This is a genomic window from uncultured Fibrella sp., assembly GCF_964250085.1.
In the GTDB taxonomy this organism is placed as follows: Bacteria; Bacteroidota; Bacteroidia; order Cytophagales; family Spirosomataceae; genus Fibrella.
Genome location: NZ_CAXUEC010000008.1, coordinates 57,672 through 173,014 on the forward strand (window position 1 = coordinate 57,672; position 115,343 = coordinate 173,014).

At 53.7% G+C, this 115,343-nt stretch carries 79 protein-coding genes and 1 pseudogene (1 of these 80 only partly in view); 54 read left to right on the forward strand and 26 right to left on the reverse strand.

From position 1 onward, the window contains the following. Window positions 1–15: 15 nt before the first annotated feature. Entirely contained in the window at window positions 16–1,737 is a 1,722-nt protein-coding gene (locus tag ACFE8Q_RS21850; RefSeq protein ID WP_375447573.1) for a beta-xylosidase, read from the reverse strand. 146 nt (window positions 1,738–1,883) lie between these two features. Between ACFE8Q_RS21850 and ACFE8Q_RS21855 the strand changes: the two genes are divergently transcribed. The 4 genes from ACFE8Q_RS21855 to ACFE8Q_RS21870 all read left to right on the forward strand — a co-directional run bounded on the left by ACFE8Q_RS21855 (window position 1,884) and on the right by ACFE8Q_RS21870 (window position 6,743). After that, the gene (locus tag ACFE8Q_RS21855; RefSeq protein ID WP_375447574.1) at window positions 1,884–2,231 is read left to right on the forward strand and encodes an ArsC family reductase; all 348 of its coding nucleotides are present in this window, start codon (window positions 1,884–1,886) and stop codon (window positions 2,229–2,231) included. 14 nt (window positions 2,232–2,245) lie between these two features. Beyond that, a complete protein-coding gene (locus ACFE8Q_RS21860) occupies window positions 2,246–2,653 on the forward strand; it encodes a group III truncated hemoglobin (protein ID WP_375447575.1) in 408 nt (135 codons plus the stop codon). 85 nt (window positions 2,654–2,738) lie between these two features. After that, complete coding sequence (locus ACFE8Q_RS21865; protein WP_375447576.1) at window positions 2,739–4,928, forward strand: beta-galactosidase trimerization domain-containing protein; 2,190 nt, start codon at window positions 2,739–2,741, stop codon at window positions 4,926–4,928. Window positions 4,929–4,991: 63 nt separating this feature from the next. Further along, the gene (locus tag ACFE8Q_RS21870) at window positions 4,992–6,743 is read left to right on the forward strand and encodes an L-lactate permease (RefSeq protein WP_375447577.1); all 1,752 of its coding nucleotides are present in this window, start codon (window positions 4,992–4,994) and stop codon (window positions 6,741–6,743) included. Between the two features lie 138 nt (window positions 6,744–6,881). Here ACFE8Q_RS21870 and mgrA read toward each other — a convergent pair whose 3' ends face one another. The 9 genes from mgrA to ACFE8Q_RS21915 form a co-directional block, all read right to left on the reverse strand. Continuing rightward, the gene (mgrA, locus tag ACFE8Q_RS21875) at window positions 6,882–7,874 is read right to left on the reverse strand and encodes an L-glyceraldehyde 3-phosphate reductase (RefSeq protein ID WP_375447578.1); all 993 of its coding nucleotides are present in this window, start codon (window positions 7,872–7,874) and stop codon (window positions 6,882–6,884) included. Between the two features lie 74 nt (window positions 7,875–7,948). Then, window positions 7,949–8,584, reverse strand: coding sequence for a hypothetical protein (locus ACFE8Q_RS21880; protein ID WP_375447579.1), 636 nt, complete (start codon window positions 8,582–8,584; stop codon window positions 7,949–7,951). Window positions 8,585–8,634: 50 nt separating this feature from the next. Next, window positions 8,635–9,792, reverse strand: a complete 1,158-nt coding sequence (locus ACFE8Q_RS21885; protein ID WP_375447580.1) for a glycoside hydrolase family 26 protein — start codon at window positions 9,790–9,792, stop codon at window positions 8,635–8,637. Window positions 9,793–9,956: 164 nt separating this feature from the next. After that, window positions 9,957–13,181: a PQQ-dependent sugar dehydrogenase gene (locus ACFE8Q_RS21890; protein ID WP_375447581.1), complete on the reverse strand. Its 3,225-nt coding sequence runs from the start codon at window positions 13,179–13,181 to the stop codon at window positions 9,957–9,959. Between the two features lie 136 nt (window positions 13,182–13,317). After that, window positions 13,318–15,267 (reverse strand): sialate O-acetylesterase, encoded by a 1,950-nt coding sequence (locus ACFE8Q_RS21895; RefSeq protein WP_375447582.1) that lies wholly within the window; start codon window positions 15,265–15,267, stop codon window positions 13,318–13,320. Between the two features lie 221 nt (window positions 15,268–15,488). Then, window positions 15,489–17,285 carry a glycoside hydrolase family 9 protein gene (locus ACFE8Q_RS21900; protein ID WP_375447583.1) on the reverse strand — a complete coding sequence of 599 codons (1,797 nt, stop codon included), beginning with the start codon at window positions 17,283–17,285 and terminating at the stop codon, window positions 15,489–15,491. 94 nt (window positions 17,286–17,379) lie between these two features. Beyond that, window positions 17,380–18,486 (reverse strand): IPT/TIG domain-containing protein, encoded by a 1,107-nt coding sequence (locus ACFE8Q_RS21905; RefSeq protein WP_375447584.1) that lies wholly within the window; start codon window positions 18,484–18,486, stop codon window positions 17,380–17,382. A gap of 147 nt (window positions 18,487–18,633) precedes the next feature. Further along, window positions 18,634–20,229, reverse strand: coding sequence for a RagB/SusD family nutrient uptake outer membrane protein (locus tag ACFE8Q_RS21910; RefSeq protein ID WP_375447585.1), 1,596 nt, complete (start codon window positions 20,227–20,229; stop codon window positions 18,634–18,636). Window positions 20,230–20,243: 14 nt separating this feature from the next. Then, window positions 20,244–23,480 (reverse strand): SusC/RagA family TonB-linked outer membrane protein, encoded by a 3,237-nt coding sequence (locus ACFE8Q_RS21915; RefSeq protein WP_375447586.1) that lies wholly within the window; start codon window positions 23,478–23,480, stop codon window positions 20,244–20,246. Between the two features lie 749 nt (window positions 23,481–24,229). On the opposite strand from ACFE8Q_RS21915, the gene ACFE8Q_RS21920 reads away from it, so the two are divergent. From ACFE8Q_RS21920 to ACFE8Q_RS21935, 4 genes are all read left to right on the forward strand, one after another. After that, window positions 24,230–25,369, forward strand: a complete 1,140-nt coding sequence (locus ACFE8Q_RS21920) for a redoxin domain-containing protein (RefSeq protein WP_375447587.1) — start codon at window positions 24,230–24,232, stop codon at window positions 25,367–25,369. Between the two features lie 276 nt (window positions 25,370–25,645). Then, window positions 25,646–25,936, forward strand: coding sequence for an HNH endonuclease (locus ACFE8Q_RS21925; protein ID WP_375447588.1), 291 nt, complete (start codon window positions 25,646–25,648; stop codon window positions 25,934–25,936). Window positions 25,937–25,985: 49 nt separating this feature from the next. Continuing rightward, a complete protein-coding gene (locus tag ACFE8Q_RS21930; RefSeq protein ID WP_375447589.1) occupies window positions 25,986–26,975 on the forward strand; it encodes a WD40/YVTN/BNR-like repeat-containing protein in 990 nt (329 codons plus the stop codon). Between the two features lie 455 nt (window positions 26,976–27,430). Beyond that, window positions 27,431–28,570: an RCC1 domain-containing protein gene (locus ACFE8Q_RS21935; protein ID WP_375447590.1), complete on the forward strand. Its 1,140-nt coding sequence runs from the start codon at window positions 27,431–27,433 to the stop codon at window positions 28,568–28,570. Between the two features lie 362 nt (window positions 28,571–28,932). On the opposite strand, the gene ACFE8Q_RS21940 is transcribed toward ACFE8Q_RS21935, so the two are convergent. Then, window positions 28,933–31,428, reverse strand: a complete 2,496-nt coding sequence (locus ACFE8Q_RS21940; protein WP_375447591.1) for a glutaminase domain-containing protein — start codon at window positions 31,426–31,428, stop codon at window positions 28,933–28,935. Window positions 31,429–31,681: 253 nt separating this feature from the next. Beyond that, complete coding sequence (locus tag ACFE8Q_RS21945; RefSeq protein WP_375447592.1) at window positions 31,682–34,033, reverse strand: glycoside hydrolase family 3 N-terminal domain-containing protein; 2,352 nt, start codon at window positions 34,031–34,033, stop codon at window positions 31,682–31,684. Between the two features lie 210 nt (window positions 34,034–34,243). Here ACFE8Q_RS21945 and ACFE8Q_RS21950 point away from each other — a divergent pair, with 210 nt between their 5' ends. The 6 genes from ACFE8Q_RS21950 (at window position 34,244) to ACFE8Q_RS21975 (ending at window position 45,817) form a co-directional block, all read left to right on the forward strand. Then, window positions 34,244–35,185 carry a helix-turn-helix domain-containing protein gene (locus ACFE8Q_RS21950; protein ID WP_375447593.1) on the forward strand — a complete coding sequence of 314 codons (942 nt, stop codon included), beginning with the start codon at window positions 34,244–34,246 and terminating at the stop codon, window positions 35,183–35,185. 84 nt (window positions 35,186–35,269) lie between these two features. After that, on the forward strand, window positions 35,270–38,161 hold the full coding sequence (locus ACFE8Q_RS21955; protein WP_375447594.1) for a TonB-dependent receptor: 2,892 nt from the start codon (window positions 35,270–35,272) through the stop codon (window positions 38,159–38,161). Between the two features lie 52 nt (window positions 38,162–38,213). Beyond that, the gene (locus ACFE8Q_RS21960; protein ID WP_375447595.1) at window positions 38,214–39,641 is read left to right on the forward strand and encodes a glycoside hydrolase family 1 protein; all 1,428 of its coding nucleotides are present in this window, start codon (window positions 38,214–38,216) and stop codon (window positions 39,639–39,641) included. Window positions 39,642–39,774: 133 nt separating this feature from the next. Further along, on the forward strand, window positions 39,775–43,137 hold the full coding sequence (locus tag ACFE8Q_RS21965) for a glycosyl hydrolase (protein WP_375447596.1): 3,363 nt from the start codon (window positions 39,775–39,777) through the stop codon (window positions 43,135–43,137). Window positions 43,138–43,169: 32 nt separating this feature from the next. Beyond that, window positions 43,170–44,771, forward strand: a complete 1,602-nt coding sequence (locus ACFE8Q_RS21970) for a GDSL-type esterase/lipase family protein (protein WP_375447597.1) — start codon at window positions 43,170–43,172, stop codon at window positions 44,769–44,771. 50 nt (window positions 44,772–44,821) lie between these two features. After that, on the forward strand, window positions 44,822–45,817 hold the full coding sequence (locus ACFE8Q_RS21975) for a VOC family protein (RefSeq protein ID WP_375447598.1): 996 nt from the start codon (window positions 44,822–44,824) through the stop codon (window positions 45,815–45,817). Between the two features lie 234 nt (window positions 45,818–46,051). On the opposite strand, the gene ACFE8Q_RS21980 is transcribed toward ACFE8Q_RS21975, so the two are convergent. Next, window positions 46,052–46,438, reverse strand: coding sequence for a four helix bundle protein (locus tag ACFE8Q_RS21980; protein ID WP_375447599.1), 387 nt, complete (start codon window positions 46,436–46,438; stop codon window positions 46,052–46,054). A 116-nt stretch (window positions 46,439–46,554) separates the two neighbouring features. On the opposite strand from ACFE8Q_RS21980, the gene ACFE8Q_RS21985 reads away from it, so the two are divergent. The 16 genes from ACFE8Q_RS21985 (at window position 46,555) to ACFE8Q_RS22060 (ending at window position 62,777) form a co-directional block, all read left to right on the forward strand. Next, window positions 46,555–47,685 (forward strand): alpha/beta hydrolase family protein, encoded by a 1,131-nt coding sequence (locus ACFE8Q_RS21985; protein WP_375447600.1) that lies wholly within the window; start codon window positions 46,555–46,557, stop codon window positions 47,683–47,685. 146 nt (window positions 47,686–47,831) lie between these two features. Next, the gene (hisD, locus tag ACFE8Q_RS21990; RefSeq protein ID WP_375447601.1) at window positions 47,832–49,136 is read left to right on the forward strand and encodes a histidinol dehydrogenase; all 1,305 of its coding nucleotides are present in this window, start codon (window positions 47,832–47,834) and stop codon (window positions 49,134–49,136) included. Between the two features lie 42 nt (window positions 49,137–49,178). Beyond that, window positions 49,179–50,408: an MFS transporter gene (locus ACFE8Q_RS21995; protein WP_375447602.1), complete on the forward strand. Its 1,230-nt coding sequence runs from the start codon at window positions 49,179–49,181 to the stop codon at window positions 50,406–50,408. 10 nt (window positions 50,409–50,418) lie between these two features. Then, the gene (locus ACFE8Q_RS22000; protein WP_375447603.1) at window positions 50,419–51,165 is read left to right on the forward strand and encodes an SDR family NAD(P)-dependent oxidoreductase; all 747 of its coding nucleotides are present in this window, start codon (window positions 50,419–50,421) and stop codon (window positions 51,163–51,165) included. A gap of 78 nt (window positions 51,166–51,243) precedes the next feature. Next, entirely contained in the window at window positions 51,244–52,206 is a 963-nt protein-coding gene (locus tag ACFE8Q_RS22005) for a fumarylacetoacetate hydrolase family protein (RefSeq protein ID WP_375447604.1), read from the forward strand. Continuing rightward, entirely contained in the window at window positions 52,203–52,496 is a 294-nt protein-coding gene (locus tag ACFE8Q_RS22010) for an antibiotic biosynthesis monooxygenase family protein (RefSeq protein ID WP_375447605.1), read from the forward strand. The genes ACFE8Q_RS22005 and ACFE8Q_RS22010 overlap by 4 nt, the downstream gene beginning before the upstream one ends. Continuing rightward, the gene (locus ACFE8Q_RS22015; protein ID WP_375447606.1) at window positions 52,493–53,251 is read left to right on the forward strand and encodes a cyclase family protein; all 759 of its coding nucleotides are present in this window, start codon (window positions 52,493–52,495) and stop codon (window positions 53,249–53,251) included. The genes ACFE8Q_RS22010 and ACFE8Q_RS22015 overlap by 4 nt, the downstream gene beginning before the upstream one ends. Window positions 53,252–53,360: 109 nt before the next feature. Next, the gene (locus ACFE8Q_RS22020; RefSeq protein ID WP_375447607.1) at window positions 53,361–54,497 is read left to right on the forward strand and encodes an FAD-dependent oxidoreductase; all 1,137 of its coding nucleotides are present in this window, start codon (window positions 53,361–53,363) and stop codon (window positions 54,495–54,497) included. A gap of 66 nt (window positions 54,498–54,563) precedes the next feature. Continuing rightward, window positions 54,564–55,337 (forward strand): SDR family NAD(P)-dependent oxidoreductase, encoded by a 774-nt coding sequence (locus tag ACFE8Q_RS22025; protein ID WP_375447608.1) that lies wholly within the window; start codon window positions 54,564–54,566, stop codon window positions 55,335–55,337. Between the two features lie 17 nt (window positions 55,338–55,354). Beyond that, the gene (locus ACFE8Q_RS22030) at window positions 55,355–56,539 is read left to right on the forward strand and encodes a 4-hydroxybenzoate 3-monooxygenase (RefSeq protein WP_375447609.1); all 1,185 of its coding nucleotides are present in this window, start codon (window positions 55,355–55,357) and stop codon (window positions 56,537–56,539) included. A 6-nt stretch (window positions 56,540–56,545) separates the two neighbouring features. Beyond that, window positions 56,546–57,697: a 3-oxoadipate enol-lactonase gene (gene pcaD, locus ACFE8Q_RS22035; protein WP_375447610.1), complete on the forward strand. Its 1,152-nt coding sequence runs from the start codon at window positions 56,546–56,548 to the stop codon at window positions 57,695–57,697. A 17-nt stretch (window positions 57,698–57,714) separates the two neighbouring features. Beyond that, window positions 57,715–58,401 carry a protocatechuate 3,4-dioxygenase subunit beta gene (pcaH, locus tag ACFE8Q_RS22040; protein ID WP_375447611.1) on the forward strand — a complete coding sequence of 229 codons (687 nt, stop codon included), beginning with the start codon at window positions 57,715–57,717 and terminating at the stop codon, window positions 58,399–58,401. Further along, window positions 58,401–58,997, forward strand: coding sequence for a protocatechuate 3,4-dioxygenase subunit alpha (pcaG, locus tag ACFE8Q_RS22045; RefSeq protein ID WP_375447612.1), 597 nt, complete (start codon window positions 58,401–58,403; stop codon window positions 58,995–58,997). Before pcaH ends, pcaG begins: the two co-directional genes overlap by 1 nt. A 67-nt stretch (window positions 58,998–59,064) precedes the next feature. Further along, window positions 59,065–60,138 (forward strand): lyase family protein, encoded by a 1,074-nt coding sequence (locus ACFE8Q_RS22050; protein ID WP_375447613.1) that lies wholly within the window; start codon window positions 59,065–59,067, stop codon window positions 60,136–60,138. Next, window positions 60,135–61,346 carry a 3-oxoadipyl-CoA thiolase gene (gene pcaF / locus ACFE8Q_RS22055; protein ID WP_375447614.1) on the forward strand — a complete coding sequence of 404 codons (1,212 nt, stop codon included), beginning with the start codon at window positions 60,135–60,137 and terminating at the stop codon, window positions 61,344–61,346. Before ACFE8Q_RS22050 ends, pcaF begins: the two co-directional genes overlap by 4 nt. A gap of 84 nt (window positions 61,347–61,430) precedes the next feature. Next, the gene (locus tag ACFE8Q_RS22060; RefSeq protein WP_375447615.1) at window positions 61,431–62,777 is read left to right on the forward strand and encodes a 3-oxoacid CoA-transferase; all 1,347 of its coding nucleotides are present in this window, start codon (window positions 61,431–61,433) and stop codon (window positions 62,775–62,777) included. A 246-nt stretch (window positions 62,778–63,023) separates the two neighbouring features. On the opposite strand, the gene ACFE8Q_RS22065 is transcribed toward ACFE8Q_RS22060, so the two are convergent. From ACFE8Q_RS22065 to ACFE8Q_RS22105, 9 genes are all read right to left on the reverse strand, one after another. Continuing rightward, window positions 63,024–64,568 carry a TolB family protein gene (locus ACFE8Q_RS22065; RefSeq protein ID WP_375447616.1) on the reverse strand — a complete coding sequence of 515 codons (1,545 nt, stop codon included), beginning with the start codon at window positions 64,566–64,568 and terminating at the stop codon, window positions 63,024–63,026. 138 nt (window positions 64,569–64,706) lie between these two features. Next, entirely contained in the window at window positions 64,707–66,431 is a 1,725-nt protein-coding gene (locus ACFE8Q_RS22070) for a glycosyl hydrolase (protein ID WP_375447617.1), read from the reverse strand. Window positions 66,432–66,526: 95 nt separating this feature from the next. Then, window positions 66,527–67,759, reverse strand: coding sequence for a glycoside hydrolase family 27 protein (locus ACFE8Q_RS22075; RefSeq protein ID WP_375447618.1), 1,233 nt, complete (start codon window positions 67,757–67,759; stop codon window positions 66,527–66,529). 159 nt (window positions 67,760–67,918) lie between these two features. Beyond that, window positions 67,919–69,007 carry an IPT/TIG domain-containing protein gene (locus ACFE8Q_RS22080; RefSeq protein WP_375447619.1) on the reverse strand — a complete coding sequence of 363 codons (1,089 nt, stop codon included), beginning with the start codon at window positions 69,005–69,007 and terminating at the stop codon, window positions 67,919–67,921. 105 nt (window positions 69,008–69,112) lie between these two features. Continuing rightward, window positions 69,113–70,684 carry a RagB/SusD family nutrient uptake outer membrane protein gene (locus ACFE8Q_RS22085; RefSeq protein ID WP_375447620.1) on the reverse strand — a complete coding sequence of 524 codons (1,572 nt, stop codon included), beginning with the start codon at window positions 70,682–70,684 and terminating at the stop codon, window positions 69,113–69,115. Between the two features lie 130 nt (window positions 70,685–70,814). Then, complete coding sequence (locus tag ACFE8Q_RS22090) at window positions 70,815–74,042, reverse strand: SusC/RagA family TonB-linked outer membrane protein (protein ID WP_375447621.1); 3,228 nt, start codon at window positions 74,040–74,042, stop codon at window positions 70,815–70,817. 92 nt (window positions 74,043–74,134) lie between these two features. Further along, window positions 74,135–75,658 (reverse strand): ATP-binding protein, encoded by a 1,524-nt coding sequence (locus ACFE8Q_RS22095; RefSeq protein ID WP_375447622.1) that lies wholly within the window; start codon window positions 75,656–75,658, stop codon window positions 74,135–74,137. 335 nt (window positions 75,659–75,993) lie between these two features. Then, window positions 75,994–76,641 (reverse strand): response regulator, encoded by a 648-nt coding sequence (locus ACFE8Q_RS22100; protein WP_375447623.1) that lies wholly within the window; start codon window positions 76,639–76,641, stop codon window positions 75,994–75,996. Between the two features lie 554 nt (window positions 76,642–77,195). Further along, window positions 77,196–78,221 (reverse strand): LacI family DNA-binding transcriptional regulator, encoded by a 1,026-nt coding sequence (locus ACFE8Q_RS22105; RefSeq protein ID WP_375447624.1) that lies wholly within the window; start codon window positions 78,219–78,221, stop codon window positions 77,196–77,198. Window positions 78,222–78,644: 423 nt separating this feature from the next. Here ACFE8Q_RS22105 and ACFE8Q_RS22110 point away from each other — a divergent pair, with 423 nt between their 5' ends. The 17 genes and pseudogenes from ACFE8Q_RS22110 (at window position 78,645) to ACFE8Q_RS22190 (ending at window position 103,109) form a co-directional block, all read left to right on the forward strand. After that, window positions 78,645–81,827: a SusC/RagA family TonB-linked outer membrane protein gene (locus ACFE8Q_RS22110; protein ID WP_375447625.1), complete on the forward strand. Its 3,183-nt coding sequence runs from the start codon at window positions 78,645–78,647 to the stop codon at window positions 81,825–81,827. Window positions 81,828–81,841: 14 nt separating this feature from the next. Continuing rightward, window positions 81,842–83,656: a RagB/SusD family nutrient uptake outer membrane protein gene (locus ACFE8Q_RS22115; RefSeq protein WP_375447626.1), complete on the forward strand. Its 1,815-nt coding sequence runs from the start codon at window positions 81,842–81,844 to the stop codon at window positions 83,654–83,656. A 148-nt stretch (window positions 83,657–83,804) separates the two neighbouring features. After that, a complete protein-coding gene (locus ACFE8Q_RS22120; protein WP_375447627.1) occupies window positions 83,805–85,730 on the forward strand; it encodes a sialate O-acetylesterase in 1,926 nt (641 codons plus the stop codon). Window positions 85,731–85,910: 180 nt separating this feature from the next. Continuing rightward, window positions 85,911–86,855, forward strand: coding sequence for an RraA family protein (locus ACFE8Q_RS22125; protein WP_375447628.1), 945 nt, complete (start codon window positions 85,911–85,913; stop codon window positions 86,853–86,855). Window positions 86,856–86,981: 126 nt separating this feature from the next. Next, the gene (locus ACFE8Q_RS22130) at window positions 86,982–88,259 is read left to right on the forward strand and encodes a mandelate racemase/muconate lactonizing enzyme family protein (protein ID WP_375447629.1); all 1,278 of its coding nucleotides are present in this window, start codon (window positions 86,982–86,984) and stop codon (window positions 88,257–88,259) included. 93 nt (window positions 88,260–88,352) lie between these two features. Beyond that, on the forward strand, window positions 88,353–90,005 hold the full coding sequence (locus ACFE8Q_RS22135; protein ID WP_375447630.1) for a DUF5597 domain-containing protein: 1,653 nt from the start codon (window positions 88,353–88,355) through the stop codon (window positions 90,003–90,005). Between the two features lie 13 nt (window positions 90,006–90,018). Then, window positions 90,019–92,931: a glycosyl hydrolase 115 family protein gene (locus tag ACFE8Q_RS22140; RefSeq protein ID WP_375447631.1), complete on the forward strand. Its 2,913-nt coding sequence runs from the start codon at window positions 90,019–90,021 to the stop codon at window positions 92,929–92,931. A 56-nt stretch (window positions 92,932–92,987) separates the two neighbouring features. After that, complete coding sequence (locus ACFE8Q_RS22145) at window positions 92,988–94,361, forward strand: acetylxylan esterase (RefSeq protein ID WP_375447632.1); 1,374 nt, start codon at window positions 92,988–92,990, stop codon at window positions 94,359–94,361. Between the two features lie 216 nt (window positions 94,362–94,577). Then, window positions 94,578–96,695, forward strand: a complete 2,118-nt coding sequence (locus tag ACFE8Q_RS22150; RefSeq protein ID WP_375447633.1) for an alpha-glucuronidase family glycosyl hydrolase — start codon at window positions 94,578–94,580, stop codon at window positions 96,693–96,695. Further along, entirely contained in the window at window positions 96,695–97,507 is an 813-nt protein-coding gene (locus tag ACFE8Q_RS22155) for an SDR family NAD(P)-dependent oxidoreductase (protein ID WP_375447634.1), read from the forward strand. The genes ACFE8Q_RS22150 and ACFE8Q_RS22155 overlap by 1 nt, the downstream gene beginning before the upstream one ends. Window positions 97,508–97,655: 148 nt before the next feature. Further along, on the forward strand, window positions 97,656–98,507 hold the full coding sequence (locus ACFE8Q_RS22160) for a pirin family protein (RefSeq protein ID WP_375447635.1): 852 nt from the start codon (window positions 97,656–97,658) through the stop codon (window positions 98,505–98,507). A gap of 46 nt (window positions 98,508–98,553) precedes the next feature. Next, window positions 98,554–99,600 carry a glycoside hydrolase family 43 protein gene (locus ACFE8Q_RS22165; protein WP_375447636.1) on the forward strand — a complete coding sequence of 349 codons (1,047 nt, stop codon included), beginning with the start codon at window positions 98,554–98,556 and terminating at the stop codon, window positions 99,598–99,600. Window positions 99,601–99,686: 86 nt separating this feature from the next. Continuing rightward, window positions 99,687–100,094 (forward strand): annotated as a pseudogene (locus tag ACFE8Q_RS22170) (endo-1,4-beta-xylanase); the annotation flags it as partial. A gap of 175 nt (window positions 100,095–100,269) precedes the next feature. Further along, window positions 100,270–101,178, forward strand: a complete 909-nt coding sequence (locus ACFE8Q_RS22175; protein WP_375447637.1) for an NmrA family NAD(P)-binding protein — start codon at window positions 100,270–100,272, stop codon at window positions 101,176–101,178. A gap of 69 nt (window positions 101,179–101,247) precedes the next feature. Further along, window positions 101,248–101,745 carry a GNAT family N-acetyltransferase gene (locus ACFE8Q_RS22180; protein ID WP_375447638.1) on the forward strand — a complete coding sequence of 166 codons (498 nt, stop codon included), beginning with the start codon at window positions 101,248–101,250 and terminating at the stop codon, window positions 101,743–101,745. Window positions 101,746–101,780: 35 nt separating this feature from the next. Further along, a complete protein-coding gene (locus ACFE8Q_RS22185) occupies window positions 101,781–102,188 on the forward strand; it encodes a DUF6855 family protein (RefSeq protein ID WP_375447639.1) in 408 nt (135 codons plus the stop codon). Window positions 102,189–102,332: 144 nt separating this feature from the next. After that, window positions 102,333–103,109, forward strand: a complete 777-nt coding sequence (locus ACFE8Q_RS22190) for a TIGR00266 family protein (RefSeq protein ID WP_375447640.1) — start codon at window positions 102,333–102,335, stop codon at window positions 103,107–103,109. A gap of 61 nt (window positions 103,110–103,170) precedes the next feature. Here ACFE8Q_RS22190 and ACFE8Q_RS22195 read toward each other — a convergent pair whose 3' ends face one another. Beyond that, the gene (locus tag ACFE8Q_RS22195) at window positions 103,171–103,608 is read right to left on the reverse strand and encodes a hypothetical protein (RefSeq protein WP_375447641.1); all 438 of its coding nucleotides are present in this window, start codon (window positions 103,606–103,608) and stop codon (window positions 103,171–103,173) included. A gap of 169 nt (window positions 103,609–103,777) precedes the next feature. Here ACFE8Q_RS22195 and ACFE8Q_RS22200 point away from each other — a divergent pair, with 169 nt between their 5' ends. The 5 genes from ACFE8Q_RS22200 to ACFE8Q_RS22220 all read left to right on the forward strand — a co-directional run bounded on the left by ACFE8Q_RS22200 (window position 103,778) and on the right by ACFE8Q_RS22220 (window position 108,215). Then, window positions 103,778–104,683, forward strand: coding sequence for a LysR substrate-binding domain-containing protein (locus ACFE8Q_RS22200; RefSeq protein ID WP_375447642.1), 906 nt, complete (start codon window positions 103,778–103,780; stop codon window positions 104,681–104,683). 48 nt (window positions 104,684–104,731) lie between these two features. Further along, entirely contained in the window at window positions 104,732–105,022 is a 291-nt protein-coding gene (locus tag ACFE8Q_RS22205; protein WP_375447643.1) for a hypothetical protein, read from the forward strand. Window positions 105,023–105,273: 251 nt separating this feature from the next. Then, the gene (locus ACFE8Q_RS22210) at window positions 105,274–106,581 is read left to right on the forward strand and encodes a flavin-containing monooxygenase (RefSeq protein ID WP_375447644.1); all 1,308 of its coding nucleotides are present in this window, start codon (window positions 105,274–105,276) and stop codon (window positions 106,579–106,581) included. 159 nt (window positions 106,582–106,740) lie between these two features. Further along, window positions 106,741–107,229 (forward strand): RrF2 family transcriptional regulator, encoded by a 489-nt coding sequence (locus tag ACFE8Q_RS22215; protein ID WP_375447645.1) that lies wholly within the window; start codon window positions 106,741–106,743, stop codon window positions 107,227–107,229. Between the two features lie 734 nt (window positions 107,230–107,963). Beyond that, entirely contained in the window at window positions 107,964–108,215 is a 252-nt protein-coding gene (locus ACFE8Q_RS22220) for a hypothetical protein (RefSeq protein WP_375447646.1), read from the forward strand. A gap of 251 nt (window positions 108,216–108,466) precedes the next feature. Here the strand turns inward: ACFE8Q_RS22220 and ACFE8Q_RS22225 are convergent, their stop codons facing one another. From ACFE8Q_RS22225 to ACFE8Q_RS22235, 3 genes are all read right to left on the reverse strand, one after another. Next, window positions 108,467–109,987, reverse strand: a complete 1,521-nt coding sequence (locus ACFE8Q_RS22225; protein ID WP_375447647.1) for a DUF4301 family protein — start codon at window positions 109,985–109,987, stop codon at window positions 108,467–108,469. An 81-nt stretch (window positions 109,988–110,068) separates the two neighbouring features. Further along, window positions 110,069–113,785 (reverse strand): T9SS type A sorting domain-containing protein, encoded by a 3,717-nt coding sequence (locus ACFE8Q_RS22230; protein ID WP_375447648.1) that lies wholly within the window; start codon window positions 113,783–113,785, stop codon window positions 110,069–110,071. Window positions 113,786–113,910: 125 nt separating this feature from the next. Next, window positions 113,911–114,561, reverse strand: a complete 651-nt coding sequence (locus ACFE8Q_RS22235) for a DUF1345 domain-containing protein (RefSeq protein ID WP_375447649.1) — start codon at window positions 114,559–114,561, stop codon at window positions 113,911–113,913. A 93-nt stretch (window positions 114,562–114,654) separates the two neighbouring features. Between ACFE8Q_RS22235 and ACFE8Q_RS22240 the strand changes: the two genes are divergently transcribed. Together ACFE8Q_RS22240 and ACFE8Q_RS22245 are read left to right on the forward strand one after the other, a co-directional pair. Continuing rightward, window positions 114,655–115,131 carry a gliding motility lipoprotein GldH gene (locus ACFE8Q_RS22240; protein WP_375447650.1) on the forward strand — a complete coding sequence of 159 codons (477 nt, stop codon included), beginning with the start codon at window positions 114,655–114,657 and terminating at the stop codon, window positions 115,129–115,131. A gap of 49 nt (window positions 115,132–115,180) precedes the next feature. Further along, a protein-coding gene (locus ACFE8Q_RS22245; RefSeq protein ID WP_375447651.1) for an LON peptidase substrate-binding domain-containing protein crosses the window boundary here: on the forward strand, window positions 115,181–115,343 show its beginning. It continues 476 nt past the right edge of the window; 163 of the gene's 639 nt are visible here — the first part of the coding sequence; the start codon lies at window positions 115,181–115,183; its stop codon lies beyond the right edge, outside the window.

The window sequence follows — 115,343 nt, forward strand, 5'->3', positions numbered from 1 at the left end:
ACTTAACATCAATCCCTACTTCCACGTCACTCTCAAGAGCGATACGCCCTGACGGGGTAAAGCAAAAGAAAGCGTCGCGTTGCCGTTGGTGACACGTACCTGTTCGGGCGCCGACAGCGTCTGAAGTTGACCGGCTTTTTCTAACTCTGCGACCTGGCTGGCGGTTGGTGCTTTGGGCGATCCCATCTTTTTCCAGACTTCATACGAATTGCTATGCTGCTGGTCGATGCGGTAATGGTGCACGGTGGCTGTTTTGGCCGGAATCCCTGTCAATTGCACCGAAACTGGCGCGTCGGGCGCAGGTACGTTGTCGTCGTGGTAGTGCCAGACCATCACCGCCGCCGACTTCGCATCTTTACTCGCCAATGCGTTGATGTCGGCTTCGGCCCGCACACTTTCGTCGCGCACACGGGCGTAATCGTAAGCCAGTTTGCTGGTGACTTCGACCCGGTTGGTGGGCATCATGCCGAACATGCGGAACACGTTCAGCACTGGCTTGTCGACGCCGTTGGTCGCCAGGTCGCGGAAGCCGCGAAACCAGGCCTGATCTTCGAACTCGAAGGCCCAGGTAACGGCTCCCGCCAGATTCACGCCCCGCGCCTTGGCCAGATCATACTTCCGGGCAAAGGAAGCCGCCGTGTAGCTCGAATACATGGTGCCATTCCGGTAGGCATTCTGCGGACTCATGTCTTCGGAACAGGCCGCGCAACCTTCCGGGTCTGACTCGCCAATGATGATTGGTAAGTTTTTCAGGCTCGGATAAGACGCCACCACCTCAAAGCCCTTGTCGATGTCGCGCAACTGCGTGCCCATGTTCATCTGCACATGCCCATCGACCACTTTGGGCGACCCTTTGGCGTGGAACGTGATGAAATCGAGGGGGACGCCGGGCTTTCCGGTTACGGCATTGGTGCCGTTCACCACGTGGTCCATGAACGCTTTAAAGAACGTGTAGGCACCTTTGCTGCCTGGCCCCGTCACTTCGGGGCCACCGATTTTGGCCGTTGGCAAGGCCCGTTTAACGGCATCGGCGGTGTAATCGTACAGTTTGATGTATTCCTCGGTCGTGCCTTTCCAGTAGCTGATGTTCGGCTCGTTCCATAGCTCCCAATACCAGCTTTCCACCTCTTTTTTGCCGTATTTCTGCACCGAGTGCGTCACCCACTGATACACCAGCTCGCTCCATTTATTGTAGTCTTTGGGCGGGTAGGCCCACCCCAGATAAATGTCGTTGTAGTTGTCGCCGGGCTTCCAGTGGTGGCGGTAGGGTTGCGGATGCGTGGAGAGTGCTTCGGGCATGAAACCGATCTGGGCAATGGGCTTCATGCCGCGCTGGATGAACGTATCGAAAATTTTGTCGACGATCGTCCAGTCGTAGATTGGGTTGCCTTTGGCGTCTTCGGTATAGGCGTTGGTTGAGCCCCATTTCAGGGCCGCCTCGCCATCGCCGGTGACCAGCAGGCTATGCACGCGCACGTTCACAGGTACGTTGCTCAGCTTCGAAATCTCGGTCAGCAACTTTTTACCGTCTTTCATGTAGGTATAGTTCGGCTCGTCGTAGCCAAACCAGGCCCAGATCGGTGTTAGCGGCCCGTTGCTTTTGGTTAAATCAACGTTGATCTGAACGGGCTGTCCGGGACTGGGTTGGGCCAGGCTGTCGGTATGGCTAACGAGGCCGTAAGCGCAAATCAGAAAGGTGGCAATCAGAAGCCGACTGCGTGTAATGTGTTGACTCATAAAGGGTAGGATTTGAAAAGTAAGCTGAACTGAGTATGGCTGATCGGAAATGAGCGCGTTTCCCGACATCGAAAGCCGACACTTACGCTATTCTCATAGCCACCCGTCAGCCTAAACCGGTATTTTTGTGAAATTAACCCAGTCTCATGTATACCCTCTACGCCATTCCAAATTGTGATACTGTGAAAAAAGCCCGCGCCTGGCTGGCCGCAAGCGGAATCGCCTACCAGTTCCACGACTATAAAAAGCAGGGAATCGACCGGGCCACGATTGAGCGATGGCTGACGCAGAAAAGCTGGGAAGAGCTCGTTAATCGGGCGGGGGCTACCTGGAAAAAACTGGCCGATGCCGATAAGCCGACCGATACCGAAGGAGCCATTGCGCTGATGCTCGAAAAAACGTCGGTCATTCGTCGCCCGCTCATTGAATCAAACGGCCAGATCGTTGCGTTAGGATTTAAAGCCGATGACTACGCTACTACGTTTGCTGCGTAGTTTGGCCTTTACCGATGATACAGGATACGCCAAAACAACTGCTCGATTCACCGGAAGCTGTTCGGCTACTGGTGAACTCGTTTTACGAAAAAGTCCAGGTCGACCCGCTGATCGGCCCCATTTTTATGGACGTGGCGGAGGTGGACTGGGCGAGTCACCTGCCCAAAATGTATGCCTTTTGGGAGTCGCTCATTCTGGGCAACGGAGCCTACAATGGCCATCCATTTCGCCCCCATCTGCTGGTCAATCAGCAGCAGCCGCTTCGTATCGAGCATTTTGAACGCTGGCTGACACTTTTCTCTGCTACGCTGACGGAACATTTCACGGGCGAAACGGCCGAACAGGTACGTCAGCGTGCCATTCAGATTGCCTCGGTTTGGAATCATAAGCTCGAATACATCAACGGCCCGGTCACTGACTAGCAACTGAAGCCCGGCCACGTGAAGCACATAGGCAACGGGTAAAAATCAGGTACGTATCGCTTGCATGATTCAGTTGGCAGGCGATATGAAACGAAGAGAATTTATCAGAAATGCCGGGCTTATTGGTAGTACTCTCGCGTTGACAGGTCCGTCGGCGCTGGCAACGTCGTTACCACTGGCCAGCCCTGGCGACAATGCCGGCGCGTACTGGCTCGATGGGCCGATGCGCTGGGCGCAACTTGCTTTTGTAGAACGCGACCCCGGCCATTACGACCCCGATTTCTGGCTCGCCTATTTCAAACGTATTCATGCCGACGGGGCGCTGCTCAGTGCCGGGGGGGTAGTCGCCTTCTACCCGACCAACATTCCGCTCCATCACCGAAGCGACTTTCTGGGTAACTCCGATACGCTGGGTGATCTGGTCGACGGCTGTAAAAAGCAGGGCATGAAAATCATGCTCCGCACCGATCCGCACGCTGCCCGGCAAGACATGTACGAGGCCCACCCCGACTGGATTGCCGTTACCGCCGACGGGCAACCACGGCGGCACTGGGCTAATCCGGCGTTGTGGGTGACCTGTGCGCTGGGGCCGTATAACGCGGAGTTTATGACCCGGGTGAACGGTGAAATCATGGATCGCTACCAGCCCGAAGGGATTTTCTCCAACCGCTGGGCGGGCCATGATATTTGTTACTGCGAGCATTGTATCCGCAATTTCAACGCCGCTACCGGCCTCGGCCTTCCCCGAAAAATTGACCGCCTCGACCCTACTTACCGCCAATGGACCGACTGGCGCATGAAGTGTCTTCGCAGTGTGTGGGCCCTGTGGGATTCGGAGATTCGTAAGAAACGACCCGCTTCCCGCTTCATTCCGAATGGCTTTCCCGACAAAATCGTGACGGGTCGCGAAGCCGATCTGTTCTTCGCTGACCAGCAGGCCCGGCGTGGGCTGATGGCTCCCTGGGCCAATGGAAAAGGGGCAAAAGAACTCCGGTCAACGCTCGGGATGAAGCCACTGATCGGCATCTTCAGCGTGGGTATCGAAGAAGAGTTTCGCTGGAAAGATTCGGTACAGAGCGATGCCGAAATCCGTATCTGGGTGGCCGAAGGAACCGCCAATGGTATGCGCCCATGCTTCGTGAAATTTGGCGGCGATATCTACGATAAGCGGTGGATGGAGGCCGTAGCGACGCTGTATGAAGGCTACCACAAAAACGAAACGTACCTGCGTAATACGGCATCACTGGCCCGCGTTGGGGTTGTCTATTCTGAACAGACCGATCGTAATTACGGTGGTAAACCCTGGCAGCAGAAAAGCAGCGACCACCTCGACGGTATGTACCACACATTGGTAGAAAGCCGTATTCCGTTCGATATGGTGAATGACCGCCTCTTGTCGCCCGATGATCTGAGCCGGTTCAAACTGCTGATCCTGCCCAATATTGCGGCGTTGTCTGATGCACAATGCAATCAGCTTCGGGCGTTTGTCGACAGGGGCGGGAGTGTGGTTGCCACATTCGAAACCTCGCTGTATGACGAAGAAGGCAACCCCCGCGCTGACTTTGGCCTGGCCAGTCTTTTCGGTGTGTCGTATGGCGGGAAGGTGGAAGGTCCGATGCGAAACAGTTACCTGCAACTTCGCCACGACGTAACCAACAAGCAGACAACGCAAATTCTGAAGGGGCTGGCCAATACGCCGCGCATCATCAACGCCATTCACAAAGTCGATGTGACCCCCACGGGTACGTTCCCCAGCCCGGTCACGCTCATACCGACGTACCCGGACTTGCCGATGGAAGATGTGTATCCGCGTGTATCTGAAACCAACACGCGGGAACTGTACATGCGGCAAGCCGGCAAGGGCCGGGTCGCCTACATTCCCGGCGATCTGGACCGTTCTTTCTGGCAGTTGATGGCCACTGATCACGGCCAGTTACTGCGTAATGTCATTGAGTGGGCGCTCGACGAGGCCCCCGTTGTGGTCGTAACGGGGCCGGGCGTCATCGACGTTACCGTGTGGCAACAGGCAACCACGATGACGGTTCACCTGGTGAATCTCACCAATCCGATGATGATGAAAGGGCCTTTCCGGGAACTGATTCCCGTTGCCGCCCAGGTGACGATTCAGGTTCCGGCAGGCGCTACTGTTAAGGCGGCCAAGCTGCTGATGAGCGGGCAGAAACTCCCTTTCGCAGTGACGAATGGCAAAATAACGGTGAACGTACCCAGGATTCTGGACCACGAAATCGTCGCCCTGGATTTAGCAGTCCTATAAGGTTTTTGAAATAGTATAGGTTTAATGAGCTAGCTATTAGTGCTTTGGAAACTCCCTCCTTTCATGATCTGGAAACAAGTTATTGACCCGTTCAACAACCTCGCGGTATCGGTTCTGGTGGCGTTGGTGCCCATCCTGTTCATCTTCTGGGCACTGATTATTCGGAAAATGAAAGGGTATCAGGCCAGTCTGATCGCGATGGGAATTGCCATGCTGATAGCCGTAACAGTGTATGGCATGCCCATGAAGCTGGCCCTGTTATCGGCGGTTCACGGCGCGTTGTACGGTCTGTTTCCTATTTGCTGGCTGGTGATCATGGCCGTTTTCCTGTTCAATATCACCGTAAAAAGTGGACAGTTCGAGATCATCAAGCACGTGATGGCTTCAATCACGGCCGACCGGCGCTTGCAGGCGTTGCTCATCGCCTTTTCGTTTGGCTCGTTTTTGGAAGGAACCGCCGGTTTCGGCGCGCCCGTCGCCATCACGGCGGCCATGCTGGTCGGCTTGGGGTTTAATCCGCTCTACGCGTCTGGTATTTGCCTGATTGCCAACACGGCTCCGGTGGCGTTCGGCTCTATCGGTATTCCCATCACAGTGGCCTCGCAGGTGTCGGGCATTGCCGAAATGCCTATCTCGCAGATGGTGGGCCGAACGTTACCGATCCTGTCGTTGATGCTGCCATTTTACCTGGTGAGCCTCATTGCCGGTGTCAGAAAAGCGTGGGAAGTTGGTCCGGCAGTGCTGGTGTCGGGGTTGTCGTTTGCGTTGCTGCAATACGCGTCGTCCAACTTTCTGGGCCCCGCCCTGCCCGATGTCATCGCCGGTTTAGGGTCAATCGTTTGCCTGCTGGTGTTGCTTCGTTTCTGGAAACCAAAAACCATCTGGCGGTTTGCCAACGAATCAACTGCTACGGTCAACACCACAATTCGCTACAAAACCGGGCAGGTTATCCGGGCGTGGTCGCCATTTATCGTGCTGACGATTATCATCATTGCCTGGGGATTACAGCCAATCAAAGACGTACTGAACTCAGTTGGTATGGTCCAGTTTGAATTCCCCGGACTCCATAACGCCATCGTCGGTGGCGAAGGAAAACCACTGGCCCGAATTTTTAAAGTAAACTACCTCTCTGCGGCCGGAACCGCTATTTTGCTGGCGGTGCTCATCGCCATTCCGCTGGTTGGGTTAACGTATCGCGAGGGGGTAAAGGTGCTTGGCGAAACGTTGAACCAGTTAACATTTCCGATCCTGACCGTGGCGGCAGTATTGGGATTTGCCTACATCGTCAACGATTCGGGCATTACGCTCACGCTGGCGGCGGTGCTGGCGAGTACAGGTGTTTTCTTTCCTTTTTTTGCGCCTGTATTAGGTTGGCTGGGCGTATTCATCACTGGCTCCGACACGTCGGCCAATGCCTTGTTCAGCAAACTACAGTACGCCACGGCGCAATCCATCGGCGTTGATCCGGTGGTGACAGTGGCGGCGAATGTGTCGGGTGGCGTTGTGGGCAAGATGATTTCGCCACAGTCGATTGCCGTGGCGGCGGCGGCTGGTAATCTGGTGGGTCAGGAGGCGCAACTGTTCCGGTTCACGGTGAAACACAGCTTCATTATGCTGATCGTTATCTGCTTCATCACGCTCGCTCAGGCGTATGTAATCAAGTGGGTTATCCCCGTTTATGAGCAAGCTTCGAGCATAAAAGTCGCCGCTCTTCCCGATCTGGCAAAGGGCTATACGTACCTGACCGTGCTGGCCATGCTTCTTGCTGCGCTGGCGGCAGGTGTGTTGGTAAAGAAGCGTTCTGTGACGACGTAAGGATGTATGTTGCTTCGCGAGGCAGGCCCTTCGACAGGCTCAGGGTGACACTCCCACTCAAGTTCGTCATGAACATCATGATGTGAGTTGTCACCCTGAGCCTGTCGAAGGGCCTACTTCGCGAAGCAGCATACATCCTTACGCAGCCGGAATAATCGACTCAATTGTTGCTAGTTCGTCGTCGCTAAACGCCAGATTCTCCAGCGATTTCAGCGAGTCGGCAAGTTGCTCGGGACGGCTGGCTCCGACAAGTACGGAGGTGATGCGTGGATCTTTTAGCAACCAGGCAATCGCCATCTGGGCCAGCGTCTGCCCGCGTTGCTGCGCCAGGTCGTTTAGCCGACGAATCATGTCCAGCGTTTCGGGCGTTAGCTGCTGCTTGCTCAGCGACCCGTTTTTCGTGGCTCGTGAATTGGCCGGAACACCTTTCAGGTATTTGTCTGTCAGCAGCCCCTGCGCAAGTGGCGAGAACGGAATACAACCCACGCCTTCCTGCCCAAGCACATCGAGCAGCCCGTTTTCAACCCATCGATCAAGCATCGAATAGCGCGGCTGGTGAATCAGACAGGGCGTACCCAACTGCTTCAGAATGGCAATGGCCTTGGTTGCTTCGGCGGGCTTGTAATTCGATAACCCCACGTACAACGCCTTGCCCTGCCGAACGATGTGGTCGAGGGCGTTCATGGTTTCTTCCAGCGGCGTGTCGGGGTCGGGGCGGTGGTGGTAGAAAATGTCCACGTAGTCGAGTTGCATCCGTTTCAGGCTTTGGTCAAGGCTGGAAATCAAATATTTACGGGAGCCGAAATTGCCGTATGGCCCTTCCCACATGTCGTAACCGGCTTTGGAGGAAATGATCAGCTCATCGCGGTAGCCCTGGAAATCCTGATGTAGAATGGTGCCGAAGTTTTCTTCCGCCGAGCCCGGTGGCGGCCCGTAGTTATTGGCCAGATCGAAGTGGGTAATGCCCCGATCAAAAGCCAGCCGGATCATCTGACGGCTATTTTCGAGCGTATCGACATGACCGAAATTTTGCCACAGACCCAGCGAAATGGCGGGTAACACCAGCCCGCTGCGCCCGCAACGGCGGTACGGTATCGATTGGTAACGGGTTGAATCAGGAAGGTAAGGCATGGGTTAGTTGATCCGTTTTATGTAGCTTTCGATGATGTGTCAGGTACGTTGCCGAGAGGAAAAGATAAGGCTGGCTACCTGTCTATCTTTACGTTACTTACTGTTGCAGACTCGATTTTGGCGGGGTTGTGCGAGCAGATAAACAGCCCGACGGTGACGTTATCGGCCAGATTGGCCATACCGTGGCTCCCAACGAGTTGCAGCGGTTCTCCTTTTTTAGCGGCCCGCATGGTGTAGGTGGTGCCTTTGCGCTCAAGCTGCACCGTTTGTACGTTTTTTTCGGGAAAGAAAATTTCATCCTCCGGGTCGCGCATGGCGTCGCCTTTGGCCACGCGCCACTGCAACACAGTCAGCCCATCGCCGTGAAGGACCGCGCTCAGGTGAGAGGCGTCGTCGTCCATCGACTCGCGCACCATCCAGCCAACTTTCCGGTGTGGATCAGTGCCTGCACCAACAAACTCAAAATCGGCGGTAGCGGTGAAATCGTCCTTCATCGTTTTGAAAAGGTACTGGAACTCGTCGCGTTTGAACCAGATATTGTAGCCGGAGCCCGTCAGCGTGTACGCCTTTGCTTTTTTATCGTATTGCGATGAACCCGCCAGTTTTGGGTTGCCAATATCCTGGCTGTTTTTGAAGTCGCCGATACGTTTGGTTGGCGCGAAGCCAACCAGCAACGCAATAGCCAGCAGGGCGGTTAAAGTCGTTTTCATGGGGAGGTGGTTACTGGTTTATGTGTTGGGTACGTTCCCTGACAACGTACTTAAAAAAACAACAGCTTTTTCCGGCGGTAAACGTGGTGAAGGTCGGTTTCAAACAGCGTATACGGGTCCTGATAAAACTGCATGAAGTCGGCTACACTGGCCTGGCCGGGGTAGGGGGCGTAGAAGTGCGTTTTGCTGCGTGCATCGTTGCGCCAGACAAGCACGTAAGCCAGCTTCATTTTCTCGGCTTTCAACGCTTTCAGCAGCGTGTTTGTCCACCAGGTTGTGTCGGGAATCGACTCCAGGCCGGTTTCGGTAAAAGCCGCCAGCTTACCCGCTTTTTCGGCGTAATCCGACACGATCTTGAGCTTGGCAATGCCCACCTGCACGTTGTATTTTCCGTCGCGGCCAAAATCGGCGTAGTTATCCACGCCTACCATATCCACCCACTGGTTGCCGGGGTAGCGGTCCAGGTATTGCGCCTCCGTTTTAAAAATGCAGTCGGGCGAAAACGTGTAGATGAAGTTATGCACCTGCAGGCTGTCGCGCAGGTACGTTACCGTGAATTGCCACAGTGCGGTGAAATCCTCCTTCGAGCAGTGCGGTTTACCCCACCAGAACCAGCCGCCGTCGAACTCGTGGTAGGGCCGGAACAGCATCGGGACCAGCTTGCCATCGGCACCTTTTGTTGTGTTGGCCAGATCGCCAACGGTCTTCAGAATATCCTTGTACTGCTGATGGTGAGACCCGCCCGGAATGAGATTGGCTACTGCCGGAGCCGACACCGAATCCTTCCAATAGAATCCTGTCTTCGGGGTCACTGGATTTGAAAAGTGCCAGGCAACGGTCGTTACGCCACCCCGGTCATACGTCGCCGCAATCTGCTTCCGCAGCGACGCTTTGGTACGTTCAATCGCCTCGGGCGGACGACCCGATAGCCCACTGAAATCGACGCCAATTACCGCCGGGTGCGATCCGCTCACCGATTTTACATCCGACCGGTCAGCGTCGCCCGTCCAGCCGTGGCCGTATTCGGTAGCGTGCTGATGCCCGAACATAATGTGCTTCCGAGACAGCTTACTCAGGTTATGATACAGCGCCTTTGTTTCTTTTGTCGCGTGCTGATCAATGAGTTTAGGCTTCGGTGTTGCCTGGCCAACGCTGGCCGTAAGCAGGCAAAGAAGGAGAGGAAACTGAGTAAGGGGATTGATACGCATTGATTGATAAAGAGAAAGTTTTCTATAAAGTTGCTTACGCACGCTTCACCCCCAACCCGAAACGTCGGACCGCCCTGAAGGGGGCCACTGCGCTGCAACATAACGTCGCGGAGCTTTAGCCCCTTTCAGGGCGGTCCGACGTTCCGGGTTGGGGGCAAAACCTTCTACTGTCCCGTTACCGACGATGAATTGTCTTTTTTGAAGAGAATCCAGTCGACGAGGAGCAGGTTTTTGTCTTTGATTTCGTCGTTACGAAAAACAAGATACAGGTCATGCAGCCCATTGGCGGGAGCGATCGGTGCCGTAACGGTTTGCCAGGCAGGGCCTTTTCCGCCCGTGGGTGCGTTGGCGGCTGATACCGTAACCGTTCCTAACAGCTTGCCCGTTGGCGACTGGGTACGTACCTCGATGCGCCCGCCACGACCCGAAGCAGCGGCGGCATTGAATGCCAACTCGCCAATCGTGGTCAGGTCGACGCCCTTGAAGGCGATGAATGAACCGTCTTTGATGTCGCCAACCCAGCTTTTATTGCTGCCATCTTCGTGCTTCCGGTCAACGCCCGTGCCTAGCTCATACGCCTCGGCCTGAACGCGTGGGTTACGCAGAATGAGCAGTTTACGCCCTGTCAGCGGGCCGGTAACGGGGTTGCCTTTGTCGGTGTAGCTGGCCGAAATAACGTAACTACCCGTTTCGCTGCCCGTGTGCTGCGTCAATGGGTACGTTCCTTTCAGGGGAAGGCTTTTAGGTGCGGCGTCGGTCAGCGAGAGGATGTAGCGGACCATTTCGCCCGTTTCGGCTTCGGTATGCTGGGGGTGCGCCGACATCACGTTTTTGCCCCAGTTGCCGTTGCCGCCAGTAATGATCTTCTTCGCCAGCATATCAACCGCCGATTCACCCGCCGGATGGTACCGCTTTGACACTTCCATCAGGGCGGGTCCGATCGACTTGGCGCTCATGGCGTGGCAGGCTTTGCAGTCGCTGTTGGTCAGCAACTCCTTGCCGCGCAGGTTCTTCACCGACCCGTCGCTGTTCTGATTCGACGTCAGCAGGGCGAGGTCCTTGCCTTCGGCGAGGTAGTCGACCGCAAATTTCACCTGCTTCGGCGTGATGCCTTTGGCTAGCGTGCCATCTTCCTTGTCTTTTACCGACACGGTGTAGGCCAGCGGCGTTTTGTCGAAATAGAAGCTGCGGTTACCTTTCAAGGCCACGTCGACCTGCGGCATTTCGTTGCCTACTTTGATGGTCAGTTCGGTGGTCGCTTTTTGCCCTTCGGCATCCGTAACGGTCAGTTTAGGGTGATATGTGCCGGCTTTTGCGTAGGTGAACGAAGGCGCTACCGCCGCCGATTTCTGGCCGTTGCCCGACTCCCACAGGTACGTTAGCTTGTCGCCCCGGTCATAATCGAACGACTCTTTCGCCGATAGCACTGCCGTTAATGGAGCCGCGCCAACAGTTTTCGATACGTTCACTTTCGCCACCGGGCGGCGGTTACCTTCCGTGTATTCAATGCGGATCAACTGCGAATCGGGGTTGCGGGCGAAGTAGTTCATACCATAGGCCAGCACGTACATGGCCCCGTCTTTGCCGAACTTCATGTCGATGGGCTTCGATACAAACGACGTAGGCAGGAACGATTCGATCTGCCGGAGGTCGCCGTTATCCGCGTAGGTCAGCACCTTAATCCAGTTGCGGGCCCATTCGTAGATGAACTGTTTGTTGTTGTAGTAAGCGGGCAATTTCACCGCCGATTTGTACTCGTCAGCGTAGTAAAACGGCCCGGCCATGGCTGACCGTGAACCGGTGCCCAGCATTGGAAACTCCGTCGATTTGTCGTACGGATACCAGATCATGGCTTTCTGCGCAGGAGGCAGGTTTTTCGCGCCGGTGTTATTCGGCGAGTCGTTGATGGGCTGATCGGGATTATACAGTGCGCCGACTTTGTTGGTGGCGAAATCGAATTTAGCGTAGGGCTTGTTGTCACCCACGAAATACGGCCAGCCGAAGTTGCCCGGTTTCCGCGCCTGATTCCATTCGTCCTGGCTTTTCGGGCCACGTTCGCTCGCTACACCGCCATCGGGACCAACGTCGCCCCAATATAGGAAGCCGCGCTTGTCGACCCAGATGCGGTAGGGGTTCCGGGCACCCATCACGTAAATTTCAGGCTTGCCTTTCGATCCGTCTTTGGGAAAGAGATTACCGTCTGGAATGGTATACGAACCGTCGGTTTCGACGTGGATACGCAGAATTTTACCACGCAGATCATTGGCGTTGCCCGACGATTTCTGCGAGTCGAACGGCGCACGACCCGGCCGTTCGTCGAGCGGTGAAAATCCGTCTGATTCTTTCGAACTGGTGTTATCGCCGGTTGACAGATACAGGTTTCCGTCGGGGCCGAAATAAACGTTCCCTGCCGAGTGGCAGCAGGTTTCGCGCTGAACGGGCACCTGCATCACAATCTTCTCCGAACTCATGTTCAGGCTGTCGCCGGTAAAAACAAACCGCGACAGGTTTTGCACGGGCTTCGAGCCAACCGGTGAATAGTAGAGGTAGACATAGTGGTTCTGGTCGAATTTCGGGTCCAGTTCCATACCCAGCAGGCCGTCTTCGTAGTTACCCGTGATATGAACGGGCAACTTGTTGATCGTTTTCGTGGCTTTGGCGGTTGGGTCATACAGCTTGATCATGCCCTTTCGCTCCACAAAGAGTACACGCCCATCCGACAGCACTTCCATCTCGATCGGCTCGTCCATATATGATTCGAGGATGGTCGACGTGAAGCGGTTTTCTTCCGGTACCCGGTTCGAATGGGCGTCGCGGTAGTTGAGCGCTTTGCCTTCCTGAATGAATGTAACGCCCTCCATCAGCGACTTCGCCAGACTTTCATCGGCAAAGCCATTCGCACCTGTGGTCATGTAGAACACCCGGCCGCCATCAAACGGTTTTCCAATAGAAAACGGAGCCTGGGCGGGCTGAATCTGGTTGGCCGCCAGCATATCCTGATACCAGGCCCACTGGTATTTGGTGAAGCCCGGCGTGTTGATGAAACCCAGTCCACCGCCCGCCTGCACGAACCGTTCGACGTCGGCCTGCTGGTTGGTGAAGAGCACATCCTGCGACGTGTTCAGAAAAATTACGGCCCGGTAATTCTTCAGCGAATCTTCAGCGATGTAGTCGCCGTTTGTGGTCGTGTCAACGTCGATACCTGCTTTCTCGGCGAGGGTCATCAACGTACCTGCCGCCGCTGCCGCCGATTGTTGATTGTCAACGTTTTTCGAGAAGATCAACACCTTGTCGGCCTTCTTGTTGGTCCAGCTCATCAGCAGCACAAGCAGCAACGCGCTGAATGCCGGGGCGATGAGGGAACGGGTTGAGTTTTTATAGGTAGTCATAAGTTGACAGGGTAATTGGTTGGTATTGGTTTTTTCTGACAGGATTAACATGATTTACAGGATTTTCCTCTGCGCTTACTTGAATCGCCAGAGCAAAAGAAATCTTGTAAATCATGTTAATCCTGTCAAAAAAATATCAGTCAAACTTAGCCTGCGCTGTTACGCCGGGCCAGGTATCGGTGCGGAACGAGTTGGCTGGTAGACCATCGGAATTGAACAGGTTCGCTTCGTCCGGTGAGTCAGCCCAGGCGTACCTAACGGCAACAGGTTTGGGTACGTTAGGGTGCGAAATAATAACCGTATTGCCCTTTATTTCCGCCTTGGCGTAGTAAAACACCTTATCATCACCGGCTAGCTCGAAGCCTTTCAGGTAGCCGTATTTGTCTTTTGCCACCAGCCCGCTAGCCGTGTGTTTGAACGAAACAATAGCTTTGTCGCCCTCGAATTTTACCCCGTCATACATCGGTGAACTGTAGTTAACGGCCTGGCCGTAATCGAATTTGAGCGCGTTCAGGGCTAATCGGTGGCCAACATCCTGCTTGTTGGTCGGGTGAATATCTTTCGGATTACCCACGTCGGTAATCACGGCCATACCGGTCTTTGGCAGACTAAGCGTCATGGTTTGGGCTTCGCGCAGTTCGGCCCAGCCGCTGCCCTGATTGCTGCTGTTATTGGCCCCGTAGTTGGCTAGCTGCACAAAATAGAACGACATGTCCTGCCCGAATTTCGTCCGCCAGTCGGTAATCATCAGCGGAAACGACTGCCGGTATTGATACGACCGACCGGCGTTGGTTTCGCCCTGATACCAAAGCACGCCACGCATGGCCATTGGCTCCAGCGGGGCAATCATGGCGTTATAGATGCTGATCGCTACGTTGTTCATGAACCGTTTATACTCGTGCTTTTCGGCAAACGCAGGCATGAGCCGCCATTCGCCGCCCAGGCTTATTCGTTGCAGCGGGTCCTCTACATACAGATCGGCGGCCGATCCTTTCAGACCTACACCGTACCAGGCTGGATTGACCATATTGCCGAGCTTCAACACCAGTTTGTTCTCCCCGGCTTTCCACGTACCCGCCGGAATGGTTAGTTTCCGCACACCCTGCACGGTGCCTTCAGCAACCAGCTTTCCGTTGATGTACACCTGGGTTGGGCTGTCGTTCTCGGCCAACGCAAGGGTCGTTTGTTCAGTAGCCATCTCGTCGGGCAACGTCACGGTTTTAGCCATGTAGCCTTGCCCCATAAAGCCGCGCATGTCTTTCCACTCCCACTGCCCGATGGCGTCCGATTTGCGCCAGCCAGCGAAATCATAGCTGGGATCGAGGTATCTTGCTTCGTCGGCGACGGTCAGGTTGGCTGGCATTTGTAAATTCTTGCGCAGTTTAGCGTCAACAAGGCTATCGGCAGCTTGCCAGTTGGTGGGCAGGTTCTGAATCGTAGGGCGCAGTTCGTCGTTGCTCATCATGCCCTCTTTGCTAATCCAGCCCTCTACCTGCGAACCACCCCAGGATGAGTGTACCAGGCCTATCGGGATGTTCAGTTTCTGGTACAGTTCGCGGGCGAAGAAGAAACCAACGGCCGTAAAGTTGCCGACCGTTTCAGCCGATGCCAGTTGCCAGTTCCCCGCTTTTAGTTCGGACTGTGGTGTCAGGGCCAACTCATGCTCAACCCTAAAATGCCGGATCTGCGGGAAATTGGCGTTCTTTTTTTCCTTGGCGAAGTTATCCGACTGTTTCACGGTGAACTCCATATTCGACTGGCCGGAGCAGAGCCACACTTCACCAATCAGCACGTCGCTGGCACTGGCCGACCCCGATTTTGCCGTGGCCGACAGCGTGTGCGGCCCCCCCGCTTCAAGCGGCGTAAACCGAACCAGCCATTTGCCTGTATCATCAGATTTGACCTGTTGGGTTTGTCCGGCCAGCGTCACTTTTACCGCCTCACGCGGCCTGGCCCATCCCCACACCGGAATTGGTTTCTGCCGTTGGAGCACTACATGATCTGTAAACAGCCGTGCCATACGTACCTGACCGAAGCTGGTGACGCTGGTGAGGAGGAAAAGGAAGAGAGAAAAACGGGTTTTCATTTTTTGGGGAGGATGGGGGTGCTTTCGCGTAATGGCTTTGCGATTGTGAGTATTGCTGACGCTGGGCCCTTCGACTAGGCGTCCCCGACAGGCTCAGGGTGACAATCCCACCCAAGGTCGCGTCATTCACCTGCTTGAGTTTCCTGTCACCCTGAGCCTGCCGAAGGGCCTACCTAGCGAAGCAATACTCACAATCGAGAAAACAGCGTAACATCAAAAGCCTATTTCTTCGCCGACATACCAATTTTACCTTGTAACGCTTCCAGCGCGTTGGCCAGATACACCAGTGGGGCGTTCCAGTTTATGGCGATTTCATTGGACGCGTAGGAACAGTCATTATCGAAAAAAACTTCGTCGGCGACGGTTGTGGTATAGCCAGCGCACTTATCCTGACGGGCGGCGTTGGCGTTGGTGCCACCAGAGAGCAGGCCCGGAACCGGTGCTTCAATGCCATCGGCAACGGAGGGGCGGTGGTGCGGGTGCATCGGCGTTTTGCTGCCGAAACCCGTGACAAACGAGTAGCCCACGGCGTTGCGACCCATCAGGTAATCCATGTTGGCCAGGGCTGCGTCCAGGTACGTTGCATCGTTGGTGAGCCGGTACGCCTGAATGAGCGCAATGCCCTGGTTAGCTGCCACGGCACTGCTGCCCCAGATGTAGTCACTGGCGGCCTTGCCCATTGGTGTCTGAAACGCGTGCTTGTCGACATCCTGCCGAAGCTGATCGGCCAACTGCGTGATGTGGCTTTTCAGTGTTGGCAAATCCTGCTTTCCTCGTGACGTAAGCTGATCACTAAAACGGGCCAGCGAATAGTAGGCTAGTGTACGTACCTGCGGCCATGAAGGCAACGGCGTTTTGTCGTCGGGAAACAGGTTGACGGCTGTGTAATACGTGTCGTCTTTGGTGGTCAGATACAGTTCAGCGGCGGCCCAGATCCATTCGTCGTCGGCGTTGCGGTCGCCATAGGTGCCGGTCACTACATCAGGATCGAATTCCTTGTTCATGGCATCCTGGTTATACAGCGCTTTCGGGTTCAATTTCGCCCAGTCCCAGGCTTTGATAGCGGCCGCTTTGCATGAATCGGCCAGGCCGGGCAGTTCACGAGAATACCCCTTGAAAATCCGGGCTGACTGCGCCATCACGGCGGCGAAATCAAGCGCAGCGGTCACGCTTTTCTGCACTACATATCGCTCAGTCGGCTTCACCTTATCGGGCATCTCCATACCGTCGAATTTGGCATTGGTCAGCTTGTGGTACACACCGCCGTCGGCCGGATCCTGCATGGTCATCATCCAGCGCAGGTTCCAAAGCGACTCGTCGAGCAGATCGGGGAGCTTGTTTTTGCTTTCGGGAATGTTGACTGTCAGTGTTTTACAGTAGTCGGGGAAGTCTTCGTAGAGCGACAGCAACGTACCCAGCGTAATGCCCGAGTTCACAATATACTTGTTGTAATCGCCCGCGTCGTACCAGCCCCAGGGCGATGAAATCACCGTTCCAGCCGGTCGGCTGGCCGACGCTGCCGACGGATGGATCAGCACGTGGTTGTCGGGATGACCGGCTGGGCGATGCCATTGTCCGGCAAACTTTTCAGGTAACTCAGTGGACACACGCTGGTAATAAAAACCTTTGAGGGCCCCCGCGGCTACACCATGATGGACATCCGGGCGAATGGCAAACGGGTAGGAGTAACCCAGTCCGGGTACGTTCACCACATACGTACCCGTGGTTCGAAACGATGAAAAATCGGCAGTACGGGCCATTTTGCCGGAAATTACATTCTTGCGCGGTTCGCTCAACGTACCTGAGTAAACTACCTTCTTGCCATCGGACGTTGTCACCTGAAACACATTGGCCGCTGCTCCACCCTGCTCATCGACGATGATGGCCACTTTGGCGGCAGCAGGGTAAAAGCCGATCTGATTCAGCCGGATACGTTCGGATAGCCCGGTCTGTGCGTTGGCGGGCTGGTTGGCAATAAGGCATCCCAGAAGGAGCCAGTTGAGTAATGTTTTGCGCATTGATTTAAGGGTATAGGAAGGTTATAAATGTAAGTTAGTTGTTGCTTTAGGCTGTAGGCCCTTCGACTGGGCCTACAGCCTAAAGCAACATTACTTAATACAGGCCGAGATCATCGATGTAGATGACTGACGGTGCGTTGCCGCTGAATTCCTGTAGGGTTATTTCGGTCAGGTTACCAGTGGCACCCAGTGACGAGAGTAGGACGGCGTAATCTGTCCAGGTACCGGCATGGAGCACGAGTTGCACGCCTTTATCATAGTTTCCGTTCACGACCAGTTTCACCACTTTACCTTCCGTACCCGGCCCGCCATAGATCGAAAACTTGACGCCGGTAGCCGTTGCCAGCGCAATTGGGGTGCCGCCGTAGAACATCTGAAAGCCGCCATAACCGCCTGTATACTCGAATTTAAGCGATCCGGTACCCCGTTTCACCGCGCCTGTCGAGGGAACAGTAGACGTACCATTGAAGCCACCCGCCGACCAGCCAGCCGCGTAGGCATCGGTGAAAACCGGCGTGGTGAAGCCAAACAGAATGCCGTACGCCGCCGTACCGCCCGGTGTTTTCACGGAGATCGTAGCCGTTGACACCGAAGCCGGTACCGATACCTTCAGTTGGGTCGACGATTTTTCGATGATCGTTGCCGCTGCCGTGCCGAAACTAACTGCGCTGACATTATCGAACGTGGTGCCGGTGATCGTAATCACGTCGCCCGCCTGCCCCGCCAACTGATCTACCTTGGTAATGATCGGAGCCGGTTGCTGAATGCCGAACGTATATTCAGTAGTGCCGCCCGACGTAACGACCCGCAGTTTGTTGCTGCCCGTAAACGGTGTTGTCAGCGGAATAGCAATCAGGATCGAGTTGTCGGTGACCAGTGCGGGGTTGAAATACGCGTTTACATCGTTGAAATACACCGCCGAAACTGTTTTCAGGTTTTGACCGATAATGGCATACAACGTACCTGGCTTACCCAGCGCCGTGGTTGAGTCGAATTTGACCGGCGAGGTGCGGGTAGCCGCGTAGCTCGAATCCAGATTGTATTGAGCCTGATAGGTATAGGCTGAGTCTTTGCTCACCGTGCGCACCCGCGTAATGGTTGGGGCCGGAGCCACGTCGTCGCCTTTCTGGCAAGCGTCGAAGGTGCCGACAACACCCAGTAAGCTCAGGAGAAGCAGGCTATAGTTGATGATCTTTTTCATAGAAGATACTGGTTATTACGCTGCGCTGTCATTAGCCTTCGGCGTCATTAAGTAGTCATTGGTTGTCATTTATTGCTTTTACGACGAATAATAACCAATGCCCGCTTAGTGACGCCGAAGGCTAATGACAGCGCAGCGTAATGACATTTATTTAAACGTGTAAGGAACAGGCGTCTGGCTCAGCAGCGGGTTGATCGCCGTTTCGGTGGATGGATACGGGAACAGGAACCGGTCGTTTGTTGGCGTATAGTGCTCTGAATACACCTGCGTTTTGTCGTTGCTGTACGTACCCCGTTCCTGCTGGCCGATGATGGCAATGGCCTTCGGGTGCGTTGTGGCGTTGAATCCGTCGAGGCGGCCCAGATCGAACCAGTAGTCGCCTTCGATGGCCAGTTCCAGGCGGCGTTCGCGAAGGATGTCGGCCTGGGTAATCGTCGCTTTCGGGGCCAGCCCTACCCGGCTGCGGACCAGGTTAAACGGCGTCAGCGCGGCGGGAGCACTGGTGCTGGCAGCCCCGGCCAGTACGGCTTCGGCTTCGATCAGCAGCACTTCCGAATAGCGCATAATGTAGGTGTTGTTCCCGGCAGACTGAGCCGCTCCCAGCCCACCGTTGTCGGCGCGGGTACCTACCACATACTTTCTGATGCCTGCCTTAGTGTTCTGCGCGTTCACGTCGGCGGGCACCGTGTAGCCGCCGCCTGCCGAGTTCAGTTCGGGATACACGTCGCCCGCCAGCATGATCGTGGCTTTACGACGGGCATCACCCGGTTCTTTGGCGTAGTCGGCCTGTAGGTCAAGCGTGGGCCCGATTACGCCGTACCCGTCGCCGGTTCCGGTAATCTGCGAGCTGATGGCAAACGAGGCCTGCATCGAATTGCCGCGGCCATACTGCCCACCGCCAACCCACTGCAAGGCAATGATCGACTCTTCATTGTTATTGTTTGCCGTTCTGAACAGATCGGCAAACGTGCGGCCGGGCACCTGGGCGCCATAGAGTTTGAACTCGCCGCTGTTGATCACTTTTTCGGCGTAGGTACGTGCCTGCGCGTAGTTCTGCATGTACAGATACACCTTCGCCAGCATCGCCGACGCCGACCCGCTCGATACGTGACCGTTCTCGACCGATGTGCCGCTGCGAATCTTCTTCGTGCAGTTTGCCTCCGCAAATTCCAGATCGCGGATGATGAACTTGTACACGTCCGTTACCGGGTTGGTATTGATCTTGGGCGAATACACATAATCGAGCGTGTTTTCGATGATGGGTACGTTGCCCCACAAGCGCACAAGGTAAAAATAAGCCACGGCCCGCATCAGGTGCGCTTCGCCAAGGGCATTGTTCACCACCGCCCGGTCAACCGTGGCGGGTACTTTGGCGGGCAGGTTATTAATGATCGCGTTCGACTGCGCCACCACCGAGAAGAGCGATTTCCAGCCGTTGGTCAGTTCATTGTTATCGGCCGTTACCGAGAAGTTGCCGAAGTTGATGACGTCGCCCGAGTAGGTACGCGCATTCCCGCCCGACAGTTCGGTGATGGCCCAGAAGGCTTTGTTGTTGAAATCGAACCAGGGTACGTTATACAGCGCGTTGGTGCTGGCCTTCACCTGTTCGGGAGTCTGGTAGTAGCTGTCGAGCGTAAGGGCGTCTTCGGGCGGGCGGTTGAAAAACGAGTCTTTGCAGCCGGAAACCGTAACGCCAACGGCCGTCAGCAGGACCAGGAGGTATTTATTGGTTGGTACGTTCATGATTGTTGAGTGACTTAAAATTCAGCGTTGATGCCCAGGGTGAAGGTGCGCGGAATGGGGTAACGACCATTTTCCACGTTCATTTGCAGCGAGTTCTGGTTGAACGCACCCACCTCCGGGTCGTAGCCCGAGTACTTGGTGAAGGTGTAAAGGTTCTGTACGCTCGTATACACTTTCAGCCGGTTTAGTTTTACTTTCTGAATGAGCGCTTTAGGCAGCGTGTAGCCAATATTCAGGTTCTGAATCCGGGCGTATGAGCCATCTTCGATGAATCGATCCGAGATGAACAGGTTCGGGTTATCGCTGCCACTTTTCGGCGCAGGTACGTCGGTGTTCGTGTTGGTCGGCGTCCAGTAGTTACCGGCAAACGTGAACTGATTATTGTACAAATTCGATAGACCACCAACGGTGCGGCGGGTCAGGTTCAGGATTTTGGCCCCGTATGACCCTTGCAGGAACAGACTTACATCAAACGACTTATAGGTGAATGTGTTGGTGAGGCCAAAGGTGAACGTCGGGTTCGGGTTGCCAATGATGGTCCGGTCCTGTTCGTTCACCACACCATCGCCGTTTACGTCCTCATATTGCACATCACCCAGCCACGTACCGCCGCTCGAGTTCTGCACCGGCCGGTTAAATTGTTTGGGGGCCGCTGCCAGTTGCTCGGCCGTCTGGAACAGGCCCTTCACCTTGTAGCCGTAGAACTGGCCAATCGGTTGCCCAACCACCGTGCGGGTTACAGGTACGTTCAGGAAGCCCGTGTACACGCTGTTGATGATCTCAGTGAAATTCTCCGACAGCTCTTTTACCTGGTTTTTGTAATGCGAAAAAATGAATGTCGTATTCCACTGCAAGTTGTCTTTCGCGATGTTTTTCGAGGTCACCGTGATGTCGATACCCCGGTTTTGCATCTGGCCCAGGTTTACGTAGGGCGACGAAATACCACCCAGGTAGTTGGCGTCGCCAATCAGGTAGGCGGGCAGCGGCAGTTGGTACAGGAAGTTTTTCGACAGCTTGTTATACACATCGACGGTGGCGTTGATGCGGCTGTTGAGCAGGGTCACGTCTACCCCGGCATTCACCTGTGTGTTGCTTTCCCACTTCAGGTTCGGGTTGGCAATCCGGTCGGTGAGGAAGCCGGTGCCGAGGCCCGTGGCCGTTGGCGACAGCGACGACCCGTACAGGTAGTTCGAGATTTGCTGGTTGCCCACGGCCCCGTAGCCCACCCGAATACGCAGGTCGTTGACGGAGCTTTTCAGGCCCGACATAAACGGCTCTTCAATGATCCGCCACGAGGCGGCAAACGATGGAAAATAGCCTACCTGCTGCCCCTGCGCAAACTTCGACGAGCGGTCGGCGCGGATCGTGGCGGTCAGGCTGTAGCGGTCTTTGTAGCCGTAGATGGCCCGCGCATACACCGATTCCAGCGACTGGCTGCCTTTAAATTCGTTGTTGGTTGCCGTGGCTGCTTCGCCCAGGTTCAGCGTTTTTACATCATTGCTGTAGAAACCGGCCCGGTAGCCTTCGATGCCATTCCAGCGCGAAATCTGTACTTCATGCCCCAGCAAGCCCGTTACATTGTGGTTTCCGCCAAACGTGTGGGTATAGGTCAGGTAGTTCTTCACGATGTTGAATGACGATTTCTGCCACCGCTGATTCAGCGTAGCCGTCGTGTTCACAAAGCGACCGTATGAATAGGTCGGTACGAAGTAGATGTTGTCGGAATTGTTGAAATCCCCACCCAGTTCGGTTCGGAACGACAGGCTGTTCGAGAACTTGATGTCGGCATACAGGTTTCCGTTCAACCCCATGCGGTTCAGCCGGTTGGTAGTGTTCAGCGCCTGCGCCACCGGGTTGATCACGCCCGCCGTAGCGTTCGGGTCGTTTGGTGGCCCGGCGAACGACCCGTCCGGGTTGCGCACGGCTACGTCGGGTGCCTGCAACATGGCCAGGTAGATGATTCCGTTCACATTATCGTTCAGCGTTACGCGGTCGTTGGAACTGCTGCCCGTCAGCGAAAGCCCCACTTTGAACCACGGTTTCACCTGCCCGTCGACGTTGGTACGGAACGTATACCGGTCGAAGCCCGAGCCGATCACGATACCATCCTGCTTCAGGTAGCCGCCCGACACGTAATAGTTGATGCCGTTGGCCCCGCCAGAGATCGACAACTGGTGATTCTGCATGATGGCCGAATTGAACACCGATCGTTGCCAGTCGGTCCCTTCGGGCAGCAGGCTCGGGTCGGCAAACTCGGCCCGGCGCTGGGTGCCGTACAGATCGGCCAGGTCGTTTTGCAGTTTGGCGTATTGCGGTAACTTCATCAGACTCAGGTATTTCGACGGGGTTTGCACGCCCACGTACCCATCGTAGGCGATGCGGGCGGTGCCGTTCTTACCCCGTTTTGTGGTGATGATGATCACACCATTGGCGGCGCGGTTTCCGTAAATGGCCGTGGCTGAAGCATCTTTCAACACGTCGATCGACTCAATATCGTTTGGGTTGATCGATGACAGCGGACTCACGCCGCTTTGACCACTGCCGTTGAAATTTTGCAACGGTGATCGGCCGCTGGTGCTCTGGTTGTTGGCATCGCCCGATATGGGTACCCCGTCAATCACGTACAGCGGTTCGCTGCTCCCCGTTAGGGAAGTCACCCCTCGGATACGCACCGATGTGGAGCTACCGGGCTGCCCCGAGTTCTGGGTAATGCTCAAACCGGCGGCGCGGCCCTGCAAAAGCTGGTCGATACTGGTCTGCGGAATGTTAGCGATCTCTTCGGCGCGAACGCTCGATATAGCCCCGTTCACATCTTGCCGACGCTGCGTACCGTAACCGATTACAACCACATCATTCAGTTGATTATCAGCCGCTACCAGTTTAATCGTAAACACCTGCCGGTTGCCAACGGGCACTTCCTGCGTAGTGTAGCCAATAAACGAAATCACCAGCGTTTGTGGGCCGCCATCAGGTACGTTCAGCGCGAATTTACCCTGCCCGTCGGTCGTCGTACCAACCTGCGTGCCCTTGATCGACACGGTTGCGCCGGGCAGTACGCCGCCCTTGTCGTCGGTCACTGTTCCCCGAACCAACCCGTTGGGGTCTATGTCTTTGGCGGCAGTTTCCTGTCTATTCTTGACCGAAACAACGGCGTTTCGGCTTACCTGAGCTTGTTCCGGCAAGTGGTCGCCGGCATAAAGTGCCGACAGGCTGCTAACCAGGAAGAATCCCGAGAGCATATGTTTTCTCATACGTTTGGAGAGTAATTGACTTTGTTGAGTACTAAAAAAGCATTGACTGTGAGACTGGTAATGACAGCATAGCCGTATCGCCCAATCAGCAGATCGGCAAACGGCAGGGGTATACATCGGAAGAGGAAAATGGTAAGGAAGCGGGAGACGGGTTTTTCTTAATAAGAAGCCGTCATGAGCCAGGCAATTCGAAAGGAATAAGCGGGCAGTTCATTTGTCAGTCTGTTGAGTTGAATAAAGCAGTAATACGTTGCCAAAATGCATCAGATAAATAGAATTATTAATAGCAAAACTAGGATTGGACAAGGGGTTATTTTATACCGTAAACCCTACCAGCCTAAAATTCAGGGTAAACCCTAAAGGCAGTGGAAAGGTGGCGATTCTCGTAGCGCAGATTGTGTTCTTGTTTAAAAGCTTCGCTGTGTGTATTGCTTCCGCCGAGCCTGTCGAAGGGCCCAGCGAAAGCAATACACACAGCGAAGCTTTTAAACAAGAACACAATCTGCGCTACGAGAAACCCATCGCCTTTGAATACTATAAAATCTATAGATATATAGGCTAAATGAAATGACGTAATTCAATTAAGCCTTGAGGCATGAATTCACTAACTAAGAACTGACGGCTTTTCAATTAGATTGAGCTAAGTAAGTAGCCCGGCGACGCTATAATTTTCATTAAAAGTTAACTGAACCGGTTAACCAGTAGGCTGTACCTGTTATTATTACGTTAAAACAACCTTGATAACGATTGTGAAAAACGTAGTATCACTGGCATTCGCCCTCCTGCCACTGGCCGGATTTGCACAAAGCGGCGCCTTCACGCTCACCGGTAAGGTTGGCAACCTATCGGCACCGGCCAAAGCGTACCTCCGCTACGGCCCTGGTCAGACACCGACGATGGACTCGGTACAGCTTGTGAATGGTGCGTTCACCTTCAAAGGAACAGTAGAAGACCCCACGAAAGCCACACTCTTCATTGATAAAGTAGGTACCGGATTTAGTCGTACCCGCCCTATTGCCGCCACGAGCCTGTACCTCGAACCCGGCACCATCATGCTGGCCAGCCCCGATTCGCTCGCCAATGCCGTGGTTAGTGGCACGCCGCTGAACGTTGACGACCAGAAGCTGAAAAAAAGCCTTAAACCGGCTTCGGATAAGATGGCGGCGTTGATGAAAGAATACCAGGCTGCCACGCCCGAACAGCGGAAAGAGAAGGCGTTCAGTGAGTCATTGGATAAGCGCTACGAAGCTATCGAAGGTGAGCAGAAAGCCGTGCAGGCAGCCTTTATCAAGGCGAATCCAACCAGTCAGGTTAGTCTGGATGCCCTGAAAGCTTATGGCGGTTACACACCGGAATACGCCGAAGTAGGGCCCGTATTCGATGGCCTTTCCGACAAGGTGAAAACCAGTAAAGCTGGTCAGGAGTACGCCAAAACGCTTGCTGCGATCAAGGCTACGTCGGTTGGCGCAATGGCCCCTGCGTTCACCCAGGCCGATACGCTGGGCAAAGCCGTAGCCCTGAGCGATTTCAAAGGTAAATACGTGCTGGTCGATTTCTGGGCCTCGTGGTGCGGCCCCTGTCGGCAGGAAAACCCCAACGTGGTAAAGAACTTTCATCAGTTCAAAGACAAAAACTTCACCGTACTGGGTGTATCGCTCGATAGACCTACTGCGAAGGAAGCCTGGTTGAGAGCCATTCATAAAGATGGCCTGGCCTGGACGCAGGTGTCGGACCTGAAATATTGGGATAACGACGTCGCTAAACTCTACGGTGTTCGGGCTATTCCGCAGAACTTCCTGATCGGCCCCGATGGCAAGATTCTGGCCAAAAATATCCGCGGCGAAGAACTGGGCAAGAAACTAGCCGAACTGCTTCAGCCAAAACCATAGCGGCTCTCAGGTACGTTCCGTCTCTATGGAAAAGCGGCCACTCAACGGGAAACGATTGAGTGGCCGTCTTTTTGTCATCCGGGAGACGGGAGTCTGTTAGTTTACCTCAACCCGCTCCTTGACGAATCGCTCTGAAACCGTGTGATTTCCCGCTTACTCACCGATCAGTAAACAAACAGGAGTATTCCATCCGTCAACTTGCAGCCATCTGGTTATTTGTCTAGGATTGCATAACTGGCTGGTACTTACCCCGCCGGGTGCATCTGTTCTCATCTTATGGCAAGACCCAACGATTTCACACCACATACGCTGGCGCTGGCGAAGATGCGACAGAAGGGGCGTTGTGGTATTTGCGGAAAATATGTCGACCGGCTGGGTATGCGAGCCGAAGGTCATCATATACGGTCTGCTAAGTATGGTGGCAGCAACAGGGTCGATAACTGTGTTATACTCTGTGCCGAGGATGAGTTTGGCCATCGGGGCGGGTGCCATCTATTTGCACATGGCGATTGGTATCACCGTGAGTTTGAGTTGAACCGAAGCGAGTACACGTATTTAAATGGGTAAAGGAGTGGCTATAAGGCAATTTTTCGGAAGTCTGTTCTTCCTGTTCAATATGGTACCGGCCCTGGCTCAATGGCAACCGCAGGCTGTCAAGACCGACGCCAGTTTCCGGTCGGTCAGCGTAGTCGGCCCTGATGTAGTCTGGATCGGCGGCACCAAAGGGACCTTCGTCCATACCACCGATGGAGGCCGAACGTGGCAGACCGGCAACGTACCTGACGCCCAGGCCTGCGACTTCCGGGATGTAAAAGCCGTTGATGACCAGACGGCGTACCTTATGAGCGCCGGACTGGCGGAAAAAGGCCAGGCCCGCATCTACAAAACCACCAACGGCGGTCAGTCCTGGACGCTGCTCTACCAAACGCAGCAACCCGGCGTGTTCCTGGACGGGCTCGACTTTTGGGATAAACAGCACGGGATTGTCTTCGGCGATCCCATCAACGGCAAGTGGTTCATCCTGACCACCGACGATGGCGGCCAAACCTGGCAACCCGTACCGCCCGAGCAACTACCACCCATGCAGCCCAACGAAGCGGCCTTCGCCGCCAGTGGAACCAGCCTTGTGGTTCAGGGCAAGCGAAACGTCTGGATTGCCTCGGGCGGAGCTACGAGCGGGCGCGTGTTCCGGTCCAGCGATCAGGGCCGGACGTGGACGGTTGCCGCTACGCCTTTGCCCGCCGGAGAAGCAACGGGCCTGTTCGGTATGCAGTTCTCCAGCGAGAAAACCGGGATGGTGGTTGGCGGCAATTACAAACAGGAAAGCCTGCCGGGCGCCAACGCCGCCCTTACCCGCGACGGTGGCCAGACGTGGGAACTCGTCACCGCAACCACCCCGCCCGGTCTGAAAGAAGCCGTTGCCCTGCTCCCCGGCGACTACCTGCTGGCGGTTGGCCCCTCCGGCACCAGCCTATCCGCCGATCAGGGCCAGAACTGGACCAGGCTCGATCTCGAAGGATTCCACTCTGTCGCCTGCGCCAAAGGCACCTGCTACGCCGTAGGCGCGAAAGGAAAGGTAAGCAAACGGGTATTCAAATTTAAATAGGAGTAGTGAGCCGGCTGTATGATAAGGCAACCAAGCGGGGCTACGCTCCTTTCACCTACCGATTAGTAAATGGCCATATTTATTTCGCTAGTCAGTTAGTAGACATCTTACTATTTGTCTATGATTGCACATTGATTAATTTCCTAACAAATCCGCTTTTATATACGTCTTTCATAACTCATCATTCAGCTATGTATAGTTGATCGTCAGTAATTTGTGATTTACTGATCTTATTATTCATTTGAATGTTGGGTGCTCCAACCAGGTAAGTGGCATGGGGGAGTGAGTAACAGTTTGATAGTGAGTAACTCTGCTGGTGTGTGCCTTGCTTGTCCACAAGTCAACCACTACTAAAAAGTACTATCACTGTCCCTTTTTATTCGTACAATTTCAATATAATTCAGTATGCTTTGCTAGTGCTTTTTAATTAATTCATTCCACACCTATATAACTTCATGAAAAAAAACACTTTTTTCTGCCTCATTTTTGCGTTTTTAACCACCATTTCTTGCAAAAAAACAGACGTAAACAACACAACATCCCCCACTAATATAGCTTTAGTACCAGGAACGACAAGTACAAATAACGTATTCGCTTCGTATACATACAGTACAGTTTATATCAAGAAAGATGGATCCTTATGGACCTTTGGTAAAGGAGAATTTATAGGGCGAGATCCAGCCGTCACAATTTTAACTCCTCAACAAGTTGGGGTTGACAAAGATTGGCAGAGCGTTAGCACAGGCCATGCCACTTTTGCTATAAAAAGTGATGGTACCTTATGGTTTTGGGGAACAAAAGATCGCGTAGGCCGGACGGGTAATAATTTGATTCCGGCCAAAGTTAATGAAGATAAGGATTGGGTTTCAGTGTATTGGGCACCTAATGAATTTACACTTGCTATAAAGAAAGATGGGAGTTTATGGGGATGTGGTAAAGGCGGTTTCACGGATGGGACCAGCTACTTTTTAGACGGAACCACCACTGATAGACCTTTAATATCTCGTGTAGGAACAGATGTCGACTGGCAGAAAATCTCAGTTTTTGGGGCGCGCATTTTCCTTATAAAGAAAGATGGTTCTGTATGGGGGTGGGGGTTTCCAAATATCGACCTTTTCGGGGTTTTGGACACAAAGTCTAAACTAGTAAAAGTGTTACCCGGAAATGATTGGGTAGATGTTGCTGTAAGAACGAATGGGGCAGTTGCCTTAAAGAAAGACGGAACTTTATGGCAATGGGGTGCTGGTAGAACTAGTCAGCAGGTTCAACAGGTGGGTACGGATACCGACTGGGTCAGAATAATTGCTAAAACAGCGCTATATAATGAGATGTATGCTTTGAAAAAAGATGGTAGTCTGTGGTATGATGTTGGCGTTTCTGGCCCCCCGGTAAGCTTTTTTAAACTCGACACCTATAACGCAGGCGACACGTATGATTCAATCTATGCACTTGGTTCCGGCATGGTTGCCAAACGAGCGGGTAAAGATGAATACTGCTCCTACGGGCTTTCAAACATAGCGAGTGACTATGTCTTCAAATACGGGGGAAATGTGCTGATTTCAGACGCTGTCACGGGGAAATGCGCGAGTCTTTGATTGACCTTCAGTCTCATCTATGATCAAGCTATGTGTTGAGTAAAGTCTATCGCGGCTTCAAAGTTAAATTTACAAGGCTCGCCCGGTGTAAAAGTTGAACCGTTGATTTGCCCTTTCACATAATGGCTGATAATCAATAAGTTTTTAAGTTAGCGGTACATCAAACTAAAGGTGAGAAGCCGGTGGCAATGCACCTGCGTTCAGTAGCGTAGCGGCCATAAGCCCCTGTATGGTAATCGGAAAGGGGAGGTTTTAACTTATCAACGAAGCTGTAGTATAACGTACCTGCGTATCAAAAAGCCGCGCCAGTTGACACTGAGCGCGGCTTTTTGATACGCAGGTACGTACCTAGTTCGATGACCTTACTTCTTCTGCTTGAGGCGTTCGTCAAGCATTTTGATGAAGTAGCCGCCTACGACGGAGCGGGCCTGGAAACCGACTTGTTTGGCGTTGGTGGTTTCGTGCCAGTCGCCGAGGGGTACACGCGACGGAGTTTCGTTGGCGTACTTCCAGATGGGGTCGATCAGCGCTTTGAAATCACGGTCTGAATCGGCCATGGTGGCGGTCCAGATGATCCAGTCCGATTTAGTGTAGGTTTTCCGGCTGTCGAGGGGTAGGCCGTAGGGCTTTTGCTGCTTCAGGTAAAAGTCGATTTCCGTTTTCGCCACTTCTTTCGGAAACACGTTGAGGTCCAGTAGCTTGTCCCAAACGATGTTGTACTTCTGGCTCCAGCTACCGGGCGTTTTGTCGAACGTCAGCGCATAATGGTCATCTAATTTGGCCATGTCCATCCAGCTTCGGGCCATGTCGCGGGCTAGCGTCAGGTGCTCGTCGGCGGTTTTCTGGTCGCCAAGTTGCCGGGCCATCTGTCCGTAGCAGGCAATCCCCATAATGGCCTTGGCCGACAGGTTGGCGTTGCGGGCCAGGTGACCGGCGAAGTCATCGGTGCAGAGCTGATTGCCGGGATCGAAGCCGTCGCGTTTCAGAAAGCCTACCCATTTGGTCAGCGTGGGCCAGTGTTCTCGGGCGAAGTTGGGGTTACCGTCCATCTTCACCGAGGCAGCCGTCAGAATGATCATGTTACCGGCTTCTTCAACGGGCATGTCCTCGCCGTAGGTCTGTCCGTTGGCGAGTGGGTACGTACCTATGTCGTGCGCCGGGAAGTCTTTTTTCCACCGTCCCGACTCGCTGTAGTCGAAGATGAACCGAAGCAGACCCTTAGCCAACTCGTTGTTATACAGCAGGAACATCGGGGCCGATGGGTACGTTACGTCGACGGTACCGATGGACCCGTTGGAGAAGTTCTCTTTCGACAGGAAGAACACCTCGCCCTTTGGTCCGGCCACGACTTTGTGGGCGGCAATGGCTTGTCGGTAGGCCAACTGGCACAGATCGGCGTACTCCTTGCCACCGGCTTTGCGGGCTTCATCGTAGAGTTGCTTGTCGAAATCGGTGCTTTTCTGCCGAATCCGGTTGTAATCTGTTTCGGCGGCCTGCAGTGTTTTCTCCATCGTCATGTTGGGGTCGCGGTGCCACCAGCCGCGCAGGTTTTTGCCGAAATACTGCACTGAATACACGTCGTCGTAGCCTAGCAGCAGGTGTTTGGCGGTGCTTTCTTTAGATACATTTCCGAGGTTGAGCACCGTTGCCAGCGTTACGTCACTGGCCACATCAGCCACAGGTTTGCCGTTGGCGGTCAGCGCGCCTTTACTTGAAAATGCCTGCTTCAGTGCCGCCGCCGGGCCAGCCACTACCCGGTTGCCTTCCCCCTGCGGCACCGCCAGATAGGCATATCCCCAGTCGATGCGGACGTTATCGCCTTTGCGGCCCAATACTGGCTGCGCTTTGGTACCGACCGAGGCGAAGGTGAGGCCGGAACCCTGCCCGGTTTTCGTCACCACATCCTGACCCGTTGTGTTGGTCGCCACGGTGGCCGCCTCGCCAAAATAAACCTGAACCGCATGGGGTTGTCCATCAAGCGAACGCGCCTCGAACGTGACGTAGCTAACGGGACGGGCCACCACTTCCAACTCGTCGAGCAAAAGCGGCGACAGGAAATTAGCGTGCAGCTCAACCTGACCCGCTGTGAAGGTATAGTCGGTCTGGGTGGCGGTCACGTTGACGTTCGTCTGGATCGCCTGTGATACCGTTAGCACCGCGGCCGGACTGACCAGCCCCATGTCGATGAAGGAAGCCCCCACCGGGCTCACGCAGTGCGCGGCCAGTACATTCCGGCCTTTGCGCAACGCCTGCTGCCCTTCGGTTGGTAACGCCAGGTAGATGTATTCGCCGGCGCAACAGGGTTTGCTCACCAGCAGTACGCCGTTCAGATACACCGACACATCATCGTCATGGCTGAGTGCGAGCAGTAGTTTCGACGGGTCGGTTTTGCCATCATAAGTAAATTCGCGCCGGAGGTAAATGCCGTTTTTGTCGGTGCGGCTACTAAGCCAGGGCGTACGCGATTCGGGGGTATCGCCGAATGGTCCCGGCCCCGTTTTCCAGCTCTGCGCGTTGTAGTCCAGCGTGGACCAGCCTTCGCCGGGATCTGTAAAGGTGTATTGGGCTATGTATGGCTTCGCTTCGCCGGTGGGCAGCAGCGCGTTGTATACAGTTGGCGAGCCGCCCAGAAACTGATACGTCCGGCCATCGACTCGCACAATGCCTTCGAGCGACTGCGGCTTGCCGGTCCAGTGGCGGGTGGGGCTGTCGGTGAGCCGGTCGGTGGTACTCCAGATGCTGAAATACGGGTCGTGGGTAATGAGCGGGTAGGCGGGCGGGCGAAGGGTTTGCGCCAGTGCTGTGGTGAGTGATAGGGTAGCGGCAAGAAGGAACAGGCTAAGCGATTTCTTTCTCATAAGGAGTGCAGTTTATAGCCCGGTTAGTGAGGAATAGCCATCAACAGCCCGGCTTTACAAAAGCAAAGCAAGGGTGGTAGGGAATTATCCTATACTACCCTGAATAATCCCGACAAGATTGATTGACTGGCCCTGCGCGGTAGGTTGTGGTGACTGGCCACTACCGCGAAGCAACAGCAGAACACATACTAAAAAAGCCGCGTCTGGTTTGACCAGCGCGGCTTTTTTGACAAACGATGTATCTAGCTATCTTTTACTTGCTGGCTAGCTTGGCTTTCTGAGTCTCTTTCTTGTAGGTGGCTGTCCGGCTGTCGCGGATGACGCCTTTCCAGTTCAGGCCGAAAGCGAAATCATAGGTATTCCCTTCCGAATCGACGTAGCTTTTCATGTCTCTGGGTACGTCCTCGGCCTGTGCCTCAACGGTTTTCATATCGGCTGGCATCTGCATAGGGAGCAAGCCTGACGGTTCGGCGGCGCCGGTCAGGATGTCCATCAGCGCCTGATCCTGTACGCTGAAATGGGCAAGAATGGCGTTGGCCTGCCTGTCGAACTCGGTGAAAATAGTCGGGTTGTTCATCTGAACCGCTACGATCACCGGTTTCCCTTTCATCTTGGTGTAGGTTTCGGTCACCATCGTTAGATCGCTGCGGTTGATGGTCTTCACCGACTTGCCATCGTAGCTCCGGTTGGTGAATTTCTCCAGCGGGTCGCCGCCGCCGAGGCTTGGGTTACGGGCTCCTTGAGCGGTGTAGTCGCCGTATTGCAGGCTGATCGGTACGTAGCCATTACCGCCTGCTTTCGCATCTTCGCTGCTGTAGCCACCACCCGAATCCGGGCTGCGGATGAAGGCCAGCGCATAGTCGGCCTCGTCGGGGTTGTCGGTCACCGTAAAATACTTTTGCACGATGGCCAGATTGACCGGATACTCCAGCTTTTCGGGTGTGTTCATGCCGAGAAAATTGCGTCCGGCGGGGGTGAAGCGTTTCGGGATATAGACCTTTCTGCCTTTCGTGAGCGGTAGGGCATTGGCCTTGTTTTTCAACAGCACCACCGACTGCAACTGCGCCTGATACCCAGCCTGCATATACGCCGATTTGCCGACGATGCTGGCCGTTTCCCCTGAATTCAGATACGGATTCTCGAATAGGCCAACGCGGAAAATATTCGCCAGCAACCGCACTGCCGACTGTTCCATCCGGGCGCGCATGGCTTTCTCTCCGAGGTCTTTCACGCCCATCTGATAAGCGGCAATAACGGGCGTGGCGTCGTTGTTGCCGCCAAACTGATCGGCCCCGGCCATCAGGATTTTGTAGTGCCGCTCGGCCACCGACAGTTTCTCGACACCCCACGATTTGCCGGTCAGAAAAACGTCCACGGCCGTTTCGTCGGCGGTGATATTCCAGTCGGTGCAGACCACGCCATTGTAGCCGTATTTGGTACGAAGCAGATCGGTAATGATATACTTGTTGTAGCTGTTGCCCACGTTCTCGCCGTTTTTCTTATCCTGCCCCAGCGAAATGGTATAGTAGGGCATTACCGCCGACGCCATGCCCGTTTTTCCGGTGAGCTTAAACGCCCCTTCGGTAAACGGCATAAAGTGCGTGGCGAAATTATTGCCGGGATACACCGCGTATTTGCCGTAGCCATAATGTGCATCGCGTCCGCTCTCGCCCGAACCGCCGCCCGGCCAGTGCTTTACCATGGCGTTGACGCTGGAGTAGCCCCAGCCATCCTTTATTTCGGCGCTGCCCGTCGAGGTCTGGAAACCGTCGATATAAGCGCGGGCCAGGTCGGTGGTCAGCTTCGGGTCTTCGCCAAATGTGCCGCTGAACCGATACCAGCGCGGGTCAGTTGCCAGGTCAATCTGCGGCGAAAGGGCCGTGGCGATGCCCAGGGCGCGGTATTCGGCGGCGGCAACCTGTCCAAACTGCTTTACCACGTCGGGGTTAAACGTCGCGGCCAGTCCGAGCGAGCCGGGCCACATAGAAATGGTGCCGCCCGCACCGGCATTGTATTCGGCGTCGGCGCGGGTGCCATGCCGGGGGTCAGAGCTGTTATTGGCGGGAATACCCAGGCCGAGGCCTTCTACCAGTGCCTGGGCGTTGTTGTTCCAGCCCGCCGCAACCGCCGGACTTTGTACCGACGTGATCAGCACGTGCCGTACGTTGTCTTTCGTTAGAAACTCCTTTTGCTGATCGGAAAGATCGGTTGGTTTGGCACCGCTTTCGGCAAACGTTTTGCCGGCATACGTACCTGCAAATGGCCCCGCCGGTGCCGACGGAATGGGCTGGTGTTTGCTGTACAGCATCAGTCCCGCAATCTGCTCGATACTCATCTTGCTGGCCAGGTCTGTAGCCCGAACGGCAACGGGGAGCCGCCAGTCTTCATAGGGGTCGAGCTTACCGTTCTTGTTGAGGTCTTTAAAGGCCAGCCCTTTGTCGATAATCAGTTTCACGCCGGAGGTGGTGGCATAACCTAGCGTTTGCCCGCCTTTATTGGTAACCGTGACGATAGGGCCAGCCGTGACCTCCGACCAGTTCTGGGTATGGCCAGAAGTAGCCGCCAGCGAAACCAGGAGTAAACAATGTACGAGAAGCTTGCTCATAAGAATAAATGTATCGGTTATAAGGTCTATATAATCAGGTAGCTGATTAGAGAATACTGTTCACTTGCCTGCGCTGTAAATGTACAGCAGGTTGCGGATGTCAATGCCTTATGGATTGATTTTGATTTAAATTGGACTACTTTTGATTGGATATGAACATGGATATTAACTAGAATTTATACTATTTTACTGGAAAATAGTGATAGGTATATGAAAAATGAAGTAGTGCCCACCTTAACACCAAAAACGCTGGGCGACCATGTCTTCAAGACGCCCGGCTGGGAGTCGATTCAGAATGCGGCGGTTGCTAATTTTCATATCAATCGAATCGAAGATGTCCGGCAGTCGATGCGTTTTCCCACCATACCGCACCGCAAGACGGTGATCGACTTTATTCTGGTGACGCACGGCACCATGATTCGCCAATTAGGGCTGGATCGCTACCAGGTATCGGCCAATACATTCATCTTTCTGGCCTCGCACCAGATCAGCCTCGACGAATGGATGAGTGAGGATATTAGAGGCTATTACTGCCACTTCGATATAAGCCTGCTCACAAAATACTGGCAAAAACAGGACCTTGAGCAAGATTTCCCCTTTCTTAAATTTCTGGGTAATCCCCTGGTAATGGTTGATAATGAATTACTTGAAAACGTATTGCCCCTCATAAGGCGTCTTGAGCTAGCTTTCCGTAAAGACCGTATAGAGTCAGTTGATCTTTTCCGCCTTTACTTACTGACGCTCTTTACTGAGCTTAAAACGGGCCTTCAATCGACCGGTAGTAGCGAAGCTATATCGCCCGAAACAAGCGCGCAGGTCCGTACCGACAACGCTGCACTGCGTATAACACAGTTGTATAAAAATGCCCTGACCCAGCAGATCAATGAAAAGCAAAGCGTGGCACAGTACGCCGAATTATTGAATATATCGCCCAACCACCTAAACAAATGTGTTAAAAAGGCAACGGGTCAGTCGGCCCGTGACCTACTCGACGATATCATCCTGCTGGAAGTGAAAGTGCTGCTGGCCCGCACCGATTTAAGCATTAGTGAGATCGCGTACCGGTTTGGCATTGAGGTGCCGGGCAACTTTGCCCGCTTCTTTCGGACCAAAACAGGAAAGACACCTACTGAATATAGAGCAATGGATTGAAACTGATAGGTAGTAGCCTGATTCTGATAAAAAATTGCATTTAGTAGGCAAGTACTTTTGATGACTCCAAACTACCTACCTACTATGAAATTAACGCTTCGTTACTGGGCAGTTAAACTAAGGCAATATGCTCGTGTCGGGCTACTTGTTGCCGCCTGTATAAGTACAAACAGCCTGGCATTCGCGGCCATTCTCATCCGCGGAAAAGTGACAGATAGCAACAACCAACCTTTGGCTGGTGTGAGCATCGTGATCAAGGGCAGCACACAGGGAACAACATCCGACGTGGCGGGCCGATATGCGCTCAACGTACCTGACGAAAAGGCCGTAGTCGTGTTTAGTTTCATCGGCTACAAATCGCAGCAGGTTGTTGTTGGTTCAGGCGAAATCATCAACATTGCGCTCGTTGATAATAGTGAGTCGCTCGACGAAGTAATCGTGACCGGGGTGTTTGACAAACGCACCAAGATGGAATCATCGGTAGCCATTTCAACACTCAATGCCCGGCAACTGGCGCAACTGGCACCTACCAGCGCGGCCGATCTGCTCAGGAACGTACCCGGTGTGTATGTCAACAATGCCCGGGGTGAAATTGCTAATACAGTGTATTCGCGCGGTATTTCGGCCAACTCTATTGATAACTCTTCCGGCTACTACTACGTCTCGATGCAGGAAGACGGCCTGCCCCTGATGAACGTTAACTACGGCACCGACAACTATTTACGGGCTGATATCACGACCGAACGCCTGGAGGCAGTACGCGGTGGAACGGCCTCTATTCTGGGAGCTAACGCACCCGGTGGTATTTTTAACTACGTCTCGAAAACGGGTGGTCAAACGTTTCAGGGCGAAGTACGGCTGAAGTTTGGTCTGGAAGGAAACGGCAGAAATCCATATTATCGTACGGATGCCAATTTCGGCGGACCATTGAGCAAAGATGGCTCAATGACCTACAACATCGGCGGCTTCTACCGGCAGTCAGATGGTGCCCGCTACCCCGGCTACCCCAGCAATAATGGGGGTCAGTTAAAGGCAAACATCCTGAAGAATTACAGTTCAGGTTCGATCAAGGTATACGCAAAACTACTGGACGACCGTAACGCACAGGCTGAGTTTATACCAACACAGAACTGGAATGACCCCCAAATCCTATCGGGCCTGTCAACCACGGATTCGTATAACCTGCCCGCCTTTTCGATGCAAATACCCATTAACAACACGGGTACGGCCACGTTCAACTCAAAAGACAAATACTATAACCGCGATAAGACCATTGGCCTGAACTGGGTGCAGGAATTAGGTGCAGGCTGGACGTTTAAAAACGACGGTAAGTACTCCGCCAAGCACGTGACAGGCAACGCGCCGGCCGTTGTAACGCCGTTTGCCACCGACGGTATTATTTTCTACGCGTTGCCACACTTGCTACAAACGGGCCATTTGGGCACCTACACGTTTACCGACAAGGTAAATGGGCAAACGTTGGGCACGATAGGCCTTTTCCCCAATATTATCAACGGTCAGTTTGCCGGATTCAACTTTATACCGGGCGAAAAAAACAACTTCCCCGGCAGCAACATTCAGAAAAATTCACTGTTCTTTTTGCCGCTCTTCTACCAGGACACGCAGATCAATGAATTCATCGACCAGTTTTCGTTCTCTAAAAAGCTGGAGAAAATGACGTTCAACGTCGGCGGTTTCCTCGCAAACTCGTCGGTCGATCGGGTAGGTGGCCAGGAAGATTCGGGCGTGGGCGTGGGTACGTTGCAAGATCAGCCACACCTGGTCGATATCTCGCTGACTGGCCTGGATGGTAAAAAATACCAGATTACCGATCCAAACGGGTTCATGGACCTGGGCCGGGGCGGCATCACCACCTCAAGCGGTACCAAAAAACAACTGGCGCTCTTTCTGGGCCATAACTGGTCAATTACGCCCCAATTGAACCTGGATTGGGGCCTGCGGTACGAGACCACCAATATTGCCGGTTCGAACACCCCGGTTACACGGAATCCGAAAGAAAACGATCCTACATGGGGTGGTAAAGACGGCAACCCGCTCACGGTATACGACAACGGTGGTGGCCTGGTAGGCACTCCGCTGGCTTTTGATAAAACGATGAAAACACTGTCGTTTTCGGCTGGCTTAAACTACCGCATCAGCAACGATATGGCCATCTATGTGCGCTACTCGAACGGGAACAAAGCGCCCGAAATTGGCAATTTCTTCTCTGCTACCGATGCCAACCTGATCGCAGCCCTCAATACCGAAGCGCAGAATATTCAGCAGTTGGAGGCGGCCCTTAAAGTGAAGAAAAGCCGCTTTAATCTGAACGTAACCCCGTTTTTCAGTAGCCTGAGCAACGTACCTAACCTGCAATTCGCGTTTACCGATGCCACTGGAAACAACTATAACCCGCCCATCCAGTACGCTGCTTACCAAACATTTGGGGTAGAAATTGAAGGCAATTATACCTTTACCCGCAACCTTAGTTTGCGGGCCCACGCTACCATTCAACGCTCAAAGGCAACAAGCTACAAAACGTGGATTGCCAGCGATAAAGGCCAGGCTTTTGACCAACTGCTTGACTTTTCGGGCAACGAAACCGACAATAATGCAAAGTTGATGTTCGGCCTTACGCCCAACTACACCGCCGGCAAATTCAACGCCCAGCTCAACTACACGTATCTGGGTTCCCGGCAGGCTAATATTCCCAATGCATTCCAGCTACCCGCTTTTGGTCAGGCCGATCTGAGCCTTGGCTACAGCGTAAGCCCCCGGTTGCACCTCCAGGGAAATATCAACAATCTGCTCAACACCTATGGCGTATTGGGCTGGTCAGGGCCGGGCGGTTTTCCGGCGGCCCTGAACCGGCAGGGATTCACCAAAGATTTTGTGGCGGCTAATCCAAGTGCTGTATACGCCACGCAGGGATCAATGCCCCGCGCTTATTTCCTGACAGCTTCGTACAAGTTTTAATTTCTATATATCTTCCGGTTAACGCTAACCGGAAGGCTTTTTTTCTTTCCTGATGAAAGCATTCCTGATCGTCTTCGGCTTACTCACGCTACCAAAATTCTCGGCCCTTGCGCAAAAAAAAGAACCCTTTTTCTGGGGCGTTGCCACGGCTGCCTATCAGGTAGAAGGTGCTTACCAGACCGATGGAAAAGGGGAATCGAAATGGGATTTTCTGACCAATAAAGTTGGAATTACTCAGTTCACGATTGGCGAAAAACAAACGGGTAATGTGTCGATCAATATGTATGACCGGACACAATACCTGAAAGATATCCAACTGATGAAAAAGCTAGGCGTGAATGCCTACCGTTTTTCGCTGGATTGGAGCCGGATAATTCCCGATGGCGTCGGAACGATCAATGAAAAAGCATTGGCGCATTATGATCTGCTGATAGACGATCTGCTGGCGGCGGGTATAGAGCCATTTGTGACAATTTATCATTTCGATTACCCGGCTATCCTCCTGCAAAAAGGTGGGTGGGGTAATCCCGATATGAAAGAATGGTATGTCAATTATGCCACAATAGTGATAAAACGATATGGGCATAAAGTGAAGAAGTTCATTACGTTTAATGAACCCTATATCGAGTTTTTTCTGGTTGAAAATCTGCTGAATGCACAGACTAATAAATTGCCGGAAAAAGAGTATTACATGAGTCAGATGCAGAAAGCACATCGTCAGCTCATGGCCAATGCACAGATTATAAATATATACCATCAGTTGAAGCTGAACGGGCAAATTGGTATCGTGCTCAATCTGAATCCCGCCGCACCCTGGCATCCTGATAGTCAGGATGATGTAGCGGCTGCGAAATTTCAGGATATACTGATTAACGATCTTTTTCTTGATCCGCTCTACAAAGGGCATTACCCTGAAATGGCGCTCGATTCGCTCGGTAAATATAACCCCACATTTAAACCGGCACCTGCTGATATGGCGTTTATCGCCGTTAATAAACCCGATTTTTTAGGCGTCAATTTTTATGCACCAGCTATTGTGAAAGGCGAGGATACACCCATGTCATTGAAATGGCTCGATAATAATCCAGACGCCGTCAAATCAAACGTAGGGCCGGTTAGGCCAGAGTACCTGTATAAGCAACTAATGCGGTTGAAGAATGAATACGGTAATCCAAAGGTGTACATTACCGAAAATGGCACGGGCTACCCGGGTGAGGACGCGAAAGTGGACGGAGTGGTGAAAGATCCGTTGCGCGCCGATTATATAAAAAAGCATGTTGACTACGCGCTAAAAGCCAAAAAAGACGGCGCTAATCTAAATGGCTATATTGTTTGGAGTGGCTGGGATAATTTCGAATGGGTGTCTGGCTATACAAAGCGGCTGGGGTTGATATATGTTGACTTTGCCACGCAGGAACGTACCCCAAAACAAAGTTTCTATGAGTACCAGAAATTGATTCAGACTAATAAAAAACTATGAAGACGTCGAATTGGGGATTTATTGCTTTCGCCAGGGTTTGCGCTGGCGAAAGCCTACTCTGATGAAAACCCAGGCGTCAGCAACAAATTCCTAATCCGACCGCATCAGCGGACCGATCCCAAACCCGAAATCCATGAACGCTTACCTCCGCACCTCACTCGTTAGCCTGGCACTGGTTGCCATTGGTGTGTCTGGTGGGCAGTCGCAGCCAATTCAGCAGCATTTTCAGAACCCCCCCAACTCCGCCAGGCCACGCGTGTGGTGGCACTGGATGAACGGCAACATCACCAAAGAGGGGATCCAGAAAGACCTTGAGTGGATGAAGCGCGTGGGCATTGGTGGGTTCCACAACTTCGATGCGAGCCTGTTTACGCCGGTAGTTGTTCCCAAAAAACTGTTGTTCATGACGCCTGACTGGAAAGACGCCTTCAGCTTCACCACGAGGCTAGCCGATCAACTGGGGCTCGAAATGGCCATTGCCGGTTCGCCGGGCTGGAGTGTGACGGGTGGCCCCTGGGTACAGCCCAGCGACGGGATGAAAAAATACGTCTGGTCGGAAACCATTGTGCAGGGCGGAAAAGCCTTTTCAGGTACGTTGCCGCAGCCACCAACCACTACAGGTACGTTCCAGAATGTGGCAATGGGCGTCAGCATGATGAGCAACGGGGGCGAGGCTAAGCTACCCACCTACTATGCCGATGCGGCCGTGGTGGCTTATCGGCTGCCCGCTGTTGAACAGTCGCTGACGGCCTTGAACCCCAAAATTACGTCGAGTGGGGGCACGTTTACGCTGGCCGGGCTTACTGATGGTGACCTGGCTACGACCCAACTTCTGCCGCCGGTTGAGGTAGGTAACGATATGTGGATTCAGTACGAGTTCGACCGCCCGCAAACCGTTAAAGCGTTCAGCATTGTGGGAGCCAGCCATACCCCGCTCGAAGAATTCAACGGCGCACCTGAAAACAGAACATTGCAGGTCAGCGACGATGGCGTAACCTTCCGCACAGTGGTTCCCATCCGGGGCAGTACCGTGCCGCAAAGCACCATGCGGCTGGTGCCCACAACGGCCCGGTTCTTCCGGTTCACGTTCACAACGTTGGCGCCAGCATTCAACCCATTTATAGAGATGGCCGGCGGAAAAGCCGAAACACCCAAACCCGAAGGGGTGAACGTGGCCGAACTGGTGTTGTATAACACCGACCGGGTAGACCTGTTTGAGCAAAAAGCAGGATTTAGCCCCTGGAAAGAAAACACCCATTCGCTGGTGAACGAAGTGCCCGCCGATGTGATTCCGACCAGCGATGTGCTGGATTTAACCCCGTTCATGCAGCCCGATGGACGCCTGAAGCTTGTAGCCAATACATCCGAAGTCATAAATCCGAAATCCGAAATCACCCTTCCGGCCGGTAACTGGGTCATTATGCGGCTTGGCTACACACTCACAGGCCGACAAAACCATCCTGCTTCGCCCGAAGCTACGGGACTGGAAGTGGATAAGTTGGATAAAGCCGCTGTTCAACGCTACATCGAGACGTACCTGGACATGTACAAAGACGCGACGGGTGGCCTGATGGGCGCACAGGGGTTGCAGTACATGGTTCTCGACAGCTACGAAGCGGGCCACATGACCTGGACCAGGGACCTGCCCGGCGAATTTTCGCGTCGGCGGGGGTACGACCTGCACCGCTGGCTTCCGGTACTGGCAGGCCGCGTAATCCAGAGCGCCCAAGCCAGTGAACAGTTCCTGTGGGATTACCGCAAAACAATTGGCGAGTTGATCGTCGAAAACCATTACGAGGCCATTGGCGATGCCCTGCATAAGCGCGGCATGAAACGCTACACGGAGTCGCACGAAAACGGACGCATTTTCCTGGCCGATGGTATGGATGTGAAGCGCAAAGCCGATATTCCGATGTCGGCCATGTGGACACCCGGTAGCCTAGCTGGAGGTGCCGACGAAGAGAACCGCAGCAAGGCCGACATTCGGGAAGCTGCGTCGGTAGCCCATATCTACGGCCAGAATCTGGTCGCGGCCGAGTCGATGACATCCATTGGAAATGCGTTCAGTTGGTATCCCGAAAAGCTCAAGCGCACCGCCGATATGGAACTGGCGTCGGGCCTGAACCGCTTCGTGATTCATACCTCGGTACACCAGCCGCTCGACGATAAAAAGCCCGGCTTCTCGCTCGGGCCATTCGGGCAATATTTCACCCGGCACGAAACCTGGGCCGAACCCGCCAAAGCCTGGATCGATTACCTGAGCCGGAGTTCCTACCTGTTGCAACAGGGTAAAGCCGTTGCCGATATCCTCTATTACTACGGCGAGAATAACAACATCACTCAGGTCTGTGCCCAGAAACTACCGACCCTTCCGACGGGCTACGAATTTGATTTTGCCAATGCCACGGTCCTTCGCGAGGCTATTCAGGCGCGAAACGGTCGGATGGTGGCCCTCAGTGGTATGACCTATCGCGTGCTCGTGCTCGACTCGTCGGCCCGTTTGATGACGATGCCCGTATTGAAAAAAATTGGTGAACTGGCCAGTGCCGGTATTCACATAGTTGGCGCGAAACCCCTGCGCTCGCCCAGCCTGAGCGATGACCCGGCCGCGTTCGACGCGCTGGCAAGCCAGATCTGGAGCCAGCCAACAGTATCGACAAAGCCCGTGGCCGAGGTGTTAAAAGCGATGAACGTACCTGAAGATGTACTCGTAAAAAAAGCCTCCTACGAGGTGCGCTACGTTCACCGCAAAGCTGAAAGCGACATATACTGGCTCAACAGCCGCAGTGATAGCCTCAATACGGCCGAAATCAGCTTCCGTGTAACGGGTAAGGTGCCCGAACGATGGAATCCACAAACGGGCAAAATCGAAAAGGTATCGTATCGAATCGAGAACGGCCGCACCATTGTTCCGCTGGCGTTTGCTCCCTGGGACGCCTGTTTCATTGTGTTCGGCGCTGAAACCAAAACGGTCGCCTACACAAAACCAGCCAGCAATGAAGCAGTGGTGAGCCAGTTGACGGCCCCCTGGATGGTGCGTTTTCAGGCAGACCGGGGCGCTCCCCAACAGGCTACGTTCGATAAACTAGCCTCCTGGACAGATCAGCCCGACGCGGGCGTCCGCTATTTCTCGGGTACAGCAGCCTACACGCAGACTGTGAACGTACCTGCACTGAAAAAAGGGCAGATCTATGTGCTGGATCTGGGCGATGTGAAGAACCTGGCAGACGTAAGCGTCAACGGAAAAAACGTGGGTGTGGTCTGGAAAAAACCATATCGTATCGACGTAACCAGCGCCCTCAAAACTGGTGCAAACACGCTGGAGGTAAAGGTGACAAACCTGTGGGTGAACCGCCTTATCGGCGATGCTCAACCCGACCGCAAAACTGCTGGCTTACCGGCCACAAATACGTTTACAACCATGCCATTCTATAAAGCCGGCTCGCCACTGTTGCCATCTGGACTGCTCGGACCGGTAACAATTGTAAGTCAATAGTTATCTTTTTTGCTACTAATAATCTGCTGACTATGAGACTTATAGGTCGATTTTTTTCATTCCTTGTCTGTTGCCTGCTTGGCAGCCAGATTGTTCAGGCGCAGCAAGTGGTCCGGCTGTATGCCGGTAAAGCGCCCGGCTCGGAAAACTGGACGTGGGACGAGGCCGAAAGCACGCAGAACATGTTCAATACGCGGGTTATTTACAACGTTGCTACGCCAACGCTGACGGCCTACCTGCCCAACCCCGAACTTGCCACAGGTACGGCTGTGGTAATTGCGCCCGGTGGTGCTTTCCATACGCTGTCTATCGATTCGGAAGGAATCGACGTAGCCAAATGGCTTCAGGCCAAAGGCGTGGCGTCGTTTGTGTTGACATACCGCGTTGTGCGTAGCCTGACGAGCGATCCGGTTGGCGAGCTTATGCCTAAAATGGCCGATTCAAAAAAACTGGATGCCGAAAACGCACCGGTTGTACCACTGGCCATTGCGGATGGTAAACGCGCCATCGAATACGTACGGCAACACGCCAACGAACTGGGTGTCTTGCCAAACCGGATTGGCTTGATGGGCTTTTCGGCGGGTGGCACCGTTACAATGGGCGTTGGCTTCGATTATTCGCCTGCCAACCGCCCTGATTTTCTGGCCCCGATTTATCCGTACCTCGGCGCGGGCGCGATTGCCAAACAGAACGTACCTGCCGATGCGCCGCCGCTGTTTGTCTGCGCCGCCTCCGACGATCAGCTAGGCCTTGCTCCCCATAGCACCAAACTTTATACCGACTGGCTGGCCGCCGGCAAATCGGCCGAGTTGCATCTGTACCTGAAAGGCGGACACGGCTTCGGAATGCGGAAACAAAACCTGCCCACCGATGCCTGGATCGACCGGTTTGGCGACTGGCTCAAACTCAACGGCTTCCTGAAAAAGCTGCATCCAAATCCCTATGAACAGCAGTTTACGGAAGAGCAGGTTGCTGAATTCAGACGAAAAGACGAAGAACGCCTGCGCACCGACTGGGCCTACCTGAGCCGCTATGCAGTTGATAATCAGAAACTAGCCGACGCTGCTGCCACTACAAAACGAGTGGTGTTTCTGGGGAATTCGATCACCGAAAACTGGGCCAAACTCCAGCCCGGTTTCTTCACAGACAACTCATTCGTGGGGCGTGGCATTAGCGGACAAACCAGTGGACAAACGTTGGTGCGCTTCCGGCAGGACGTACTGAATCTGAAACCAGCGGCGGTCATCATCAACATTGGTACCAACGATGTAGCGGAGAATAGTGGGCCGTATAACCCCGATTTCACGTTTGGCAACATTGTCTCGATGGTTGAACTGGCGAGGGCCAACAACATCCGGGTTATTCTGGCCTCTGTGCAACCGGCCTACCGGATGCCCTGGCGGAAAGAGGTTACGGATGTGCCCGGCAAGATCGTTCGACTGAATGAGCGCATCAAGGCGTATGCCCAACAAAACAATTTCGTTTATCTCGACTACTTCTCAGCCTTGGCTGACGAGCGGAAGGGCATGAAAGCTGCCTACACCGATGATGGTGTTCACCCCACATTGGCGGGCTACCAGGTTATGGGGCCACTGGCACAGAAAGCAATTGCCGAAGCCCTGAAAACAAATTGAACAACTCTAAAAGGTTACTAATCAGACATTTTTAAACTCGTAACAAGTTAATGGCGAAGAACCCGCATTACTTATCCCAACTCGCTCATCTTGAGTTGTTCAGCCCTAATGTTGACGTAACGACAGCGTTTCTTACAGACGTGGTTGGTCTTGACGAAACGGGTCGTGATGAAACCTCGGTCTATTTCCGGGCCTGGGGCGACTATTTCCATCATACGCTTAAGGTCACCTACCGCGAAACGGCCGGTTTAGGCCACCTCGGCTGGCGGGCCGACAGCCCCGAAGCACTGGAAGAATGCGTAGCTTATCTGGAATCAATCGGCGCCGGACTGGGCTGGGTCGACGGTGATCTGGGTCATGGCCGGGCATACCGGTTCCAGTCGCCCGACGGACACACGCACGAGGTGTTCTGGGACGTGGTCTGGCTGCGCGAAGCCGGTGAGCGCGGCAGTATGTACGCCGACCGTTATGCCAGCAACCGCCGCATTGGAGCCAACCCCCGCCGGTTCGATCACATTACGTACATGGTGGCCAAATTCCAGTATCAGAAAGAAAAGGAGTTCTGGCAAGGGATGGGCCTTAAAAACCCCGACGAAGTACGAATGAGCGACGAAATTCCGCCCATCGGTGGCCTCTGGACGATTGGTAACCTCTCGCACGACATCGCCGTCTTTACCGACCCCAATATCGAAGGGCCGGGTCTGGGCGCGTTCAACCACGTTGCCTGGAATTTCGATAGCCGCGAAGAGGTGTTGCTCGCCCTCGATTATTTCATCGAAAAAGGGTACAAAAGTGTGATGGGCGCCCCCACCCGCCACAAAGCCGATGAAGGATTTTTTATCTATATCATCGAACCGGGCAGCGGTATTCTGTTTGAGTTCTACGCCTGCGCCCGACTCATTTTCGCCCCCGATCACGGCCCGGATATTCACTACATCAAAGACAACCCGAACGACGCCTGGGGAACCGCCAACCCCTTCGCCGAAATGGGCAAAGGCAAGAAGCTAGGCCTGACCGATGGGGTGGTGAAACCGGTGGACATTTAGTGGTTGGTTGACTGGTTAATTGGTTGACTGGCGGAGTGGTCTCCTTAGTAAGTTGTCAATCTTTCGTTTCTGTAAGCCTATGGCCTTCTAAGTGTTTGGACGAACTAGAGTAAAACTAACAGGGCGTTAAATGTTGGCTGAGGCGTGTACGCCTCAGCCAACCCGCATTGACAGTTAATTAGGTCCAGGCACTTATACACAAACAATCGGCCAATTAACCAGCCCACAAATCAACTAATCCTCATCGCGGGGTTTCTGTTGTTTTTTCAGAAAGTTGATGTACCCATTTAACAGGCGACCGCACATATCAACTTTAGCCTTGTAAGCAATGAGCTGCTCATCGGAGATGTATTTTTCGTCAAAAGCCGTGATAAGGTGTTCAAGTGTTTCGGAAAGAGAGGCCCGGGAAATTCGACAAAACTGAATATTCTCTTTATAGTAATGACGGCCATGACCTTCCGCAATGTTGGCGGTAACGCTCCTCGAACTTCTTAAAAGTTGGTCCGACAATCTGAATTTTTCGTCGGGTGGAAAATGAGTTTTGACCAGTGAAGATACCGCTATTCGATATTGACGACATTCCTTATAGACATCAAGATCGGTGAAGTTTTGATAAGCCATGAGTTGGTGGTTGGCTGATTGGTTTTCTGCCTGAGTACCTGTTCAGACGGAATAATCCCCGAAATATATCTATCGACCAATCAACCAATTACCCAATAAACCAAATCCCCAATTCCATGTGGCATTATTTTCCGGGGCAGTACATGCCCTCGTATCAGATAAACAGAGCGTTGACTCAGGCGCATTACGGTGGCGGAGAGTTTGCCGAAATCCTGCAAGTAGCGAGTGAAATTGACCCTCAAGACCGCGAAAGCTTCAATAGGGCGTGGGTCAGGATGGGCGATTCGGTCTATGAACTTGCCGAAAACTACGCGAAAGCAGACAAACGGGTGTCGGCCCGGCGCACGTACCTGCGCGCCTTCAACTACCTGCGTACGGCCGAGTTTTTCATGACCCTGCACGACGACCGTAAGATACCCTATTACCTTAAGTGCCGGGAGGCTTTCCTGAAGGCCATCGATCTATTCGATGAGCGACCTGTGACCGTGGATATTCCGTTTGAAGGGTCATTCCTGCCTGCCTATCTGTTTAAGCCAGCGGGCGTAAGTAACCCACCCGTAATGGTCATGTTTGGTGGCCTGGATAGCCTGGCCGAGGAGTTGTACTTCGGCATTGCCCAGCACCTCAACGAACGCGGTATCGCCATGATGGCCGTTGATGGACCGGGGCAGGGCGCTGCACTCCGGCTAAACCACCTGCATACCCGTTACGACTATAACGTGCCGGGGAGTGCGGTGCTGGACTACATCATCGAAAACCTTGGTCAGCAGGTCGATACGTCGCGGGTTGGTATTGGTGCTGTGTCGATGGGCGGGTACATGGCCGCGCGCTGTGCCGCCTTCGAGCCTCGGTTTAAGGTGTGTATGATTTTTGGCGCTGTTTGGTCGTATTACGACATCTGGAAAAATCGCCCCGATACGCACCCCTTGGCCGAAATCGTTCAGCACATCGTTGGCGCCGACAACATGGCTGATGCCCGTGAGAGGTTAAAAGACTTTACGCTCGAAGGGGTGGCCGAGAAAATAACCTGCCCGACCTACATTCTGCACGGGGAAGACGACCGCCAGAACTTTGTGGAGAATGCCTACAAGGTAAACGCCGCCCTAACCTGCGAACACGTCATGGAAATTGTGCCGAAAGAATCCAGTGGTTCAGCGCACTGTTCCGTCGACGATTTCACCAAAACCTTCAACATGTACGACTGGGTGGTGGAGCGGTTGATTGGTGTGGGGGGATTAGTTGATTAGGTAATTGGTTGATTGGCAGGCTAGTAAATTCTTTCTATGCGCTTGTCAGCCAACCACTCAACCAATTAACCACTCAACCACCAACCAATTAACCAATCACCTAATCAACCAGGCAACCAATCACCCAGTTAACCACCACCCAATCAATGATACAACAGATTAAAAGAGGAATCACGTACGCTGAATCGGGCGAGGCTGATGCCCAGGTACGTGCCACGGTTGAGCAGATGCTGGCCGATGTTCGGGCGGGGGGCAACGACGCCGTTCGGGCGCTATCGCGGCGGTTGGATGACTGGTCGCCGGAGAGTTTTCGGCTGTCGCCAGAACAGATCGAGGCCATTGTAGCTACCCTGCCGCAACAGGTGATCGACGATATCCGGTTTGCCCAGACCCAGATCCGCAACTTCGCGCAGATTCAGCGGGCTTCCATGCAGGATGTCGAGGTCGAGACCCTGCCGGGCGTTTTTCTGGGGCACAAGAATATTCCGGTCAACAGCGTGGGGTGCTACGTACCTGGCGGGCGTTACCCGATGGTGGCGTCGGCGCACATGAGCGTGCTGACGGCCAAAGTGGCTGGTGTGAAGCGGGTAATTGCCTGTACGCCTCCCATCAAAGGCGAGATTCCGGCTGCAACGGTGGCCGCCATGCAGATGGCTGGTGCCGATGAGATTTACCTGCTCGGTGGTGTTCAGGCTGTGGCCATGATGGCCCTCGGTACCGAAACCGTTGATCCGGTCGATATGCTGGTTGGGCCGGGCAATGCCTATGTAGCGGAAGCCAAACGGCAACTGTACGGTAAAGTGGGTATCGACCTGTTTGCTGGCCCTACCGAAACGCTGGTCATTGCCGACGATACCTGCGATGTACGTACCTGCGCCACCGACCTGCTGGGTCAAGCCGAACACGGCCCAACGTCGCCTGCTGTTTTGCTCACCACCAGCGCCACGATTGCTCACGGTATTCAGGCCGAAATTGAGCGACAACTCGAAACGTTGCCCACTGCCGACGTAGCAGGCGTGGCCTGGCGCGATTACGGACAGGTCATTCTGGTCGATACTGTCGATGAACTGATTGCCGAGGCCGACCGCATTGCGTCGGAACATGTGCAGGTGATGACCGAAAACCCACGCCTGTTTCTCGATCGCATGACCAACTATGGCGGGCTGTTCCTTGGCGAGAAAACCAACGTAGCCTATGGCGATAAGGTGATCGGAACCAACCACACCCTGCCAACGCGCGAAGCGGCCCGTTATACTGGTGGCCTGTGGGTTGGTAAGTTCCTGAAGACCTGCACTTATCAGGAAATCAGGACGGCAGAAGCCAGTGCTCTTATTGGCGAATACTGCTCGCGGCTTTGCGCCATCGAAAACTTTGCGGGTCACCAGGCACAAGCCGATCTGCGCGTCGAGCGGTACGGGAAACGCGAACCTACGCCCCAACCCGCCAACTGATTAACTGCCACGCACCGACCCTGACATAACCCAACCGGACCCATGAAAAAAGGATTTTTTACCTATGAAAACGGCATCGTGCTGCTCATGGCGCTCACGTTCGGCTGCCTGTTTTTCGACCGCCTGGCGCTTAATTTTCTGATGCCCTACGTTGCCAAAGACCTGCAATTAAACAACACCCAGATTGGCCTGCTGGCCGGGGCACTGTCGTTGGCCTGGGCGTTTTCGAGCTTTTTCTCGACCGCCTGGGCCGAGGGGAACAATCGCAAAAAGCTGGTCTTTGTCGTGGCCGTTTTCGTGTTCTCAGTCTGTTCGTTCGGGTCTGGTCTGGCGGTTTCGTTTGTTGCGCTGCTGCTGGCTCGTCTGGTGATGGGTTTTGCCGAAGGCCCCGTGATTCCCCTGGCGCAGAATTTTGTGGAGCGCGAGTCGTCGCCAAATCGGCTGGGGTTGAACGCCGGTATTTTACAGGCTTTTGGGTCGGCGCTGTTCGGGTCTATTCTGGCACCGGTGGTGCTGGTGCAGATCGCCGAAAATATGGGCTGGCGGAATGCGTTTTTTGTGGCGGGAATTCCCGGTCTGGTGCTGGGTTTGCTGGCGTGGCGGCTGGTTAAAAAATCGACTGCCGAAAGTGCTGCAAGCCCGGAAAAATCGGCCATCAGCCTGTCGGATTTATGGCAGTATAGCAACATCCGCTGGGGTATTCCGGTGGCCTGCTGTGTGTTTGGGTGGTGGTTCGCCACGTTGCCGTTCCTGGCCAATTACCTGGTCAATACGCAGGGCATGTCGGCCGATGATATGGGGAAAACAATGGGCCTGCTGGGCGTTTCGGGCCTGGTGTCGTCCATCATCGTGCCGGGGCTATCCGACCGGATCGGCCGGAAGAAGGTGCTGATCGGGTTCATGTCGCTTGGCGTGATCTACCCCTTCGCCGTTCATTTTCTGGCGGGTGCTGCTTTTCAATTGCCCGCTATGTTCCTGACGTATTTCACGATGGGCATATTGCCGCTGGTAGCCGCCGTGGTGCCGTCCGAATCGGTGCCTAACCACCTGAAAGCAAAGGCGATCGGGCTCATCACGGCCGTTGCCGAAATCGTTGGCGGGGTACTGGTGCCTGCGGTATCGGGCATTCTATCTGATACCGTTACGCCCGCTGCTTTCCTGTGGGTATCGTCGGTTATGGCTGCGCTGGGCTTGTTTTTTATGCTCAAGTTGCAGGAAACCGCCCCCGTAATTAGGAAAGCCGATCGGCAGGGATCTGCACTTGTTGTTTAACGATCAGACAATGACAGCGCTACAACAACAGGTTGCCCTTGTTACGGGTGGAGGCGGCGGAATTGGTTCCGCCATTTGCCGACAACTGGCTGGGGCCGGGGCGTCGGTTGTGGTTACGTACAACAGCAACGCCGACAAAGCCAACGCCCTACTGGCCAGCTTGCCCGGTCAGCAACATTCGGTGGTGCAGGCATCTGTAACCGACAGCGCATCACTAGCTCAACTGGCTGATTCTGTGGCCACCCGATATGGCCGGCTGGATATACTGGTGAACAACGCCGGTATCAGCACACCCATATTGCACGACGACCTGGACGGGCTCAGCGATGCCTGGATCGATCAGATTTTCCAGACCAACTGGCGGGGCTCGTTTGCCATGATCCGGGCTTTTAAAACGCTGTTGCAGGCCGGAGAAAGTGGGTTGATTGTCAATATTTCATCGATTGCCGGCCAAACAGGCATTGGCAGCAACGTGGCCTACTGCGCCTCGAAAGCAGCGCTAGATTCCATGACCCGTTCACTGGCCCGGGCGCTGGCACCAAAAATCCGTGTCGTTTCGGTATCGCCGGGCTGGGTCATGGGCGAATACGCCAGTCGCGCAGCCCCTGCCTATTTGGAAAAACAAGTAAACGCAACACCAATGGCGCGCCTGGCTACTCCCGATGACGTCGCCAACGCCGTACTTGCCTTAGCCACAACCCTCACCTTCACCACCGGCAGTATCCTTTCAGTAGACGGTGGACGAACGCTAAACTAATTGCGGATTGGGGATGTCGGATTTGCTCCGCTTGATACAATTCCGACATCCGACATCCCCAATCCCAAATCCTTTCATATGAGACTCGTAACCTTTCTAACGCCCACCAAACTAACCCGCGCGGGCTGGCTGACGGCCGACGGCGTGGTTGACATGCACGCGATCAGTGGGGGGCAACTACCAACTGATATGCTTTCGTTTATTGACGATCATGAACGATACCGGGCACTGATTCAGGAAAATGACTGGGAAGCCGCCGAGGCAACGTACCTGAGTGAATCGGTGAAATTACTGGCTCCGTTGCCCAACCCCCGTAGCTTCCGCGATTACATTGGGTTTGAGATGCACATGCTCAATGCGTCGCGGTCGTTTGGCCATACCATTGGCTCGGCGTGGTATGAGATGCCCATTTTCTATTTCACCAACCATCAGGCCATCTTCGGACCCGGCGACGAAATCAAGCGGCCAGCCAAAGAAACCAAGCTGGATATTGAGCTGGAAATAGCCTGTATCATTGGCAAGAAGGGTAGCGATATCGTCGCTGGGGAAGCCCAACCCTACATCTTCGGCTACACTATTTTCAACGACTGGACAGCGCGGGCTATTCAGCGGCGCGAGATGGAAGTGCCGCTGGGGCCGCATAAAGGCAAAGATTTTGCCAACGCTATTGGCCCCTGCATTGTCACCGCCGACGAAATGGAGGCTTACCGTTGCACCATCGCTGAAGCTGATTTTGCCGCTCCGCTCCGATTTCCGCACGGCCCCACCAACCGGCTCGATCTGACAATGCAAACCCGGATTAATGGCGTAACCATTTGTGAAGGCAACTACAAAACGGCTTTCTACAACTTCGAGCAGATGATCGAGCGCGCTTCCGAGAACGGCGTAAACCTCATGCCCGGCGATATACTTGGTTCTGGCACAGTGGGTTGGGGTAGTCTGATCGAGAATAACTTTAACGTTCACCGCCCCCTCGAACCGGGCGATGTTGTAGAACTGGAAATCGAGGGGATCGGGATCCTGACAAACACCGTCGTATGATTCTCGAACACGCCCTTATTACTGTTCAGGTCGGCCGGGAGGCCCAGTTTGAAGCCGAGTTTCCGAAAGCCAAAGCTGTCATCAGTCAGGCTGCGGGCTTCGTTGATCTACAGCTACACCGGGGTATCGAGTCGCCCGGAACGTACCTGCTGCTCATTCATTGGCAAACCCTCGAAGACCATACCGTTGGCTTTCGTGAGTCTGCTTTATTCACGCAATGGCGGGCCATCATCGGGCCATTCTTCGCCGACAAACCTCTAGTTGACCACTTTGCTATTTTAAATTCATGAAGATCATCGACCTATCGGTAACCATTTCAACCGACATCAAAGAGCCGCTACCTACCCGGATCGACTACGAAGACCATAAGGAAGGCGCAAAAAAAATGGGCTCCAAACTCTTTGGAGGTGCTTCAGAAGACGTGTTCCTCGAAGGCAACGGCCCCGCAGGTGAATTCCTGTACCTGACGGGCCACGCCGGTACGCACATCGACGCGCCCTGGCACTATTTCCCCACCTGCGAAGGCAAACCCTCCCGTACAATCGAACAGATGCCGCTGGAGTGGTTCTTCAACGATGGTGTGGTGCTCGATTTTACCGACAAACCGGATGGCTACTGCTTCTCGTCGGATGATTTGAAGGAGAAACTGGCGGCCATTAATTATACCCTCAAACCCTTCGATATCGTCCTGATCCGTTGCGATGCCGACAAGCGCCTGCACGACGATGATTTCGTGAAAATCCACGTCGGTGCCTCGGCCGAAGCTACGCACTGGCTTATTGATCAAGGTATTAAGGTAATGGGGACCGACGGCTGGGGTTGGGATATTCCACTGCACATTCAGGCAGAAGACTATTTCAGCAATCCGCGCCCCGGTGTGATCTGGGCGGCGCACTACGTGGGCCGCGAGAAAGAATACTGCCAGATCGAGAAACTGGCCAACCTGGATCAGTTGCCACCGTTCGGTTTCAAAGTGAGCTGTTTCCCGGCCAAGATCAAAGGCGGCAGCGCAGGCTGGTGCCGGGCAGTAGCCATATTCAACTGATATCAGATTGGGGATTTGGGATGTCGGATTTGTTGCTTTCGTCAGCGCAAACCCAGGCGTCAGCAACAAATCCCAAATCCTAAATCCGACATCCCAAATCCCCAATCCTATGTCTTCTATCAAAAAAGCCCTCGTTGTTGGGGGCGGAATCGGTGGTTTATCGGCTGGTATTGCCCTGCGTAAAGTAGGTGTCGACGTCGACCTGATCGAACTTCACCCGGCCTACAATGTCTATGGCGTAGGCATTATTCAGCCATCCAATGCACTTCGGGCGCTCGATTCGCTCGGGCTCGCCGACGAATGTATCCGTCGGGGGTCGCCTTACAACCATTTCAATATGGGGTTGGCTGATGGAACACCAATCGGCACATCGGGTACGCCCGGTTTGGGGCACCTGCCCGCTCATAATGGCATTTCGCGTCGTGTACTGCACGAGGTGATTCTGGAAGGAACCATCAACGCGGGTGTTCACCTGTTTATGGGCAAGACCGTTACGGCCCTGGATGATACCGGAGCGTTTGTGGATGTTACGTTTTCGGATGGCTCAACAGGTACGTATGACATTGTAGTTGGCGCTGACGGGATTAACTCCCAGATTCGGAGACTGTTGTTTGGCGATGCGTTCAAACCGCATTACACGGGTCAATCAGTTTGGCGATATGCCTTCGACCGGATTCCTGAATTAGACAACGCGCTGATGTATTTCGGGCGGAAAACGAAAGTGGGTCTGGTGCCAATGGCTCCCGACAAAATGTATATGTTCTGTGTCACGTCGGAAGGCGATGATTTCTTCATTCCCGAAGACGAATTGATTCCCCGCCTGAAAGCGCATCTGAGTGAGTATCCGTCTCCGATTGTTGCGGCGCTCATCGACCAGATCACCGATCCCAAAGGGGTCATCTGCCGCCCGCTCGAAACCATTCTGGTACCCAAACCCTGGTACAAAGGCCGGGTTGTGCTCATTGGTGATGCCGTGCATGGAACCATCCCGCAGTTGGGGCAGGGCGCGTCGTTGGCCATCGAAGATGCGGTTGTGCTGGGCGAACTCATCGGGCAGGAGAGCGACATCCAAACCATTTTCGAGACGTTTATGAACCGCCGGTTCGACCGTTGCAAAATGGTAGTGGATGTATCGGCTCAGATTGGCGAATGGGAGCAACTCGACTGGAAAGGCCAACTGCCAGAAGGTGTGAACATTGGCCGCATCATGGGGCAAACTCTAGGCGCAATGGCCGCCCCCATCTAAGTGCCATTCCGTATTTCCGCAGCCCGGTAGCTGAACAACCTATAATTCACTGGTAATGCGCCCGATATGAGTAGAAACCGATTTGATAGCAAAGTGTGCCTCGTTACCGGAGCCGGGGCGGGAATTGGCCGGGCTACCGCGTTGGCTTTTGCCCGTGAGGGTGCTACCATTGTGGTGGCCGAACTGAATCCTGATGCCGGAAAAACAACGCTGGATGAAGTGCTGGCATTGGGCGGCAAGGGCCTGTTTGTTCCGGTCGATATTGCGCATCAGGAGCAGGTTGAGCACATGGTATCGGTAGCCGTTGCTACGTTTGGCCGGCTCGATTGTGCGGTCAACAGCGCGGGTATTGCCGGTACTGTATCGCAGCCAACGCATGAATACCCCGAAGCCGACTGGCTACTGATGCTGTCGGTAAACCTGACAGGTACGTGGTATTGCATGAAAGCGCAACTCACTCAGATGCTGAAGCAGGGCGGCGGTACGATCGTCAATATCGCTTCGGCAGCGGGCCTGCGCGGGCAACCCGAAAACGTGCCCTACGCTGCCTCCAAACATGGTGTTGTTGGCCTGACCCGTACCGCCGCTATCGAGTATGCAACGAAGAATATTCGGATCAATGCCCTTTGCCCGACCGCCATTGAAACGCCAATGCTGATGGAAGGTCGCCGGAAACTGGCCTATAATCCCGAAGCCCGTGAAAAGGCTATTAATTACCAGGCTATGAAACGAATGGGTCAACCTGGTGAAGTAGCCGATGTGGCCCTGTGGCTCTGCTCCGGCGAATCAAGTTTTATGACTGGTCATGCGCTTCCCGTCGATGGTGGCGCGTTTGCCTGACCTAACGATTTATACGTATGGCTTCCTATCAAACAAAGGTTGGTATTATTGGGGCTGGCCCTGCCGGGCTAACGCTCGCTCTGTTGCTCAAACGGCAGGGGATCGACTGCATTATTCTCGAAAACAGGGAACGTACCTACGTGGAATCACGCGTGCGGGCGGGCTTGCTGGAGCAGAATACCGTTGATTTGCTCACTGAACTGGGCGTAGCCGACCGGCTTCACCGGGAAGGGCTACCCCATCACGGCGTCTACCTGAGTTTCAACGGGGTGCGTAAGCGGGTGCCATTTACAGAACTGACCGATGGGCGGTGTATCACCATTTACGGCCAGCAGGAAGTGGTGAAAGATCTTATCAAGGCCAACCTCGAACGGGGAACGCCCATCTATTTCGAGGCGTCGGCCACAACGATTGACGGGTTAGAAACCGATGCGCCCGTGATCCATTTTGAGCAGCAAGGCGAAGTCCATACGGTAGGCTGTGCGTTTGTGGCCGCTTGCGATGGCTATCACGGCATTGGACGGAAACACCTGCCCCAGGGCACCTACAACGAGTTTCGAATCGACTACCCGTTTAGCTGGCTCGGTATTCTGGCCCATGCCAAACCCTCATCCGACGAGCTGATTTATGCGTATCATGAGCGCGGCTTTGCCCTGCACAGCCTGCGCTCTGAAACCGTCAGCCGCCTGTATATTCAGGTAGCTAACGATGATCATATCGATAACTGGAGCGATGACCAGATTTGGGACGAGTTGGAAATCAGGCTTAGCGATGGCAACGGATTTACGCTGAACCGGGGCGATATTTTCGAGAAAGGTATCACGCCCATGCGGAGTTTCATGATCGACAATATGCAATACCGACGGTTATTTCTGGCGGGCGACGCGGCCCATATCGTGCCGCCCACGGGAGGAAAAGGCCTGAATCTGGCCGTTGCCGACGTGACAATCCTGGCCAATGCTCTGGCTGATTACTATGAAACGGGGCAGCATAACCGGCTGGCTACCTATACCAGCGATTGCCTGCGCCGGATCTGGCGGGTGCAGGATTTCTCGAATACCATGACGTACCTGTTTCACAAGCAGGCCGAACACGGTTCGTTCGAGAATCAGATTCAGCAGGCCAAATTCGATTACATTGCCCGCTCAACCGCCATGGCCACCACCATTGCCGAGAATTATGTGGGCCTGAAAGAGCTTTAACGATCAATGGATTTTATAACGATAAACGGCCAAACGCTGCATTACCAGCACCTCAAAACCAACCCGGAGCGGACCTTTCTGTTCGTCAATTCGCTCGGTACGGACTTTCGAATCTGGGATGAAGTGGTTGACATCCTGAAGCCACACGGGTCGATTTTGCGCTTCGATCTGGCCGGACACGGCCTGTCGGACGTACCCGGCCAGGCGTGTTCAATGGCTGGGTACGCTGCCGACGTAGTAGCGCTGCTCGATGCCTGTCAGGTGGACCGATGCATAGTTGTTGGCTTGTCGATCGGCGGGCTGATCGGTCAGCAGATGGCCTTGTTGTACCCCGAACGGATCGAGAAGCTGGTGCTGAGCAATACTGGCCCTAAAATTGGTATGACCGATAGCTGGAATGAGCGCATTCAGACGGTACAGCAGCGGGGTATGGCGGCTATTTCAGAGGCGGTACTTCAGCGCTGGTTTCCGGCCCATTTTCGGGAGGCCAACCCAATGATACTGACCGGCTACCAGCGCATGATCGAGCAAACAGCACCCGCCGGGTACGTGCGGGCCTGCGAAGCCATTCGCGATGCCGATCTGACCAGCCAACTGCCCACCATCAACGTACCTGTGCTTTGCATTGGCGGTTCCGGTGATCTGGCCACGCCGCCCGAACTGGTGCGGGCAATGGTCGATGCGATCCCGAATGCCCGCTACGAGCTCATTGCCGGAGCGGGGCATATTCCCTGTGTGCAAATGCCCGGCTTTGTGGCGCAACTGATCCTTGACTTCGCCATTGAAACCCCAGCGCTGACCTTGTTCGAGCGGGGCATGAAAACCCGCCGGGCGGTGTTGGGCGATGCGCATGTTGACCGCGCCGAAGCCAACAAAACTGATTTCGACGTCGATTTTCAAACATTCATTACCGAAACGGCCTGGGGCACTATCTGGTCGCGCCCCGGCCTGACACGCCGCGAACGCAGCCTGCTGACAATTGTGTTGCTGGCCGCGCTGGGTCACGAAGAGGAACTGGCCATGCACATTCGCGCCACGAAACAGACCGGAGCCACCCCCGACGATGTGAAAGAAGCGTTGCTGCACACAGCGATCTACGCCGGTGTGCCGGTTACCAACGGAGCCATGAAAATCGCTAAAGCTATTTTTTCAGCGTAACCCCCAACATCCCCGCCATGGAACTCATCAATTTCGACGTACATCCACCGCACTTCTCACCCGATTACAAGTCGACCATTTTACGCAGTCCGACCAGGCCGTTGATACTTGTTCGGGAGCATCTGCAAGACCTGCGGATGCCTGTTTTTGGCGAGTCGGTGCTGGGAAAATACGATAATGACCTGACCAGAAATGCCCGCGTCAATGGCGAACCAATCGGTGAGCGGATCAAGGTGGCGGGGCGGGTCATGGACGATAGAGGCAAACCGCTACTCAACGTGCTGCTCGAAATATGGCAGGCCAACTCGGCGGGTCGCTACATTCACAAAGCCGAAATCCACGATGCGCCGCTCGACCCCAACTTTCTGGGTAGCGGCCGTGTGCTGACCGACAGCGACGGGCGCTATTCATTCTACACCATCAAGCCGGGGGCTTATCCCTGGGGCAATCATTACAACGCCTGGCGGCCCAACCACATCCATTTTTCGGTGCTGGGTCACCAGTTCGATCAGCGGCTTGTTACGCAGATGTATTTCCCCGGTGATCCGCTGTTTGCCTTCGATCCGATCTTCCAGTCGACCCCCGCCCATGCCCGTGACCTGCTGATTGCCCGGTTCAACATGGACTGGACCGAACCCGAATTTGCGCTGGCCTACGAGTTCAATATCGTGCTGGCTGGCCGCTACCAAACCCCTTTCGAGTAATGGACCGTCTCCGTCAAACGCCTTCACAAACCGTCGGCCCGTTCTTCGCCTACAGCCTGACGGCGATGCAGTATGGGTACGCCTACGACAGCATCGCCAACCACACACTGATTGGCCCCGACACACCGGGCGAGCGAATTTCCGTCACCGGCCGTATCCTCGATGGACAAGGTGCCCCCGTGCCCGATGCCATTGTTGAAATCTGGCAAGCCGACGCCACAGGTACGTATCGAACCGAGCCAATCAGCATCGCCAATCACGCCAGCCATGAATTTATTGGCTTTGGCCGCGTTGGAACGGGCACACAACCCGGTGCGGTGTTCCGGTTCGAGACAATCAAACCGGGTAGTGCCAATCCGGACGTAGCGCCGCATATCAACATCATTCTGCTCATGCGCGGCTCCCTGCGGGCATTGTATACCCGACTCTACTTTTCTGACGAGGCTGCTAACAAATACGATGCCTTGCTGAATTCGGTGTCTTCAGACCGACGTACTACACTGATTGCCAGCGCCGTTCCATCAGTAGGAGGAACCACTTATCACCTTGATATTCACTTGCAGGGCGAGCAGGAAACCGTGTTTTTTGATTTATGAGGTGACGTGATTACCGTTGTCTGGCGCGAAGCACCACACGCATCATCAACACATCCCACATCTACCTATGTATTCAACGTATCTGGCCGATCCCGACATAAACCAGCTTTGCGGGCAGGAGGCCTTCATCCGGCAGATGCTGATGTTTGAAGGCGCGCTGGCAACGGTGCAAGGGCAACTGGGAATTATACCGGCCGATGCGGCATCGGCCATTGCCGACATCATTCCCCGCCTGACGGTCACCCCCGATTCGCTGGCCGACGGAACCCGCCAAAACGGCGTTCCGACCATTCCGTTGCTGACGCAGGTCCGTGCTGTATTGCCCGAATCGGCACGGAGTTACCTGCATGTTGGTGCTACATCGCAGGATATGATGGATACAGCGCAGGTACTGGCCATCAGGTCGGTTCTGTCTGTGCTGGACACTCGCATCCATGACCTGCTAACTCGCCTTGACGACCTGCAAACCCGGTACGGCAACGTACCCATGATGGGCCGGACACGTACCCAGCAGGCGCAGCCCATCACATTCGGCCAGAAAGTGGCGACTTGGCGCAGTCCACTTGGGCGGCATCTGGACCGGCTCGATCAATTAAAGCCGCGCCTGCTGGTCATTCAACTGGGTGGTGCTGTCGGGAATCTGTCTGCATATGGTGACCGTGGCGAGGCCGTGGCGAAGGCGTTGGCTACTGAACTGGCGCTTGGGTACGCCGCGCCCTGGCATACCGAGCGTGATGGCTTTGCCGAGTTTGCCAACTGGCTGGCGCTGCTCACCGGTACGTTGGGAAAACTGGGGCAGGATGTGTTAACTATGGGGCAGACGGAACTTGGCGAAGTAGTTGAGAACGTGGCAGGTGGGGGCAAATCCAGCGCCATGCCGCATAAAAACAACCCCGTCCTGAGCGAAGCGCTGGTAATGCTGGCCCGGCAAACGGCTCAGTTGGCGGCAATCCAGCTTCAGAGTCTCGTACACGGTAATGAACGCGACGCTACCGCCTGGATGCTGGAATGGGAAAACCTGCCGCGCCTGATGAGCAACGCAGGTACGGCGCTCTGCCATGCCCTTAGCATCACCCAAACAATGGGTATCAATGCCGACGCTATGAAAACGAATCTGGATAAACTGAACGAATGCGAATGAACGCTTATATCATTGACGGAATACGAACGCCCGTTGGCAATTTCGGCGGGTCGCTGGCCACAATTCGCGCCGACGATATGGCCGCGTTGGTCATCAAAGCACTGGTCGAGAAAAACCCCGCCATTCCTCCCGACGCCTACGCCGATGTGATAGTGGGCTGTGCCAATCAGGCGGGCGACGACAACCGGAACGTGGCCCGCATGGCCCTGCTGCTGGCCGGACTGCCCTACCACGTACCGGGCGAAACCGTTAACCGGCTGTGTTCGTCGGGGATGTCGGCGGTGGTGCAGGCGGGTCGGGCCATTCAGGCGGGCGACGGTGAGGTGTTTATTGCGGGCGGCGTGGAGAACATGACACGCGGCCCGTGGGTGATTTCCAAAACGTCGAAACCCTTTGGCAACGACGCCGAAATGGCGGATAGTAGTTTTGGCTGGCGGTTCATTAATCCCCGGATGCGGGATCTGTACGGCGTTGATGCAATGGGTGTTACGGCCGAAAACCTCGCTGAGCTGTACCAGATCAGCCGGGCCGATCAGGATCAGTTTGCCTGGTGGTCGCAGCAAAAAGCCGCCGCTGCTCAGCAGTCAGGCCGGTTGGCGCAGGAGATTGTCGGCGTGGCTATTCCTCAGAAAAAAGGGGATGATCTACTGGTCAATGTCGATGAATTTATCAAGCCAGCCACCACGCCCGAAGGGTTGGCTAAGCTCAAAACAGCGTTCAGGAAAGCCGAGCAGGGCGGTACAGTCACGGCCGGAAATGCGTCGGGCCTCAACGATGGCGCGGCGGCGGTGCTGGTGGCTTCTGAAACGGCCATTTCTCGCTATGGACTTAAGCCGCTGGCCCGCATCGTCAGTTCGGCGGTGGTGGGCGTCGAGCCGCGCATCATGGGCATTGGCCCCGTGGGGGCTACGCAGCAGGCGCTGGCCAAAGCTGGACTGACCCTCGATCAGATCGACATTATCGAGTTGAACGAAGCCTTTGCTGCCCAGAGCCTGGCCTGTACCCGTCTGCTTGGCCTGGCCGACAATGATGCGCGCATCAACCCCAACGGCGGCGCTATCGCCCTCGGCCATCCCCTCGGCATGTCGGGTGCCCGTATTCTCTATTCGGCCGCGCTGGAGCTACAGATTCAGCGCGGCCGATACGCACTGGCTACCATGTGCGTCGGCGTTGGCCAGGGCTACGCCGTAGTGTTGGAACGTATTTAGGGAAGATGACTTTTGGGCTGGTTGTGTAAAAAGTAGCTGTGGTCAGTTACTAAAAATTATCGGATAGTAGTAGAAATAAACCTTATGAAACGAGTTCCTCAGATTACTGCCGATGAGGCGGCGGCCCTTGTAAAAGACGGCGATACACTATTGCAAGGCGGTTTTGGGATGACGGGCAACCCCGTACACCTGATGCACGCACTGGCCGAGGCGGGCACGAAGAACCTGACCTTCATTGGCAACAATACGGGCGAACCGGGACTTGGCGGTGGGCGGCTGCTGCGCAATGGACAACTTAAAAAAATGATCGGTTCGTTCTTTACCAGTAACCCCGATGCCGTTCGGGCAGCGCAGTTGGGCGCGGTGGCTTATGAGTTGCTGCCGCAGGGTACGCTTGCCGAGGCTATTCGGGCGGGTGGAGCCGGGATCGGCGGTTTTTATACGCCCACGGCGGCGGGCACACTGATTGCCAACGGACAGGAAACCAAGGTGATCGACGGTGTAGAGCAGGTGTTTGTCAAGGGTATTCGGGGCCACGTAGCCTTTATCCGGGCGTGGCGGGCCGACACCGCCGGGAACTTGACGTACCGGATGACCGAGCAGAATTTCAACAAGGCCATGGCTACTGCCGCCGATCTGGTCATTGCGGAAGTGGAAGAGATTGTGCCTGTTGGGGCCATCGAGCCCGAGCATATTCATACGCCCGGCTGCTACGTCGATTACCTGGTGCAGGCGACACTCACCCCCGAAGATCTGGGCATGTCGGTATCTGTTTCGGCAGGCCGGAGGGTGGATGAGGCCCGCCTGAACATGGCAAAACGGGCGCTGGCCGAACTACAGGCGGGCGATGTGGTGAATCTGGGCATTGGTATTCCGACCCTGGTTGCCGATCTGCTGACGCCCGAACATGGCGTTATGCTGCATACCGAAAACGGGATGTTGGGTATTGGACCGGCACCCACTGATGGCGGCGGGGCCATGCAGTACCCGGTCAATGCCGGTAAGATTCCGGTGACGGCCATCCCCGGTAGCAGCTATTTCGACAGTGCCGATTCATTCGGCATGATTCGCGGTAAGCATATCGACATCGCTGTTATGGGTGGTCTGGAGGTAGACGAAGCCGGTAATCTGGCGAACTGGGCCGTTCCCGGTAAGCCATTGTTAGGCGTTGGCGGGGCGATGGACCTTGCCTCTGGCGCGAAGAAACTGATTATCACCCTCACGCACACCAACCCCGACGGTTCTTCGAAGATCGTGCCGGCCTGTGCCCTGCCCATCACCGCCCTGAATGCCGTTGACCTGATCATCACCGAACTAGCCGTATTTGCTTTCCCCGAAGGGAAACTAACCCTGATCGAACTTATGCCCGGCGCTACGCTGGACGAAGTACGGGCAAAAACCAGCGCTCAGTTTGCCGAACGGTTGGGCTAACGCTATCGGCAGACAAGGTGTGTTTTGCTGCTTCGCGTCGGTTGGCTTCGCGGTGTTTATATTGCTTCGCGTAGCCCTTCGACTAAGCTGGTCAGCCGGTGCGGTCTCCGACAGGATCACGATTGCACGCCCACTCAAGGTCGTCATGCACGTACCTGAGTTTCCTGTCACTTCGTTGTCACTCGCTATAAGCGAGCGATAACGAAGGTCCTACAACGCGAAGCAAAACAACGTACCCAGAGGTAGCTATTTGCCCGAAACAGGGGCTGCTGTTAATGGCGCCGAATTGCTGATAAACGCTACCTTTTTGCTATCTGGCGACCACGATGGCGTGTTGATCGTGCCTTGTCCGCCGTAGAGATAAGCGATCGTTCTGGGTTTGGTTTTGGCGAGGTTGCCGTTTTCGATGGGCAATTGACGGAGGTAAACATGCTTGTAGAACGGATGGTCGTCGGGCTTTACGTCCTGACCAAATGAGAGGAACACCATCTGCTTGCCGTCGGGCGAAATGTGCGGAAACCAGTTGTTGAACTCGTCGTTGGTGATTTGCTCCTGCTCACTGCCGTCGGGCTTCATGCGCCAGAGCTGCATCAGGCCGCTGCGGGTCGAATTGAAATAGATGTACTTGCCGTCGGGCGAATATTCGGGGCCATCGTCGAGGCCTTTTGCCGTTGTGAGCTGAACCTCAGGGCCACCTTCCGCCGGTACTTTGTAGATGTTGTAATCACCGTTCCGTTCGGCGGTGAAGACCAGCCACTGCCCGTCGGGCGACCAGCCGTGCAGGTACGAATGGCCGATAGGCGTGATTCGTTTGGGTGTGCCACCACTGATAGGCACCGTGTAGATGATCGATCTAGGCCCATCGGGTGTTGGCGTGTTGCTGTTGCTGAGGCCCAGCATCTTGCCATCGAAGGAGATCACGTGGTCATTATTATTGTTGGTCACCTCGCCGGTGTTGAGCAGGGTTGGGGTCTTCTTTTTCAGGTCGAAGCGGTAGATTTTGCCATTGCTGTTGTAGATCAACGCTTTATTGTCGAGCGTCCAGTTCGGTGCCTGAATCGATTCAGGCGAGTGATACAGTTTTTCACGGCGACCAGTAGCCACGTCCAGCACTTCAAGGTCGCTGCCGAGGTACTGTTTGTAAGGAACCAGCGTAGCGGGGGCAGGTACGTACAGGCGCACATCCTGAAAAATGCCTTGCTCGACCACGTCTTTGTTATGCGAACCGATGAACAGGCCTACATACACTTCGTCGCCCAGATCCAGATCGGTCACTTCTTCGGTTACGAACGTGTCGCCGAATTTGGCCACCGACATGATGTATTTGTTGCCCTGCCGTTCGAGCTGAATCACATCGGCACCCGTCATTTTCGAGCGTACTTCTTCGGTTTTAGCTCCCTTCGTACGCCGGAACTGTAGCGACGTTAGCCCGTCGCCATGCTCGGCTACGTTGATGTGTGCCGAATTACTATCGAGGCTGCTGCGAACCATCCAGCCTACTTTCCGATGTGGGTCAACGCCTTTACCAACCAACGAGGCGCGGGTAGTCAGAATGAAATCACCTTTTATTCGCTTCCACATGAAGTGAAATTCGTCGTGATCGAACCAGATGTTATAACCTGCTCCGGTCATTGTGTAGTCATTGGTTTTCGGGTCGAACTGTGCTGATCCTTTTTTAGCTACGTTGCCAATATCGGTATGTCCGTCGAAGAGACCGAGTTTCTGGGCCTGGGTTGGGATTACGGCGACCAGCAGCAGGCTCGCGAATAGAGTAAGTTTGATGAGTTTCATTGGCGGTTTAGGAATTTTAGTTTCACCGGGCTTTGCCCGGTGCAAGTGATGCGCTGCTGGCAACGTACCTGATGGGTGCTTACACTTTTAGTCTGGCAGCGCATCACTTGCACCGGGCAAAGCCCGGTGAGACCGGAATCAATACTTCACAATCCTGAAAGTCTTCGCGCCACGCTGACTACTGACTTGCAGTAAATAGACACCGGCCTGCCCCGTCAGTGGAAGTTGGTGGCGCGACGTAGCTGATATTGGTTCAACGGTTTGCTCATGCAGTTGGTGGCCCAACAGATTGGTCAACCGGAGCGTGAGCGGGCCGGCTTCTGCACCCTTAATTTCCAGGTTGACCTGATCGCCTTGCACCGGATTGCCTAATACGGTTAACTGAAAAGACGGCTCTACTGCCGTGATCAGCGGGGCTACATACCGCCAGTCGGGCAGCTCGTCGCGGGTGATCACGTCGTTGTCGAGGAAGACGGCTTTGAGTTGGTCGACCGGCTGCTTTTTGATGTAGTCGCTGCCGGTCCAGACCGAGAACCACGACCACCACGTTCCGAAAGCACGCACTTTGTCGGCATTGGGCAGGTTGCCTGTTTCGGAAAGAGTCACCAGTTTTTTACCGTTCAGCGGCGTGAGTGCACTACCCCAGTTGCCGCTCATGTTCGAGCTGGCGTCGGCGTAGATATCCAGGCCAACCACATCGACGTACTGATCGCCGGGATACCAGTCGGCATTGAACGTGTCGGTGGCGGTGTAGACCCAGATCAGGTTATGGAGGCTGTGAAAATTAGTGAGGCGGTCGTACATCAAGGCCCATAGTTCTTTGAAAGGCCCTGCGCCTTTAGCACCCCACCAGAACCAGCCGCCGGGGGCTTCATGCAACGGTCGCCAGAGCACAGGTACGTCGGCGGCCTGTAATTTCTTGAGTTGAACGGCAATGGCGTCAATGTCGCTCAGCAACAGCTTGTATTTCGCACCGTTTTTGTCGGCCAGCACCGCCGCAATATCAAACGTGGTGGCGTCGGTGTAGAAGCCGCGCCACCAGAGCTTGTCGGGTGCCTGGTTGATGAGGTCGGTAGGGGCGTTCCAGTGCCACATCAGGCTGATAATACCCCGGCCTTCGCCTTTTTTGGCCCAGTCGATGATGGCTTCGCTGGTTCGGCCGGGCTTACTGCCGTTCTGCACGCGGGTAGGCGAATATTCGATAAGGTCGAAGGAGCCGATGGCGGGTTCTTTGCCCGTTTTCTCCAAAATATATTCGACATCGTCCTGCTGCGCCGAGATTACTTTGCTGCCGTACTGATCCACAATATAGGAGAACAGCCCCTTCGTCGACGCCGTTGCCTGTGCATCGACCAGCGTTTTGGGTGGTTTATTCGGTATTACGGGCGTAGAGGGGGTAAGGAGCAGATAGTCAACGTCGTAGTAACCCCATCCCCGAAAGACGGTGATCGTATTCTGGCCTTCTTTCAACAGGAATTTACCCAGTCCTGCCGCTTTAAAACCGGTGCTTGTCTGAGTCAGCGTTCCGTTGCCTTTCTCGTCGTTGACCTGAAAATCAATGCCTTTATTGCCGAATGGAGAAGAGTAGCCGATGCTCAGATCATATAGGCCTGCTTTGGCCGTAAACGTAACCGTAATCTTGTCCGTGTCGGCATCGAGGCCGGTAACGTACCCAGACCCTGAGTAGCCAGCGGTAGCAGTGGCGATGGTTACGCCCGTCAGCACGCCCGTTTCGGCCTCGACCCGAATTGGGTCAGCGGCAAAACTGGTCAGTCGTGCAGTTAAAAAAAGAATGAATACCAAGAGGAATCGGCTGTTGCCGCTAAACGCCCGTTGACGCGCTTTGGATGAAGAATACAGCATAAGAGTAAGGGAAAAGTTTTTCAGATAAAGACGTCTTGTTTACTGGATAGAGGGTAATTGTATCGTTTATGCGAAGCACAGCAGCACCAGGCAACTTACTGTTTGCGTAATCGGATCATCAGCACATCGTGGCTGGGTACGTTGGCTTTAAGCGGTTGGGCGGTGGTACCCATCGCCTGTTTTGTCCACAGGTTGGTGATGAGGTATGGTTTGGCGTTGGTGGCAATCGATTGTTTAGAGACGGCGTCGTTGATCACGTCGCGGCTCCAGTCGACGTTGACGGGCTGGGTAGATTTGCTGCGGTTCAGGAAGCATACCGCCCAGTCGCCACCCGCCAGCGGTTTAAACCAGGTCTCCAGACTGTCTTTAACTGTATGTTTAAAGCCCTGAATACCAGCCGCGTCCTGATCAATAGCGACAACGTCTTTATTCATCAAAATGGCTTTCGTGGCCGGGCTCATCGACCGGAGATCGTTGCCCGCAATCAGTGGTGCTGCGATCATGGCCCACATCGAGAAATGGGCGCGGTCCTCATTTTCGACCATACCGTTGCCCACTTCAAGCATATCCGGGTCGTTCCAGTGGCCGGGTCCGGCGTATTGGCGAAGGCCTTCCTGCTTGTCGAGAATCTGCATCACGCCCCATGATTTCCAACTGCCGTGATCGTTGATGCAGTCGAAGCAATTGTAGATATCGCCGGTGGTCCGCCACAGGTGGCCCACGTTTGGCCCCCAGACCCAGGGTTTGTCGTTGCCCCATTCACAGATGCTCAGCACCATTGGCCGACCGGCTTTTTGCAGGGCGGCGGTAATGGTTTTATAAGCGCCTTCAGCTTTGAGGCCCTCGGTATTGCACCAGTCATATTTCAGGTAATCGACGCCCCACTTCGCGTAGGTCTGCGCATCCTGAAACTCGTAGCCCCGACTGCCGGGCCGTCCCCCGCAGGTTTGCGAACCGGCATCGGAATAGATACCCATTTTCAGCCCTTTACTGTGGATATAGTCGGCCAGGGCTTTCATGCCGGATGGAAAGCGTTTCGGGTCTGGATGGATAAAGCCAAGCGAATCGCGGTCGCCATGCCAGCAGTCGTCGATGTTGATGTAGGTGTAGCCTGCTTCTTTCATGCCGGTCGAAACCAGTGCGTCGGCGATTTGCCGGATCATCTGTTCGTTGACATTGCAGGCAAATTTGTTCCAGCTATTCCAGCCCATCGGGGGCGTCGGTGCCAGATTCTGAAACTTGGTGTAATTCTGCTTGTAGTTGTTCCCCTGACTATAAGCTGCGAAGGTCGCAATCAGGCACAGGACTAAAAGGAGAGGCGATTTCATGTTGAGCAAACGGGTTGATTCTGACTGAGTATTGAGCAATATAGGCTGATTGCCAGATGGTTGCTTAGAAAAAGAGCACCGAATAAGTCCGGTGCTCTTTTCAGTTTCCAGGTACGTTGCTCAGGCCGTCGGCAAGGCAACGTACCTGGAAAAAGGGAATTACTTCACCAGCATGATGTTGTCGAAGTAGAATACTTCATCCTGCTTGTCTGGCCCTTTGATGCGGAAACCTAGCTGCTGCATGGTGCTGCCCGGTGCCCAGAAATCCATATCCGATAGCTTGATTTTGAAGTAGTTCCAGACGCCCGCTTTCACGTTGATCTGGTTGGCATCAACAAAGTTGCCGAATCCGGCTTTGCTGGCGTCGGTGGTAACAAACAGCGGATAATCGACCGACCCGCCTTTGATCCAGCCCGTTAGGTACGTGTACGAGGCATCGTATTTTACACCACCCCAGTTGGCAAAACACATCAGGTGCCAGTTGCCTTTCTGGTAGTTTTTGGCTGCCGAGGCGGTGCCGAACACAGCCTCTTTTGTTGATACGGCACCAGCGTCGCCCCACGAATTGTCTTGATAACCAGTGCTATACGAATCGGTGAAAACAGTAAGTGCTTTATCGATATTGGTAAACTCCTGCTTTGTGCGGATACGGCCGGTGCTGTTTGTGATCGCCAGCGTACCCCGGTTCAGCGACGAAGCGGGCATGGTGATCACCAGTTCTTTCTTCGACTTCGACACGATCGTGGCGGCATCCGAAATGCCTTTCAGCGAATCGGCCACGGCCACAGACGTTACATCGTCCAGGTTATTACCGGTGATGGTCACTTTGGTGCCTTTGGTGAAGTCGTACATCGAAATGGTCGACACGGTCGGGAACGCCAGTACTTTGAACGGTACCGTCAGGGTTTGACCAGCACTGTTGGTAAGCATGATGTTCTGCTTACCACCCGCCGCCTCGGTAGGGACGCGGAACAGGATTGCGCCATCCGTGTTGAGGGTGGTTTGGAAACCGGCAGGTACGTTCTGTTTCTCGAACATGATCGTCCGAATATCGCCCAGGCCGGTTCCGGTCAGGGTTACCAGTGCGCCACCGGCCGCCGAGTCGGGCATGACCTTGGTAGCAACGGGGTTGCCGGGCCCAATCTGGGGACTTCCGTCGGTATCTTTTTGGCAGGAGCTGATCGCCAACCCGGTTGCCAGAGCCAATGCAGACAGGCTCGCTACGCTATATAAAGGATTGAATTTCATGTGTTTTGTAGAATTTGGGGTTTGAGATATCGGATTTGGAATTTGCTTCGCTTAGGAACTGTATCAAGCGAAGCAAATCCCAAATCCGGCATTCCCAATCCGGTATCACTTATAATACGGAACAGGATCCCGGCCTAACTCAGGGTCTTGTACAATCTCGCCAGCCGGGATGGGCAGGAACATTTTGTCTTCAGAGAAATTGGTGATGAAGCTCGAGTACGCCTTCGTGCCCCGATCCTGTTTCTCGATGATCGCTTTCGCGGCCGCATATCCCTGACGCTGAATGTCGTACCAGTAGTCTCCTTCAAAAGCAAACTCGACCCGGCGCTCGTGCAGAATATCCTTGTTCGTGATCACCGACTTCGCAGGCAGACCGGCACGGCTCCGCACTTTGTTCAACGCATCCAGTGCTTTCGCATCCGACGTTGAGGCTTGACCACCCAGAACTGCCTCGGCGTAGATCAGCAGAATGTCGGCGTAGCGAAGCAGCACCACGTTGTTGCCTGAGTTCTGACCCAGTACCGGGTCACCCCCGAATCCTTTACCGGGACCAGCGAAGTACTTCACGATGTTGGCCCGGGTTGGAGCCAGGCTACCGCCATCGGCCACCGGTTGAATGGTGTCGTATTTGAAGCCGTTGGCCATAAACGCGTTGTAGGCGGGTGCATTGGCGCGTTGTGGCTTCCAGTTCGGGTTTGTCCAGCCGTGTTCCATCACTGACCATTTACGGCGCAGATCACCGAACTCATATTCTTTCAGCATATCTACCGACGGTACATACATTTCCCAGGCATCGGCCTCGGCGGTGCGTAGCGCACCCGCGCCCCGATCCGGGTTCTTGATGTTACCCGTTCCCCAGGGGTCCTGCGCAAACTGGTGCTGAATCGAGAAGAGTGATTCAGCATTGTTGTTCATAGCCGCTTTCGTAAACATGCCCGTGTAATCACTAACCAGCGTGTATTTGCCCGAATTGATTACCTCTTCGGCTTTTGCTTTCGCGTTGGCGTAGTCTTTCTGATACAGGTATAGTTTCGACATCATTCCCTTGGCCACATACTTGGTCAGGCGGCCAGGTACGTCCGATTCGGGTAAGCCTTTCTCGGCGAGCTGCATTTCTTCCAGTGCAAACCGAAGCACGTCTTTCTGCAAATAGCGCGGAATATTGAAGTTGCCCGATAATGCCGTTGCTCCCGGATCAGTGATGATCGGTGCGGCACCCCAGGTACGTGCAATGAAGAAGTACAGCATACCCCGGATGTAGTGGGCTTCGGCAATGGCGGGGTCCAGGTAAGCGGCTCCACCACCGGCGGCTTTTTTCTCTTCAAACGTTTTGATCATCACGTTGGCGTAGCCGATAATCTTGTAAAAAGCCCCCCACGATGCACCAATGCGCTCCGATGCGGACGACACTGAGAAGTTCAGGTACTCGACGTCGGTGTAGGTGAACATGTTACCGGCCATCACGTCGCCGATCGCATCCTGGGCGCGGCTTTCGTAATTGCGCCAGGGCAGGCCGCTGTATAGCGTGCTGGTGGCGGCCCGTACTTCTTCGGCGTTGTTGTAGTAGTTACCGGTTGTGGTACCCGACAACGAAGGCCGTTCAATGAAATCTTCTTTGCAACTGGTCAGGAACAGAGCCGGAACCAGCATGGCTGCATATATGAGTTTGCGTTTCATTATGTTAACGTCATTTGTTGTCAGTACGCTGCGCTGTCATTAAGTGGTCATTGGTTGTTATTGGATGCCATTTACGATTAATGACAACTAATGACCACTTAATAATGACAGCGCAGCGTACTGACGTTTTTTAAAATTGAAGGTTGGCGCCGATCGTGAACGTACGTGGGTTCGGGTAGTGGCCGGTGTCGACGTTCATGAGCTTGATGCTGTTGTTGAACGCGCCGATTTCAGGATCGTAGCCCGAATATTTCGTAAAGGTCTTCAGGTTCTGTACGGTACCGTAGATGCGCAGATTCTGCACCTTGATGCGGCTCAACAGTGCTTTTGGCAACCGGTAGCCAATCGAGATATTCTGAATCCGCATGTACGATGCGTCCTCAACGTACCTGTCCGACATGGCCGTGTTGTTCTTGTTGGTGTTCGTAAACCGGGGTAATGATCCGTTCGGGTTCTCGGCCGAGTAGCGGTCGTTTACCGTGTTCATCTGGTTGGTATAGGCGTTGTTCAGGCCTTCCAACTGCCAGCGCAGGAAGTTATAGGCTTTGGCACCCTGGCTACCTTGCAGGAACACCGACAGGTCGAAATCACCGTAGTTGAAGCTGTTGGTGAAGCCGTAGGTGAACTTAGGCAGTGGGCTACCAATGAACGTGTAGTCGCTGGCATCGATCTTCTTGTCGCCGTTCTGATCTTTGAAGCGAATGTCGCCCAGCCACGTTTCTGTCTGGTTCACTTTGTAGCCAAACTGCGGCAGGCTGGCGTCCAGATCAGCCTGAGTGCGGTAGAGCCCATCGGTTTGCAGACCCCAGAATGAACCAACCGGACGGCCCGGCGTGGTGTGCGTGATCAGGTAGTTGTTGTAGTACACTTTACCATCAAGGGCCGAGGCGGCCGAAGCGGCTTTGTCGTAGGTGTTGTTGAACTGCGTGAACACGAGGTTCGTCTTCCAACTGAAATTCCCTTTCTTGATGTTGGTCGTCGTAATACCGATATCCACACCGGTGTTGGTCATCTGACCGGCATTACCCAGCGGTGCTTTCAGGTCATCCCACTGGTCGCCCACACCGATCAGGTTCGGGCCCGTCAGGAAGATAATCATGTCGGACGTTACTTTCTTGTACACGTCGATGGTTGCGTCGACGCGGCCACCCAGGAAGCCCAGGTCAACACCGACGTTGGCCGTTTTTACGGATTCCCACTTCAGGTTCGGGTTTGGAATACCGTTGATCATGTTCGACGAGCCGAAACCAACTGGTCCTGAGAAGAAGGTTACGGCACCCACATAAGCCGGGTTTGGCGCGCCACCGGGGAAGTTCTGGTTACCCACAACGCCGTAGCCAACGCGTAGCTTGGTGTAGCTCAGTACATTAGACACCGAGCCTTTCATGAACTTCTCGTTCGACACCGTCCAGCCAGCCGACACACCGGGGAAAACGCCCCACCGGTTGTTTGGGCCAAAGTTCGATGAGCCGTCTGTACGGATACTGGCCGACAGCGAGTATTTATCGTCGAACGTGTAGTTGGCGCGGGCGAAATACGATTCCATCGCCCACTGCCCTTTGCCACCGTTCAGGCCCCAGGTTGTCTGGTCGGCGCTACCAGTGCTGAGGTCAAAAATGTTGGCTTGCAAATCCACTTTCGTACCCGAAATGCCCTGGTAGTACGAGTTCTGCGCCTGGTGACCCAACGTTGCCTGAATACCGTGTTTACCCTGATACAGGTTGTAGTTCAGGTAGTTTGTCAGCGACCAGTAATAGCTGTCAGAACGGCCGTCGATCAGTTTGCTGCGGAACGAGGTGCTGCCTACGTTCCCTGCTTTCTGGTAGGCAATGTTGTTATCCTGTCCCAGTGAGTACGACAGGTCGTTTCGCAGGGTCAGTCCTTTCGCCAGTGTCAGTTCGGCATAGAGGCTACCGAAAATGTTGTTGGTCGTTTTGGTATTACCCCGGAACTGGCTGTTACCAACCAGGTTGGAGCCATAATATTGCACGCCGCCAACCGTTTGGCCACCACCCCAGGTGCCGTCGATGTTTTTGATCGGCGTTAGTGGGCTGGTCGATGCACCCCACCAGATCGTGCCTTCGGCGGCATCGGCCAGCGATACATTCTGGATACTGCGCGATACGTTGGCGCTGATGCCTACTTTCACCCAGCTCTTCAATTGCGTGTCGAGGCTAAAGCGCGACGAGTAGCGTTTGAAATCAGAACCAAGCAGGATACCCTTGTTGTCGAAGTAGTTCAGCGAGAGGTAATACGTCGTTTTGTTCTGCCCACCCGAGAAGCTCAACTGATGGTTATTGATCGTTCCGCGCTGGAACATGGCTTCCTGCCAGTCGGTGCCTTTGCCGAGTAGATCAGGGTTTTTGAACTCATCCGAAACGGGGTTACCAATGATGGGCAATACGGCGTTCTGGTATTTGGCGAACGAGCGTAGATCCATCAGGTCGAGGCGGCGGGCCACTTCCGACGCACCCGTGTACATCTCGTAGCTGATCTTGCCTTCGCCCTGCTTGCCTTTCTTGGTCGTGATCAGAATAACGCCGTTGGCGGCCTGCGATCCGTAAATAGCCTGCGCCGAGGCATCTTTCAACACGTCGATCGATTCGATGTCGTTGGGGTTCAGCATGGCCATCACCGAGTTGCCGGTCTGCCCATCGCCTCCACCCAGGCCAGCGTAACCGGTGTTGGATGAGGTGTTACCACCGACGAACGGCACGCCATCGATCACGAACAGCGGGTCATTGCTGTTGATCGACGTTACGCCCCGTACTTTCACCGATACACCACCACCCGGTTGCCCACCATTGCTGGTAACCGTTACCCCGGCGGCTTTGCCTTGTAGCAACTGGTCGATACCGGCGGCCGGAATGTCTTTCAGATCCGACGCTTTAACCGTAGTGATCGACGATGTTACGTCCGACCGTTTCTGGGTGCCGTAGCCAATAACGACTACCTCGTCCAGTGCCTGACCAGTGTTTTGCAGGGTAATGTTCAGCGTTGTGCGGCTACCAACTACAACCTCCTGCGTGGTCATGCCAATGAAGGAAATCACGAGTGTTTTGGCATCCGCCGGCATGTTGATCGAGAAGGTCCCGTTCACATCGGTAGTGGTTCCCAACTGGGTTCCTTTTACCGATACGGTAGCTCCCGGAAGTCCATTTCCTTTTTCGTCAGAGACCGTTCCCTTAATCAGACCTTTCACGTCTGATGGCCCACTGACGTCACTTTTAGCGCCCCTTGTCGATGCCAGCACCGTCGACTTTTTATCGATGGCTGGTCTTGTGGCCGTTCGCTCCTGAGCACTGACACTAAGCCAGCTGCTCAACAGTACGGCCCCTGAAAGCACATGTTTAATCATAAGAGTAGAATTAGTTGTTATATAAAGGATTGAGTAAGTGCGTTAAAAGGACAATCAGACACATGTCTGGCTTGATAGCCCGTCCGGGTAGGTCAGGCTATAGCTAGGGGAACAGGTTTGACCAGTTTGGTCATGGGTAGGGAAATCATGACCGACGTGCCTCTTTCAACCGCGCTTTGCCACATGACCTGGCCACCCAGGTAAGCAATGCGCGACTTGATATTGGCAATCCCGTTGCCCTTCGAGGGGGCGTCCGGGAAGTCACCTCCCTGCCCGTCATCATCGACGCTGACCAGGAGTGATTCATCGTTGGCCATGATCTGAATCGTGATCGTTTTAGCCTGGGCGTGCTTGAGGGCGTTGTTCAATAGCTCCTGTACCACCCGATAAAGCATTACGGAAGCTTCATCGACCAGGTCTGGAATGTCGCCGTAATGTTCCAGAACCAGTTTGGTTTCATTGACCAGGTTCAGCTTCTGAATTAAATCGTCGAGTGCAGGAATAAGCCCGAACGTAGATAAGGCGTAAGGCCGTAGGTTATTGGAGATTAGGCGGGTTTCGGTACAGGCTTCGTCCAGAAACTGGTTCAATGGATCTTTCACTGAAATGGGTAATAATTCCTGGTGAGCTTCAACAAAAAGTTTAATTCGCGATAACTGAATGCCTAATCCATCGTGCAAATCACGGGCGATCCGGCTACGTTCCCCTTCTTGCCCTTCGATCATGGCCTGTAACGATTTCAGTTCCAGTTGACGAATCTGTTGCTGGGCAATAACCGATTGCTGATGCGCGATTAATTTTTGCTGACGACGCAGGAAAACCAGCGCTACCACGCCTAATACGCTGATGAGTAAAATAGAGATCAAGGTTGAATTGATGATACGTTGATGCCTACTTTGCTCTTCCGCCAGTTCTTTTTCTACGGCCAGCGTCTTTATTTGGCTGTCGAGTTCCTGGAGACGGATACTTTTCGTTTGTTGAGAGTAATAAAATTGATTGGTAAAATCCAGTGTCTTTAGTGAGTACCGATACGCATTCTTGTAGTCTTTAATGTATGAATAGCTATCGGCAGTATGCTTCGACAGTTCACGGAGCGTAGAAATGTTCTTTTCTGCTTCGGCAATAACGTAGCTCTTCTGGTAATAGGCGATTGCCTTCTCATGCTGGTTTCTAAACTGCTCGACAATACCCAAATAAAAGTAATTAAGTGAAATAAGCCACTTGATTCTCAGTTGTTTAGCCATAACTAAGCTCCGGCTGGCAAAATAATTTGCCGAGTCGGGCCTTTTTAATCGCAGGTACGTATCAGCTAGTAAATTCAGAGCATAGGTCTGAAAGTAGGGCTGTTTGTATATAACGCACATCTGCTCAGTAGCCCTTAATTCAGTAACCAGGTTTTTAGAAATTGGCTCCTTCTTCTCGTCAATGTTTGCAATTCCGATTCGGCACTCAATCACTTTGGGCTGGTTGTGGGTACGTTCAAAATAATGTTGCGCTCTATTCAAATATTGTTCAGCGTACGACTGCATGAAATAATCCTGCGTATAGTAATTTCCGATGCTGATGTGTACGTTGTAGTAACTCAGTGAATCACCAATAAGATTATAGTATTTCATGCTGTTGAAATACGCTTCCATGGTGTGCTTATTGTAGCCGTATTGCTGATGATAAAGCTCACCTAGCTGGTCAAACGATTTTGCGACGGCTGCGTAATTTTTTTCAAGTTGAAACTGCTTTATTTCTTTCCTCAGGCGGTCAATAGTTAGACTGTCCGCTTTCGCGCTGGCTTGTTGGAACAAACCGCTACATCCAAGAAATAGAAGTAAGAGCGCGAAAAATTTCATTTATGTCGAAATGTCATTTTGTTGTCATTCTGCTGGCTGTCATTGGTGGACATTAAATTGAAAAGCTACAAATGACCACTAATGACTACGTAGCAGAATGCCTTTTTTTAATCGATACACTGCATTTCCATGGCCGTTTTGATCAGCAGAGCGGTGTTTGGTACGCCGAATTTCATGAGCAGGCTACTCCGATGAAACTCGACAGCTTTGGCACTCACAAAAAGTTGATTAGCCATCTGCTGCGTTGTCAATCCGTGAGAAATCAGCGTTAACACTTCCGATTCGCGAGGCGTCAGGTTGGGTTTCAACCCTACGCCCGCCATCGATTTCCGAACGCGGGGCTCATCGTTCAGCAGAATGTGCATGATCGACTCATTGAAATATTGCTTTTCACTGTGTACCATTCTGATCGCCTGAAGCAGTTCACTCTTGGTCGTGTTCTTCAGCAGGTACCCTTTGGCCCCCTTTTTCACCATCCGCTTAATCAAACTAGCGTCATCGTGCATGGTCAACGCAATCACTTTAGTCTGTGGGTACGTCTTCGTGATTTGCTCACAAAGGCTTAGCCCATCGTCGATCAGGGGGAAGGAGATGTCGAGCAACACCACGTCGATCGGTGTTTGCTTTAGTGATTCCAACACGGAGGCCACATGGTAGCAGCGTTGAGTCACCTCAATCTCAGACGAACCGGAGATGAGAGATTCAATACCTTCCACAAAGACGTTGTGGTCATCCGCAATTAATACCCGTATCATGTATGATGAATGTTTCGTAAAAAAGAGAGAGGCAACTGGGTGATCTCTATAGTAACAAGTAAACTAGCTTTAACCTGCCATCAACGATCAATGTCTGTCTACCACCCGCACTAGACCGCCGTTTGAGTACGTATGGCCACGGTAACCTTATAAATAGAACTTTGTTTAGCAAAATTAGGACTTAACAAGAGCATTACAGAATAGTGAAAACCCAACTTTTTCAAAAATTAGGGTTTACCCTATATAGTTTATAGCCCTGTTCAAGCGCCTACAGGGCTGAAAAGTGCTTTCATAAGGGTTGACAAAGAAATCTTACCTATGATGTTGGGTATAAAGTCAATAAATGGTTAAAAAAGGTGTAAGATGTGAAGGCATGGTGCGCTTCCCAGGTGTAGAATCGCTTAGAATCGATTCGTCCTGCATATCGATTTTGAGCGATTCAATACTGGATTACAGAGTAAGTAGTTAATTGGAAAATAGATGATTGCAATCGGTTTCATGGATTGGTGCCGATAAATACTAGTATAAATTACTCGTTAACTAATTGGCCGTGGTTAATGGGTGTGCTGCTGGGACGAACCTCGAATGAGCAGTTCAGAGCGGAGAACGATCGTGTTGGTTGTCTGAATATCCATTAGCCCGTTCAAGTGATTGATCAGGCTTTTGGCTGCAATTTCGCCCATTTCGCGGCCAGGGTAGTGAATAGTGGTTAAAGCGGGCTCGATGACCTGAGATACCGGGTCATTGTTGAAGCCCACAACAGCTATGTCATCAGGAATTTGCAAACCGGCCTGTTTAAGCGTTGTCATGCAACTAACGGCGCACAAATCATTGGTAACGAACAGCCCGTCGGGTCTTTCCTGCATGCTTGTAATCCGTCTGGCCACTTCCACACCCACTTCCTGACTCAAATCGGTTACGGAAACCAGGCGTTCGTCAAACGGGATGTTGTATTCAGCCAATGCCTGTTTGTAGCCTCGCAAGCGGTCTGCATATACATTCCGCTTTAAGTTGCCCGTCACGTGCATGATGCGTTTACGACCCAGTTTCAGTAAATGAGCTGTTGCTTCGTAACCCGCTTTGGCATTGTCGATAACTATGCTGGTGGACTGGTCATTGGCAATAACCCGATCGAAAAAAAGGAGAGGAATGCCTTTGTTGATGAAGGCGTTGAAATGCTCCATACTCTCGGTGTCATACGCTACTGATACCAGCAGCCCATCAACGCGACTGTTGAACATGGTTAGGGCATTCGCTTTTTCCTTCGTCACCGATTCGAGTGACTGACTGATAATCAGGTTGTACCCGGCTTCGTTGGCAACTTTCTCCATGCCCGCCAATACGCATGATACAAAGTTGCTGTTCAGGCGCGGTACAATAACGCCGATAGTATTGGTGCGCTGCCGCCGCAGATTACTGGCAAACGTATTGGACCGATAGCCCATTTCCCGTGCCGTCGATGTAATAATGTCTTTGGTATTCAGCTTGATCGCGGGGTGGTCGTTGAGCGCCCGGCTAACGGTGGCCGGCGAACAATTCAGCCGTTTTGCGATGTCGTAAATCGTAACTTCTTTCTCCATTATCTACTCGTTGCACTACCCTGCTACCGACAAATTACAAAAGCTTTTAGTTAATGCAACTTATATGCTCAAATTATGGAATCGCTTGCATAAAGGCAATGGCTGATTTTTGAGCTTATTTTGTCTGCATCGCCCAATTATATGGACAAATATAGATAATATATGCTTTTTTAGAAATAATAATGATTTCATGGTAGAAACCACTTCAATAAATAACAGGAAAATAGACCAATCATTGGCAGAGTGAAATAAAATGCATTAAAATTTATGCAATCGGTTGCTAATTTACTTTTTAGGTAAAAACTTTGCACTTGATCTAAAGCGGGCCAGACGTGCGTCTATCCTGGATACTTCGATTGTATACACTTTATCATGTCACAAATGATGGGAATATCTTTATGCCAGAACAGGCTTACTCAGTGGATGACCACGCAATCGCTGCTGTGGGTCAGGTACTTGTTCATTACAGGGCTACTCGTGTTTGGTGGCTTCCTGATGAGCCAGGCTCAGTCAACAACGCCTGTGCGAGGTCGGGTAATCGACGAAAATGGAAGCGAATTACCCGGTGTTTCGGTGGTTCTGAAAGGAACGCAAGTTGGTAACTCTACAGACCCCAATGGCCGTTACACAATCAACGTACCTGCCAGTGGAGGAACACTGGTCTTTTCATTCATCGGCTACACGTCGCAGGAAGTGCCTACCAATGGCCGCACAACGGTAGATGTAACATTGGCCACCGATGTTAAATCGCTGAATGAAGTAGTAGTGGTAGGGTATGGGTCTCAACGTAAAAGCGATATCACCGGGGCCGTGGCTTCCGTTACGGAAGCCACGCTGAAAGAGGTGCCTGCGCCCAACCTGGTGAATCAGTTGAAAGGCCGGGCTGCCGGACTTACCATTGTTAGTAACGGCTCTACGCCAGGCTCGCAGGGTCAAATCCGAATCAGGGGTAACCGTACGCTGACGACCAGCCAAAGTGGTGCCGATGCGCTCGATGGCCCACTGGTAGTGGTAGATGGCATTCCCTACAGCGGGCTTAATGACCTCAACCCCGATGATATCGCTAACATCGAAATTCTGAAAGATGCTTCAGCTACAGCCATTTATGGTTCGCGGGGTGCGGGTGGTGTGCTGCTGGTGACCACAAAGCGCGGTAAAACTGGTAAGCCCGTCATCAGCTACGATGGTTATCAGAGTGTTACGTCCATCATGGGCAAATACCCGGTGTTCAACGGGACCGAATACGCTCAGTTCAAGGCAGATGCTGCCACGTACAACCGGTCTTCGGCTGGCACTACGTCGTACCCATTGACGCAACCGGAAAAAGACGCGCTGGCCGCTGGCGTTTCCACCGATTGGCAGGATTTGATCTATCGGAAAGGCTTCACCACCAACCATCAGTTAGGGTTGCAGGGCGGAACCGAAACAACACAGTACGGTATGAATGCTGGCTATTTCCGGGAGCAGGGTGTTATTCCCGGCCAGGACTTCAGCCGGTACAACATCCGGGCCACCATCGATCAGCGGATCGGGAGCCGGGTAAAAGTGGGTCTGAACACCCTGAATACGTTGACCTACACGAATACGCCCGGTGGTGGCGGCGTTCCATCGGGTCTGGTACGGCTGACCCCGTTGGCCTCACCGTATAATGCAGACGGAACGCTGAACCTGACACCGGCTGCTGGTTCTATCGATGCGGCTACCATTACTCCGTTGACACTCATTACGAAAAGCAATGCTATTCTGGCCCAATCGCGAAACCTTCGAACGTTCAACAGCCTGTATGCCGAGGTGAACATCATTGATGGGCTACGGTATCGGTTCAATGCCGGGTTGAACTACAGTCAGGGTGCAGGAAACGGCTACGCCGGCCCGTTGACGTATGTGAATACGGCTACAGTACAGTCGTCATCCAATGCCAATGTTAGTAACACGGAGACCTGGAATTACGATTTACAGCACTTGTTGTACTATGATAAAACAATTGCCCAGAAGCATAAAATTGGCTTCACGGGCTTGTTTGAAGTTGTTAAAGACCACTCGGTAGGCAGCAATTTTACGGTAACCGGCGTGCCTGCCGATTACATCAAAAATTCTAACTTCGGCCTGGCCAGCGGTACGCCAGTGGCTGACCCAAGTCAGCAATTCTTCTCAGAGCAGGGACTGGTTTCGTTTATGGGCCGGGTAAACTATAGCTATGCAGACAAGTACCTGCTTACGCTTACGATACGTCGCGATGGCTCGTCTACGCTGTCGCCGGGAAACCAGTATTTCAACTATCCGGCGGTGGGTCTGGGCTGGAACCTGGCCGAAGAAAACTTCGTGAAGAATATCGCGGCCATCAACACCTTGAAACTGAGAGGTGGGTTTGGTATTTCTGGTAACCGGAATGTGAGTCCATACGCTACCCTGGGTGCGTTGTCGGCGGGTTATTACAACTTTGGTCTGGGCACAGCCGGTCAGCAACTGGCATATACGGTCACCAGTTTGCCCGCTACGAACCTGGGTTGGCAGTCAACCGCACAGGTGGATATTGGCCTTGATTTTGGCTTCCTGAACAACCGCATTACGGGTAGCGTCGATTACTACAATCAACAGACGAAAGACATTCTGCTGTCTGTACCGCTGCCTGCCAGTAACGGAGCCGGTTCCACCCTGAAAAACCTGGGAAGAACGGAAGGGAAAGGTATGGAGGTGTCGATGACGTTTGATGCAATTCGGAAACAGAAAGGCTTCAACTGGAGCATAGACGCAGTGTTCTTCTTTAACCGGGAGAAGATCACGCAGCTTACAACGCCCACCGAGCAATCGAACATTGGCGCGGGCTGGTTCGTGGGGCAGCCGCTGAGCGTTATCTACGACTACCGGAAAATTGGTATCTGGCAGACCGCCGATAAAGAAAATGGTACGCTGGCCAAGCAAACGTCGCCGGTTCAATATCCTGGCCAAATCCGGGTTGAGGACCTCAATAACGATGGAAAAATTGATCCGAGCGACCGGCAGATCCTGGGCAATTTCCAGCCTAAGTGGGAGGGCGGTATAACCAACCGATTCAATTATAAAGGGTTCGACCTGTCGATCGTTACGTTTGCCCGTATGGGCATGCAGGTGGTCGTGCCTTACCTCACCGGCAACGCGGGTGGCGCGGGTGGCTTCCCCTTCTTCAATCAGGGTCGTGTAAACCAGGTGAAAGTGGATTACTGGACAGAAGCGAACCCGACCAATGCCTTTCCTGCACCCGATGCCAACAACTCGGTGGCCAACTATGCGTCAACGCTGGGCTACTACGATGGCTCGTTCATCAAGGTCAGGAGCATCAACTTTGGCTACAACGTACCCAGCCAGTTGGCCCGTAAAATTGGGATGAACTCGGCCCGGGTTTACATCAACGCAACCAATCCGCTGATCCTGTATTCGCCATTGGTTAGCGCTCACCTGGCCATCGACCCGGAAGGTAATGGGTACGCTGGTGCGCCAGGATCTGTTGGCGGTACAGTAACGGCACAGGGAGCAAGCGACTCAGGCGCGTCTGCCCGTCAGATTGTCGTCAACATGAACAACCCGCCCGTACGGCAATTCACGTTTGGCGTGAATCTTAAATTTTAATCGTCAACACGCTCATGAGAACAATAAAAGTTGGGTTAATACTTGGTCTGGTAGCCTTGTCGGGCACAGGCTGTAAAGACATACTGACAGAGAATCCACAGTCGCAGGTTGTTCCTACTTATTTCAATAGCCCAGCGGGTGTATTGGGCGGAATTGCCGGTGTGTATAACGACATCCGCTCAGACTGGGGTACCGAAGGGTTCACCGTAGAAATGCAGGCGGGTACCGATGAGTTTATTCAGGGAGCCAGTTCAGGCGGCGGTGTGGCTTATACGTATAACGGTCTGAATGGCAGTAACTTCGGTGCTGCCTGGAACGTAGCGTTTCAGGACATCAACACCCTGAATGGCGTACTGCAATATGGCCAAACGGTTGATTTGCCGGAAGCTACCCGGAAACAGTATCTGGCGCAGGCCAAGTTCTTGCGCGGCTTCTGGTACTTCTATCTGGTGCAGACGTTTGGCGATGTACCGCTGCATACACAGTTTATCACGGTGCCGTCTCAGGCCGACTCGCGCCAGCCGGTGGCTCAGGTGTATGAGCAAATTATCAAGGATTTGACCGAAGCCGCTGCCGACTTGCCTAACCAGCCTACCGCCCCGTTTACGGGTAAAGCAGCCACCAAGCCCGTGGCGCAACTGCTGCTGGCTAAGGCGTACCTGACCCGTGGCTGGCTGAATAATACGGCGTCTGATTTTACGCAGACTGCCGCCATTTGTGCTGATATCGTGGCGAACAAAGGAGCATACGGCCTTGATCTGTGGCAGGATTTCGGCGATGCCTTTGTGCCAGCCAACGATTACGGTAAAGAATCGATGTTCATCAGTGATCACGTGGCCGACCCCAAATACGGTTATTATACCGTGGGTGGAGCAGCTGCAGGTGGGGCAGCCCAAAACCTGACGCCCTGGTTCACGCAATGGAACTACCCAACGAACAGCACGATCAACGCCTTTAAAACGGCCGCCGGAACGCTGTCGTTTGCCGGTCCATCCAGCATGACCAGGGATTCGTTCTATGGACGGCCGTTCATCAGGATGCGCCCGAACAGCGACAAGGTGAAAACGGGCGAGAATGTCGGTAAGAACTACTTCCTGGATCAGGCTTTCGTGAAACGCGATGTCGACTCTCGGTATGCCAATTCGTTCTTCACTACCTATATCGCCAATATATCGGCTACCAACACACCGACGGCCGCCAACAACACCCGGGGTATTGGTTATACAACCGTAGCTGGTCAGGATACGGCCGTTTGGCTCCCCGATTTCGAGGTGGCGGGGGCTCCCCAGTTTGTGGGTACACGGCCTTTCAAGGGAATCGTGGTGCCGCCCAGCCTGTGGAACAACGCGATTTTTCCCGCCCTGAAAAAATTCATGGACCCCAGCAGGGGCGCTAACTTCAACGATCCGTCGACCCGTCCGGTGGTGCTGTATCGCTTCTCGGACGTGTACCTGACGGGGGCTGAGGCATACCTGAAAGCAGGCGACCCAACCAAAGCGGCGGCCATGATCAACGTGGTTCGTCAGCGGGCAGCGTTCCGCAAAACCAACACGGCGGCTCAGAATGCAGCAGCCATAGCGGCCATGACGATCACACCAGCCGACGTAACCGTAGACTTTATTCTGGACGAACGTAGCCGCGAGTTCTTTGGCGAGTGGCAGCGGTGGCTTGATCTGGTACGTACCCGCTCGCTGGTTCGGCGCGTGAAAGCCTGGAATCAGGAAGCGGCTCCCTACGTGCAGGATTTCAATATGCTGAGACCAATTCCGCAAACGCAAATCGATCGGGTAGTCGAAGGGCCTAAGTTTCCGCAGAATCCCGGCTATTAATTAAGTTGATGTGTACTAAACAAACGACGCCTCGGTAAGAGGCGTCGTTTGTTTGGCCGCTTAATGTAGTTAGCTGTCAGCATTTATGGGCTCGCATCAGTAAGCTGCCGAGCCTACCGGTTTTACGTAGATGGATATCACACGCATTATGAAACAAATTGTTTTCCTTGCTCTGCTATGTTGGGCTACAACGACTACGCAAGCCCAGCTACGCTTACCCAAACTAATCAGCGATGGCATGGTCTTGCAGCGTGATGCTGCACTGACCGTATGGGGGTGGGACAAGCCGGCCGAGAAGATCACCGTTCGTTTCAACGGCAAAAACTACAAGGCAACAACTGATAAAGACGGGAAGTGGCAAACCAAATTACCGCCTACAGCGGCAGGAGGGCCTTTTGTTATGGACGTTACCGGTAGCTCTGGCATTACAATCAAGGATATTTTGGTAGGTGATGTTTGGTTTTGCAGTGGGCAGAGCAACATGGTGCATCAACTGGATATTCACGACGTCACGTATGCCGATGAGATTCGTACCGCCAATTATCCGCAGATTCGGCAGTTCTGGGTGCCTACGCTCACGAGCTTGCAGGGGCCGCAGCAAGACCTGCCAGCCGGGCAATGGAAAGCCGCAGTAGGCGAAGCGGTGAGACCGTTTTCGGCGGTGGCGTACTTCTTTGCCAAACAAATTCACTCGAAATACAACGTACCTGTTGGCATCATCAACGCCAGCGTCGGCGGTACGCCCATCGAAGCCTGGACGAGCGAAGAAGGGCTGGCTGACTTTTCGGCGTTGAAAGCAACCATAGCGAAGAACAAAGACACGACGTACATCAATAGCCTCTCGCGCAGACCACCCAGCACCAACCGCCCGCAACCCCCTGTTGATCTGGGTACATCGGGCAACACCAAATGGTACGATATAGCGTACACGCCCAAAGGCTGGCGGCCAATCAACGTACCTGGCTACTGGGAAGATCAGGGTATTAAAGAGTTGAACGGCGTGGTCTGGTACCGCAAAGAAGTTAACATCCCGACGTCGATGGCCGGTAAGCCCGCACGTGCTTTTCTGGGCCGGATCGTTGATGCCGACGAACTATACATCAACGGCAAACAGATCGGCAGATACACGTATATGTACCCGCAACGCCGCTACAACGTACCTGCCGACATGCTGAAGCCAGGCAAAAATGTGTTTGTCGTGCGCGTTACGAATACCGCTGGAAAAGGGGGGTTCGTGCCTGACAAGCCCTACTATGTATTCGCCGGAGCCGATACAGTCGATCTGAAAGGAACCTGGCAGTATAAGGTAGGCACGGTATATAAGCCCTTCGGCGGCGGTTTTGGCGGCGGCGGAATTTCGGCACAAAACCAGCCCGCGGCGTTGTACAACGCCATGATAGCCCCCGAAGTTGGATACGCCCTCAAAGGTTTTTGCTGGTATCAGGGCGAAAGCAACGCCGGTCGGCCACAGGAATATGCCGCGCTAATGCCCGCGCTCATCAACGACTGGCGGGCCAGATGGAAGCAGAGCAACCTGCCATTTCTGTACGTGCAGTTGCCCGGTTTTATGGAATACAACTACCTGCCTTCAGAAAGCGGCTGGGCCGTATTGCGGGAGGCGCAACTTAATGCTTTATCAGTACCCAATACCGCTATGGCTGTAGCGATTGACCTCGGTGAGTGGAACGACATTCACCCCGACAATAAGAAGGCAGTCGGCGAGCGGCTTGCCCTGGCGGCGCTCAAAACGGCGTACCATGAAAACATAGTGTCTTCTGGTCCGCTGTACCAATCGGCGGCTGTTGACGGAAACAAGATCGTAGTCAGCTTTACGAACGAAGGAGGCGGGTTGATCAGCAACGACGGCGAACCGCTGGGCGAGTTTGCCATTGCAGGCAACGACAAAAAATTCGTATGGGCCAACGCCAAAATAGAAGGCGGAAAAGTGGTGGTGTGGAATGACGACGTGCCCGCACCTCAGTACGTGCGCTACGCCTGGGCCGACAATCCCGTTAACCCCAATCTGTATAACAAAGAAGGCCTGCCGGCGTCGCCGTTCCGAACAGACAAATAGATTCTTCTGAGGTAGAGGAGTTGGAAGCGCTTCAAGTAAGAAGGGTACTGACAGCGGATGTAGACTGGATTAGCACAAAAGTGTGGTGTATTGACAATCAAGCGGTTTAGGGGGGTAGATATATAGTAGTTCTATTTTTTCGTCTGATAGTACTAATCCTTATGTTCCCCTCTACCTTTTATGAAACGAATTATTCTCTCTGCCTTTTTGCTCTGCCTGTTTGGGCAGGCAACAGTGTCGCTGGCGCAGCAGATTTCTCGCGAAGAAATGCTCTTTCTAACTCCGGAATGGAAAGGCGAACGATTCGCCGATGGCCGACCGAAAGTGTCCGATGCGTTGCTGAAACGCATGAAACTTGTCACCCACGAGGAGGCGTGGGCGGTGATGAAAGGGGAGAATTATAAGTACCAGTACGCCGAAGGCTGGCAAACAATCAACCCCGATAGTGTACTGGTTGGTCGGGCCGTTACGGCCTGTTTCATGCCCGGTCGCCCCGACATACATAAGGCAATCGACCAGAAGGGTCACGACAAAGATGGGCGCGTAAAAGGGCAGAATTCCTGGCCAATTGACCTGCTGGTGAAAGGCGACGTGTACGTGGTCGATCAGTACAACATGCACGAAGATGGACCCACGATTGGCGATAATCTGGGCAACTCGATCTACGCTAAAACCGGAAACGGAATCATCTACGAAGGAGCCGTTCGCGATGTGGCCGGGCTGAAAGAGATTGGCGGGTTTACGTCGTACTTCCGCAGCTATCACCCCTCGCACCACAACCCGCCGGGTGATCTGAACACGGTGCTGATCGGGATAAATAAGCCAACCCGCATTGGTAAAGTACTGGTTATGCCCGGTGATATTGTGCTGGGTCGCGACGGGGCCGTGTCATTTATTCCGCCTCATCTGGCCGAAAAGGTCGTGAAGACGTCGGAGATTGTCCGCCTGCGCGATATGTTCGGTCACCTGCGCCTGCGTGAGCAGAAATATACGCCGGGGCAAATCGATACCCGCTGGTCGGATGAGATAGAGAAGGATTTTTCAAAGTGGCTCAATGACCACGTCAGCGAGCTGCCCGTACCAAAAGAACAGATTCAGGATTATCTGAAAACACGTACCTGGTAATGGAATTTTGGATTTGGGATGTCGGATTGAGGATTTGTTGCTGACGCCAGAGCAAACTCACGCGTCAGCAATAAATCCTCAATCCGACATCCCAAATCCAAAATACTCTAAACTCCTCCTACCCTCATGACTACATCTCGTCGTTCTTTTCTAACCAAAGGTGCCATTGCCAGTGCATTGGCCGCCACCTCTATTTCTACATTTGGCGAAGGGCTGGAAACAGCCGTGCAGCGCGCGCCCCTTTCGTCGGCCCCGTCTGACCTGAAAATCACCGATATCAAATGTGGTTATACCCGCGGAGGGCATAGCCTGTTTGTGAAAATTCATACCAATCAGGGCATCTGGGGCTGCGGTGAGGCCGTCGATGCGTCGGTAGGTACGTATCACCTCGTGAAACTGATGGGCGAACGCATCAAAGGCAAAAGCCCCCTGAACGTGAATCGCCTGTTTGAAGACGTTCGCAAATCGGGCTTTTTCGAGGGTGCTCAAGCCGGAATTTATATCTCGGTGTTGTCGGCCATTGAAACTGCCTTGTGGGATTTGACCGGTAAAGCGCTGGGTTTGCCGGTGTACCAGCTTTTGGGTGGCAAATACCGCGACAAGATTCGGGTTTACTGCGACACGGGCGCTTACCGCGAGACCGATACCAGCCCGGATGCGTTCGGGAAAAGCGCCAGGAAAGCGGTCGATATGGGCTTTAATGCCGTGAAATATGACATCGACGAACGGAACGACCCCAATAAATACGACGCCTATAACTGGACTGCCAGCCAGGGCGAACTAGAGCGGATGTACAACCAGATTGCCGGTGTTCGCAAAGCTGTTGGCCCGAAAGTCGACATCTGCGTTGACATGCACGGTCGCTACGACATGACCACCGGGCGGCGTGTGGCGAAGATGATGGAACCCCTGAACCTGCTGTTTCTGGAAGAGCCGATTCCCGCCGAAAACGCCGAAGCCTACAAACAAATCCGTGAGGCATCGAACACGCCGATTTGCGCGGGTGAGAACCATTACCTGGCCCACGGTTTCCGAAAACTGCTCGAAATCGGGGCCGTCGACATCATCATGCCCGATCTGCAAAAGGCGGGCGGCCTGGGCGAAGGGCAGCGCATTGCCAACCTCGCCAACCTGTATTACGTGCCGTTTGCCCCGCACATGGTGGCGTCGTACCTGGGCGCAATGGCCTCGAGCCACGTGTGCGCGTCGGTGCCCAACTTCCTGATTCTGGAGTGGCAAATCTATTTCCACGAGGAGCCCATGTTTAAGGAGATCGTCACGTTCGATGGGCCGATGGTAGCAAACGGGTTCATCCCCTTGTCGAATAAACCGGGTATTGGCGTGGAGATCAATGAAGAAGGCATGCGGAAATATGCCCCGAAAGACGTGCCGTTTTTTGTGTAAAGGGCGGCTTGGTGAATGTTGTTTTCGCGCTGCAAGCGACAACGAAGCTTACAGTACGAAAGCAACTGATTATCATGCGTTTAATAATTACCTATGCTCAGAGTTAGGCTATTTTTTGGTTTGCTGGCTTGCCTGTTGGCCTTGCCAACCCTCGCTGTTGAGCCTAAACCGGCGTTGACCGATACAACGGCACTGCCACATCTGCAAAAGCGGAGTACGTTCACCCGGCTCATCGTTCAGAACAAACCGTTTCTGATGATGGGCGGGGAGCTGGGCAATTCGAGCGCGTCGGATATGGCCTATATGAAACCGATCTGGCCGAAGCTCGCGCAAATGCACGTCAACACCGTGCTGACCCCAATTTACTGGGAGTTGCTGGAGCCGCAGGAAGGTCAATTTTCATTCGCCCTGATCGACTCGCTGATTGCCGATGCCCGGCAGCATAACATGAAGCTGGTGCTGCTCTGGTTTGGGGCCTGGAAAAACAGCATGTCGTGCTACGTACCTGAGTGGGTAAAAACCGACACGAAACGATTCCCCCGCGTGCAGAACAAAGCCGGTCGGGGTCAGGAAATTCTGTCGCCGTTTGCCCTGGAAAATCTGGAGGCCGACCGAAAAGCGTTCGTGGCTCTGATGCGCCATATCAGGCAACTCGATGAGCGGGAGCAGACGGTGATTATGATTCAGGTGGAAAACGAGATCGGTATGCTGCCCGACGCCCGTGACCATTCGCCCGCCGCGAACATGGCCTTCCAACAGGCCGTGCCCAAGCCGCTGATGACGTACCTGCAAGCCCACCGGGCCACGCTGGCACCTGCCTTGCTGGCGTTGTGGCAGGCAACCGGCTTTAAAACGACGGGCAATTGGGAAACCGTTTTCGGCAAGAGCCTGGCCACCGACGAGCTGTTCATTGCCTGGTATTTTGCCCAGTATACCAACCGCATCACCGAGGCAGGTAAGGCCCAGTACCCGCTGCCGATGTTTATCAACGCGGCGCTGAACCGCCCCGGCGTAAAACCCGGCGACTACCCCAGCGGTGGCCCGCTTCCCCACGTTATCGACGTCTGGAAAGCCGGTGCGCCCGCCATCGATTTCCTTTCGCCCGATTTCTACAACCCGGATTTTAAACTTTGGAACGACCAGTATACCCGCGCCGACAATCCGCTGTTCATTCCAGAAATCAAGTTCGATGCCACCGTGGCAGCCAAAGCGTTTTACGCCATTGGGCATTACGGCGCAATGGGTTTCTCGCCGTTCTCCATCGAGTCGACCGATAAGCCCGCCGAGCAGCCTATCGCCCGCAGCTACGAGCTGTTGACACAACTGAGTCCGCTTGTGCTGGCGCAGCAGGATAGCAAACAGATGAACGGTATGCTATTCGACAAAAAAACGGCGATTGATACCATCCGGCTGGGCAGCTACACCTTCATCTGTAAGCACGATTATACGCTGGGCTGGTCGCCGAAAGCGAAGGACGAGGAGTGGCCAATGACCGGCGCGCTCATCATCCAGACGGCTCCTGACCAGTTTACCGTAGCCGGAATGGGCGTAGTGATCACATTTTTATCGGATGATCCATCGGCTCCCATTGCGGGTATTGCCCGGATCGATGAAGGTAGGTACGTTAATGGCCAATGGGTTGCCGGCCGTCGCCTGAATGGTGATCAGGATCATCAGGGAAGACACCTCCGTATTCCAGTGGAGGAGTATGGTATTCAGAAATTGACATTATATCGATATAAATAATAGCCACTCAACTATGCTACTGTTCACTCGTCTTTTGCTGCTCGTAGCAGGGCTGGCCGTCCTTACGCCAGCGGTCGCCATCGACCCTGATACCTACGTATCCATCCAGAAAGGGAAAGGTCATTTCGCGCTCGTTGCCAGCGGGAAAGCGACGCCACTATTGGCCAGTAGCGCCGATTTCGCGGGTGTAACGCGGGCCGTAAAAAACCTTCAGGCTGATATCAAAAAAGTAACCAGTGTTGAACCTGCTTTACTGTCGGAGGCGGCGCAGGCTGGTAAAGAAATTATACTGGTCGGTACGTTGGGAAAAAGCCCGCTGATCGACCAACTGGTAAAGGCAAAAAAACTTAACGTAGCCGATCTTTCCGGCAAGTGGGAAACCTTTGTGACGCAGGTCGTTGAGAAACCAATGTCAGGCGTTGATCGGGCGCTCGTGATTGTGGGCAGCGACAAGCGCGGCACCATCTACGGGGTTTATGACCTGTCGGCGCAGATCGGCGTGTCGCCCTGGAACTGGTGGGCCGACGTACCTGCGCAAGCCCAATCGGCGCTGTACGTGCTGCCGGGCCGGCATACGCAGGGAACACCGGCCGTGAAGTACCGGGGCATTTTCATCAACGACGAAGCCCCCGCGCTGTCGGGCTGGACAAAGGATAAATTCGGTGGGTTTAACCACAACTTCTACGAGCATGTGTTCGAACTGATCCTTCGCATGAAGGGCAATTACCTCTGGCCCGCTATGTGGGGCAGTGCCTTCTACGACGATGACGCCATGAACCCAAAACTGGCCGACGAATACGGCGTAGTCATTGGTACTTCGCACCACGAGCCCCTGATGCGGGCACATGACGAATGGCGTCGGTATGGTAAAGGAACTGCCTGGAATTACCAGAAAAACGACGCGGCTCTTCGCGACTTCTGGCGGACGGGTATTCAGCGGATGGGGTCGAACGAAAGCATCGTCAGTGTAGGGATGCGGGGCGATGGCGACGAACCCATGAGCCGCGAAACGGCCACTACATTACTCGAAACCATTGTGGCCGATCAGCGCAAAATTATTCAGGATGTGACGGGTAAAGACGCGGCCAAAACGCCGCAGTCGTGGGCGCTCTACAAAGAAGTGCAGGACTATTACGACAAAGGCATGCGCGTGCCCGACGATGTGACGCTGTTGCTTTGCGACGATAACTGGGGCAACATTCGTAAACTGCCTGCCATAGGTACGCCCAAACGCGCTGGTGGTTACGGCATCTACTACCATTACGACTATGTGGGTGGGCCGCGCAATTACAAATGGCTGAATACCAATCCGATTGCCCACACTTGGGAGCAGATGCACCTCGCCTACGAACATGGCGTCGACCGTATCTGGATTGTGAATGTGGGTGATATCAAGCCGATGGAATTTCCCATCGAATTTTTCCTCGACTACGCCTGGAACCCCAACAAATGGCCTGCCGAGAAGCTTGACGACTACTCCCGGCTATGGGCTGAGAAACAATTTGGCGGAAAACATGCTCCCGCCATTGCCGATATGCTGGCGAAGTATACCAAATACAACGCCCGCCGCAAACCCGAACTACTGTCACCCGATACCTACAGCCTGACCAACTACCGCGAAGCCGAAACCGTGGTGGGCGAGTATAATAAGCTACTGGCCCAGGCCGAACAACTTGGCAAACAACTGCCTGCTGCCTACCAGGATGCCTATTTTCAGTTGGTGCTGCACCCCATAAAAGCCTGCGCCACGGTAAACGACCTGTACGTAACGGCGGGCCGCAACCAGTGGTACGCCAAACAGGGTCGCGCCGCCACCAACGACCTTGCCGAACGAGCGAAACAACTCTTCGAAAAGGATGCGCAGATCAGTCGTTTTTACAACGATACGCTGGCCGGTGGCAAATGGAGCCACATGATGGACCAGACCCACATCGGCTACACATACTGGCAACAACCCGACAAAAACAAAATGCCCGACGTAAAAACGATCGACGTACCGGCCAGTGCCGACATGGGCGTAGCCATTGAAGGGTCAGCCGCGTGGTGGCCGAACGAGTCGGGCGAAGCCGTATTGCCGACGTTCGATCCGTATAAGCAGCAGACGTATTATATCGATGTTTTCAACCGGGGTCAGGCTCCGTTTGCGTATAAAGCCGAATCGGGTGCGCTCTGGCTCAGCATTAGTGCACCAACTGGCATCATTGCCAAAGAAACCCGCCTGTTCGTCAGCGTCGACTGGAAGAACGTACCTACCGGAACGCAGCGGGTACCAGTGACAATCAGTGGGCCGGATGGAAAACGCGTTGTGGTGCAGGCTGTGTTGTATAATCCCGCCTCGCCGAAACCAGATGCCGCAGCGGGTTTTGTGGAAAGTAACGGGTACGTATCCATTGAAGCCGAACACGCCAGCCGGAAAGTGGAAACAGCCTCGGTGAAATGGCAACTGATTCCCGACATTGGCCGCACCGCTTCCGGTATGACTAGTTCGCCAGTTACGGCCCCGAGCGTCGAGACTGTTTCAGGTACGTCGCCACATCTGGACTACGTGGTGTATCTCGCCGATAGCGGCACCGTACAGGTGCAAACGTACCTGTCGCCGTCGCTCAATTTCAACGATAATAAAGGCCTCCGCTTCGCCATCTCGTTCGACGACGAAACACCGCAGGTGATCAACATGCACGCGAAAGAAACCAACCGTAGTTGGGAACAATCAGTGGCCAATAACATCCGCATTGTGCCCTCGCAGCATAAACTGGCGAAGCCTGGTCCACACGTTCTGAAAGTCTGGATGGTCGATCCGGCGGTGGTGGTGCAGAAACTGGTCATCAGCCGGGGAGCACTCAAGCCCAGTTATCTCGGCCCCCCCGAAAGCGTTTTTCGACCAATCGGGTCTGGTGATCAGGCCAGAGAATCGACTGGACGATGAGGTCCTCAACCCCCTAAAAACTACATGAAATCACCCCATTTCCCCGAAAACGAACGATGAAGCGATTACTTGCCAGTAGCCTGCTGTTGACGCTGCCCCTCAGCCTGCTCGCTCAATTTGGGCCACGAACGCCCGAACAGGATAGTCTCATGGCGCGGATGCAACGCAAAACGCAGGCCGACCACCAAGCCATGCTGGCGCAGCTTAACATCAAGGAATTGCGGCCCGGTCCGTCGGGTAATCCGAAAGCACCAAACGCCGCCAACGCCGACGAAAGCAAGGCGAGCCCCTACACGTCGTTGCCTGATCCGCTGGTGCTGAAAAACGGCAAAAAGGTGAAATCGGCGAAGGAATGGTGGGCAAAACGCCGCCCGGAGATCGTAGAGGATTTTGACCGGGAAATCTATGGCCGCGTGCCTGCCAACGTACCTGGCGTGCGCTGGGAGGTGGTTAGCACCAAAGACACCGTCAATGGTGGCTACCCGATCAAGCTGAAAAAACTGGTTGGGCATGTCGATAATTCGATGTACCCGGCCATTAAGGTAGCTATCGCCCTCACGCTGGCCACGCCTGCCACGGCAACCGGGCCGGTGCCGGTCATGATGGAGTTTGGCTTCCAGTTTCCGGCTGGCTTCCGAATGCCGCAACCACCCGCCGGTACGCCCCCGCCGCCACCCAACTGGGAGCAGCAACTGCTGAAAAAAGGCTGGGGTTATGCCGTATTGGTGCCCACCAGTTTTCAGGCTGATAATGGCGCTGGACTCACCGAAGGTATTATTGGCCTGGTGAATAAAGGCGGGCGTAGAAAACCCGACGATTGGGGAACCCTGCGGGCCTGGGCCTGGGGAGCCAGCCGTGCCCTCGATTATTTCGAGACCGATAAAGCCGTAGACGCGAAACAGGTCGGTATTGAAGGCCTGTCGCGGTATGGTAAGGCGGCGGTAGTGGCGATGGCCTACGAACCCCGCTTCGCCATCGGATTCATTGGCTCGTCGGGCGAAGGAGGCGTGAAACTGCACCGTCGACTCTACGGTGAGCAGGTCGAGAACATAGCCAGTTCAGCAGAATATCACTGGATGGCCGGTAACTTCATCAAATATGCCGGACCGCTCACGCCGAATGACCTGCCCGTTGATTCGCATGAACTGGTTGCCCTCTGCGCACCCCGCCCGGTATTCATCAGCTCGGGCTCGCCCGACGTAGAAGGCCGCTGGCTCGATGCAAAGGGAATGTTTTTGGGCGGCGTATACGCTGGCCCGGTCTATGAACTGCTAGGCAAAAAAGGCCTTGGTACATCAGAATACCCTGCTCAGGAAGTGGCCGTAGACAGTGGCGAAATTGCGTACCGGCAACATAGTGGCGGACACACCACCGGCCCGAACTGGCCCGCTTTTTTGCAGTACGCCGACCGGTATATGAAAGCGAAGTAAAGAGTAGATGATGTTCGTTTGCTTTGGCGTGTCCCTTCGACAGGCTCGGCGCCCCCGGCTCAGGGTGACACCGGGGTGGCGGACCACTCCTACCCAGGGTCGTCGTGCATCTGCTTGAGTGAGTTGTCACCCTGAGCTTGTCGAAGGGACACGCCAAAGCAACCTGCAGCGCGAAGCATCACAACCAATTTTGAATAAATTCAAGTACCCATTCGAATGAGAAAATACCACTGGCTTTTTGCGCTTCTACTAGCTACTACGTTCGGTTACGCACAAACACCGCCCACCGGCGATGATGGCTATCGGCTTTGGCTAAAATATGACCTGATCACCAACGTACCCAGGCGGCAGGCATACGCACAGTCGGCGCAGTTTATTAGCATGACGGGAAACTCGCCCATCCTGAAATCGGCGGTCGATGAGTTGCAGATGGGATTGACGGGCCTTTTGGGGAAATCAGTGCCGGTGCTCGCTAATGCTACTGGCCGGAAAGGCGGTATTGTGCTGTCGGTGACACCGGGTGCACAGGCGTTAAACAAAGAAGGCTACCAGATTGCGGCTTCGGGTGGCAACATCACGATTGCGGGCAGGTCAGACGTGGGTGTGCTCTACGGGGCGTTTGCCTTGCTTCGGCAGCTACAAACCGGTCAGCCAATCGAGCGAATTGCGCTGACGAGCAACCCGAAAGTGCAGTACCGGATGCTGAATCACTGGGATAATGTGGACGGGACCGTTGAACGCGGTTACGCTGGTCAGTCGCTCTGGAAATGGTATGAGCTGCCCGAACGCATCGACCCGCGCTACCGCGATTATGCCCGCGCCAATGCGTCGATCGGGATTAATGGTATGACCGTCAACAACGTCAATGCCAGTGCCCGGTTTATGTCGGCCGACTACATTCAGAAAGTAGCGGCACTCGCTTCGGTGTTTCGGCCCTACGGCATTCGTGTTTATGTGTCGGTCTACTGGGCGGCTCCTAAAACGCTCGGCGGCCTGAAAACCGCCGACCCGCTCGACCCACAGGTACGTACCTGGTGGGTTGCGAAGGTGAAAGAGTTGTACCAGGCGATTCCCGATTTCGGCGGGTTACTGGTGAAAGCCAACTCAGAAGGGGAGCCCGGTCCGCAGGATTACGGACGTACCCACGCCGACGGTGCCAACATGCTGGCCGAAGCCATGAAACCATACGATGGTGTGATCATCTGGCGGGCATTCGTCTATAAAGCCGATCCCAACGGTGACCGTTTCAAAGCTGCCCACGAGGAGTTTACACCCCTCGACGGCACTTTTGCGCCGAACGTGATCGTACAGGTAAAAAACGGCCCGATCGACTTTCAGCCTCGTGAGCCGTTCTCGCCGCTCTTTGGCAGTATGCCCAAAACACCGCTGGGTATGGAGTTTCAGATTACGCAGGAATACCTTGGCTTTGCCACGCACCTGGTCTACGAAGCACCGCTGTTCAAAGAATGCCTGGACGCCGACACCTACGCCAATGGCAGAGGCTCAACCGTGGCGAAAGTCATCGACGGAAGCGTACATGGCTACAAACGAACGTTAATGGCGGGTGTGTCTAATGTGGGTTCGGCGCGCAACTGGACGGGAAACCCGATGGCGCAGGCCAACTGGTATGCGTTCGGTCGGCTGGCCTGGGACCATACGCTGAGTTCGGAGGCCATCGCCAATGAGTGGGCAACCATGACCCTGACGCCGGAGCCGCAGGCGGTGAAACGCATTACGAACCTGATGCTGAAATCCCGCGATATCTACGTCGACTACAATACGCCCATCGGCCTGTCGCGCCCCTGGACCGGCGTTCACTTTGCGCCCGAACCCTGGCAAAATCGTAGCCCGCGCCCCGACTGGACGGCCGTTTATTACCACAAAGCCGATTCGCTGGGCCTCGGTTTCGATCGCACGGCGAAAGGTAGCAACGCCTTGTCGCAATACCGCCCGGAGGTTCGGGCGCAGTGGGAAAACCCCGAAACCTGTCCAATTCCGTACCTGCTCTGGTTTCACCATGTGGGCTGGAACAAGAAGCTGACCTCGGGCCGTACGCTCTGGAATGAACTCTGCACCCGCTTCTACACCGGTGCCGATTCGGTTCGCTGGATGCAGCAGGAGTGGGCGCAGGTGAAGTCCGCCGTTGATCCCGAACTTTACGCCGACGTGGCGGCCCGGCTGGCCACGCAGCAACGCGAAGCCATCTGGTGGCGCGACGCCTGGGTGTTGTACCTTCAATCGTTCGCAAAGCAGCCCGTTCCTGCGCCGTTCAAACAGCCCGAACGCACGCTGGACGATGTAAAACAATCAGTAAACCTCTATTTGTTACGATAATGACTCCTGCCGAAACAGTTCAAATTGTCAGCCTTCCAGATACCGCTCGGGAAGCATCCACCGTCTTCTCGCTCGAAGGTAAACTCGCACTCATCACGGGCGGCGGCACGGGGCTTGGCTTCGCTATTGCCCACTCTATGGTGTCGGCGGGTGCGCGGGTGGTGATTACGGGTCGGCGTGAGCAGCCCCTGCGCGATGCCGTTGCGGGGCTTGGCGACAAAGGCCATTACATGGTGAATGACGTCACCGACCGGGCCTCGCTGAACGACCTGGTTTCCTCCATCGAGGCAACCCACGGCCCCATCGATATTCTGGTCAATAATGCGGGTATAAATATGAAAAAGCCCGCTGTGGAGGTCACTGATGAAGATTTTGACCGCATTGTGCATACCAATCTGAATTCCGTTTTTTCGCTGACCCGGATTTGTGCCAGCCGGATGCTGGAACGGGAGCGCGGGTCAATCATTATGATCTCATCGATGGCCGCCTATTATGGACTCGACCGGGTGGTCGCGTACGCAGCGTCGAAAGCGGCGGTTGAAGGGATGGTGAAAGTGCTGGCTTCGGAGTTTTCGGGAAAAGGCGTTCGGGTTAACGCCATCGCGCCGGGCTTCATCGAAACCCCCATGACGCAAACGGCGATGGGCGGTGACCCCAGCCGGTTTGCGCGCGTGATCAGCCGCACACCTATGCAGAAATTCGGCAGGCCTCAGGACATTGGCTGGGCGGCCGTTTTCCTCGCTTCTGAAGCCGCCAGGTACGTTACCGGCGTTTCGTTACCCATAGACGGCGGTAACTCGATCGGCTTTTAACTGGTCACTAATGGTCATTAAGTGGTCATTCCACTACGCTGTCATTTGTTGTCATTCATCGTTCTATCCACGTATGATTTCCTGACAACGTGAAGCAAATGACAATAAACGACAGCGCAGCGTTATGACAACATAATGACATTTCCCTATGCGTACGATTAAGAAAATTCATCAATCTGAGTACCGGCCCATCGCAGATCTGATTACGTATTCACCGTTGCCATCGCGGCAGTTGCAGCAGATCGACCCGTTCCTGTTTCTGAACCACCACGGCTACCAGGAATACAAGCCAAACAACCGTGGGCTGCCGTTTGGCCCGCATCCGCACCGGGGCATGGAAACCGTCACCTTCATTGTTGACGGCGATATCATGCACAAAGACTCGCAGGGGTATAAAAGCGTGATTAGCAAAGGTGGCGTTCAGTGGATGACCGCCGGTCGCGGCCTGATTCATGCCGAGGTGTCGTCCGACGAGTTCAGGCAGGAGGGAGGTCCGCTGGAAATCCTGCAACTCTGGGTGAACCTGCCCGCCCGCCTGAAAATGACCGCGCCTGCTTATTCAGGCCTGCAAAAAGACGATATTCCGGCGATTACCGTAAATGATAAAGCGACAGTCAATTTGGTGTCAGGTACGTGGGATGGGCAAACCGGCGCGTTCAATACGCTGTCTGATGTGTTTCTGAGCACGATTGCCATCGAAGCTGGTGGCGACGTGTCGTTACCTGTTGCCAGTGACCGGAACATTCTGTTCTACCTCATTCGGGGCAGTTTAACCGTCAATGGGCAGGCGGTGAAGCATCATGAACTGGCCGAGTTTAACCACGATGGCGACACGCTCGACATCACTGCCAACACCGACTCGCTGTTGCTGTTCGGTCATGCCGTGCCGTTCAACGAACCAGTCGTGGCCCGTGGCCCTTTCGTGATGAATACCGATCAGCAAATTGTGGAAGCGTACCAGGATTATCAGGCCGGTAAGTTCGGTGTCTGGAGTGAATGAAACCTACTTCATAACCCACCCTCTAAATCAAGTAAAACAAACCCTTATGCAACGTACCCAATCACTCGTAGTACTCTCAGCTCTGATGGGCTGCGCACTCACCACATTCGGTCAGGCGGCTGGCAAGAAGCCTATTTCGCAGCCGTTGGTATCGAACATCTACACCGCCGACCCGTCTGCGCACGTTTTCAACGGTAAGATCTACATCTACCCGTCGCACGACATCGACGCTAAAATCAAAGAAGATGACGAAGGTGGCCATTTTGCCATGAAAGATTACCACATTCTGTCGATGGATAAAATCGGCGGAAAGGTGACCGACAACGGCGTGGCGATGGATATTAAAGATATTCCCTGGGCCGGTCGGCAGCTTTGGGCACCCGACGCGACCTACAAAAACGGGACGTATTACCTGTATTTCCCCGTGAAAGACAAACAGGATATTTTCCGCATTGGTGTAGCCACCAGCAAAAAACCGACTGGCCCATTCAAGCCGGAGGCAACGCCCATCAAAGGTAGCTACAGCATCGACCCAACCGTTTTTCAGGATACAGACGGTAAAGCGTACCTGTACTTCGGGGGCATCTGGGGTGGTCAGCTACAGCGCTGGACCGGTAACAAATACGATGCGAAAGGCGCGTTGAAAAAGCCGGACGAACTCGCCTACCAGCCTCGTGTAGCCCGCCTGAATGCCGATATGAAAGAGTTTGCAGAGCCAGTAAAGGAGATTCAACTGCTTGACGTAGCCGGGAAGCCTTTCCACGAAAAAGACAACGATAAGCGCTTTTTTGAAGCCGCCTGGATACACAAGTACAACGGGAAGTACTATTTCTCGTACTCGACCGGCGACACGCACAACATCTGTTACGCCATTGGTAGCAGCCCGTATGGTCCGTTTACCTACAAAGGCGTTGTACTGAAACCCGTTCAGGGCTGGACCAACCACCATTCCATTGTGCAGGTTGGCTCGAAATGGTACCTCTTCTATCACGACGTGCAGCTTTCGGGCAAAACCCACCTCCGCAACGTAAAAGTTACCGAATTGACGTATAATCCTGATGGCACGATCAAAACCATCGAGGCGTATAAATAGCTGTTGGATTTATTGCTAACGGCTTACCCGGACGCGGGACCGCCCCAACCCCTTTTAGGCCAGGGCTGTTAAGTTCTCGTTGTCGCTTGCCTGTCAATGCCGTTGGTTTGCAGGGACACTGGTCGATCTACGAACCTACGGCGCAGGAAATGGAGGAGTCGATCATCCGCTTCGCCAGCCTGGGCCTGAAAGTGCAGATCACCGGAATGGATATGTCGGTGTATCTGAAAGAGCATGAACGCCGCGAGCGTCGGGAAACCGACCGCAGCGAGTTCACGTCGGTGATGAACGACAAACAGGCCGCCCAGTACAAAATGCTGTTCCACGTATTTCGCAAGTATAAGGGCACGCTCACTGGCGTCACGTTCTGGAATCGCTCCGACAAATACCCGTGGCTAGATTCGTTCCCCGTACCCAACCGAAAGGATTTTCCGCTCCTCTTCGATCAGAACTACCAACCCAAAAAAGCATTTGCCGGGGTAGTCAAGTTTTAGCGGCTGCCAAACATAAAAGGTCTCAAAAACACCTTTTATGTTTACTAGTTGAAAGAAAATAGCCTGAAATTCAGGCGTGGCAGCCCCATCGGAGCGAAACGTGAGTTATAGCTAAACGCGCGTTACGCTCCGATGGGGCTTTTTATAGACGTAGACAATCACAACAAACGGAAAAATGGGAAATACAATACTGGTAGCGGGAGCAACGGGCGATCTGGGTGGGCGCATCGTTAAGGCGTTGCGGGCAAAAGATGCCGACGTGCGGGCGGTTGTTCGGACGAGTAGTGATCCGGCGAAAGTAAAAGCACTGGAAACGCTTGGCGTCACCGTGTTCAGGGTCGATATGAACAACGTGGCCGACGTTACGGCGGCCTGTAAAGATGTCTCCTGCGTTGTGTCGGTTTTGTCCGGCTTCCGCGACACGGTGCTCGACACGCAAAAAGTGTTGCTGGATGCTGCCGTAGCGGCGGGTGTACCGCGATTTATTCCCTCCGACTATTCACTGGATTTTACCCGCTTTTCCGACGGTGAAAACCGCAACCTTGACCTCCGCCGCGAATTCCATACGTACCTGGACAAAGCCCCTATCGCCGCCACGTCCATATTCAACGGGGCCTTCGCTGAGCTGATAACCGGTGATATGCCGCTTATTCTGTTCAAACCAAAACTGGTACTCTACTGGGGCGATACCGACCACCGAATGGGCTTCACCACGATGGACAACACAGCCGAGTTTACCGCCTACGCCGCGCTTGACTCAACCACCCCGCGTTACCTCCACATTGCGGGCAGTCAACTTAGCCCCCGCCAGATTAAGGACGTGGTAAGCGGCTTGACGGGCGAAACGTATCGTTTATTTTGGGCCGGTAGTCCACTGGTACTGAGCGGTCTGATCAAGGTTGCCCGAACAGTAGCACCCGGCGAGGGCGAACTGTATCCTGCCTGGCAGGGCATGCAGTACATGCGCAACATGATCGACAAGCGGGCAAGGCTAGACGGCCTTGACAATGACCGGTATCCGTCAATCCGCTGGACAACGATCAAAGACGTGCTAACGGCGCATCTGGCCGCTGAAAAGAAGTAGCGTTTGGAGGCGTAGTTGTTTTCGCGGTGTAGATATTGCTATTTGCCTGGCAACCTGGCAACTACCTTTATGCTGGAAACAGAACGCTTGCAACTACGACAGTTGACGCTGACCGACGCGCCGTTTATTATCGAGTTGGTGAACAGCCCCGGCTGGCTGAAAAATATTGGTGATCGGCATATAAAAACGGTGACCGAAGCAGAGACGTACCTGCAAAATGGTCCGCTTGCCAGCTACGAAGCGAACGGGTTCGGCCTGTATCTGGTGGCCTTGAAGGCCGACCAAACGCCCGTCGGGATGTGCGGGTTGATCAAACGAACGTACCTGGAGACTCCCGATATTGGCTTTGCATTCCTACCCGCCTTCACCGGAAAAGGCTACGCCGCCGAAAGCGCAACGGCAACAATGGCTTTCGCCGAAAATACGCTGAAACTTCCCGTTATTGCCGCCATTGTGATGCCAACAAATGACCCGTCTATTAAGCTGTTGGCTAAATTAGGTATGACCTACAGACGCCAGCTTTTGTCCCCGGATACGAACGAGGAACTGATGTTGTTCAGCACTTAACAAGTACGCTTAAAACCACCAAACACGATAAAATAATGGTAATTGACGAAGGCACGAAAGAAATCCCGTGGCTGTTGAAAACGCCTCCACTCTCCTCAGATTACACCATGCACAGGGATGTAAAAGACGGAAAAGAGGTGCTCGTCTGCACCGTTGGGAAAACAGTTTTACTCTATGATTACCAATGTCTGACCGATCTGCACGCCATGTTGAAAGAGCATGGCGACTGGATGGAGCTTGGTAGCGCCGACGAGCAGAAACCCGCTAAAGAGGGCACCGTTGAAGCCTGGGGGCGGTCGGGGCGTAACCCGGTTGGTGGCTGGTATGGTTTGAAGAAAGGGCTTCGTGGGCGTTTTGGTATGTATGTGCCGCCACTCATGGAAAAGCTTGGCCTGGCCGAACTAACCCACGACGCCAAAGGCAACAAGATGCGGGCTATTTAATTGACTGTCAAGTTAATCAATTCACGCAGGTCCTCAGCGCTGGTAGCCGCTGCGGTTTTATTTTGCCCGTTTGTCAAGATTTTGGTGGGCTATTTGGGAAAGGCGGGTAGTTTTCGAACCGATAAACTAATCCAGGCTCAAACCATGACCTCACACGAGATCGACTACAAAATTATTGGTGAAGACATTCAGGTGGTTGAGATTGAACTCGACCCCAACGAAACCGTCATTGCCGAAGCGGGCAGCATGTTGTTTATGGAAGACGGCATCGTTTTTGAAACCAAAATGGGCGACGGCTCGCAACCCGACCAGGGGTTCATGGGCAAGTTGTTACAGGCCGGTACGCGCCTCATCACGGGTGAATCGCTGTTTATGACGCACTTCACCAACCGGGGCGTCGGCAAGCGTAAAGTGGCGTTTGCCGCACCGTATCCCGGCACGGTCATGCCCATCAACCTGGCCAATATCTACCAGAATACGCTGATCGTTCAGAAAGATGGTTTCCTGTGTGCAGCGCTGGGAACACGGCTGGGTATCCATTTCAATCAACGGTTCGGTACAGGCCTGTTTGGTGGCGAGGGGTTCATTCTGGCCAAAGTAATGGGCGACGGCATGGCCTTTGTGCACGCGGGCGGTGTGGTGATGGAAAAACAACTGAACAACGAAGTCCTGCGGGTGGATACAGGCTGTGTAGTTGCCTTCGAGCCACAGATTAATTTCAGCATCGAACGGGCTGGCGGTTTGCGCAGTATGGTGTTCGGCGGTGAAGGACTTTTCCTGGCCACGCTACGTGGTACCGGCCGCGTCTGGATTCAGTCGATGCCAATCTCGAAACTGGTGCAACGCCTGTCGCCGGGTGGCGGACAGGCTACCAAAGAAGGTGGCTCTGTACTAGGCCAACTGGGCAATTTGTTTGAATAATGACAATAGCAGTGTTGCCGACGCCTTGTGTTGCCAAGGCGTCAGCAGCCTGCCGCGTAGCTTATTCATCCAGCATAACCGTCTGTTCGGTGTTACTTATCGAGACAAGCCGCAGCTTGCGGGTAAGTCGGTTCTTGCCAACCTGAACGTCGAGCCAATACGTGCCGTTATCCAGTTCCCGCAGGTCGATGCGCCGCACGAACAAAGGCGATTCTGTGCGCGAACGGCATGAGAACAACGTATAACGGGTATCGTCTCGCAGACGCAGTTCAATAGGTGTATCGGGCAGTTTTTCAATCGACAAATCAACGAGCGTTGAGCCAGCGGGAGAGAGAATAAGCCGGAAATTGGCCTTTTCGACGGTTATAGATGAACTTCCGGCAACGTACCTAGTATGAACGTACTCTGTATGGGCGTACCTATCGGCAAACTGAGCAAAACCGACCGACTGAATGAGTAGCAATATGCTGACCAGCGCGACTAATAATAAACGGATCATGGTGTATTGGCAATCAGGGTTGTAGTTGAGTCATCTGCCCGGATTGGCCGTAAAGCACCGTATCTTTATTTATGTTCGGAAATGCTATTTTCGCATAAATTTATTCGTTTTGGGCATAAGTGATCAAAAACCTTCGGCGTAAGCAATGGTCATTGACTGACATTTCACTATGGAACTCCGGTTACTCCGTTCGTTTCGGCAGGTGGCCGCCGACCTGAATTTTTCCCGTTCGGCCGAGAAGCTATTCGTTGCCCAGCCCGCGTTGAGTCGGCAAATTCAGCAGTTGGAAGATGAACTGGGCGTTACCCTATTCGACCGAACCAGGCGGAGTGTGCGGTTAACCGCCGCCGGAACGTACCTGAATGACCAACTCGGCCCGTGGCTCGATACGCTGGCTCACCTCACCAAGCAGACAAAGCGCATTCATAACGGTGAGCTGGGCGAACTCTGCATTGGTCATCCTGGCTCAGCGCTATACTCGGTACTGCCCGATGCCCTGGCTGCCTTCACACAGGCATGTCCTGATGTGATTTCCTGCCTGCGCGAAGTAGGGGAGCTGGAGTTGCAGGAGGCGCTCACCCTGCAGAAGATCGACGTAGGCCTCACTCGCGAAGTGCCTGACGATGGCGCGTTTAGCACGCAACTGATTCTCGAAGAACCGCAGGCGCTGGTAGTTCCCGGCTCGCACTGGCTAACCACAGATACATTTATCAGTATGGCGCAGTGCCGCAATGAGCCTTTCGTGTTGCCATCGCCAGAGAAAGATGTCGAGTACTCAAAATTGTTGATGCGGCTATTTACCGTGCATGGGTATGCCCCCCGAATCATGTACGAGTCAAATTACGGAGCTACTATTCTGCGGCTGGTCGAGAAGAATCTGGGTTTATCAGTGCTGCCTATTTCGTATCAGTTTGGCTCGTCGCTCGATGTGCGCTTTATCCCGCTGCCATCAACCACAAAACTGCATCTGATCTGGCGCACGGCCAATACCAGTCCGGTAGTCGCGCGATTTGTGCAGGTTTGCCAGCAGGTAGCGACCAACTGGGCGGCTGGTTCCGTTCATATACTGGCTTGAACTTTCGAAATGAACGCGTCGTTTCTACCGGTATATCAATGAATTGTAATGGAAGTTATTTGCACAAACGATAAATTCCCGGCCCCGGTACTGGCCTTCTACGCCGAATTTGGGGTGAAAACACCGAAACGGGATACTATGTACACGATTCGGCAGGTGAAGCAGCACACAACTGGAGAGACGGGCGTGTTGCTCGCCGAAATCCAGAATCCCGACGTACCTGTGAAACACCCGGTGCTGGGTGAAGTGTGGTTTGAACCGACATTCAACGTTAACCGATTTGCTACATTGATGGGCCAGCCTGTTCGGGAAGAAGAACTGGCCGATGTCAACGTGTAGGCTTGCAAGTGGCGTTTGATAAAGCTGTATGGACGAAAACCGGATTGTTGATCCGGTTTTTTTATGTCGTTTGGAAGGAATAGGCCTGCTTAACCACTTCTGATATGATTGACTTCCTGATCGTGAGCGGCTTCTGAGTATTTATATCGCTCCCGTAAGCAAATACGCTATCGAGTTGGCAAAGAAAGTTGTACATTCGAACCATAAATGAGGAAATAATTTCTTGAAATAAGCTAGTTTATGAAAAGAGCATGATTCCCGCTGTCTGCATCATTGGGGCGGGTTCGTCGGGGATTTCGGCGGCTAAAGTCCTGCATCAGCATGGTATTGCGTTCGACTGCTTCGAGAAGGGGTCAGCTATTGGCGGCAACTGGCGATATGGAAACGACAACGGGCTGTCATCTGCGTATAAATCGCTACATATCAACACCAACCGGATGGTAATGGCCTATAGCGACTTTCCTATGCCCGTCAGTTATCCAATGTTTCCGCATCATAGCCAGGTTGTCCAGTATTTCGACGCTTATGCAACTCACTTTGGCGTAGCCGACAAGATTACCTATAACACAACGGTAGAAAATGTTCGTCGGAATCAGTCGGGTGGGTATCAGGTACGTACCAGTGATGGGCGTGAGCGCCAGTACAGGCACGTCATCGTGTCGAACGGGCACCACTGGAATCCGCGCTACCCCGACCCGGCTTTTCCAAGTACGTTCACGGGCGAAACGATTCACGCACACGATTACAAACTGCCCGAGCAGATTCGGGGCAAAAACCTGCTGATTGTTGGCATTGGTAACTCAGCGGTCGATATCGCGTGTGAAGCAGCTCGCCAGTATGGCGGCAACCGCGTTGTCATTTCGACCCGCAGTGGTGCACACATCATACCCAACTGGTTGATGAGTGTTCCGTTCGACTCGCTCGTTCACCCGGTCTTGACCAGACTGCCTTTTGGTATACAACGATTCTTAGTCAAGGCGTCGTTACGGCTGGCGCGGGGGCGGCAGCAGGATTATGGCGTACCCGTACCTGACCGGCCTTTGCTGAGCGAACACCCAACTATTTCGCAGGATCTGTTGAATCTGGCAGGCCGCGGTCTGATTGGCTTTAAACCAAACATTCAGCAGTTCGACGGCCGGGACGTTACGTTTACCGATGGCACCCGTGAATCGTTCGATATGGTGGTGTATGCGACGGGCTACAAGGTGACGTTTCCTTTCTTCGCGCCTGATTTCATCAACGTTGAGGACAATAACGACCTGCAATTATACCGCCGGGTTATCCACCCCGATTTCCCCGGTTTATATTTCCAGGGGCTGGTTCAACCGCTGGGGGCTATTATGCCCCTGGCCGAAGCGCAGGCGAATTGGATTGCCAAACTTATTGCCGGTACGTGCCGGTTACCAGACCGGGCCACAATGCTAGCCTCTATTCAGACCGAGGCCACTCGTAACCGACGGCGGTATAAACAATCGGCCCGACACACACTTCAAGTTGACTTTTATCCATACAAACGAAGTATTGAGCGAGAGGTTAGGACGTATGCCTATAGAATATAGCGAACTTTTTTGGCTTGATATATGATAGTGTAAGGAAATAACGTGTAAAATTTTGACTGATATAGAGTTGGTTACTAACTTGGCAGTTTGTAAGTAAGTCTATAATTTGGCTTTCCTTCTCACCTACCCGCGATGAACGGCCATCACCACCGTAACTAAATGATCTCCAAAAAAGCAAAGTATGCCATCAAGGCATTGAAAGTTCTCACCGAAGAATTTGGTAAAGGTCCAGTTCTGATCTCTTACATTTCAGCCAGAGAGAATATTCCAAAAAAGTTTTTAGAAGCAATTCTCCTCGAACTGCGTAACCACGGTATTCTCCAAAGTCAGAAAGGTAAGGGCGGTGGCTATCTGCTTCGTATCGATCCGGCTCGGGTTAACCTGGCTCAGGTACTGCGCGTGATCGACGGGCCAATTGCACCGACTCCCTGCGTTTCACATAATTTCTACGTGAAGTGCGATGATTGCGAAGACGAAGTGACCTGCGCTCTGAAGCCAATTATGGAACGGGTACGCGACGCAAATCTGGGCGTTTATGAAAACACAACGCTGCTTACTTTTCAAAACCTTGACTCGCTGGCAACTAAAGAAATCGCCATTGGCGCAGCGGCTAGTGTCGTGCCCGACGCTGGTTTAATGTCGGCCTAATATGCAGAGGTGTATGAGAAATTAATACATTATTTTTAAGCGAAGCCCCGACATTAACTTGTCGGGGCTTCGCTCGTTTAAGGGGTAGTGTTGGGTACGTTGGCCGGGCCAATTTTATCAGATAAGAATAAAATCTATAGATTGACTTTATGAGGCAGGTTGATCTGCCTGATTATTGATTGGGACTGTTCATTGTTTCAGCGTGCAAATTCACTTCGACTATGGTCTATCTCCCCAAAGTTGGTCACTTAAACAGAAACTGACCGACAGCGTTTGGTGCCAAGCGTGGAGTGACTTACTCCTGCGATATTGCAAACGCATTCACATCCAGAAGCTAATTTAGAACGTGTAGCAACTGATTTTAACGTTTAATCACAAAACGGCTATGCTAAACAGATTAAAACACCTGTTAACCGGAAGTGGGCGGTTGACCATTAGCTCGTTTATTGCCCTCACCGGAATTAGTACGATGGCTGACGCCAGGGCGTATGTCTGTTCTTGTTCGTATCAGAAAAGCGGATCGAACTATTCTGTGGGTTACTTACGTATCGGAGGGCTTAGCATATTGCAATGGTAATGCCAGTAACGGCTTAGGAATAATTGACAGGACTGGCGACGGCCCACCAGTAAGCAATTACGTTGAGGGAAATTTTGCACAGAGTCTATGTTGTGGCGGTGCCTAAAGCTTTATATACATATAAAATCGTCGAAACGTCTGTTAACCAAGGCAAACCATGAAAAATTATATGTATCTGCTGACCTTGTTGGTCATAGCATCATGCACCCAAAATAAAACGGCGCAGGATGAAGCTATGCAAAAAGTACAGAGCGATGATGCCCGAATTGCCAACTACATGAAGTCAGTGAGGTTAGCTAGTTTTTATATTGCCGATCCTACTCATCCAAGCACAAAAGAGGATGGGCTGACAGTTGAAGGCACGACTGCTCTGGCAAAAAAAGCACTCTGTACACCGGGGGCAAACTAGCAAGATTATCGTCATCAGGCCTTGGCCGACGCTACAAGGATTTTGTGAGACATAACGCCGGTGGTCCGTATCTATGACCGTTCCGGCGCGAGACGGCCAGACAAGGTCTTGCTCTGGTTCGTGATAACCAGTGTCTGCTGGAAAATGTAGAGTAGATACAAGTCTTCTGAAAACCTGAATTCCCTGCCGAATCGCTTTACTTAAAGACGTTAGGTAGGGAGTTCAGGCTTTTAGACAGCTTGTAAGTTAACTCAGTCAACAATGCCAACGGGCTGGTGTTCGGCGCGGAGCAGGTCGTTCACCGTTTTTACGGGGTTGAACGTAATCAGCGGCACTTCCACAAACAGCGTGTTCCAGTCGGCCATTGCGCCGTTCCAGAGGCCGGGGAGTTCCTGTGCCTTCAGATCTTTGCCATCTTTCGATTTGGCCGTGATGAATCCGGTTAGCGGGTCACGGAAATTGGGCAGGTTATATTTCTGGCCCTGCCGGTTTTTCAGGCTACACGCCAGATCGACGGGGTTAAAGTGCGTAGCCTGTTCGAACAGAGTTTTCTGCTGCGGGTCGTCCATATCGACCTGCGCTGATTCAACCACTTGCAGCGACAGCGACCCGTCGGCGTTTCTGGCCCAGAATGGCCCGCCACCGGGTTCGCCCACGTTCTTCACCATGCCACAGGCGCGGATAGGCCGGTCGAGTTTCTGACGGTAGTAGGCCAGTTTCTCCGACTGGCTGCGACCCGAAAAATCGTCGGGCGGCGTTACGCACAGGGTCGTTTGCAGGAACGCATCGGCTTCGGCCAGGTAACCCTCGCTAACGCTATCGGTATCGAGCAGTTCCTGTAGGCGGAAAAGCTGTTTCTGGGCGTCGAGCAGCACCGTGGCGAGCACTTTTTTGTACGTCACGGTCATTTCCTTCAGTTCATCGGGTACCACATTGTCGATGTTCTTGATAAAGACCAGATCGGCGTCGATGTCGTTCAGGTTTTCGATCAGTGCCCCGTGGCCCGCCGGGCGGAACAGCAGCGTACCGTCGGCATTGCGGAAGGGCGTGTTGTCGGGGTTTACCGAAATGGTATCGGTCGATTTTTTCTGTTCAGAAAACGTAACCTCAAATTCCACGCCCAGCCACGATTCATAGTCGGCCAGTTCGTGTTTGATGAGCGCTTCAAAGCGGCTCCGGTGTTCGGGCGACACCGTGAAATGGAGACGCACCCGGCCATCGCTGTTGGCGTAGGCTGCGCCTTCAACCAGGTGTTCCTCAACCGGGGTACGTGGTCCGTCGGCGTAGTTATGGAACTTGAGCAGGCCTTTGGGCAGGCTACCGTAGTCGAGCCCTTTGTCGGTCAGCAGGTACGTTAGCACCGTCTTCCGGTCCTGATCGGCCACGGCTTTGTCGAGGTCCAGACCGTCGTGGCTCATGGCCGCTTTCAGATCGTCGTAGAACGCAAAATCAACCAGTTGGGCAAAAAACGCGTCGGTCGCTTTATCTGATTTGCCATCCAGCGCGGCAAACAGCGATTTAAACATCCGCGTGGCGGCACCGGAGGCTGGCACAAATTTCATCAACGCCAGATCAGGTGCCTGCTCGTCGAATTGCCGGATATACCGGGTCAGTTGCTCATCGGGTACGCGGATGATGCCGTCGCCAACGGTAGCAGCCCGGATTATATGCAGGAAGGGGAAGCCATCAATAAAATGGCGTATCTGCTGGTCGACCGTTTGGGTGGTGGTACCCTGAGCGGCTATCTGGTCTAAATCAGTGGAAGTAAACATGCGGAACTACGAGTTTTAGGTGAGCAAATTGCCCCTTTCACGTAAGTATCGCAAGAGCCTACCCGAAAAGTTAGCCAACTGCTACCGCTGAATCAGCACCTTGCGCACCTGAGTGGGTTGCCCTTCGGCTTGTAACTGTACCAGCACCAGCCCACTGGCCAGCGCCTGAGTCGATACCGTAGTCACTTCGCCCTGACGAGCCACTTCCTGCAAGAGGCGGCCTTGACCATCAAGGAGCCGGATTCGGGCCTGAGCGCCTGCTCCCGGCCAGTGTACCAGCAACTGGCCGGAAACGGGGTTGGGGTACAGTTCAATGACAATAGCAGGTTCGGTGGCGGTGATGACAAAGACAATCGGTGCCGAGATCGCTGATGGACAGCCGTTGACGGTGTTGACCACGTAGTAGCTACCGGCTGCCTGTGGTCTATAGCGGGAGTCAGTCGCGTTGGTGATGGGTTTGTTCTGGGCGTCGTACCACTGGTAGCTACCCGCACTGGCTACGCCCACCAGTTCATCGCCTTCCTGTCTGGTTGCAGGAGCCGCAGGTGTAGCGATCACCGAGAGCGCGACAGGTATAGTCGTGATTTCTGGGGCCGTCGATAAAATACGCACGCCATATCCACCCGTTGTCAGGCTGGCGGGAATAGCCATCCGCGTTACAATGATGACGGTATCTGCTGTGGTAACCGAAAGCGGTAACGGTACAGTTACACTGGTTTGGTTGATGGGAACTGAACCGCTGGCGTCGGTTAGTTGAATTATGGGCTGCTGCGCAAAATACCCCTGATACCGCCCTGATACGGCGATGGTGTTGCCGGTGCAGACCGATATAGTCGGGGCAACCAGCCGGGCCGTGTTGGGCACCACATAATTGACTACGTTTGAGGGGTCGGATGCACAACCGTCGGCAGAGCCGGTTACGTAATAACTGCCCGATTTCATGGGCCGGAAGCGGGCTGATGTCGCTGCCGGAATCGGGTTGTGCTGAGCATCATACCATTGGTAGGTAACTGCATAGCCGTTGGCCACCACTTCGCCCGCCTGTACACTGGCTTCAAGCGGGCTGGGCATGATGGTTATAGACATGCTAACCCAATCGCTGACGAGCGCACCCATCCGGGTACGTAGCTGATGAATGCCTGGCCCCAGGGTAGAATTGATGGGCAGGCTGATAGCGACGGTCGTGTCAACGACTGTACCGGCACGCAGGGGCAAGGGCACCGACGTAACGAGCGTTTCGTTTGAGGCGTAAAGGTCAAGAACGGGAACTTCAGGTACGTAGCCTTTATAACGGACCCGAACCCCATTGAGTGTAGCATTTTCCTGAGAGCAAACGGGTGCGGTGGGAGCGATGGCCAAGCTAACCGTCGACCGGATCAGGGTCAGAAAGCGGGCGGGGTTGGTGCTGCTGCCCATGTAGGTGTTGTTGCCAATCGTTAGCGTACCGCTGGTGATGCCAGAGAGCAGCAGTGACCCATCGGCGTAGGCCTGCACCAGTCCCCAACTGGTTTTATCTGTTTGACCATTGACAAGGGTGAACGTACCCAGCCGGGTAGTGTTGCGCAGATCGAGAGTAGGAGCATACTCATTCAGTACCAGATCGTAGCTAGTGGTCGTGGCGGTTCCAGCGCGTAAGCTAGTGTTGAGGGTAAACAACGTACCTGCGGGGTTAACGGTCCGTGCTTTAGCCAGTGCGATGTTGTTGGCCCGAACTGTATTCACTTCATCGATTGTGTTTTTACCGGTAGAATCTGCCTTGATAAGCCCGTACTGGTAAAAAACGACAAAATCGCCGCCCTGATACGAATGGCTGGTTAACATATAGGTGTTGCTGCCATCGAAACCGGACCATTCCATGAACGCAAGCGTTCTGACGATGGGCCGATCATTGTATGGGTAGGCGTTCTCTACGTCATAAGCCCCTAAACTGAAATTTGTTATCCGTGAATTGTCAACAGGAAGGAATATCGTATAGTTGGGGAACGTAGATGAAAGCATGCCTACAGCCAGTATGACCTGCTGTTTTGGCAAAGTCATAAGTTTTATATTGACATCACCTCTAGTGTTCACATTGAAATTGCCAGAAAGCGTATTGTTTCGCCCCAGGCTGTCAAACCTGCCCACCGTGAACTGCTGTGGAAATCCGGTTTCCATGATCATCACGCCACTGGTGTTGGGTTTGATGTACAACTGATATTTATACGATCGGCTATCTTTAGCGTACATGAAACGGCGCAAAAGTCGTCCCGTGCTGTCATACGTACTGATTGAGTCGTTGGTCATCAGGTAGAGATTACCCTGACGATCAACTTTTGAATCGTACAGCAATTTGGTCGTCAATTTTTTTTCCCAACCTAATTTGCCCCGTGCGTCGTAATAACGAAACACACTGTCGGGAAGCTGTACCCAACTTTGTTTGAGGTCGTTAGTAAGCACCTTTCTAGCCGAGGCAGGCAACGCGTTGGCCCAACTTACCTGGTCGGTAGAAAGTGTCTGGGCAGGCGTATTTGGCCCTATATTAACCAGAAACTGAACTGGAGTAGCTGGTGAGCCAACAAACACGGTCTTGCCGATAACGGTGGTGCCGCTAGTGACTCCCGACAACAGCACTGACCCGTCGGGGTTGCGACTGATTACAGACAGGTTATTCATTACCTGGCTTGCCGTTACAGAAACTGGTGAAGCAAACGTGCCTACTTTGACACTGCTGGCCAGAATGAACTGTTTGTTTCTGGTTGTGCCAGTTGCATACTGATTGAGAATAAGATCGGAGGTAGTTCCAGAACTCGTAATGCTTACGGCCTGGGTTGTGTAGAGGTTACGCTGAGTATCCATGAACCGGCTCATTGATTCACCGATTGACTTTATATCGGCAGAGCCGGATTCAGAGAGAGCTACGCCGTAATAGGATTGAGAGACTGGTCTGTAATGCGTGTAGAAGGCATACCCAACCGTTTTCGAAGAAGTTGGCGCCCTGGTTCCGGTTGTGTCGCGGCTGACCTTCACGAGCGTGTAGGCCTGTTGTCCGTCCGAGAGCAGCGGCTCTATGCGCTGTGTTGTGGGTGGGTACGGGTAGGTCCTCAGCGTAAGCGCAACCTGAACAAAATTTTCAACAGGTGCAATAAGTCCCGTTTTCGCACCAACCGAATCGACTTGTAACAGAATCAGCACTGGCGGCGCGTCAAGATTATCCGACTGATTAACCCCTAACAGCATATCGTCCGTATTGACCAATACGGGGCGTATGGGGGTTACTCTTCCATTTTTTTTTCCGCTCAATGAGGCTGGTGTTCCCAATTTTCCAGTTGCACTGAAAAAGTAATAGCTGGCTTTCCAGTTAGTGCTGGCGTTTGAGCCCAACACAACGCCACTACCAAGACTGGTAAGGGTTACGCTCAGGTTCGCTGCCTGTCCAGGTACGTTCGAGAGACTGTCGAGCACGTTGCGCCAGGCCAGCGTCTGGTTGGCGTCGTACTTCTCCAGTATCGGCTGACCGGTGGCAGGCAGGCCCACCAGCAACACCTGCCCCTGCGCGTCGACGGCAAAATCAGCTACGTTCAACGCCGACAGGGTCTTGGTCCAGCGCACCTTGCCCTGCGGGTCGATGAACTGAAACGTGTTGGGAGAACTTAAGGCCCAACTGTTGCCGCCCGCATCCACCACGGTCTTAACGGTGCTGGTGGAAAGTGGAGCCGACCACAGTACCCGGCTCGGATTAAGCACCTCTTGAGCCAGTGCGCCAGATAGGGTTAGTAGCCACAGGCAAGCCAGAGCCAGGTACGTAGAAAGGTGTTTCACAATAGTTAAGCGTTTAGGCAGGTAAGGTACGCTTTTTCGTAAAAGCAGACTTCAGCGTTGAGTGAGTAATTTATGCAAAGGTTACAAGTAAGCATACCCACTTGATTGAAAGCAATATATTACAGTTACAACAGGCTGGCCACCACGTTGATACTCAGGGCTACAATGAGGGTATTAAAGCCGAAGGAGAGCAGGCTATGCGTTAAGATGAGCCGCCGGAAACGCTCGTTGGTCGGCCCCACGTCGGCTACCTGACTGGTCATGCCGATGCCGAAGGCAACGTAGGCAAAATCGGCGTAACCGGGCTGATCAGTGTCTGGAAAGTTCAGGCCACCGGCAGGCTTATGCTGATAATACAGGTGGGCGTACCGGAGCGTAAAAAGCGTATGCAATAGCGTCCAGGAACTGACCACGGTCAGCACCGATAGCACGACGTACGCGTGCATACTCGCCTGGGTAGCATCCATCCGCTTCACGGTATCGAGCAGAAAAATAACCGCAAACAGACTGGCTACGGCCGCCGTGATGGCGAACGCGAGAATAAGCAGGCGGCTCGAATCCTGAAGGCTGTAGGCTTTGAGTGCCTCATGAGGATGCAGGTACGTCATTGACAGCCAGGCCAGTATATTTACCGTTGTGGCGTAGCTAACGTACATGAGCAGGATGAGCGTGGGCCAGATTACCAGCAAATGGCTGACCAGGTACGTCAGGAACATAACGACTACGCCAATGCCGAGGCGTTGGTGGGCGTCTAAACGGGCAATCTGCTTCAGCATACTGTAGGGGGCTACTTCATCGTTGAGTAGCTTTGCTGGAAATGTAGTCAGTCGGTCCGACTAAAGGTAGAGATCGCGTCGAAATAATCGCCTATGAAACGTTTTTGCCTGGTAATGGGGCTGTTGGTCGTGTTGGCGGCCTGCAAACAGGATCCTAATGTGGTTTACAAAGAGAATGCCGATATCGAAAACGGAAAGTGGTTCGTGAAAAATACGCCGTCGTTCCGGTTCACCATCACCGACGCCAGTATACCCTACGATCTGTACTATACGCTGCGCAACAACCTGACATACCCATATTATAATCTGTATTTGACCCGCTACCTGACCGATGAGCGGGGCCACGAAATCGAATCGCGCCTGGATGAGTTGATCCTGATGGACCCTAAAACAGGGCAACCGCGCGGGAAAGGGCTGGGCGATCTGTACGACAACAAAGTGCTGATGAAGCGGGCCTATCGGTTTGTCAGGCCAGGTACATATGTGTTGCGCCTTAAACAATACATGCGGCAAGACCCGCTGCCCGATATCGTCAGTGTGGGCATCAGCGTTGAAAAAAGCGGACCGTAGCCGGTACAAACCCCACGTCTGACAGTTGACATCCAATATCCTGAAACCTATGGAAAACCTGATACCCCTCTTTCCGCTGAGCCTGGTCGTTTATCCGGGCGAAGATTTGAACCTGCACGTTTTTGAGCCGCGCTACCGTCAACTGATCAACGAATGTATTGAGGAAGAAAAGACCTTCGGTATTCCGGCCTTTATCGACAATAAACTGCCCG

Excerpts from the sequence above, each read along its gene's own strand:
- ACFE8Q_RS21850 (WP_375447573.1), bottom strand. The coding sequence starts at position 1,737 with ATGAGTCAACACATTACACGCAGTCGGCTTCTGATTGCCACCTTTCTG.
- ACFE8Q_RS21855 (WP_375447574.1), top strand. The coding sequence starts at position 1,884 with ATGTATACCCTCTACGCCATTCCAAATTGTGATACTGTGAAAAAAGCC.
- ACFE8Q_RS21860 (WP_375447575.1), top strand. The coding sequence starts at position 2,246 with ATGATACAGGATACGCCAAAACAACTGCTCGATTCACCGGAAGCTGTT.
- ACFE8Q_RS21865 (WP_375447576.1), top strand. The coding sequence starts at position 2,739 with ATGAAACGAAGAGAATTTATCAGAAATGCCGGGCTTATTGGTAGTACT.
- ACFE8Q_RS21870 (WP_375447577.1), top strand. The coding sequence starts at position 4,992 with ATGATCTGGAAACAAGTTATTGACCCGTTCAACAACCTCGCGGTATCG.
- mgrA (WP_375447578.1), bottom strand. The coding sequence starts at position 7,874 with ATGCCTTACCTTCCTGATTCAACCCGTTACCAATCGATACCGTACCGC.
- ACFE8Q_RS21880 (WP_375447579.1), bottom strand. The coding sequence starts at position 8,584 with ATGAAAACGACTTTAACCGCCCTGCTGGCTATTGCGTTGCTGGTTGGC.
- ACFE8Q_RS21885 (WP_375447580.1), bottom strand. The coding sequence starts at position 9,792 with ATGCGTATCAATCCCCTTACTCAGTTTCCTCTCCTTCTTTGCCTGCTT.
- ACFE8Q_RS21890 (WP_375447581.1), bottom strand. The coding sequence starts at position 13,181 with ATGACTACCTATAAAAACTCAACCCGTTCCCTCATCGCCCCGGCATTC.
- ACFE8Q_RS21895 (WP_375447582.1), bottom strand. The coding sequence starts at position 15,267 with ATGAAAACCCGTTTTTCTCTCTTCCTTTTCCTCCTCACCAGCGTCACC.
- ACFE8Q_RS21900 (WP_375447583.1), bottom strand. The coding sequence starts at position 17,285 with ATGCGCAAAACATTACTCAACTGGCTCCTTCTGGGATGCCTTATTGCC.
- ACFE8Q_RS21905 (WP_375447584.1), bottom strand. The coding sequence starts at position 18,486 with ATGAAAAAGATCATCAACTATAGCCTGCTTCTCCTGAGCTTACTGGGT.
- ACFE8Q_RS21910 (WP_375447585.1), bottom strand. The coding sequence starts at position 20,229 with ATGAACGTACCAACCAATAAATACCTCCTGGTCCTGCTGACGGCCGTT.
- ACFE8Q_RS21915 (WP_375447586.1), bottom strand. The coding sequence starts at position 23,480 with ATGAGAAAACATATGCTCTCGGGATTCTTCCTGGTTAGCAGCCTGTCG.
- ACFE8Q_RS21925 (WP_375447588.1), top strand. The coding sequence starts at position 25,646 with ATGGCAAGACCCAACGATTTCACACCACATACGCTGGCGCTGGCGAAG.
- ACFE8Q_RS21930 (WP_375447589.1), top strand. The coding sequence starts at position 25,986 with ATGGTACCGGCCCTGGCTCAATGGCAACCGCAGGCTGTCAAGACCGAC.
- ACFE8Q_RS21935 (WP_375447590.1), top strand. The coding sequence starts at position 27,431 with ATGAAAAAAAACACTTTTTTCTGCCTCATTTTTGCGTTTTTAACCACC.
- ACFE8Q_RS21940 (WP_375447591.1), bottom strand. The coding sequence starts at position 31,428 with ATGAGAAAGAAATCGCTTAGCCTGTTCCTTCTTGCCGCTACCCTATCA.
- ACFE8Q_RS21945 (WP_375447592.1), bottom strand. The coding sequence starts at position 34,033 with ATGAGCAAGCTTCTCGTACATTGTTTACTCCTGGTTTCGCTGGCGGCT.
- ACFE8Q_RS21950 (WP_375447593.1), top strand. The coding sequence starts at position 34,244 with ATGAAAAATGAAGTAGTGCCCACCTTAACACCAAAAACGCTGGGCGAC.
- ACFE8Q_RS21955 (WP_375447594.1), top strand. The coding sequence starts at position 35,270 with ATGAAATTAACGCTTCGTTACTGGGCAGTTAAACTAAGGCAATATGCT.
- ACFE8Q_RS21960 (WP_375447595.1), top strand. The coding sequence starts at position 38,214 with ATGAAAGCATTCCTGATCGTCTTCGGCTTACTCACGCTACCAAAATTC.
- ACFE8Q_RS21965 (WP_375447596.1), top strand. The coding sequence starts at position 39,775 with ATGAACGCTTACCTCCGCACCTCACTCGTTAGCCTGGCACTGGTTGCC.
- ACFE8Q_RS21970 (WP_375447597.1), top strand. The coding sequence starts at position 43,170 with ATGAGACTTATAGGTCGATTTTTTTCATTCCTTGTCTGTTGCCTGCTT.
- ACFE8Q_RS21975 (WP_375447598.1), top strand. The coding sequence starts at position 44,822 with ATGGCGAAGAACCCGCATTACTTATCCCAACTCGCTCATCTTGAGTTG.
- ACFE8Q_RS21980 (WP_375447599.1), bottom strand. The coding sequence starts at position 46,438 with ATGGCTTATCAAAACTTCACCGATCTTGATGTCTATAAGGAATGTCGT.
- ACFE8Q_RS21985 (WP_375447600.1), top strand. The coding sequence starts at position 46,555 with ATGTGGCATTATTTTCCGGGGCAGTACATGCCCTCGTATCAGATAAAC.
- hisD (WP_375447601.1), top strand. The coding sequence starts at position 47,832 with ATGATACAACAGATTAAAAGAGGAATCACGTACGCTGAATCGGGCGAG.
- ACFE8Q_RS21995 (WP_375447602.1), top strand. The coding sequence starts at position 49,179 with ATGAAAAAAGGATTTTTTACCTATGAAAACGGCATCGTGCTGCTCATG.
- ACFE8Q_RS22000 (WP_375447603.1), top strand. The coding sequence starts at position 50,419 with ATGACAGCGCTACAACAACAGGTTGCCCTTGTTACGGGTGGAGGCGGC.
- ACFE8Q_RS22005 (WP_375447604.1), top strand. The coding sequence starts at position 51,244 with ATGAGACTCGTAACCTTTCTAACGCCCACCAAACTAACCCGCGCGGGC.
- ACFE8Q_RS22010 (WP_375447605.1), top strand. The coding sequence starts at position 52,203 with ATGATTCTCGAACACGCCCTTATTACTGTTCAGGTCGGCCGGGAGGCC.
- ACFE8Q_RS22015 (WP_375447606.1), top strand. The coding sequence starts at position 52,493 with ATGAAGATCATCGACCTATCGGTAACCATTTCAACCGACATCAAAGAG.
- ACFE8Q_RS22020 (WP_375447607.1), top strand. The coding sequence starts at position 53,361 with ATGTCTTCTATCAAAAAAGCCCTCGTTGTTGGGGGCGGAATCGGTGGT.
- ACFE8Q_RS22025 (WP_375447608.1), top strand. The coding sequence starts at position 54,564 with ATGAGTAGAAACCGATTTGATAGCAAAGTGTGCCTCGTTACCGGAGCC.
- ACFE8Q_RS22030 (WP_375447609.1), top strand. The coding sequence starts at position 55,355 with ATGGCTTCCTATCAAACAAAGGTTGGTATTATTGGGGCTGGCCCTGCC.
- pcaD (WP_375447610.1), top strand. The coding sequence starts at position 56,546 with ATGGATTTTATAACGATAAACGGCCAAACGCTGCATTACCAGCACCTC.
- pcaH (WP_375447611.1), top strand. The coding sequence starts at position 57,715 with ATGGAACTCATCAATTTCGACGTACATCCACCGCACTTCTCACCCGAT.
- pcaG (WP_375447612.1), top strand. The coding sequence starts at position 58,401 with ATGGACCGTCTCCGTCAAACGCCTTCACAAACCGTCGGCCCGTTCTTC.
- ACFE8Q_RS22050 (WP_375447613.1), top strand. The coding sequence starts at position 59,065 with ATGTATTCAACGTATCTGGCCGATCCCGACATAAACCAGCTTTGCGGG.
- pcaF (WP_375447614.1), top strand. The coding sequence starts at position 60,135 with ATGAACGCTTATATCATTGACGGAATACGAACGCCCGTTGGCAATTTC.
- ACFE8Q_RS22060 (WP_375447615.1), top strand. The coding sequence starts at position 61,431 with ATGAAACGAGTTCCTCAGATTACTGCCGATGAGGCGGCGGCCCTTGTA.
- ACFE8Q_RS22065 (WP_375447616.1), bottom strand. The coding sequence starts at position 64,568 with ATGAAACTCATCAAACTTACTCTATTCGCGAGCCTGCTGCTGGTCGCC.
- ACFE8Q_RS22070 (WP_375447617.1), bottom strand. The coding sequence starts at position 66,431 with ATGCTGTATTCTTCATCCAAAGCGCGTCAACGGGCGTTTAGCGGCAAC.
- ACFE8Q_RS22075 (WP_375447618.1), bottom strand. The coding sequence starts at position 67,759 with ATGAAATCGCCTCTCCTTTTAGTCCTGTGCCTGATTGCGACCTTCGCA.
- ACFE8Q_RS22080 (WP_375447619.1), bottom strand. The coding sequence starts at position 69,007 with ATGAAATTCAATCCTTTATATAGCGTAGCGAGCCTGTCTGCATTGGCT.
- ACFE8Q_RS22085 (WP_375447620.1), bottom strand. The coding sequence starts at position 70,684 with ATGAAACGCAAACTCATATATGCAGCCATGCTGGTTCCGGCTCTGTTC.
- ACFE8Q_RS22090 (WP_375447621.1), bottom strand. The coding sequence starts at position 74,042 with ATGATTAAACATGTGCTTTCAGGGGCCGTACTGTTGAGCAGCTGGCTT.
- ACFE8Q_RS22095 (WP_375447622.1), bottom strand. The coding sequence starts at position 75,658 with ATGAAATACTATAATCTTATTGGTGATTCACTGAGTTACTACAACGTA.
- ACFE8Q_RS22100 (WP_375447623.1), bottom strand. The coding sequence starts at position 76,641 with ATGATACGGGTATTAATTGCGGATGACCACAACGTCTTTGTGGAAGGT.
- ACFE8Q_RS22105 (WP_375447624.1), bottom strand. The coding sequence starts at position 78,221 with ATGGAGAAAGAAGTTACGATTTACGACATCGCAAAACGGCTGAATTGT.
- ACFE8Q_RS22110 (WP_375447625.1), top strand. The coding sequence starts at position 78,645 with ATGACCACGCAATCGCTGCTGTGGGTCAGGTACTTGTTCATTACAGGG.
- ACFE8Q_RS22115 (WP_375447626.1), top strand. The coding sequence starts at position 81,842 with ATGAGAACAATAAAAGTTGGGTTAATACTTGGTCTGGTAGCCTTGTCG.
- ACFE8Q_RS22120 (WP_375447627.1), top strand. The coding sequence starts at position 83,805 with ATGAAACAAATTGTTTTCCTTGCTCTGCTATGTTGGGCTACAACGACT.
- ACFE8Q_RS22125 (WP_375447628.1), top strand. The coding sequence starts at position 85,911 with ATGAAACGAATTATTCTCTCTGCCTTTTTGCTCTGCCTGTTTGGGCAG.
- ACFE8Q_RS22130 (WP_375447629.1), top strand. The coding sequence starts at position 86,982 with ATGACTACATCTCGTCGTTCTTTTCTAACCAAAGGTGCCATTGCCAGT.
- ACFE8Q_RS22135 (WP_375447630.1), top strand. The coding sequence starts at position 88,353 with ATGCTCAGAGTTAGGCTATTTTTTGGTTTGCTGGCTTGCCTGTTGGCC.
- ACFE8Q_RS22140 (WP_375447631.1), top strand. The coding sequence starts at position 90,019 with ATGCTACTGTTCACTCGTCTTTTGCTGCTCGTAGCAGGGCTGGCCGTC.
- ACFE8Q_RS22145 (WP_375447632.1), top strand. The coding sequence starts at position 92,988 with ATGAAGCGATTACTTGCCAGTAGCCTGCTGTTGACGCTGCCCCTCAGC.
- ACFE8Q_RS22150 (WP_375447633.1), top strand. The coding sequence starts at position 94,578 with ATGAGAAAATACCACTGGCTTTTTGCGCTTCTACTAGCTACTACGTTC.
- ACFE8Q_RS22155 (WP_375447634.1), top strand. The coding sequence starts at position 96,695 with ATGACTCCTGCCGAAACAGTTCAAATTGTCAGCCTTCCAGATACCGCT.
- ACFE8Q_RS22160 (WP_375447635.1), top strand. The coding sequence starts at position 97,656 with ATGCGTACGATTAAGAAAATTCATCAATCTGAGTACCGGCCCATCGCA.
- ACFE8Q_RS22165 (WP_375447636.1), top strand. The coding sequence starts at position 98,554 with ATGCAACGTACCCAATCACTCGTAGTACTCTCAGCTCTGATGGGCTGC.
- ACFE8Q_RS22175 (WP_375447637.1), top strand. The coding sequence starts at position 100,270 with ATGGGAAATACAATACTGGTAGCGGGAGCAACGGGCGATCTGGGTGGG.
- ACFE8Q_RS22180 (WP_375447638.1), top strand. The coding sequence starts at position 101,248 with ATGCTGGAAACAGAACGCTTGCAACTACGACAGTTGACGCTGACCGAC.
- ACFE8Q_RS22185 (WP_375447639.1), top strand. The coding sequence starts at position 101,781 with ATGGTAATTGACGAAGGCACGAAAGAAATCCCGTGGCTGTTGAAAACG.
- ACFE8Q_RS22190 (WP_375447640.1), top strand. The coding sequence starts at position 102,333 with ATGACCTCACACGAGATCGACTACAAAATTATTGGTGAAGACATTCAG.
- ACFE8Q_RS22195 (WP_375447641.1), bottom strand. The coding sequence starts at position 103,608 with ATGATCCGTTTATTATTAGTCGCGCTGGTCAGCATATTGCTACTCATT.
- ACFE8Q_RS22200 (WP_375447642.1), top strand. The coding sequence starts at position 103,778 with ATGGAACTCCGGTTACTCCGTTCGTTTCGGCAGGTGGCCGCCGACCTG.
- ACFE8Q_RS22205 (WP_375447643.1), top strand. The coding sequence starts at position 104,732 with ATGGAAGTTATTTGCACAAACGATAAATTCCCGGCCCCGGTACTGGCC.
- ACFE8Q_RS22210 (WP_375447644.1), top strand. The coding sequence starts at position 105,274 with ATGATTCCCGCTGTCTGCATCATTGGGGCGGGTTCGTCGGGGATTTCG.
- ACFE8Q_RS22215 (WP_375447645.1), top strand. The coding sequence starts at position 106,741 with ATGATCTCCAAAAAAGCAAAGTATGCCATCAAGGCATTGAAAGTTCTC.
- ACFE8Q_RS22220 (WP_375447646.1), top strand. The coding sequence starts at position 107,964 with ATGAAAAATTATATGTATCTGCTGACCTTGTTGGTCATAGCATCATGC.
- ACFE8Q_RS22225 (WP_375447647.1), bottom strand. The coding sequence starts at position 109,987 with ATGTTTACTTCCACTGATTTAGACCAGATAGCCGCTCAGGGTACCACC.
- ACFE8Q_RS22235 (WP_375447649.1), bottom strand. The coding sequence starts at position 114,561 with ATGCTGAAGCAGATTGCCCGTTTAGACGCCCACCAACGCCTCGGCATT.
- ACFE8Q_RS22240 (WP_375447650.1), top strand. The coding sequence starts at position 114,655 with ATGAAACGTTTTTGCCTGGTAATGGGGCTGTTGGTCGTGTTGGCGGCC.